Source organism: Methylocella sp. CPCC 101449 (assembly GCF_031921685.1).
GTDB lineage: Bacteria > Pseudomonadota > Alphaproteobacteria > Rhizobiales > Beijerinckiaceae > Terripilifer.
Window position 1 is genome coordinate 1,316,879 of the sequence record NZ_JAPDHU010000001.1, and the last position, 112,898, is coordinate 1,429,776.

Annotated in this window: 114 protein-coding genes and 1 riboswitch (2 of these 115 running past the window's edge); of the genes, 58 read left to right on the forward strand and 56 right to left on the reverse strand. The window is 63.0% G+C overall.

The genetic code is table 11. The annotated features are described in order from the left end of the window. Window positions 1–284, reverse strand: the beginning of a protein-coding gene (locus OIM99_RS06020; RefSeq protein ID WP_311849421.1) for a glycosyltransferase. The gene continues 775 nt to the left of window position 1, outside the view; only the first 284 of its 1,059 coding nucleotides appear in the window; its start codon is at window positions 282–284; its stop codon lies off the left edge, out of view. Window positions 285–530: 246 nt separating this feature from the next. On the opposite strand from OIM99_RS06020, the gene OIM99_RS06025 reads away from it, so the two are divergent. Together OIM99_RS06025 and OIM99_RS06030 are read left to right on the forward strand one after the other, a co-directional pair. Further along, window positions 531–1,385 carry a Spy/CpxP family protein refolding chaperone gene (locus tag OIM99_RS06025; protein WP_311849422.1) on the forward strand — a complete coding sequence of 285 codons (855 nt, stop codon included), beginning with the start codon at window positions 531–533 and terminating at the stop codon, window positions 1,383–1,385. A 98-nt stretch (window positions 1,386–1,483) separates the two neighbouring features. Continuing rightward, window positions 1,484–3,307: a hypothetical protein gene (locus OIM99_RS06030; RefSeq protein WP_311849423.1), complete on the forward strand. Its 1,824-nt coding sequence runs from the start codon at window positions 1,484–1,486 to the stop codon at window positions 3,305–3,307. A 59-nt stretch (window positions 3,308–3,366) separates the two neighbouring features. Here the strand turns inward: OIM99_RS06030 and pnp are convergent, their stop codons facing one another. The 9 genes from pnp to rimP all read right to left on the reverse strand — a co-directional run bounded on the left by pnp (window position 3,367) and on the right by rimP (window position 13,911). After that, the gene (pnp, locus tag OIM99_RS06035) at window positions 3,367–5,532 is read right to left on the reverse strand and encodes a polyribonucleotide nucleotidyltransferase (RefSeq protein ID WP_311849424.1); all 2,166 of its coding nucleotides are present in this window, start codon (window positions 5,530–5,532) and stop codon (window positions 3,367–3,369) included. Window positions 5,533–5,728: 196 nt separating this feature from the next. After that, window positions 5,729–5,998 (reverse strand): 30S ribosomal protein S15, encoded by a 270-nt coding sequence (rpsO, locus tag OIM99_RS06040; protein ID WP_311849425.1) that lies wholly within the window; start codon window positions 5,996–5,998, stop codon window positions 5,729–5,731. Between the two features lie 194 nt (window positions 5,999–6,192). Then, window positions 6,193–6,480: an SH3 domain-containing protein gene (locus OIM99_RS06045; RefSeq protein WP_311849426.1), complete on the reverse strand. Its 288-nt coding sequence runs from the start codon at window positions 6,478–6,480 to the stop codon at window positions 6,193–6,195. Between the two features lie 54 nt (window positions 6,481–6,534). Then, complete coding sequence (gene truB, locus OIM99_RS06050) at window positions 6,535–7,440, reverse strand: tRNA pseudouridine(55) synthase TruB (protein ID WP_311849427.1); 906 nt, start codon at window positions 7,438–7,440, stop codon at window positions 6,535–6,537. A 1-nt stretch (window position 7,441) separates the two neighbouring features. Continuing rightward, the gene (rbfA, locus tag OIM99_RS06055; RefSeq protein ID WP_311849428.1) at window positions 7,442–7,918 is read right to left on the reverse strand and encodes a 30S ribosome-binding factor RbfA; all 477 of its coding nucleotides are present in this window, start codon (window positions 7,916–7,918) and stop codon (window positions 7,442–7,444) included. 87 nt (window positions 7,919–8,005) lie between these two features. Beyond that, window positions 8,006–10,690: a translation initiation factor IF-2 gene (gene infB, locus OIM99_RS06060; protein WP_311849429.1), complete on the reverse strand. Its 2,685-nt coding sequence runs from the start codon at window positions 10,688–10,690 to the stop codon at window positions 8,006–8,008. Window positions 10,691–10,722: 32 nt separating this feature from the next. Further along, window positions 10,723–11,421, reverse strand: a complete 699-nt coding sequence (locus OIM99_RS06065; protein WP_311849430.1) for an RNA-binding protein — start codon at window positions 11,419–11,421, stop codon at window positions 10,723–10,725. 24 nt (window positions 11,422–11,445) lie between these two features. Beyond that, a complete protein-coding gene (gene nusA, locus OIM99_RS06070) occupies window positions 11,446–13,050 on the reverse strand; it encodes a transcription termination factor NusA (protein ID WP_311849431.1) in 1,605 nt (534 codons plus the stop codon). A gap of 120 nt (window positions 13,051–13,170) precedes the next feature. Then, on the reverse strand, window positions 13,171–13,911 hold the full coding sequence (gene rimP / locus OIM99_RS06075; protein ID WP_311849432.1) for a ribosome maturation factor RimP: 741 nt from the start codon (window positions 13,909–13,911) through the stop codon (window positions 13,171–13,173). A 162-nt stretch (window positions 13,912–14,073) separates the two neighbouring features. On the opposite strand from rimP, the gene OIM99_RS06080 reads away from it, so the two are divergent. Then, on the forward strand, window positions 14,074–15,375 hold the full coding sequence (locus tag OIM99_RS06080) for a multidrug effflux MFS transporter (protein WP_311849433.1): 1,302 nt from the start codon (window positions 14,074–14,076) through the stop codon (window positions 15,373–15,375). On the opposite strand, the gene OIM99_RS06085 is transcribed toward OIM99_RS06080, so the two are convergent. Continuing rightward, entirely contained in the window at window positions 15,372–16,196 is an 825-nt protein-coding gene (locus OIM99_RS06085) for an alpha/beta hydrolase (protein WP_409371503.1), read from the reverse strand. The genes OIM99_RS06080 and OIM99_RS06085 overlap by 4 nt on opposite strands. 181 nt (window positions 16,197–16,377) lie before the next feature. Here OIM99_RS06085 and OIM99_RS06090 point away from each other — a divergent pair, with 181 nt between their 5' ends. The 4 genes from OIM99_RS06090 to OIM99_RS06105 all read left to right on the forward strand — a co-directional run bounded on the left by OIM99_RS06090 (window position 16,378) and on the right by OIM99_RS06105 (window position 21,227). After that, entirely contained in the window at window positions 16,378–17,592 is a 1,215-nt protein-coding gene (locus tag OIM99_RS06090; protein WP_311849435.1) for a glycosyltransferase family 4 protein, read from the forward strand. Window positions 17,593–17,742: 150 nt separating this feature from the next. Next, complete coding sequence (infC, locus tag OIM99_RS06095; RefSeq protein ID WP_311850359.1) at window positions 17,743–18,282, forward strand: translation initiation factor IF-3; 540 nt, start codon at window positions 17,743–17,745, stop codon at window positions 18,280–18,282. 199 nt (window positions 18,283–18,481) lie between these two features. Then, window positions 18,482–19,951 carry an MFS transporter gene (locus OIM99_RS06100; RefSeq protein WP_311849436.1) on the forward strand — a complete coding sequence of 490 codons (1,470 nt, stop codon included), beginning with the start codon at window positions 18,482–18,484 and terminating at the stop codon, window positions 19,949–19,951. Window positions 19,952–20,057: 106 nt separating this feature from the next. Beyond that, window positions 20,058–21,227, forward strand: a complete 1,170-nt coding sequence (locus tag OIM99_RS06105; protein ID WP_311849437.1) for an MFS transporter — start codon at window positions 20,058–20,060, stop codon at window positions 21,225–21,227. Window positions 21,228–21,230: 3 nt separating this feature from the next. Here OIM99_RS06105 and OIM99_RS06110 read toward each other — a convergent pair whose 3' ends face one another. Beyond that, window positions 21,231–22,196: a class 1 fructose-bisphosphatase gene (locus tag OIM99_RS06110; RefSeq protein WP_311849438.1), complete on the reverse strand. Its 966-nt coding sequence runs from the start codon at window positions 22,194–22,196 to the stop codon at window positions 21,231–21,233. A 286-nt stretch (window positions 22,197–22,482) separates the two neighbouring features. Here OIM99_RS06110 and rpmI point away from each other — a divergent pair, with 286 nt between their 5' ends. The 9 genes from rpmI (at window position 22,483) to OIM99_RS06155 (ending at window position 30,553) form a co-directional block, all read left to right on the forward strand. Beyond that, window positions 22,483–22,683 carry a 50S ribosomal protein L35 gene (gene rpmI / locus OIM99_RS06115; protein WP_311849439.1) on the forward strand — a complete coding sequence of 67 codons (201 nt, stop codon included), beginning with the start codon at window positions 22,483–22,485 and terminating at the stop codon, window positions 22,681–22,683. A gap of 52 nt (window positions 22,684–22,735) precedes the next feature. Continuing rightward, entirely contained in the window at window positions 22,736–23,101 is a 366-nt protein-coding gene (gene rplT / locus OIM99_RS06120) for a 50S ribosomal protein L20 (RefSeq protein WP_311849440.1), read from the forward strand. A 164-nt stretch (window positions 23,102–23,265) separates the two neighbouring features. Beyond that, window positions 23,266–24,348, forward strand: coding sequence for a phenylalanine--tRNA ligase subunit alpha (gene pheS / locus OIM99_RS06125; RefSeq protein ID WP_311849441.1), 1,083 nt, complete (start codon window positions 23,266–23,268; stop codon window positions 24,346–24,348). 10 nt (window positions 24,349–24,358) lie between these two features. Further along, complete coding sequence (pheT, locus tag OIM99_RS06130) at window positions 24,359–26,776, forward strand: phenylalanine--tRNA ligase subunit beta (RefSeq protein ID WP_311849442.1); 2,418 nt, start codon at window positions 24,359–24,361, stop codon at window positions 26,774–26,776. Window positions 26,777–26,792: 16 nt separating this feature from the next. Then, window positions 26,793–27,176, forward strand: coding sequence for a hypothetical protein (locus OIM99_RS06135; protein ID WP_311849443.1), 384 nt, complete (start codon window positions 26,793–26,795; stop codon window positions 27,174–27,176). A 209-nt stretch (window positions 27,177–27,385) separates the two neighbouring features. Continuing rightward, window positions 27,386–28,288 (forward strand): amino acid ABC transporter substrate-binding protein, encoded by a 903-nt coding sequence (locus OIM99_RS06140; protein ID WP_311849444.1) that lies wholly within the window; start codon window positions 27,386–27,388, stop codon window positions 28,286–28,288. An 80-nt stretch (window positions 28,289–28,368) separates the two neighbouring features. Next, window positions 28,369–29,103, forward strand: coding sequence for an amino acid ABC transporter permease (locus OIM99_RS06145; RefSeq protein WP_311849445.1), 735 nt, complete (start codon window positions 28,369–28,371; stop codon window positions 29,101–29,103). Next, window positions 29,103–29,795, forward strand: a complete 693-nt coding sequence (locus OIM99_RS06150) for an amino acid ABC transporter permease (protein ID WP_311849446.1) — start codon at window positions 29,103–29,105, stop codon at window positions 29,793–29,795. The genes OIM99_RS06145 and OIM99_RS06150 overlap by 1 nt, the downstream gene beginning before the upstream one ends. Before the next feature lie 20 nt (window positions 29,796–29,815). Beyond that, window positions 29,816–30,553 carry an amino acid ABC transporter ATP-binding protein gene (locus tag OIM99_RS06155; RefSeq protein ID WP_311849447.1) on the forward strand — a complete coding sequence of 246 codons (738 nt, stop codon included), beginning with the start codon at window positions 29,816–29,818 and terminating at the stop codon, window positions 30,551–30,553. 191 nt (window positions 30,554–30,744) lie between these two features. On the opposite strand, the gene OIM99_RS06160 is transcribed toward OIM99_RS06155, so the two are convergent. From OIM99_RS06160 to OIM99_RS06175, 4 genes are all read right to left on the reverse strand, one after another. Next, window positions 30,745–33,138 carry an acyltransferase family protein gene (locus OIM99_RS06160; protein WP_311849448.1) on the reverse strand — a complete coding sequence of 798 codons (2,394 nt, stop codon included), beginning with the start codon at window positions 33,136–33,138 and terminating at the stop codon, window positions 30,745–30,747. After that, a complete protein-coding gene (locus OIM99_RS06165) occupies window positions 33,138–33,296 on the reverse strand; it encodes a hypothetical protein (RefSeq protein WP_311849449.1) in 159 nt (52 codons plus the stop codon). Before OIM99_RS06165 ends, OIM99_RS06160 begins: the two co-directional genes overlap by 1 nt. A 101-nt stretch (window positions 33,297–33,397) precedes the next feature. Then, the gene (locus OIM99_RS06170; protein ID WP_311849450.1) at window positions 33,398–34,324 is read right to left on the reverse strand and encodes a hypothetical protein; all 927 of its coding nucleotides are present in this window, start codon (window positions 34,322–34,324) and stop codon (window positions 33,398–33,400) included. Window positions 34,325–34,346: 22 nt separating this feature from the next. After that, on the reverse strand, window positions 34,347–35,798 hold the full coding sequence (locus OIM99_RS06175) for a hypothetical protein (protein ID WP_311849451.1): 1,452 nt from the start codon (window positions 35,796–35,798) through the stop codon (window positions 34,347–34,349). A 175-nt stretch (window positions 35,799–35,973) separates the two neighbouring features. Between OIM99_RS06175 and recF the strand changes: the two genes are divergently transcribed. The 7 genes from recF to OIM99_RS06210 all read left to right on the forward strand — a co-directional run bounded on the left by recF (window position 35,974) and on the right by OIM99_RS06210 (window position 45,162). Continuing rightward, window positions 35,974–37,164 (forward strand): DNA replication/repair protein RecF, encoded by a 1,191-nt coding sequence (recF, locus tag OIM99_RS06180; protein WP_311849452.1) that lies wholly within the window; start codon window positions 35,974–35,976, stop codon window positions 37,162–37,164. Then, window positions 37,161–38,987 carry a DNA helicase RecQ gene (gene recQ, locus OIM99_RS06185; RefSeq protein ID WP_311849453.1) on the forward strand — a complete coding sequence of 609 codons (1,827 nt, stop codon included), beginning with the start codon at window positions 37,161–37,163 and terminating at the stop codon, window positions 38,985–38,987. Before recF ends, recQ begins: the two co-directional genes overlap by 4 nt. 141 nt (window positions 38,988–39,128) lie before the next feature. Further along, window positions 39,129–41,570 carry a DNA topoisomerase (ATP-hydrolyzing) subunit B gene (gyrB, locus tag OIM99_RS06190; RefSeq protein WP_311849454.1) on the forward strand — a complete coding sequence of 814 codons (2,442 nt, stop codon included), beginning with the start codon at window positions 39,129–39,131 and terminating at the stop codon, window positions 41,568–41,570. A 7-nt stretch (window positions 41,571–41,577) separates the two neighbouring features. Next, complete coding sequence (locus tag OIM99_RS06195; protein ID WP_311849455.1) at window positions 41,578–42,009, forward strand: DUF1810 domain-containing protein; 432 nt, start codon at window positions 41,578–41,580, stop codon at window positions 42,007–42,009. Between the two features lie 124 nt (window positions 42,010–42,133). Beyond that, window positions 42,134–43,156, forward strand: a complete 1,023-nt coding sequence (locus OIM99_RS06200) for a uroporphyrinogen decarboxylase family protein (RefSeq protein ID WP_311849456.1) — start codon at window positions 42,134–42,136, stop codon at window positions 43,154–43,156. A gap of 16 nt (window positions 43,157–43,172) precedes the next feature. Next, window positions 43,173–44,354, forward strand: a complete 1,182-nt coding sequence (locus tag OIM99_RS06205; RefSeq protein ID WP_311849457.1) for a CoA transferase — start codon at window positions 43,173–43,175, stop codon at window positions 44,352–44,354. A gap of 13 nt (window positions 44,355–44,367) precedes the next feature. After that, window positions 44,368–45,162, forward strand: a complete 795-nt coding sequence (locus OIM99_RS06210) for an enoyl-CoA hydratase (protein WP_311849458.1) — start codon at window positions 44,368–44,370, stop codon at window positions 45,160–45,162. Window positions 45,163–45,164: 2 nt separating this feature from the next. Here OIM99_RS06210 and OIM99_RS06215 read toward each other — a convergent pair whose 3' ends face one another. From OIM99_RS06215 to OIM99_RS06235, 5 genes are all read right to left on the reverse strand, one after another. Continuing rightward, window positions 45,165–46,280 (reverse strand): thiolase family protein, encoded by a 1,116-nt coding sequence (locus OIM99_RS06215; protein ID WP_311849459.1) that lies wholly within the window; start codon window positions 46,278–46,280, stop codon window positions 45,165–45,167. Beyond that, window positions 46,277–47,758: an AMP-binding protein gene (locus OIM99_RS06220; protein ID WP_311849460.1), complete on the reverse strand. Its 1,482-nt coding sequence runs from the start codon at window positions 47,756–47,758 to the stop codon at window positions 46,277–46,279. Before OIM99_RS06220 ends, OIM99_RS06215 begins: the two co-directional genes overlap by 4 nt. Beyond that, a complete protein-coding gene (locus OIM99_RS06225) occupies window positions 47,755–48,309 on the reverse strand; it encodes a biotin transporter BioY (RefSeq protein ID WP_311849461.1) in 555 nt (184 codons plus the stop codon). The genes OIM99_RS06220 and OIM99_RS06225 overlap by 4 nt, the downstream gene beginning before the upstream one ends. Window positions 48,310–48,514: 205 nt before the next feature. Next, complete coding sequence (locus OIM99_RS06230; protein WP_311849462.1) at window positions 48,515–49,144, reverse strand: energy-coupling factor transporter transmembrane component T; 630 nt, start codon at window positions 49,142–49,144, stop codon at window positions 48,515–48,517. Then, window positions 49,141–49,833 (reverse strand): energy-coupling factor ABC transporter ATP-binding protein, encoded by a 693-nt coding sequence (locus OIM99_RS06235; RefSeq protein WP_311849463.1) that lies wholly within the window; start codon window positions 49,831–49,833, stop codon window positions 49,141–49,143. Before OIM99_RS06235 ends, OIM99_RS06230 begins: the two co-directional genes overlap by 4 nt. A 175-nt stretch (window positions 49,834–50,008) precedes the next feature. Between OIM99_RS06235 and OIM99_RS06240 the strand changes: the two genes are divergently transcribed. Together OIM99_RS06240 and OIM99_RS06245 are read left to right on the forward strand one after the other, a co-directional pair. Continuing rightward, window positions 50,009–50,986: an NADPH:quinone reductase gene (locus tag OIM99_RS06240; RefSeq protein ID WP_311849464.1), complete on the forward strand. Its 978-nt coding sequence runs from the start codon at window positions 50,009–50,011 to the stop codon at window positions 50,984–50,986. 10 nt (window positions 50,987–50,996) lie between these two features. Continuing rightward, window positions 50,997–51,431: a YqaA family protein gene (locus OIM99_RS06245; RefSeq protein ID WP_409371475.1), complete on the forward strand. Its 435-nt coding sequence runs from the start codon at window positions 50,997–50,999 to the stop codon at window positions 51,429–51,431. A gap of 252 nt (window positions 51,432–51,683) precedes the next feature. On the opposite strand, the gene OIM99_RS06250 is transcribed toward OIM99_RS06245, so the two are convergent. Next, window positions 51,684–52,388: a class II aldolase/adducin family protein gene (locus OIM99_RS06250; RefSeq protein ID WP_311849465.1), complete on the reverse strand. Its 705-nt coding sequence runs from the start codon at window positions 52,386–52,388 to the stop codon at window positions 51,684–51,686. A 272-nt stretch (window positions 52,389–52,660) separates the two neighbouring features. Between OIM99_RS06250 and OIM99_RS06255 the strand changes: the two genes are divergently transcribed. Both OIM99_RS06255 and OIM99_RS06260 read left to right on the forward strand, forming a co-directional pair. Further along, entirely contained in the window at window positions 52,661–53,188 is a 528-nt protein-coding gene (locus tag OIM99_RS06255) for a DUF1993 domain-containing protein (protein ID WP_311849466.1), read from the forward strand. A 33-nt stretch (window positions 53,189–53,221) separates the two neighbouring features. Next, window positions 53,222–53,575 (forward strand): RidA family protein, encoded by a 354-nt coding sequence (locus OIM99_RS06260; protein WP_311849467.1) that lies wholly within the window; start codon window positions 53,222–53,224, stop codon window positions 53,573–53,575. 3 nt (window positions 53,576–53,578) lie between these two features. Here the strand turns inward: OIM99_RS06260 and OIM99_RS06265 are convergent, their stop codons facing one another. Continuing rightward, window positions 53,579–54,376, reverse strand: coding sequence for a molybdopterin-synthase adenylyltransferase MoeB (locus OIM99_RS06265; RefSeq protein ID WP_311849468.1), 798 nt, complete (start codon window positions 54,374–54,376; stop codon window positions 53,579–53,581). A gap of 78 nt (window positions 54,377–54,454) precedes the next feature. On the opposite strand from OIM99_RS06265, the gene OIM99_RS06270 reads away from it, so the two are divergent. The 3 genes from OIM99_RS06270 to typA all read left to right on the forward strand — a co-directional run bounded on the left by OIM99_RS06270 (window position 54,455) and on the right by typA (window position 58,467). Further along, window positions 54,455–55,129, forward strand: coding sequence for a phosphatase PAP2 family protein (locus OIM99_RS06270; protein ID WP_311849469.1), 675 nt, complete (start codon window positions 54,455–54,457; stop codon window positions 55,127–55,129). A gap of 123 nt (window positions 55,130–55,252) precedes the next feature. After that, entirely contained in the window at window positions 55,253–56,491 is a 1,239-nt protein-coding gene (locus OIM99_RS06275) for an argininosuccinate synthase (protein WP_311849470.1), read from the forward strand. A gap of 152 nt (window positions 56,492–56,643) precedes the next feature. Then, window positions 56,644–58,467, forward strand: a complete 1,824-nt coding sequence (gene typA / locus OIM99_RS06280; protein ID WP_311849471.1) for a translational GTPase TypA — start codon at window positions 56,644–56,646, stop codon at window positions 58,465–58,467. Between the two features lie 48 nt (window positions 58,468–58,515). On the opposite strand, the gene lepB is transcribed toward typA, so the two are convergent. Then, window positions 58,516–59,235 carry a signal peptidase I gene (gene lepB, locus OIM99_RS06285; RefSeq protein ID WP_311849472.1) on the reverse strand — a complete coding sequence of 240 codons (720 nt, stop codon included), beginning with the start codon at window positions 59,233–59,235 and terminating at the stop codon, window positions 58,516–58,518. A gap of 144 nt (window positions 59,236–59,379) precedes the next feature. On the opposite strand from lepB, the gene OIM99_RS06290 reads away from it, so the two are divergent. Next, entirely contained in the window at window positions 59,380–59,670 is a 291-nt protein-coding gene (locus OIM99_RS06290; protein ID WP_311849473.1) for a hypothetical protein, read from the forward strand. A 4-nt stretch (window positions 59,671–59,674) separates the two neighbouring features. Here OIM99_RS06290 and mutM read toward each other — a convergent pair whose 3' ends face one another. Next, the gene (mutM, locus tag OIM99_RS06295; RefSeq protein WP_311849474.1) at window positions 59,675–60,556 is read right to left on the reverse strand and encodes a bifunctional DNA-formamidopyrimidine glycosylase/DNA-(apurinic or apyrimidinic site) lyase; all 882 of its coding nucleotides are present in this window, start codon (window positions 60,554–60,556) and stop codon (window positions 59,675–59,677) included. Window positions 60,557–60,662: 106 nt separating this feature from the next. Between mutM and ubiE the strand changes: the two genes are divergently transcribed. From ubiE to rpsT, 7 genes are all read left to right on the forward strand, one after another. Continuing rightward, entirely contained in the window at window positions 60,663–61,442 is a 780-nt protein-coding gene (gene ubiE / locus OIM99_RS06300; RefSeq protein ID WP_311849475.1) for a bifunctional demethylmenaquinone methyltransferase/2-methoxy-6-polyprenyl-1,4-benzoquinol methylase UbiE, read from the forward strand. Between the two features lie 9 nt (window positions 61,443–61,451). Next, window positions 61,452–63,008, forward strand: coding sequence for a 2-polyprenylphenol 6-hydroxylase (gene ubiB / locus OIM99_RS06305; protein ID WP_311849476.1), 1,557 nt, complete (start codon window positions 61,452–61,454; stop codon window positions 63,006–63,008). A gap of 138 nt (window positions 63,009–63,146) precedes the next feature. Next, the gene (gene coaBC / locus OIM99_RS06310) at window positions 63,147–64,382 is read left to right on the forward strand and encodes a bifunctional phosphopantothenoylcysteine decarboxylase/phosphopantothenate--cysteine ligase CoaBC (RefSeq protein ID WP_311849477.1); all 1,236 of its coding nucleotides are present in this window, start codon (window positions 63,147–63,149) and stop codon (window positions 64,380–64,382) included. Next, entirely contained in the window at window positions 64,379–64,849 is a 471-nt protein-coding gene (dut, locus tag OIM99_RS06315) for a dUTP diphosphatase (protein WP_311849478.1), read from the forward strand. Before coaBC ends, dut begins: the two co-directional genes overlap by 4 nt. Further along, on the forward strand, window positions 64,846–65,298 hold the full coding sequence (locus OIM99_RS06320) for an Rrf2 family transcriptional regulator (protein ID WP_311849479.1): 453 nt from the start codon (window positions 64,846–64,848) through the stop codon (window positions 65,296–65,298). The genes dut and OIM99_RS06320 overlap by 4 nt, the downstream gene beginning before the upstream one ends. Before the next feature lie 57 nt (window positions 65,299–65,355). Next, window positions 65,356–66,336, forward strand: coding sequence for a cysteine synthase A (gene cysK / locus OIM99_RS06325; RefSeq protein ID WP_311849480.1), 981 nt, complete (start codon window positions 65,356–65,358; stop codon window positions 66,334–66,336). 128 nt (window positions 66,337–66,464) lie between these two features. After that, window positions 66,465–66,725, forward strand: coding sequence for a 30S ribosomal protein S20 (gene rpsT / locus OIM99_RS06330; protein WP_311849481.1), 261 nt, complete (start codon window positions 66,465–66,467; stop codon window positions 66,723–66,725). 281 nt (window positions 66,726–67,006) lie between these two features. Here rpsT and OIM99_RS06335 read toward each other — a convergent pair whose 3' ends face one another. Continuing rightward, window positions 67,007–67,438 (reverse strand): hypothetical protein, encoded by a 432-nt coding sequence (locus OIM99_RS06335; protein ID WP_311849482.1) that lies wholly within the window; start codon window positions 67,436–67,438, stop codon window positions 67,007–67,009. Between the two features lie 105 nt (window positions 67,439–67,543). Between OIM99_RS06335 and dnaA the strand changes: the two genes are divergently transcribed. Next, window positions 67,544–69,028, forward strand: coding sequence for a chromosomal replication initiator protein DnaA (gene dnaA, locus OIM99_RS06340; protein ID WP_311850361.1), 1,485 nt, complete (start codon window positions 67,544–67,546; stop codon window positions 69,026–69,028). Window positions 69,029–69,232: 204 nt separating this feature from the next. Here the strand turns inward: dnaA and OIM99_RS06345 are convergent, their stop codons facing one another. Both OIM99_RS06345 and OIM99_RS06350 read right to left on the reverse strand, forming a co-directional pair. After that, window positions 69,233–70,318 carry a polyamine ABC transporter substrate-binding protein gene (locus OIM99_RS06345; protein WP_311849483.1) on the reverse strand — a complete coding sequence of 362 codons (1,086 nt, stop codon included), beginning with the start codon at window positions 70,316–70,318 and terminating at the stop codon, window positions 69,233–69,235. Between the two features lie 15 nt (window positions 70,319–70,333). After that, complete coding sequence (locus OIM99_RS06350; protein WP_311849484.1) at window positions 70,334–71,500, reverse strand: aminotransferase; 1,167 nt, start codon at window positions 71,498–71,500, stop codon at window positions 70,334–70,336. A gap of 77 nt (window positions 71,501–71,577) precedes the next feature. Here OIM99_RS06350 and cobU point away from each other — a divergent pair, with 77 nt between their 5' ends. Then, entirely contained in the window at window positions 71,578–72,093 is a 516-nt protein-coding gene (cobU, locus tag OIM99_RS06355; protein WP_311849485.1) for a bifunctional adenosylcobinamide kinase/adenosylcobinamide-phosphate guanylyltransferase, read from the forward strand. Between the two features lie 61 nt (window positions 72,094–72,154). Here cobU and OIM99_RS06360 read toward each other — a convergent pair whose 3' ends face one another. Together OIM99_RS06360 and OIM99_RS06365 are read right to left on the reverse strand one after the other, a co-directional pair. After that, window positions 72,155–72,640 carry a hypothetical protein gene (locus OIM99_RS06360; protein WP_311849486.1) on the reverse strand — a complete coding sequence of 162 codons (486 nt, stop codon included), beginning with the start codon at window positions 72,638–72,640 and terminating at the stop codon, window positions 72,155–72,157. Between the two features lie 161 nt (window positions 72,641–72,801). After that, window positions 72,802–73,677 carry an ABC transporter substrate-binding protein gene (locus OIM99_RS06365; protein WP_311849487.1) on the reverse strand — a complete coding sequence of 292 codons (876 nt, stop codon included), beginning with the start codon at window positions 73,675–73,677 and terminating at the stop codon, window positions 72,802–72,804. A gap of 15 nt (window positions 73,678–73,692) precedes the next feature. Beyond that, window positions 73,693–73,888, forward strand: a riboswitch (cobalamin riboswitch). A gap of 81 nt (window positions 73,889–73,969) precedes the next feature. Between OIM99_RS06365 and OIM99_RS06370 the strand changes: the two genes are divergently transcribed. The 4 genes from OIM99_RS06370 to OIM99_RS06385 are packed head-to-tail and all read left to right on the forward strand — an operon-like array spanning window position 73,970 to window position 78,253. Then, window positions 73,970–75,931 carry a TonB-dependent receptor domain-containing protein gene (locus OIM99_RS06370; protein ID WP_311849488.1) on the forward strand — a complete coding sequence of 654 codons (1,962 nt, stop codon included), beginning with the start codon at window positions 73,970–73,972 and terminating at the stop codon, window positions 75,929–75,931. Further along, entirely contained in the window at window positions 75,925–76,977 is a 1,053-nt protein-coding gene (locus tag OIM99_RS06375) for an iron ABC transporter permease (RefSeq protein ID WP_311849489.1), read from the forward strand. The genes OIM99_RS06370 and OIM99_RS06375 overlap by 7 nt, the downstream gene beginning before the upstream one ends. Then, window positions 76,974–77,759, forward strand: a complete 786-nt coding sequence (locus OIM99_RS06380; protein WP_311849490.1) for an ABC transporter ATP-binding protein — start codon at window positions 76,974–76,976, stop codon at window positions 77,757–77,759. The genes OIM99_RS06375 and OIM99_RS06380 overlap by 4 nt, the downstream gene beginning before the upstream one ends. A 20-nt stretch (window positions 77,760–77,779) precedes the next feature. Continuing rightward, on the forward strand, window positions 77,780–78,253 hold the full coding sequence (locus OIM99_RS06385; protein WP_311849491.1) for an MmcB family DNA repair protein: 474 nt from the start codon (window positions 77,780–77,782) through the stop codon (window positions 78,251–78,253). Between the two features lie 16 nt (window positions 78,254–78,269). Here the strand turns inward: OIM99_RS06385 and OIM99_RS06390 are convergent, their stop codons facing one another. Next, on the reverse strand, window positions 78,270–78,818 hold the full coding sequence (locus tag OIM99_RS06390) for an ActR/PrrA/RegA family redox response regulator transcription factor (protein WP_311849492.1): 549 nt from the start codon (window positions 78,816–78,818) through the stop codon (window positions 78,270–78,272). A gap of 88 nt (window positions 78,819–78,906) precedes the next feature. Beyond that, window positions 78,907–80,238, reverse strand: a complete 1,332-nt coding sequence (locus OIM99_RS06395) for an ActS/PrrB/RegB family redox-sensitive histidine kinase (protein WP_311849493.1) — start codon at window positions 80,236–80,238, stop codon at window positions 78,907–78,909. A 174-nt stretch (window positions 80,239–80,412) separates the two neighbouring features. On the opposite strand from OIM99_RS06395, the gene OIM99_RS06400 reads away from it, so the two are divergent. Then, complete coding sequence (locus tag OIM99_RS06400) at window positions 80,413–81,681, forward strand: polyhydroxyalkanoate depolymerase (RefSeq protein ID WP_311849494.1); 1,269 nt, start codon at window positions 80,413–80,415, stop codon at window positions 81,679–81,681. Window positions 81,682–81,794: 113 nt separating this feature from the next. After that, window positions 81,795–82,514 (forward strand): SprT family zinc-dependent metalloprotease, encoded by a 720-nt coding sequence (locus OIM99_RS06405; RefSeq protein ID WP_311849495.1) that lies wholly within the window; start codon window positions 81,795–81,797, stop codon window positions 82,512–82,514. Window positions 82,515–82,699: 185 nt separating this feature from the next. Here OIM99_RS06405 and OIM99_RS06410 read toward each other — a convergent pair whose 3' ends face one another. From OIM99_RS06410 to hslV, 15 genes are all read right to left on the reverse strand, one after another. Further along, window positions 82,700–83,401 (reverse strand): tRNA (guanine(46)-N(7))-methyltransferase TrmB, encoded by a 702-nt coding sequence (locus OIM99_RS06410; RefSeq protein ID WP_311849496.1) that lies wholly within the window; start codon window positions 83,399–83,401, stop codon window positions 82,700–82,702. 144 nt (window positions 83,402–83,545) lie between these two features. Next, window positions 83,546–84,766, reverse strand: a complete 1,221-nt coding sequence (metK, locus tag OIM99_RS06415) for a methionine adenosyltransferase (RefSeq protein ID WP_311850362.1) — start codon at window positions 84,764–84,766, stop codon at window positions 83,546–83,548. 162 nt (window positions 84,767–84,928) lie between these two features. Then, a complete protein-coding gene (locus OIM99_RS06420; RefSeq protein ID WP_311849497.1) occupies window positions 84,929–85,393 on the reverse strand; it encodes a helix-turn-helix transcriptional regulator in 465 nt (154 codons plus the stop codon). Window positions 85,394–85,497: 104 nt separating this feature from the next. Next, complete coding sequence (gene lnt, locus OIM99_RS06425) at window positions 85,498–87,171, reverse strand: apolipoprotein N-acyltransferase (protein ID WP_311849498.1); 1,674 nt, start codon at window positions 87,169–87,171, stop codon at window positions 85,498–85,500. A 60-nt stretch (window positions 87,172–87,231) separates the two neighbouring features. Beyond that, the gene (ybeY, locus tag OIM99_RS06430) at window positions 87,232–87,732 is read right to left on the reverse strand and encodes an rRNA maturation RNase YbeY (protein ID WP_311849499.1); all 501 of its coding nucleotides are present in this window, start codon (window positions 87,730–87,732) and stop codon (window positions 87,232–87,234) included. Window positions 87,733–87,742: 10 nt separating this feature from the next. Next, a complete protein-coding gene (locus tag OIM99_RS06435) occupies window positions 87,743–88,825 on the reverse strand; it encodes a PhoH family protein (RefSeq protein ID WP_311849500.1) in 1,083 nt (360 codons plus the stop codon). Then, a complete protein-coding gene (gene miaB / locus OIM99_RS06440; protein WP_311849501.1) occupies window positions 88,818–90,272 on the reverse strand; it encodes a tRNA (N6-isopentenyl adenosine(37)-C2)-methylthiotransferase MiaB in 1,455 nt (484 codons plus the stop codon). The genes OIM99_RS06435 and miaB overlap by 8 nt, the downstream gene beginning before the upstream one ends. 84 nt (window positions 90,273–90,356) lie before the next feature. Next, the gene (locus tag OIM99_RS06445; protein WP_311849502.1) at window positions 90,357–91,139 is read right to left on the reverse strand and encodes a 1-acyl-sn-glycerol-3-phosphate acyltransferase; all 783 of its coding nucleotides are present in this window, start codon (window positions 91,137–91,139) and stop codon (window positions 90,357–90,359) included. A gap of 41 nt (window positions 91,140–91,180) precedes the next feature. After that, window positions 91,181–91,663 (reverse strand): GNAT family N-acetyltransferase, encoded by a 483-nt coding sequence (locus tag OIM99_RS06450; protein ID WP_311849503.1) that lies wholly within the window; start codon window positions 91,661–91,663, stop codon window positions 91,181–91,183. After that, window positions 91,660–92,379, reverse strand: coding sequence for a tRNA (adenosine(37)-N6)-threonylcarbamoyltransferase complex dimerization subunit type 1 TsaB (gene tsaB, locus OIM99_RS06455; protein ID WP_311849504.1), 720 nt, complete (start codon window positions 92,377–92,379; stop codon window positions 91,660–91,662). Before tsaB ends, OIM99_RS06450 begins: the two co-directional genes overlap by 4 nt. A gap of 62 nt (window positions 92,380–92,441) precedes the next feature. Next, window positions 92,442–93,002 (reverse strand): NifU family protein, encoded by a 561-nt coding sequence (locus OIM99_RS06460; protein WP_311849505.1) that lies wholly within the window; start codon window positions 93,000–93,002, stop codon window positions 92,442–92,444. 74 nt (window positions 93,003–93,076) lie between these two features. Further along, window positions 93,077–93,571 (reverse strand): universal stress protein, encoded by a 495-nt coding sequence (locus OIM99_RS06465; RefSeq protein WP_311849506.1) that lies wholly within the window; start codon window positions 93,569–93,571, stop codon window positions 93,077–93,079. Window positions 93,572–93,825: 254 nt separating this feature from the next. Further along, entirely contained in the window at window positions 93,826–94,863 is a 1,038-nt protein-coding gene (trpS, locus tag OIM99_RS06470) for a tryptophan--tRNA ligase (RefSeq protein WP_311849507.1), read from the reverse strand. A 225-nt stretch (window positions 94,864–95,088) separates the two neighbouring features. Further along, window positions 95,089–96,396, reverse strand: coding sequence for an ATP-dependent protease ATPase subunit HslU (gene hslU / locus OIM99_RS06475; protein WP_311849508.1), 1,308 nt, complete (start codon window positions 96,394–96,396; stop codon window positions 95,089–95,091). 14 nt (window positions 96,397–96,410) lie between these two features. After that, entirely contained in the window at window positions 96,411–96,977 is a 567-nt protein-coding gene (gene hslV / locus OIM99_RS06480) for an ATP-dependent protease subunit HslV (protein ID WP_311849509.1), read from the reverse strand. Window positions 96,978–97,259: 282 nt separating this feature from the next. On the opposite strand from hslV, the gene hisB reads away from it, so the two are divergent. The 10 genes from hisB (at window position 97,260) to OIM99_RS06530 (ending at window position 104,816) form a co-directional block, all read left to right on the forward strand. Next, on the forward strand, window positions 97,260–97,853 hold the full coding sequence (gene hisB / locus OIM99_RS06485; protein WP_311849510.1) for an imidazoleglycerol-phosphate dehydratase HisB: 594 nt from the start codon (window positions 97,260–97,262) through the stop codon (window positions 97,851–97,853). 17 nt (window positions 97,854–97,870) lie between these two features. After that, window positions 97,871–98,347, forward strand: a complete 477-nt coding sequence (locus tag OIM99_RS06490) for a DUF2628 domain-containing protein (protein ID WP_311849511.1) — start codon at window positions 97,871–97,873, stop codon at window positions 98,345–98,347. Beyond that, window positions 98,344–98,994, forward strand: a complete 651-nt coding sequence (gene hisH / locus OIM99_RS06495) for an imidazole glycerol phosphate synthase subunit HisH (protein ID WP_311849512.1) — start codon at window positions 98,344–98,346, stop codon at window positions 98,992–98,994. The genes OIM99_RS06490 and hisH overlap by 4 nt, the downstream gene beginning before the upstream one ends. Next, window positions 98,991–99,737, forward strand: a complete 747-nt coding sequence (gene hisA, locus OIM99_RS06500) for a 1-(5-phosphoribosyl)-5-[(5-phosphoribosylamino)methylideneamino]imidazole-4-carboxamide isomerase (protein WP_311849513.1) — start codon at window positions 98,991–98,993, stop codon at window positions 99,735–99,737. The genes hisH and hisA overlap by 4 nt, the downstream gene beginning before the upstream one ends. Then, window positions 99,730–100,491, forward strand: coding sequence for an imidazole glycerol phosphate synthase subunit HisF (gene hisF / locus OIM99_RS06505; RefSeq protein WP_311849514.1), 762 nt, complete (start codon window positions 99,730–99,732; stop codon window positions 100,489–100,491). Before hisA ends, hisF begins: the two co-directional genes overlap by 8 nt. Window positions 100,492–100,566: 75 nt before the next feature. Next, window positions 100,567–100,893 (forward strand): phosphoribosyl-ATP diphosphatase, encoded by a 327-nt coding sequence (locus OIM99_RS06510; RefSeq protein ID WP_311849515.1) that lies wholly within the window; start codon window positions 100,567–100,569, stop codon window positions 100,891–100,893. A gap of 34 nt (window positions 100,894–100,927) precedes the next feature. Next, complete coding sequence (gene coaA, locus OIM99_RS06515) at window positions 100,928–101,884, forward strand: type I pantothenate kinase (RefSeq protein ID WP_311849516.1); 957 nt, start codon at window positions 100,928–100,930, stop codon at window positions 101,882–101,884. A gap of 115 nt (window positions 101,885–101,999) precedes the next feature. Next, the gene (locus tag OIM99_RS06520) at window positions 102,000–103,067 is read left to right on the forward strand and encodes an aromatic ring-hydroxylating dioxygenase subunit alpha (protein ID WP_311849517.1); all 1,068 of its coding nucleotides are present in this window, start codon (window positions 102,000–102,002) and stop codon (window positions 103,065–103,067) included. A 136-nt stretch (window positions 103,068–103,203) separates the two neighbouring features. After that, on the forward strand, window positions 103,204–103,665 hold the full coding sequence (locus OIM99_RS06525) for a GNAT family N-acetyltransferase (protein WP_311849518.1): 462 nt from the start codon (window positions 103,204–103,206) through the stop codon (window positions 103,663–103,665). A 164-nt stretch (window positions 103,666–103,829) separates the two neighbouring features. Continuing rightward, window positions 103,830–104,816 carry a tripartite tricarboxylate transporter substrate binding protein gene (locus OIM99_RS06530; RefSeq protein ID WP_311849519.1) on the forward strand — a complete coding sequence of 329 codons (987 nt, stop codon included), beginning with the start codon at window positions 103,830–103,832 and terminating at the stop codon, window positions 104,814–104,816. Between the two features lie 26 nt (window positions 104,817–104,842). Here OIM99_RS06530 and OIM99_RS06535 read toward each other — a convergent pair whose 3' ends face one another. The 6 genes from OIM99_RS06535 to OIM99_RS06560 all read right to left on the reverse strand — a co-directional run bounded on the left by OIM99_RS06535 (window position 104,843) and on the right by OIM99_RS06560 (window position 109,677). Continuing rightward, window positions 104,843–105,424, reverse strand: coding sequence for a GNAT family N-acetyltransferase (locus OIM99_RS06535; protein ID WP_409371476.1), 582 nt, complete (start codon window positions 105,422–105,424; stop codon window positions 104,843–104,845). A 263-nt stretch (window positions 105,425–105,687) separates the two neighbouring features. Further along, window positions 105,688–106,686, reverse strand: a complete 999-nt coding sequence (locus OIM99_RS06540) for an adenosine kinase (protein WP_311849521.1) — start codon at window positions 106,684–106,686, stop codon at window positions 105,688–105,690. 78 nt (window positions 106,687–106,764) lie between these two features. Continuing rightward, window positions 106,765–107,139: a helix-turn-helix domain-containing protein gene (locus tag OIM99_RS06545; protein ID WP_311849522.1), complete on the reverse strand. Its 375-nt coding sequence runs from the start codon at window positions 107,137–107,139 to the stop codon at window positions 106,765–106,767. Further along, window positions 107,136–107,756, reverse strand: coding sequence for a Smr/MutS family protein (locus OIM99_RS06550; RefSeq protein WP_311849523.1), 621 nt, complete (start codon window positions 107,754–107,756; stop codon window positions 107,136–107,138). Before OIM99_RS06550 ends, OIM99_RS06545 begins: the two co-directional genes overlap by 4 nt. After that, on the reverse strand, window positions 107,756–108,880 hold the full coding sequence (locus tag OIM99_RS06555) for an MltA domain-containing protein (RefSeq protein ID WP_311849524.1): 1,125 nt from the start codon (window positions 108,878–108,880) through the stop codon (window positions 107,756–107,758). The genes OIM99_RS06550 and OIM99_RS06555 overlap by 1 nt, the downstream gene beginning before the upstream one ends. 68 nt (window positions 108,881–108,948) lie before the next feature. Beyond that, window positions 108,949–109,677, reverse strand: coding sequence for a Tim44/TimA family putative adaptor protein (locus tag OIM99_RS06560; RefSeq protein ID WP_311849525.1), 729 nt, complete (start codon window positions 109,675–109,677; stop codon window positions 108,949–108,951). Between the two features lie 175 nt (window positions 109,678–109,852). On the opposite strand from OIM99_RS06560, the gene OIM99_RS06565 reads away from it, so the two are divergent. Both OIM99_RS06565 and secB read left to right on the forward strand, forming a co-directional pair. After that, window positions 109,853–110,296, forward strand: a complete 444-nt coding sequence (locus OIM99_RS06565; protein ID WP_311849526.1) for an FxsA family protein — start codon at window positions 109,853–109,855, stop codon at window positions 110,294–110,296. Window positions 110,297–110,406: 110 nt separating this feature from the next. After that, entirely contained in the window at window positions 110,407–110,898 is a 492-nt protein-coding gene (gene secB / locus OIM99_RS06570; RefSeq protein WP_311849527.1) for a protein-export chaperone SecB, read from the forward strand. Between the two features lie 204 nt (window positions 110,899–111,102). Here the strand turns inward: secB and dnaQ are convergent, their stop codons facing one another. The 3 genes in view from dnaQ to OIM99_RS06585 are tightly spaced (at most 28 nt apart) and all read right to left on the reverse strand, a layout consistent with a single transcriptional unit that may run on beyond the window. Beyond that, entirely contained in the window at window positions 111,103–111,795 is a 693-nt protein-coding gene (dnaQ, locus tag OIM99_RS06575) for a DNA polymerase III subunit epsilon (RefSeq protein WP_311849528.1), read from the reverse strand. Window positions 111,796–111,823: 28 nt separating this feature from the next. Beyond that, complete coding sequence (gene coaE / locus OIM99_RS06580) at window positions 111,824–112,408, reverse strand: dephospho-CoA kinase (RefSeq protein WP_311849529.1); 585 nt, start codon at window positions 112,406–112,408, stop codon at window positions 111,824–111,826. 11 nt (window positions 112,409–112,419) lie between these two features. Beyond that, on the reverse strand, window positions 112,420–112,898 hold the 3' portion of the coding sequence (locus tag OIM99_RS06585; protein ID WP_311849530.1) for a Maf family protein. The gene runs 160 nt beyond the window's last position; only the last 479 of its 639 coding nucleotides appear in the window; the start codon falls outside the window, past its right edge — the gene reads right to left on this strand; its stop codon occupies window positions 112,420–112,422.

Here is a 112,898-nt window from a genome sequence, read left to right on the forward strand (position 1 = left end):
ATGACTTCGGCACCGGCCTGACGGGCGACGTCGGCGGTGTTGTCGGTGGAGCGATTGTCGAAGACGACGATGCGCGCCTGCGGCAGCGCCGCGCGAAAATCGGCGACGACCGTGGCGATCGTCTCGGCTTCATTGAAACAGGGAATGACCACCGCGACGGAGGGGGAACGTGCGGCAGATGCCGGCGTCTCACCGCGCAGCGCGCTGGTGTCGAGATGCGGGAAAGCCAGGCGCAGGGCCTGCGCCAGCGCCGCGTCGTCCGCCAAGCCAGCGATATCGCCCAAGGGCGACGCATGCCGACCTTGATCTTCCTCATGAATTGGCAGAGGTGCGGGCAACGGACGCTCCGGCTGACTGACTTTTTTGCGACGCAATGAGCGTTCATCATCAGCGGCAAACGTTGAAACTCGATGAATCCAACGGAACGTGATCGATGGATGATCGTTCATAAAGGTGGACGAAGCTTAATTTGAAGCGGACCGCCTTCGAAACTAGCCTTCGCCGACCAATCCCTGAAAGGAGACGGGTTCATGCCGCACTTCCTCCGCGCATCGTCCACCACCAAGAAGATCATTTTCCCCTTGGCCGTTGGCGCCTTCGCCCTGGTGGCGGTCCACGCCGGCGCGCAACAGGCTTCCCCGCCTCCAGGCGCTCCTCCTTCGGCCAACGACACAGCCAAGCCTGGCAACCCCGACGGCGCCCGCAATGACGAGCGTTCCGATCGCCCGCGCTTTTCGCCGGAAGACCGCATGGCCTTCTTCAACGCCCGCCTCGCCTCGATCCGCGCCGGCCTGATGCTGACGCCCGAACAGGACAAGATGTGGCCGCAGGTGGAAACCGCCGTGCGCGACTTGGTTAAACTGCGCGCCGATCAACGGGCACAATTCGAGGCGCTGCGTGAATCGCGCAACCAGACGTCGGGTCAATCGCAGGATCAGACGCAGCCCAATCCGCTCGATCGGTTGCGGATGCGCGGCGAAGCGCAGATGAAACACGGCGAGGCGATCAAGAAATTCGCCGAGGCCGCTTCGCCGCTTTATTCAAGTCTTAACGATGATCAGAAGCGCCGGCTGCGCTTTCTCGGTCGCGGCTTCGGCCAGATGATGATGGGCCAGATGATGATGAACCGGGAGCAAGGCTACCGGCGCGATCAGGACTGGCGCGGTCATGACGGACGTGGCGAACGGCGCTGGCGCGGCATGGACGATCGGCGAGGCGGCTATCGCGAGCGTGACGATGACCATGACGATCGCCGTGGCTTCTACGACCGTGGCGGCCCGGACGACCGGCGCGATGGCCGCCGCAACTGGCGTGAAGGCATGCGTGACGGCCGCGGTGGTTTCGACCGTGGCAACGGCATCGAGGATTGGCGCGACCGGTTCTGACAGCCGCCGCGCCGATCCATTTAAGCCGACGGCAAGGATTATGATCGATTGTCTGGACGCGCGGGCGGCATGGCCCGCCCGTTTCAGGCAGGATCATCTTGAGCTCGCTTTCCGGACTGCCGTCTGAGCCCGCCCCCCTCGCCGATCCGACGGCGCAACGATCGCAGGCCTCGTCCGGCCTGATCGCCGCCACGCCTCTCCTGGCTTTGCTGGCGGCGCTGGTCTCGCTGGTCTTCGTCAGCCATATCATGGGCCAGGTCTGGCAGACCGGCCGCTTCTACGACACCGACGATGCCATGCGCCTGGTGCAGGTGCGCGACTTCCTCGCCGGCCAGGGCTGGTACGATCTCATCGCCCATCGCCTCAATCCGCCCGACGGCATGCTGTCGCACTGGTCGCGGATCGTCGACACGCCCTTGGCCGGGCTGGTGCTGTTCTTCTCGCTTTTCACCGCCCGTGAGCAGGCGGAAATCCTGGCGCGGATCGTCTTCCCGTTCCTGATCCACGTCGCCTATTACGCGGCGCTTCTCGCTTTGATCCGGCGGTTGACGAACGACGTTGGCGTGATCGCCGGCCTCTTCCTCGCCATCTTCATGACGATCACCAACATCCAGTTCATGCCCGGGCGGATCGATCATCACGGACCGCAGATCTTCCTGCTGGTGCTGATGGCACTGGCGGTGGTGCGCATGATCCTCGATAGCGATCGACGCGCCGCCTGGATGCTGGGCGGCGCGATCGCTTTGTCATTCGCAATCTCCATCGAGAACATGCCCTTCATCGCCATGCTGCTGGCGGTGCTGGCACTCGCCTGGGCGTGCGGTCTGCAAACCCTGCCGTCGATCTTGCGTCCTCTCGGCCTGTCGCTGCTTGTGTGCGTGCCCCTCGCCTTCGTTATCATCGTTCCGCCCAGCCGCTATCTCGATCCGGTTGCCGATGCTTTCAGCCTGGGACATGTCGCCTTGCTGATGCTGGCCGGCATCGCCTGCTGCGCGGCCGCGACGGTGCAGATCGAAACGGCGCGCCGGCGCTGGCTATCGCTCGTGGCCTTCGGCATGGCCTGCCTCGCGCTGACGGCGTTGGCTTTCCCTTATCTGCTGCATGATCCGTTGGTAGCGGTCGATCCGCTCGTACGGCGGTTCTGGCTGTCGCGCGTGCGCGAAGCCTTGCCGTTGCTGCACATCGTTTCGAAGACGCCGCTCGATTCCGTTCAATATATCGGCCCCCTCTTGTGCGGCGTGATCGCCGTCCTCGCCGCCGTCGCTCTGCATTCCGGCGCGAAGCGCTGGGCGTGGATCGCCATCGCCGTTCTCGTCATCGTCGGCACGCTCGGCACGGTGTGGCAGGTGCGCGTCAGCACTTCGACCCTGCCGTTCATCGTGGTGGCTGGCGCCTGGGCGGTCTCGGCTTTGTGCGCCCGTCTCGCGCAACACAACGGCAGGCTCGTCGCCCTCAAGGGCGCGGCGTTAGCAACCCTGTTCAGCGTCGTCACGTGGAACATGGCGACGGATCCGTTGCGACCGGCGGAACCCACTACGGACAGCGCCGGCAGTTGTTTCGAAACCGCCGCCTATCACCCGTTGCGCGATCTGCCGCGCCAATTGACGCTGGCGACGATCGATCTTGGTCCCTATGTGCTGGCCTTCTCGCCGCATCCTGTGGTCGCCGCCGCCTATCATCGCAACAACAGCGGCAATCACCTGCTGATCGAAGCGATGACGTCCGATCCCGACACGGCGCGCAAGCTGATCGAAACCGCCGGCGCGAAACTGCTGGTCTATTGTCCGGCCGGCCCCGAATTCAGAGGCTATGTGAAAGACGCGCCGCAGGGGCTGGCGGCGGCGCTGCGCGACGGACTGCCGTCGTGGCTGACGCCGGTCGGCGATCAAAGCGGCTCCGTCAAAGTTCTGGCCGTTCGATAAGTGCATAAAAAATCCCGGCGCTGGGGGGCGCCGGGACTATTTTTTCGCTTCAGGCTTGATTATTCGCCGGCAGCCGGTTCGTCGGCGGCCGCAGCCTTACGCTCAGCCGCTTCCTTGGCTTCCAGGTCTTCACCCGTCGCCTGATCGACCGCGCGCATGGACAGACGCACCTTGCCGCGATCGTCGAAGCCGAGCAGTTTCACCTTCACCTTGTCGCCTTCCTTGACGACGTCGGTGGTCTTCTGCACGCGCTGCTTGGAGAGCTGCGAGATGTGGACGAGACCGTCCTTCGAGCCGAAGAAATTGACGAAAGCGCCGAATTCCATGGTCTTGACTACGGTGCCTTCGTAGATCTGGCCGACTTCCGGATCGGAGGCGATCGACTTGATCCAGTTGATCGCCGCCTTGATCGAATTGCCGTCCGACGACGCGATCTTCACGGTGCCGTCGTCCTCGATGTTGACCTTGGCGCCGGTCTTCTCGACGATCTCACGGATCACCTTGCCGCCGGTGCCGATCACTTCGCGGATCTTGTCGGTCGGGATCTTCATGGTCTCGATGCGCGGCGCGAATTCGCCGAGCTCGGCACGGGCCGTGTTCAGCGCCTTCGACATCTCGCCGAGGATGTGCAAGCGGCCATCCTTCGCCTGGCCGAGAGCGACCTTCATGATCTCTTCGGTGATGCCGGCGATCTTGATGTCCATCTGCAGCGAGGTGACGCCCTGTTCGGTGCCAGCCACCTTGAAGTCCATGTCGCCGAGATGGTCCTCGTCACCCAGAATGTCGGAGAGAACCGCGAAGCGCTCGCCTTCCAGGATGAGGCCCATGGCGATACCGGCGGTCGGCCGCTTCAGCGGCACGCCGGCATCCATCAGCGCCAGCGACGAACCGCAAACGGTCGCCATCGACGAGGAGCCGTTCGACTCGGTGATCTCCGAGACGACGCGGATCGTGTAGGGGAACTCCGCCGCCGTCGGCAGCATCGGGCGAATGGCGCGCCAGGCGAGCTTGCCGTGGCCGATTTCGCGGCGGCCGGGCGAGCCCATGCGGCCGGTTTCACCGACGCTGTAGGGAGGGAAGTTGTAGTGGAGCAGGAAGCGCTCCTTGTAGGTGCCTTCGAGCGAATCGATGAACTGCTCGTCTTCGCCGGTGCCGAGCGTGGCAACAACCAAAGCCTGCGTCTCACCACGGGTGAACAGGGCCGAGCCGTGCGTGCGCGGCAGAACGCCGACCTGCGCCAGGATCGGACGCACGGTCTTCACGTCGCGGCCGTCGATACGCACGCCGGTGTCGAGAATGTTTCCGCGCACGACCTTCGCCTGCAGATCGTGGAAGGCTTCGCCGACCTTCTGCTTGTCGAATTTCGGCTCCTGACCTTCCGGCAGCAGAGCGGCGTTGACCTTCGCCTTCACCGCATCGACAGCGGCGTAGCGCAGCTGCTTGACGGTGTTCTTATAGGCTTCGCGCAGTTCGGCTTCGGCGATCTGGCTGACGGCGGCTTCGACGTCGGATTTGTCGACGACCTTGAGATCGCGCGGCTCCTTGGCGGCCTTCTCAGCCAGGCGGATGATCGCGTCGATCACCGGCTGGAAGCCGCGATGACCGGTCATCACTGCTTCGAGCATGACTTCTTCGGACAGTTCCTGCGCTTCCGACTCGACCATCAGCACCGCGTCCTGCGTGCCGGCGACGACGAGATCGAGACCCGATTCCTTCATCTCATCGATGGTCGGGTTGAGCTTCAGTTCGCCCTTGATCCAGCCGACGCGGGCGCCGCCGATCGGGCCCATGAAGGGAATGCCGGAAATGGTGAGCGCGGCGGAAGCCGCCACCATCGCCAGCACGTCCGGATCGTTTTCGAGATCGTGCGAGAGCACGGTGACGACGACCTGCGTGTCGTGGCGATAGCCTTCCGGAAACAGCGGGCGGATCGGACGGTCGATCAGGCGGGAGACCAAGGTCTCCTTTTCCGACGGACGGCCTTCACGCTTGAAATAGCCGCCGGGAATGCGGCCGGCCGCGAAGGCCTTTTCCTGATAGTTGACGGTGAGGGGGAAGAAATCGACGCCGGGCTTGGGGGCCTTGGCGGAGACGACGGTGGCGAGAACGGAGGTTTCGCCCCACGTGGCGAAAACGGCGCCGTCAGCCTGGCGCGCGATGCGGCCGGTTTCCAGGACGAGCTTGCGCCCGGCCCAGTCCAGGGTTTCGCGATGAATTTCGAACATCAATCAGTCTTTCATGGTTGCGGGAACGCAAAAGGCCATGAGCAAGACGGCGAGAAGCTGTCAGCGAGACGTCTCGTCCCAAGTCCGACAACTTCCGGCGATCCTGCCATGGCGCGATTTCTTTCCCGGACAGGACGGCGGCCCCATGCCGCCATCCAAACTCCCCGCCTGCCCTCAGGCGGGGATGCGCATTCGTTTAGCGACGAATGCCGAGGCGCTCGATGAGAGCCTTGTAACGCGGCTCGTCCCGCTTCTTCACATAATCGAGAAGCTGGCGGCGCTGGGAGACCAACTTTAGGAGGCCACGACGCGAATGGTTGTCCTTCACGTGGGTCTTGAAGTGGTCGGTCAGGTTGGCGATACGCTCGGTCAGGATGGCGACCTGGACCTCGGGCGAACCCGTGTCATTGGCCTTGGTGGCGTATTCCTTCACAAGCGTCTGCTTGCGTTCAGCAGTGATCGACATCGGTGGTCCTTTTCATTCAGAGAAAATGCGGCCAACCTCAATAAAATCAGTCGGTTCCGCCCAAATCCGCCGTTGGGGCCAGGCCGGGATGTCGTCCAGCACGGTCACAAGCGAGCGCAACGCCGCAGGATCATTCCCGCTGCGCTGGCGCGCTTATACACGAATTGCGGCGAGGCGCCAGTGTGTTGCCGCCCTCAATAGCAGCTGACGAATTCGCGGAAGACCCAGCCAACCGGCCGGCCGTCCATACGGGTGATGCGGGCCCAGGTCTTACCTTGGGCGTCGCTATCGGTCTCGACCATCTGCACCTGGGCGCCATTGGGCAATTGGCCGGTGACCTTGCCTTGGGGCGCCGCGCGGACGTTGAGCGGCGTGCCTGTCGGATCGGTCACCTTGCAGCGATCGGCGAGGGCTTGCGTGGCGAAGACGGCACCGAAGCCGGCAACGGCGAGGAGAACGGATTTTTGGGTCAGTTTTCTCATGGGATGTCTCCCGAGGCGTCAGAACACGCCACGGGAGAGGTTATCCCAGGGCGCTCAAAACGGCAGATTGAATACGCGGCTCGGCACCAGCTCGCCGTGCGAAACCGCACCGAAAGCGACCGGCACACCGCCGCAGGCGGCATAAGCGACGCCCTCGGCCGGCGCGTCGCGGCCGCGCAGGATAAGGGATTGGCCACGGCGCAGACGCGCGGCGCCATCGCGATCGACGACGACGCAGGGCAGTTCCGTCAGGCCCGCTTCCACCGACAGCATGAAGGCCGGCGCTTCGACGCCCGCCTCCTCGATCTCAGCCAACGGATCGGCATCGTCTTCATAGAACGGGCCGACGCGGGTGCGGCGCAGTGCCGTGACGTGACCGAGGCAGCCAAGCAGGCGGCCGAGATCGCGCGCGATGGCGCGCACATAAGTGCCCTTGCCGCATTCGGCTTCGAGCACCGCTTCCTCATCGCTCGACGAGACGAGACGCAGCGCATGAATGGTCACTTCGCGTGGCGCGATCTCGAAGGTGGCGCCGTCGCGTGCCAGATCATAAGCGCGCTCGCCATCGATCTTGATCGCCGAATAGGCCGGCGGCGTCTGCATGATCGTGCCGATGAAGCGCGGCAGTTGCGCTTCCACCTCTTCGCGCGTCGGGCGCGTTTCGGAATGGCGCACCGGCGTGCCGTCGGCGTCGTCGCTGTCGGTCTCGGTGCCCCATTTGACGGTGAAGCGATAGGCCTTCTCGCCATCCTGCACGAAAGGCACGGTCTTGGTCGCTTCGCCGAAGGCCACCGGCAGAAGGCCGGAGGCCAGCGGATCGAGCGTGCCGGCATGGCCCGCCTTCTTGGCATTGAAGATGCGTTTCAGGCGCGACACCGCATGGGTCGAGGTCATGCCGATGGGCTTGTCGAGGATGATCCAGCCATTGACCTCGACGCGCTTCGATTTCGGGGCGTTCATCTTAAGGCTCGCGGCGTGTGGCGTCGGGCGGCGGCGCGGAGCCGTCTTCGGCGGCCGGATCTTCGGTGGAAGAATCCTGGTTCAAATCTTGGTTCAAATCCTGGCGCACACGCGGTGAATTCAACAACGCGTCGATGCGCGCTGAATTGTCGAAACTGTCATCCACCTTGAAGCGGACTTCAGGGGCGAATTTCAGGTTGATCTTGCGAGCGACCTCGCCGCGCAGGAATTTCTTGTGGTGGTCGAGCGCCTTCAAAACCTCGGTGGCATCCTTGCCGCCGAGCGGCATGATGAAGATCGTCGCCAGTTTGAGATCGGGGCTCATCTTCACCTTGGGAACGGTGACCACATGGGCGTCGAGAACCGCATCGTTGAGCGCGCCGCGCGCCAACAGTTCCGACATGGCGTGACGAACCAGTTCACCAACGCGCAACATGCGCTGGGACGGCTCGCCGCCCTTTTGATGGTTACGGGACATGACATTCTCCAACGCGCGGGGATTTCTCCCCGCGCTTACAATCAATCAGCGTTTTGAGTTTCTTGCGATCTTCTTGGAACAAAGCGCTTACAGGGAGCGCTTCACTTCCTCCACGCGGTAGCACTCAATGACATCGCCAGGGCGCATGTCCTGATAGTTCTCGAAGGCCATACCGCATTCCTGGCCGGCGACGACTTCCTTCACCTCGTCCTTGAAGCGCTTCAGAGTCGACAGCTTGCCTTCGTGGACGACGACATTGTCGCGGATCAGGCGCACGCTCGCGCCACGCTCGACCCGCCCATCGGTGACGCGGCAGCCGGCCACCTTGCCGACCTTGGAAATGTTGAACACTTCCAGGATCTGCGCATTGCCCAACATCTCTTCGCGCAAGGTCGGCGACAGGAGGCCCGACATGGCGCTCTTCACGTCGTCAACGAGGTTGTAGATGATGTTGTAGTAACGGATTTCGATACCGAGCCGTTCCGACGCCTCGCGCGCTTCCTTATGCGCACGGACGTTGAAGCCGATCAGCACCGCTCCGCTCGCTTCCGCCAGGGTCACGTCCGATTCGGTGATACCGCCGACGCCGGCATGGACGATACGCGCCGCCACTTCGTCGGTGCCGAGCTTGTCGAGCGCCGCGATGATGGCTTCGACCGAACCCTGCACATCGCCCTTGATGACCAGCGGGAATTCCTTCAGGCCCGCGGTCTTCAACTGGCTCATCATTTCGACGAGCGAGCGGCCGGCACCGGCGCCACGCGCCGCCGCCTGATCGCGCTTGAGACGTTCGCGATAATCCGTGACTTCACGCGCGCGCGCTTCGGATTCGACGACCGCGACACGGTCGCCCGCGTCCGGCGCGCCATTGAAGCCGAGCACTTCGACGGGGAACGAGGGACCGGCGGTCTGCACGTTCTTGCCCTTGTCGTCGAGCAAGGCGCGCACGCGACCCGATTGCGAACCGGCGACGATGATGTCGCCGACCTTCATCGTGCCACGCTGCACCAGCACGGTCGCCACCGGACCACGGCCGCGATCGAGGCGCGCCTCGATGACGGTGCCTTCGGCGGGACGATCGGGATTGGCCTTCAGGTCGAGCAGTTCGGCCTGCAGCGCAATGGCTTCGAGCAGCTTGTCGAGGTTCTGGTGCTTGAGCGCCGAGACTTCGACTTCGAGCGTCTCACCGCCCATGGTTTCGACCTGCACTTCATATTGCAGCAGCTCGGCGCGCACGCGCTCCGGCTTGGCATCGGGCTTGTCGATCTTGTTGATCGCCACGATGATCGGCACTTTCGCCGCGCGCGCATGGCTGATCGCTTCGATCGTCTGCGGCATCACGCCGTCATCGGCGGCCACGACCAGCACGACGATGTCGGTGACCTTGGCGCCGCGAGCACGCATCGCGGTGAACGCGGCGTGGCCCGGCGTATCGATGAAGGTGATCGGCGCGCCATTGGGCGCGATGACCTGATAGGCACCGATATGCTGGGTGATGCCGCCGGCTTCACCCGACACGACGTTGGCCGAGCGAATGGCATCGAGCAGTGAGGTCTTGCCGTGGTCGACGTGACCCATGATAGTGACGACCGCGGGACGCGGCAGCAGATGATCGTCGACGTCAGGCGTATCGAAGAGACCTTCTTCAACGTCGGACTCGGCGACGCGCTTGACCGTATGGCCCAGTTCCTCGGCCACCAGTTCGGCGGTGTCGGCATCGATCACGTCGGTGATCTTGTGCATCTGACCCTGCTTCATCAGCAGGCGCACCACATCCACGCCACGCTCCGACATGCGGTTGGCGAGTTCCTGGATGGTGATGGTTTCGGGCAGGATGACTTCGCGCGACAGCTTTTCCTTCGGCTGGCCGAACATCTTGCCTTGCAGACGCTGCTGGCGGCGGCGGAAGGAGGCTTCCGAACGCATCCGGCCATCGTCTTCGGCGGTGGCGCTGGTGACCGTCAGGCGGCCGCGATTCTTCTGCTCGCCGCCACGGGTCGGGCGGGCCGGCAGGACGACTTTGACGGGCACGCCCGGACGACGGATGACGCGCTTGGCCTCTTCCTCGTTCTCGAGCGCGGGCCGGGGCGCGGCGGGAGCCGCGGCCATGGCGGCCGTGGCATCGGTCTGGGCCGGGCGACGGACCGGTGCCGAGGGCGCTGGGGCCGGCGGCGGGCCGCCAGGCGGCTGACCGTCCGTCCCGAGACGGCGCTTGGCCTCGTCCTCGGCGCGGCGCTTGGCTTCGGTTTCCTGCTGACGGCGTGTCTCTTCCTCGCGCTTGCGCGCTTCGGCGGCTTCGCGCTCGGCCTTCTCGGACGCCTCGCGCTCGGCGCGGGCCTTGGCCTCGATCTCGGCGACGCGGCGCTCTTCTTCTTCGCGACCGCGCGCATCGGTGAGGGCGCGCTCGCGAATCTCGATCTCACGATCGGTCAGCGTGCGCAGCACGACGCCGCTCGACGAACGCGGATCGGCCTGTTCGCCGCGGCCTGGCTGCGGACGCGCGGCGCGGCCCGACGGCGTGGCGGCGGGAGCGGGCGGCGGCGTGGCAGGCTTGGCGGGTACGGGGGCAGGCGCCGGCGCCTCGGCGCGCACGCCGGGCTTCACCGGCGGTGCGCCGACGGTGCGCGTCTTCACCTTTTCGACGACGACCTGCTTGGTGCGCCCGTGCGAAAAACTTTGCCGCACGGTGCCCTGTTCCACCGGACGCTTGAGAGTCAGCGTCTTCGATGCAACGTGCAGGGTCTTGTCGCCAGAATCTTTGGTTTCACTCATACGTTTCATATCCCCGGGGCCATGCCCGAAATTCAGTCGTCCCGTCCGCCGAAAGATGAGTCGCCGTGCGCGGTGTCATTTCCGATCTGACCCGCGTCGTGAACGCCGGAGAGATCGCCACGATAGCGGGCCAATCGCCCGCACCGGCCAAGGAATGCCAAACTTGCGGCACCCCGCCGGAGCGCAGCATGTATCACATTTGAGCGGCCCAATGCCAAATCCAATTGCGACGACTGAAATAAATCGACAATCGGAACCGTTTCCGCTGCTTCGCCCAGCGAGCGACGCAGCGCCTGGGCCATTTTTCGGCCCCCATCCGGCCCGCCATCGCGGGCCTGCAGCAGGCCAACCACGTCGCCGCGCGCGATCTGCGCCTCGACTTTCGCGGCACCCAGCACCACCAGACCCGCCTTATTGGCCATGGCCAGGCTCTGCAAAGCATCCCGTTCGAGGAGCGCATCCACGTCCCCGGCGAGATTTTCGGGGGCCTTGACCGCCGTTTTCAGCCCGCGCGCGAAGGAACCGCCCTTCACCGCCTGACGAACGGTGGCCGCATCCGCCGAAACCCAGACACCCCGGCCGGGCAGACGCCGGCGAATGTCAGGCACCACGTCACCGGCGGGGCCGGCGACGAAGCGAATCATCGCGTCCGGCGACAGGCGCGCACGGGTGACGACGCAGGTCCGTTCCGGGCCTGCCTCCTCGTCCATGTCGTTCGGCCGGGCCGTCACGACGCGCGCTCCGCCTGGGGCCGATTAGTTGGCCTGCGCCGAATCGTCGGCGTCGGTGGCCTCCGGGGCCTCCTCTTCCACCGGCGCTTCGATCCAGCCCGCCTTGACGCGCGCATTCATGATCAGGGCTTCAGCCTCCTCGCGGGAAATTTCGATGCCGTCGAAATAGCCGGCATGTTTGGTCGTCTCACCGTCCTTGCGCTCGCTCCAGCCGACGAGATCGTCGGTGGCGCAACCGGCCAGGTCTTCGATCGTCTTGACGTCGTTCTCGCCGAGCTTGACCAGCATGGCCGAGGTGAGACCGTCGATCTCGCGCATTTCGTCGGCGACGCCGAGTTCCTTGCGGCGGGCATCGTTGGCCGCCTCGATCTGAGCGAGATGTTCGCGGGCGCGGTTCTGAATTTCCTGCGCCGTCTCTTCGTCGAAACCTTCGATCGAAGCCAATTCCGACACCTCGACGAAGGCCAGTTCTTCCACCGAACGGAAGCCTTCCGATGCCAGGAGCTGACCGACGACTTCGTCGACGTCGAGGGCATTCATGAACGTGTTGGTGCGTTCGACGAATTCCTTCTGACGGCGCTCGGATTCCTCGGCCTCGGTGAGGATGTCGATATCCCAACCGGTGAGCTGCGAGGCGAGACGCACGTTCTGGCCGCGGCGGCCGATGGCGAGCGAGAGCTGCTCGTCGGGCACGACCACTTCGATGCGCGAGGAATCTTCGTCGAGAACGACCTTCACCACTTCCGCCGGCTGCAAAGCGTTGACGATGAACGTCGCCGCATCGGCCGACCACGGAATGATATCGATCTTTTCGCCCTGCAATTCGTTGACGACCGCCTGGACGCGCGAGCCACGCATACCGACGCAGGCACCGACCGGATCGATCGAGGAATCGCGCGAGGTGACGGCGATCTTGGCGCGAGAGCCCGGATCGCGGGCCACCGACTTCACCTCGATGATGCCGTCGTAAATTTCCGGCACTTCCTGGGCGAAGAGCTTCGCCATGAACTGCGGATGGGTGCGCGACAGGAAGATCTGCGGCCCACGCTGTTCGCGGCGCACATCGTAGACATAGGCGCGGACGCGATCGCCCGGACGGAACATTTCGCGCGGCACCAGTTCGTCGCGACGGATGATCGCTTCGCTGCGGCCGAGATCGACGATCACGTTGCCGTATTCGACGCGCTTGACGACGCCGTTGATGATGTCGCCGATGCGGTCCTTGTATTCCTGATACTGGCGATCGCGCTCGGCCTCGCGCACCTTCTGCACGATGACCTGCTTGGCCGCCTGGGCCGGGATGCGGCCGAAGTCGAACGGCGGCAGCGGCTCGGCGATCCAGTCGCCGACCTGCGCGGCCGGGTTCTTCTTGCGGGCGTCGACCAGCAGGATTTCCTTGGCGTCGTTCTCAACCGTGTCGACGACGAGCATCAGGCGCGAATAGCGCGTCTCGCCGGTCTTCGGATTGATCTCCGCCCGGATCTCGGTCTCCTGGCCATAGCGCGAACGCGCGGATTTCTGCAGCGCATCTTCGAGCGAGCTCAACACGATCTCGCGCGGAATCATCTTTTCCCGCGCGACCGCATCGACGATCTGCAGCAGTTCAAGTCGGTTGGCGCTTACGGCCATGGGTCTGCTCCTGGCTATCGGCTCTTCGGAGCCGGGAATTTCAGATGCTGAACTCACTGTCTCTTCTGCTCTTCTATGCTTCTTCAAAAATCTTGGGCGATAGCCCGGTTATTTGCGGCTCTATTTCTTGGCTGGCCCGCGGTGCGGGTTCGGCTTGGCGACCGCCTGTTTGCGAACCTTTTTCTGCGCGAAGCGACCAGGGCCGCGACGCGGCGCCTCAGCGGCTTCCTCATCCTCTTCCGGATCGGACAAGGTGGCCTTGCCGGCCCGCAGCGCCTCGCGGATCAGCGCTTCGGTGAGCACCAGCCGCGCCTCCTCGATATCCGACACCGGCAGCGCCACGTCCGCCTCCTCGTCCGCCTTGGCGTCGATGCGGCGCAGGCGGATGACGGCGTCACGGCCCGTGCCATCGACCCCTTCGATCCAGCCGCGAAACCGCTTGCGGCCGAAATGCAGACCGCCGGTCTCCATACGCGCCTCGTGGCCGATGCCACGGACGAAATCGGACAGGCGCACCAGCGGCCGGTCGATCCCCGGCGACGACATTTCCAGCCGATAGGCCTGGGTCAGCGGATCCTCGAGGTCGAGCACCGGCGACAAAGCCATGCTGGCCTTCTCGCAATCGTCGACACCCATCGTCCCGTCGGCCTTCTCGGCCATGATCTGAAGCGTAACCCCTTGAGTAGACGAGATTTTCACCCGAACGACGCGATAGCCGAGATCAGCCAGCACGGGTCCGGCCAAAGTCGCGACACGGGCGGCAACCCCCGTCTCCTGAATGAGGCGCGGTTCCGCGAGATCTGATGTTTCAGGCGCCGGTCGGGCAGATTGCCCGTCGGGTCCGCCGGACGTCTCGGTCACTATATGGGCTCCGGTCGGGCATTAAAAAAGAGCGGGTCCCGCAGGGCCCACTCTCAATAATGACCCTCGAATGACGGTCCAGATGAGATTGTTGGTCGGGCTTTTACTCCCAAACCAATCCCCGATCAAGGAAAAGCTCGTCGCCCGCCGGCTGGCGCAAGCATGGCTGCGGTGAGGCTTTTGCGCAGTCGACTTGTCGGCCCCGCCCCTCTAAAGCTCGCGCCCGACCACGTCTTCTCCCCTTTCCCCGATAGAAGTCCCTCCGCTTTGCCGCTGAAGCCCAATACGTTCGCGCTCACCTTCGTTCTCGCGCTGATGACCGCGATGGGGCCGATCGCCACCGACATCTATGTGCCCTCGCTGCCGCAGCTGGCGCAGGACTTCAACGCTTCGACGACGCAGGTGCAGTGGACTTTGTCGGGCTATCTGATGGGCTATGCGGTGAGCCAGATTTTCTATGGCCCTCTCTCCGACAAGCTCGGACGCAAGCCCCTGCTCATCGCCGGCTTCGCGATCTTTCTCGTCGCCACCTTCGCCAGCATGATGGCGACCTCCATGGAAATGCTAATCGCCGCGCGCATTCTGCAAGGCGCCGGAGGCGCCGGGCCGATCATCGTGGTGCGCGCCATCGTGCGCGATCTCTATGAGGGCGCGCGCGCCGGGCAACAAATGTCCGTGATGAGTTCGATCATGGGCGTGGCGCCAATCGCCGGACCGCTGGTCGGCGGCGTGCTGGCCGTGTGGTTTGGCTGGCGCGCCAGTTTCGTTGCGATGTTCGTTATCGTCGCCGCGCTCATCACCATCGCCGTGCTGTTCCTGCCGGAGACCTTGCGGCACAAAAGCAGCGCGCCACTGTCGGTCCGCGAAATCCTGCGCAGCTTCCGCATCGTCTTCGCCAATCCGCGCTGGCGCATCTATGGTGCACTGAACACGCTGGGGCACACGGGCTTGTTCACTTTCATCGCCGCCTCGCCCTTCGTACTGCAAGACCTCTATGGGCTGACGCCACTGCAGTTCGGCCTGTTCTTTTCGGTCTGCTCCTCGGCCTTCGTGCTGGGCGCCTGGACCGGCTCGCGGCTTGTCGTGCGCCGCGGCCTCGACGGCACGATCGCCATCGGAGTCGCTTGCTTTCTCATCGGCGGCATTCTGCAAGCGCTCGGCTTTTGGCTGTTTCCAGGCAGCGCGATCACGCTGCTCATCCCCGAGATGATCTATTTCGCCGGCGTCGGTTTCGTGTTGCCGCATTCGATCGCTTCGGCTTTGTCGCCGTTTCCCGAACGCGCGGGTGCGGCGACTTCGCTGCAAGGCTTTCTGCAGATGATGTTCTCGGCCTGCGTCGGCCTGGGCGTCAGCACGCTGCTCGGCTCAAGCGCCGTGCCGCTCGTCGCCGTGACGGTGCTGCTCGGCACCAGCGCGACGATCCTCTTCGTCGCCACGGCGCGGATTCGCCAGCGGCCGCTCTAGTTCGAGGGCGTCATGCCTTCGATGGCAGCGAGCAGTCGCGCGATGTCTTCGTCGCGCGACAGGCGATGATCGCCATCCTTGATCAAGGTGACAGCGACCGGATCGCCGGCGAGATGTTCGACGAGCTGCATCGCATGTGCCCACGGCACATCGGGATCCTGCATGCCTTGCAGGATATGTACGGGTCCATGGCTGCGGATCGGCTGGCCAAACAGCAGGTGACGACGGCCATCTTCGATCAGCGCCTTCGTCACCGGATAGGGATCGGGCGCATATTCGGACTGGCGCAACCACACGCCTTTTTCCACGATGTCGCGCCGCGCCGCTTCCGGCATGTTGCGCCACATCAGCGCCTCGGTGAAATCGACCGCCGGCGCGATCAGCACCAGACCGGCGAGGCGGCCGGTTTCGCCGCTTTCAGCGAAAGCCTTCGCCACCAGCAGCGAAATCCACCCGCCCATGGAGGACCCGACGAGAATCTGCGGTCCATTGGTCAATTGCCTGATGACGGCGAGGCTGTCTTCCAGCCACTGGCCGATGGTGCCGTCCTCGAAACGGCCTTCCGACTCGCCGTGGCCGGAATAGTCGAACCGCAGGAAGGCGCGGCCGTTACGGGCGGCCCATGCGTCGATGCGCTCGGCCTTGGTCGACAACATGTCGGATTTGAACCCGCCGAGCCAAACCACACCGGGGGCCTGGATGGAACTTGCGCCCGCCCGTTGCCGGAAAGCCAGGCGGCGTGTATGCGGCGCGGTTCCGACAGTTAAGAATTTTGCCGTTACTAATTGTGGATGGGTCTCGGTCACATCTGTCACATTCATTGCCATCGGCAGGTCCGGCGGCCCAAAACAAGGAAGATGGCGAACGGATTGGTGCGCCGCCCGCCTTGTACATCAGAGCAAATGGCGTTTCGACCCAAACGCGATCTGCTGACGGTTTTTGTTTGATGCGCCTCGCACCGCGTGACTGGATCAAGCCGCGAAGCGCCACGATAGGAAAGCGATGCCCTACGGCCCGCATGATCTGATCGAAAGTGGCCAGTTCCCGGCCCTTGCCGGCCGTACGGTCCTGCAGATCATCCCAGACCTCGAGGCCGGCGGTGCCGAACGCACGACCATCGACATCGCCACCGCGCTGACCGAGGCCGGCGCGCGCGCCCTGGTGGCCAGCCAAGGCGGCCGGCTCGTCAGCGAACTGCAGGCGCGCGGCGGCGTCTGGCTGCCGTTTCCGGCGAAAACCAAGAATCCTTTGTCGATGATGGTCAACATCCGGCGGCTGGCGGCGCTGATCGCCCGAGAGCGGATCGACATCGTTCATGCCCGCTCGCGCGCCCCCGCCTGGGTGGCGCTGGGCGCGACGCGGGCCATGCGGGTGCCCTTCGTCACCACCTATCACGGCGCCTATTCGGGTACGTCGAGCATCAAGATCCGCTATAATTCGGTGATGGCGCGGGCCGATTACGTGATCGCCAATTCGGAATTCACCAAGCGGCGCATTCTCGATCAGCATCCCTTCGCCGACGGCCACATCACCGTCATCCATCGCGGCACGGATTTTCGCGCCTTCACGCCGGCCGCCGTCGATCCGGCCCGGGTGCGGCGCCTGCGCCAGCAATGGGGCGTCGAGCCGGACGAGCGCATCATTCTGCTCGCGGCACGACTGACCGGCTGGAAAGGCCAGACCGTGCTGGTGGACGCGGCGGCGCTGATGCGCCGGCAGGGGCTCAACGGCGTCAAATTCGTCCTGGCCGGCGATCCGCAGGGGCGCAGCTCCTTCGTCAAGGACCTGGAAAGCCGCATCGCCACGGCCGGTCTCGGCGATCTGGTCAAGCTTGTCGGCCATTGCGACGACATGCCGGCCGCCTTCCTGGCCGCCTCGGCGGTCGCCGTGCCCTCGACCGAGCCGGAGGCCTTCGGCCGTTCCGCCGTCGAGGCGCAGGCCATGGGGGCGCCGGTGATCGTCACCGAGCTTGGCGCCGTGCCCGAGACCGTGCTGGGACCGCCGGAAGCACCGGCTGCCGCGCGCACCGGCTGGCGCATCCCGCCGGGCGATCCGCAGGCCCTGGCCAATGCGCTGTCGGAGGCGCTCGCGATGGGTGCGGTCGAACGCGACGCGCTGGCGCTGCGGGCGCGCCAGCATGTCGAGCGCCATTTCTCGCTCGACCATATGTGCAAGCAGACGCTGGCGTTGTACGAAGGCATCATTCGAGGTTTCTGAGGCTTCGAGAGCACGGCCAAGGTTGACTTCCGGCCCGTCTGACCCGATTCTCTATTCGGGTCCGGTCCTGCCTAAGCAAATTCGCCAAAAGCAGGTTGAAGCGGTCATCGTGACGCCCGGGTCCGGCTTATTCACAAGAGGAGTTTTGCCATTCGCCGTCCAATGAAAGCACCCGTGGGTCCCCAGAAAGAAGGACCCCGGACCAATCGGGAAATCCGTGTCAGCGAAGTTCAGCTTATCGATGCCGAAGGTCAGAATCGGGGCAAAACCCCGATAGCCGAAGCGCTGCAGCTCGCCGAAGAGGCGGGGCTCGACCTCGTCGAGATCGTTCCGAACGCCAATCCGCCGGTCTGTAAAATTCTTGATTTCGGTAAGTTCCGTTTCACGGAGCAGAAGAAAGCCGCCGAAGCGCGCAAGCGCCAGAAGGTGGTCGAGGTCAAGGAAATCAAGCTGCGGCCCGGCATCGACGATCACGACTACGAAACCAAGATGAAAGCCGTGAAACGGTTCTTCGACGAAGGCGACAAGGTGAAAGTCACCCTGCGCTTCCGCGGCCGTGAAATGGCGCATCAGGAACTCGGCTATCGCCTGCTTGAGCGCGTACGCCAGGAGAATCTCGCCATCGCGAAATGCGAGGTGGAACCTTCCATGGAAGGCCGCCAGATGGTGATGATCCTCGCGCCGAAATAACCGGCGCGTCGCATCCGCAACGGGCTGAGAGACATTCCCTCGGCCCCCTTTCCCCGGATCGCGCTTCCAACCTCATCCTTTGATGTTGTGTTTTCAGCATGGCTGCCGTGCGTTTTGCACGGCACCTGCTGGCCCATGGACTCTATCCCCGCTTCGACCAAACGTCCTATGACGAGGTCGTAGATAAAACAGAGTCCCCTTGGAAACGCTCGTCAAACCCGCGCCGGCCGCACTGCCCCTGACGCACCGCGATACCTTATGGATCGTGGCTGGCGTGCTGTTGCCGGTGTTCATGGCCTCCCTCGACCAGGCGCTGGTGGCGACCGCGCTGCCGACGATCGGCCATGCCTTCGATGCGACTGGCCAGCTCTCCTGGGTGGTGAGCGCCTATCTGTTGACCTCGACGGCGGCGACACCGCTCTACGGCAAGATCAGCGATACGCGCGGCCGCCGCGTCACCATGCTGGCCGGCATCGGCATTTTCGTCGCCGGTGCCATCGCCTCGGCGCTCGCGCCCAACATCACCAGCCTCATCCTGGCGCGCGGCCTGCAAGGCATCGGCGGCGCCGGCCTCGTCGCGCAGGCGATGACCGTGCTCGGCGACATCGCGCCGCCGAAACAGCGCGCCAAATATTATACCTACTTCTCGATCATCTATACGAGCGCCGCTGGCATCGGCCCGGTGATCGGCGGCCTGTTCGCCGAACATCTGCATTGGTCTTTGGTGTTCTGGATTTCAGTGCCGATGGGCCTCGCCGCTTTCGCGATGACGAGCACCTTGCTGCGCAAACTGCCGCGCTATGAAAGATACCATCGCCTCGATATCGCTGGCGCGGTGCTGATCGTCGCCGCCAGTTCGACCTTGATGCTGGTGATGAATACAGGCGGCAAGACCTGGGCTTGGCTCTCAAAGGAAATCGTTACGTTCAGCGCCCTATCCGCACTGCTGTGGCTGTTGTTCTTTCTGCGTCTGGCGCGCGCCGCCGAACCGCTGATCCCGCTCGGCATCCTGCGCAATCCGATCGTGCGTTGCGCCATCGTCGCCAATTCCTTCGGCTGGGCGGCGATGATCGGCCTCAACATCTATCTGCCGCTCTATCTGCAAAGCGTGCTTGGCCAGACGCCTTCCGAATCCGGCGTCAATCTGATCGTGCTGATGGTGACGATCAACACCAGCGCGCTCGTCGGCGCGCAGGTGGCGGCGCGCATGGAGCATTACAAATTCTATCCGCTGATCACCTTGTTCATCTGCATTCTCAGCATCGGCTGGCTCGCCACGCGCGTCGATACGCTTTCGATGCTGGAATTCGAATTGGTGCTGGCCTTGGCTGGTCTCGGCTTCGGTCCCGTCGCGCCAGTGTCGAGCGTTGCCTTGCAGAATGCGGTGATGATGCATCAGCTTGGCACCGCCGTGTCGGTGATGAGCTTCGCGCGCAGCCTGTTCGCCGCCGTGCTCGTCGCCGCTCTTGGCGCCATCGTGTTGCATGCGGTGGGCGGCGAGATGCTGACCGGCGCCGCAGCGACCCTCGCGGCCGACCGTGACGGCGCCACCGCCGCGTTCCGCAACCTGTTCTGGGTCACCGCCGGCTGTCTGGTGATCGCCTTCCTCGGACTGTTGCTGATGGAGGAAAAGCCGCTTTTGACCTCGAACGAGACGCGGATCGAATGAAAATTGGCAATTCACCCGAATCTGACCTGCGTCAAGACGGCGCGCGCTCACTGCGCTATGAGCGAACCTTAATGCGTGGCCGCGCCGCGCCATCTGGATTGATCTGATGAATTTCCTGCTGCCGTTTTGTGCCTTCACCAGTGCCGTCGCAACCCGCGCGATGGATCCACTGGTGTCGTCGCTTGCGACGGAATTCGGCATCAGCATTGCCGCGGCGGCCCTCGCCGTCACCATGTTTGCGCTGCCCTATTCCATTGGCCAACCCGTGTTGGGCCCAGCCGGCGACCATTACGGCAAGATCCGCATTCTCAAGATCTGCCTGTGGGTGCAGACGGCGAGCCTGATCCTCGTCGCCGTGGCGCCGACCTTCGAACTGCTGCTCGTCGGTCGTTTCATCGGCGGCATTGCAGGCGGTGGCTTGATGCCGATCGCGCTCGCCATCGTCGCCGACAAAGTGGCGCCGTCGCAGCGCCAGGCCGCCATCGCGCGCAATGTCACCGGCTCGCTGTCGGGCCTGATCCTGGCCGCCAGCGGCGCCGGCCTGATGGCGGTGTGGCTGAACTGGCGGGCGATTTTCGGCGTCGCCACGGCGATCTCGCTCATCGCCGCGATTCTCGTCACCCTCCAACTGAAAGAAACCGTCGTCGCGACGCGGCACCTCCGCCTGTCGGATGCTTTCGACAGCTATCGCCAGATCATCACCAAACGGCGCGCCTGGATCTGCTTCATCGCCGTGATGTTCGAAGGCATCGCGCTGTTCGGCATGTTTCCCTTCATCGCGCCGGTGCTGCAATCGCGCGGCATGGGCGGCCCGGCGGAAGCGGGCTTCATGATCACCGCCTGCGGCGTCGGCTCGCTGATCTTCACCTTTTTGGTGCGGCGGCTGTTGCGCGTGATGTCGCGCTACGGATTGATGATTGCAGGCGGCGCGCTGGCGATGATGGGACTGTTGGCTTTGGCCTTCGCCGCGCCCTTGCCGTGGCTCGCCTTCTTCTTCGCCCTGTCGGGCTTCGGCTATATGATGGTGCACAATTCCATCCACGCCGAAGTGTCGGAACTGACCGACACGGCGCGCACGTCGGCCTTCGCTTTGCATTCCTGTTTCTTCTTCACCGGACAGGCGCTGGGACCGCTGCTGTTTGGCGCCGGCATGGGCATGATCGGCGCGTCCGGCATTCTCATCGTTTATGGCGCCATCCTGCTCATGATCGGCCCGATCATTTCGGTGCTGCTGCGCCGGGCGCGCGCCACCGGAAGCGGCGCGCTGGCCTTTTAAACTTCAACTGTTCGACAGGCTGCGCACCAGTTCGACTTCGTTCGCCGAGCCGAGCACCACCGCGACGCGCTGATGCAGCTTCTCCGGCTTGACGTCGAGAATGGGTGCGTATGCATCCGTGGCCTGGCCGCCAGCCTGTTCGACCAGGAGCGCCATCGGATTGCCTTCGTACATCAGGCGCAGTTTGCCAGGCCGATCCGGCTCGCGCTTGTCCCAGGGATACATGAAGATGCCGCCGCGCATCAGAACGCGATGCACGTCCGCCACCATCGAGGCGATCCAGCGCATGTTGAAATCCTTGCCGCGCTCGCCGGTCTTGCCCTTGAGGCAGCCGTCGACATAGCGCTGGATCGGCTCGGCCCAATGACGCTGGTTCGACATGTTGATGGCGAATTCCTTGGTGTCCTTGGGAATGCTCAGGCGCTCATGGGTGAGCAGCCATTCGTCCTTGGCGCTCAGCGTGAAGCCGTAGACGCCATCCCTGAGGGTGAGCACCAGCATGGTCTGCGGCCCGTAGATCGCATAGCCCGCCGCCACCTGGTTGCGGCCGGGCAACAGAAAGTCGGCCTCGGCCGGCACGCGGCCTGCGGGCGCGGGCAGGATCGAGAAGATCGTGCCGACGCTGACGTTGACGTCGATATTGCTGGAGCCATCAAGAGGATCAAAGGTCACCAGGAAGCCGCCGGTGCGGCCCGTGGTCTCGACGGTTTCCAGCTCTTCGGAGGCAAAGCCCGCGACGGGCGCGCAAGAACGCATCATGTCGCTCAGCATGTCGTTGGTGATGACGTCGAGCTTCTTCTGTTCCTCGGCCTGCACATTGATATGGCCGGCGGAGCCCAGATTGCCGGCGATGGCGCCGGCCGAGACGACGCGGCTGATCCCAGTGCAGGCGGAGGCCACGGCGGTGATGACGGATTTCAGTTCGGGCGCCGCCGGCTGACGGCCAAGGAAATCGTTGAGCGTGTTCACGGCGTTCCTTCTGGAGAGCCAAGTATAAAGAGCCAAGTACAAATCGTACCAAGCTCGTACCTGACTGAGCCGAAGCCGTCGAGCGAGGAACCGGCCCGTTACGCCCCCTTGCTTTCCCTCCGGTTTTTCCCTTATAAGCCCGGCTTCGAACCGCCCGGCCAGTTAGGGCTGCCGTGGCGGTTCTTTTCGCTCACTTCCGATGCGAATTGCCGAAACCGGCCGGATTTCCGGCCGCGCCGAGGCAAGTAATTGAAATTGGGGCGTTTTCGCCCCACAGGAGAGCCAAATGCCCAAGTTGAAGACGAAATCGGGCGCTAAAAAGCGCTTCAAGATCACCGGCTCCGGCAAGGTGGTCTACGCCCAGAGTGGCAAGCGCCACGGCATGATCAAGCGCACCAACAAGCAGATCCGGAACCTGCGCGGCACCACGGTCCTGTTCAAGACCGACGGCGACAACGTCAAGAAGTACTTCCTGCCGAACGGCTGACGTTTTCTCGCATTTGCCCCCTGTTTCACTTTGAGTTTTAAGGAGATCTGCCATGGCTCGCGTTAAACGCGGCGTTACCGCCCATGCCAAGCACAAGAAAACCCTCGACGCGGCAAAAGGCTTCCGTGGCCGCCGTAAGAACACCATCCGCGCCGCCAAGGCTGCCGTCGACAAGTCGATGCAGTATGCCTATCGCGACCGCAAGAATAAGAAGCGCACCTTCCGCGCGCTGTGGATCCAGCGTCTGAACGCCGCCGTGCGCGAATTCGGCATCACCTACAGCCGATTTATTGCCGGCCTCGCGAAGGCGGGCATTGAGATCGACCGCAAGGTGCTGTCCGAAATGGCCATTCACGAACCGGCGGCCTTCAAGGCCATCGTCGAGAAGGTCAAGGCGGACCTGCCCGCCGCGGCGTGATCTGACGGACGGCGCTCCAAACCTTCGCGCCGTCCCTCCGTCTTTTCGAGGCCCCTTCGCGCGCGCGGTCTGTCCGCGCGGCGATCATTGTGCGGCCTGAGGTCGTTTCCCAAGGCCGTTGAGCTTCTGGTGTATTTCACCGGTTTCATCGTCCAGGCGGGAACATGTCCGACCTTCAAACTCTCGAATCCTCCACCCTGACCGCCATCGCCGGCGCCACCGACGAGACGGCGCTGGAAGCCGTGCGCGTCGGCGCTCTCGGCAAGAAGGGCACCATCTCGGCTTTGCTCGCGACCCTGGGCAAAATGTCGCCCGACGAGCGCAAGAGCGCGGGCGCCGCCATCAACGCGCTGAAGGACAAGGTCAACGAAGCGCTCACCGCGCGCCGCACCGTCCTGAAGGACGCGGCCCTCGAACAGCGCCTGGCTTCCGAGACCGTCGACGTCACCTTGCCGGTGCGCGAGGCCGCCAGCGAGCGCGGCCGCATCCATCCGATCAGCCAGGTGATGGACGAACTGACCGCGATTTTCGCCGACATGGGTTTCTCGATCGCCGAAGGGCCAGACATCGAGAGCGACGATTACAACTTCACCAAGCTGAACTTCCCGGCCGGCCATCCGGCGCGCGAGATGCACGACACATTCTTCTTCGAGCCGGATGCGAAGGGCGAACGCAAACTGCTGCGCACGCACACCTCGCCGGTGCAGGTGCGCACCATGCTCGCCTCGCAGCCGCCGATCCGCGTCATCTGCCCGGGCCGCACCTATCGCTGCGACAGCGACCAGACGCACACGCCGATGTTCCATCAGGTCGAAGGTCTCGTCATCGACAAGTCGGCGCATCTTGGCCATCTGAAATGGGTGCTGGAAGAATTCTGCAAGGCGTTCTTCGAAGTGCCGAATGTGAAGATGCGCTTCCGCCCGTCGTTCTTCCCGTTCACCGAACCGTCGATGGAAGTCGACATTCAGTGCCGGCGTTCGGGCGGTGAAATCCGCTTCGGCGAAGGCGAAGACTGGCTGGAGATTCTCGGCTGCGGCATGGTGCATCCGAATGTGCTGCGCAATTGCGGTTTAGATCCCGATGTCTACCAGGGTTTCGCCTGGGGCATGGGCATCGATCGCATCGCCATGCTCAAATACGGCATGCCGGACCTGCGGCCCTTCTTCGAAGCCGACGTGCGCTGGCTTTCTCACTACGGCTTCCGCCCGCTCGATCTGCCGACCTTGGCCGGCGGCCTGAGCGCGTAAGGAGAGACACATGAAATTCACCCTCTCCTGGCTCAAGGATCATCTCGACACCACGGCGTCTCTCAGCGAGATCGTCGAGACGCTGACGCGTATCGGCCTCGAGGTCGAGCACGTGATCGATCCGACCGACAAACTGAAAGATTTCACGGTCGCTTATGTGATCGACGCCAAGCAGCATCCCAATGCCGACCGCCTGCGCGTCTGCATGGTCGACACCGGCACGGGTACGCCGGTGCAGGTGGTGTGCGGCGCGCCCAATGCGCGCACCGGCATGAAGAGCGTGTTCTCGCCGCCCGGCACCTATATTCCCGGCAAGGACATGACGCTTGGCAAGGGCGTCATTCGCGGCGTCGAGTCGAACGGCATGCTGTGTTCGGCCGCCGAACTGCAATTGTCGGAAGATCACGACGGCATCATCGATCTGCCCGACGATGCGCCGGTCGGCGCGCGCTATGTCGACTATGCCAAGCTCGGCGACCCGGTGATCGAGATCAACCTGACGCCCAATCGCCCCGACGCCACGGGTGTCCACGGCATCGCGCGCGATCTGGCGGCGGCGGGTCTTGGCACATTGAAGGATCATGCGATCAAGCCGGCTGGTGGTGCGTTCCCCTGCCCGGTGAATGTGAAGCTCGACTTCTCGACCAAAGACAAGCATCTGGCACCGATGTTCGCTTTACGCCTGGTACGCGGCGTCAAGAACGGCCCGGCGCCAGAGTGGATGCAGCAGCGGTTGAAGGCGATCGGCCTGCGGCCGATCAATGCGCTGGTCGACATCACCAATTACGTCACCTTCGATCGCGGCCGGCCGCTGCATGTGTTCGACGCCAAGAAGGTCGCCGGCAATCTCACCGTGCGCCGCGCCAAGGACGGCGAAGAGGTATTGGCGCTCGACGGCAAGACCTACACGCTGAAGAGCGACAATGTGGTCATCGCCGACGACAAGGGCGTCGAATCGATCGCCGGCATCATGGGCGGCGAACATTCGGGCTGCGACGACGCGACCACCGACGTGCTGATCGAATCGGCGCTGTGGGATTCGATGAACATCGCCCGCTCCGGCCGCGCGCTCGGCATCGTCACCGATGCGCGCTATCGTTTCGAGCGCGGCGTCGATCCGGCCTTCTGCGTGCCGGGTGCGGAACTCGCCACCAAACTGGTGATGGATTTCTGCGGCGGCGAGCCGTCGGAGCTGATCGTGGCCGGCGAACAGCCGAAAAGCGACACCGCCATCGATTTCCCGTTGAGCGAAGTGCAGCGGCTGACCGGCCTCGAACTCGAACGCTCAGAGATGGTGCGCACGCTGGAAAAACTCGGCTTCGGCGTCATCAGCCAGTCGACCAATGCAGACCGTATCATCGTCAAAGTGCCGTCGTGGCGGCCGGATGTGGAAGGCAAGGCCGATATCGCCGAGGAGATCGTTAGAATCGCCGGCGTCGACAATGTCGCTTCCGTGCCGCTGCCACGCATCGACACGGCGGTGCCCAAGCCCATCCTCACCTTGTTGCAGAAGCGCACGCGCCAGGCGCGCCGCGCGCTCGCTTCGCAGGGTCTCGTCGAAGCGGTGACCTGGTCTTTCGTCAGCAAGGAACAGGCGGAAGGCTTTGGCGGCGGACAGCCGGCGCTGGCGCTCGCCAATCCGATCGCCGCCGATCTCTCCGACATGCGCCCGTCCCTGCTGCCTGGCCTGTTGAAGGCGGCGCAGCGCAATGCCGATCGCGGTTTCGGCGACGTGGCTCTGTTCGAAGTCGGCCAGATCTTCAAGGGCGACGGCGAGAAGGATCAGCGCATGGCCGCCGCCACCGTGCGGCGCGGCGGCAGCGGTCGCGCCTGGAACGCCAAGGCAACCCCGGTCAGCGTGTTCGACGCCAAGGCCGATGCCATGGCGATGCTGGCGGCGCTCGGCGTGCCGCTCGGTGGTCTGCACATTGTCTCGGGCGGTCCCGCCTGGTTGCACCCCGGCCGCTCCGGCACGATGCAGTTCGGGCCGAAGAACGTGATCGGCTGGTTCGGCGAATTCCATCCGCGCACCTTGGAAATGCTCGATGTCGACGGGCCGGTGGCCGGTTTCGAGATCATTCTCGACGATCTGCCGGCACCGCGCGCCAAGCCGACGAAGGTGAAACCGAAGCTCGAACTGTCGGATTTCATGCCGCTGGAACGCGACTTCGCGTTCATCGTCGACCGCAGCGTCAAGTCGACTGATATTCTGCGCGCTGTTCAAGCGGCGGAAAAAGTGCTCATCTCGGGGCTCAACGTCTTCGATATCTACGAAGGCGCCGGCATTCCCGAGGGCCGCAAGTCGGTGGGCGTCACCGTCACCTTGCAGCCGCGCGAAAAGACGTTGACCGATGCGGAGATCGAGGAAGTGGCCGGGCGGATCGTCGCCGAAGTGACGAAGAAGACCGGAGCCACGTTACGAGGCTGAGTGCGAGGCTGAGTGAATGCGGATCGCGGTTGTCATCGTCACGGGTGTTCTCACCTGCGGCCTGTTGGCGCCGCAGAGCGCTTTAGCCCAGCGCTCGCTCGCCGATTGTGACAAGCTGACGAACGACGACGCCTATAACAGGTGCCTGGCCTCCTTCGGACCGAAGCGAGGCCAGCACATGCCCTCGGGCAGTACCGCTTATCCCGATGCGGCCGATGCGCCGCCGCGCGCCGGCGCGCCAAACGCCGCACAGGGAAGCACGACCCGCGCCAGCCGCAACAGCAGCGGCCGCAATGCCAGTTTCCGACGCAATCTGCGCGGCAATGGTCACGCGGTGATCATCACGCCGCTCAAAGGCGGCCGCCTGCGCTTTCAAATCGTCATGCCGCAGCGGCGATAGGACGTTTGTCGCAATCTAGGCTGTAGCTTTTCGTCGAACGCCTCGCGGAATCCCGGCAGGAAACGCATTCCCCGCTCGTGCGTTGATGACTTGACGTTGATGACCTGGGGAAAGCCGTTACAGTGGTGAGCCATAGCGCGACGGCGATGCCGCGGCTTTTCAAACGGCCCGTATGCCAGCATAGTCATGTCTGTGAACAGGAGGTTCGGATGAGGAAAGTTCTGATCGCAGCGACCATCGCTTTTGCAGCCATGGGCGCGGCGGCGCAGGCCGACGGCACTTTGGACAAGATCAAGTCCAGCGGCATCATCACCCAAGGCGTGCGCGAATCCTCGGGATTAGCCTATACTTTGGGCAACGGCGTCTACACCGGCTATCACTACGACGTCTGTCAGAACATCATCGCCGACATCAAGAAGAAGCTCGGCGTCGAAAAGCTGGATATCCGCTACCAGCCCGTCACCTCGCAAAATCGCGTGCCCCTGGTGCAGAACGGCACCGTCGACCTGGAATGCGGCTCGACGACCAACAACAAGGCGCGCGGCCGTGACGTCGATTTCGCCACGACGGTTTACATCGAGGAAATCAAGATCGCGGTCAAAGCCAATTCCAACATCGGCAAGCTGGAAGATCTGAACGGCAAGACCATCGCCACCACGACGGGAACCACGTCCGTACAAACCCTGCGCAAGAACAAGCGCGGCAAGGATCTCAAGTTCAATGAAGTGTTCGGCAAGGACCATGCCGACAGCTTCCTGCTGCTGCAGAGCGGCCGTGCCGACGCTTTCGTCATGGATGCGTCGATTCTCGCTGCCAATATCGCGCGGGCGCAGAACCCGAAGGAGTATAAAATCCTTCCCGAGGTTCTGGCGGTCGAGCCGATCGCGATCATGATCCGCAAGAACGATCCGGAGTTCAAGAAAGCGGTCGATGAGAGCATTGCCGCGCAGATCAAGGCCGGTACGATCGCCAAACTCTACGACAAATGGTTCATGCAGCCGATCCCGCCCAATAACGTGACGCTGAACATGCCGGCGTCCGACGCGACGAAGGAAGCCTGGGCCAATCCCAACGACAAACCGACCGAGGATTACAAACAACCCGGCGAATGAGCCCATTAGTCAGGCACGGCCACGGCCGTGCCTGATGTCTTTTCGGCCCTCGGCTGGGGCCATCGAGCGGGCGGGGTTGCATGACATATTGGCAGGACATCTGGGATCGCTGGCAATTTCTCTGGGATGACCGGGGCGACGGCGTCACCTACTGGCAATGGATGTTCTCTGCCTGGGGTTACACCGTCTCCGTCGCCGCCGTGTCCCTGGTGATCGCGCTGGCGATCGGCTGTCTCGTCGGCACCTTGCGCACGGTGTCGCAGCATCGGGTCGTCTCGTCGCTCGCCACGGGCTGGGTCGAACTGTTCCGTAACATTCCGGTGCTGGTGCAGCTCTTCCTGTGGTTCTTCGTCATTTCGGAAATCGTTCCCGGCATGCGCGGCGTGCCGAGCTTCGTTCTGGCCTGCTGCGCGCTGGGCTTCTTCACCTCGGCCCGCATCGCCGAACAGGTGCGCGCCGGCATTCTGGCCTTGCCGCGCGGCCAGCGCCAGGCGGCGCTCGCCATGGGCTTCACGCAGTTTCAGGCCTATCGCTACGTGATTTTGCCGCAGACATTTCGCATCATCATTCCGCCGCTGACCAGCGAAGCGATGAACATCGTCAAGAATTCCTCCGTCGCCTTCGCCGTGTCGATTCCCGAACTGATCAGCTTCGCCATGCAGACGCAGGAGGAAACCTCGCGCGGCATCGAAGTCTATCTGGCCGCCACCATTCTTTATGTCATCACCGCTCTGGCCATCAGCTGGTTCATGTCCATCCTCGAAAAACGGGCGCGCGTTCCCGGCCTTTCCTCGCAAGGACAGGGAGCGCACTGATGCCGGCACTGGATTTCTCCTTCTACACCTGGGCCAACATCAGCACCTATCTGCTCAGCGGCCTCTATTTCAGCGTCAGCCTGACGATCGCCGCGACGATCGGTGGCATCGCGCTCGGTACGGTCATCGCCCTGATGCGCCTGTCCGGCATCAAGCCGCTTGAATATGCGGCGCTCTGGTATGTGAACCTGCTGCGCAGCATCCCGCTGGTGATGGTCATCCTGTGGTTCTTCCTCCTGATGCCGTCGGCCTTCTATAATCTGTTTCCAGGCGACATCGGCCAGAAGTATCGCGCCGAAATTTGCGCTTTGATCACCTTCATCATTTTCGAAGCGGCTTTCTTCAGCGAGATCGTGCGCGCCGGCATCCAATCCTTGCCGCGCGGGCAGACCTTCGCCGGCCAGGCACTCGGCATGACCTACGCGCAGAACATGCGCTACATCGTTCTGCCGCAGGCGATGCGCAACATGCTGCCGGTCTTCCTCACCCAGACCATCGTGCTCTTTCAGGATACGTCGCTGGTCTATGCCATCGGCGCCTACGACATCCTCAAGGGCTTCGAGATCATGGGCAATACGTTCGGACGGCGCGTCGAAACCTATATCATGGCCGCCGTGGTCTATTTCATCATCTCGTTCGCGCTCTCCATGCTGGTGAAGCGTCTGAACGAGAAGATCCGCATCCTGCGCTAATTTAAGGGACGTCGACCGCGATGATCGAGATGAAAAACGTTTCCAAATGGTATGGCGCGACGCAGGTGCTCAACGACTGCTCGCTCAATATCGAAAAGGGCGAAGTGGTCGTCGTCTGCGGCCCGTCGGGATCCGGCAAGTCGACCCTGATCAAGACCATCAACGCGCTCGAACCCGTGCAGAAAGGCGAAATCTATGTCGATGGCGTCGCCGTTCATGACAAGGCGACCAACCTGCCGAAGCTGCGCAGCCGCGTCGGCATGGTGTTCCAGCATTTCGAACTGTTTCCGCATCTGACGGTGACCGACAATCTCACCATCGCCCAGATGAAGGTTTTGGGTCGCGGCCAGGACGAAGCCAAGCAGCGCGGCCTCAAAATGCTCGAACGCGTCGGCCTCACCGCACACAAGGACAAATTTCCCGGCCAGCTTTCCGGCGGCCAGCAGCAGCGCGTCGCCATCGCGCGGGCTTTGTCGATGGACCCTATCGTCATGCTGTTCGACGAGCCGACATCGGCGCTCGATCCCGAAATGGTCGGCGAAGTGCTCGACGTCATGGTCGGCCTCGCCGCCGAGGGCATGACGATGATGGTGGTGACGCATGAAATGGGCTTCGCCCGCAAAGTCTCCAACCGCGTCATCTTCATGGATGTCGGCGGCCATATTCTCGAAGACACCAGCAAGGACGAGTTCTTCGGCAATATCGAGGCGCGTCAGCCGCGTACGCGGGAGTTTCTCAATAAGATCCTGCCGCATTAAGGACGCAGGCCAACACCTCGGTGTCATCCCCGACACGCGCAGCGTGATCCGGGAACCAGGGGCAAACGGTAGAACCTTGGGCTGGCATCAACGCGCCCTGAACGCGCAGGGCAAGCATTGCGTCACTCACCCCTGGATCCCGGATCGCGCCGTTGGCGCGTCCGGGATGACACCAAGACTGAGCCCACGCTTCAATTCGCCGGCTTGCAGTCCATCGCCGGGTCGCGTGCCAGCTCGCTCGCCAGTTTATCAAACATCGTCGCAGCGATCAGGTCCGAGCCTTTTTGAGTGAAGTGGACGATGTCGACAAACAGGTCCTTGTCCCATTCGCCATCGAGATGCGGGCGCGTATCGACGAAGGGCGTGCCGGTGCGCGTGGCCACCGCCTCAACCATGCGGTTGTGCGCGGCGATGGCCGGCAGGATGCGCTCGATCGGCTGGAAGACGCGGCCGTAGAAATCGATCACCTCGCGCGGCGAGTTTTCATTGACCACGGCGGAGAGATTGGCGAGCACGACGCGAAAGCCGTTATCGGCGCCCATTTTGACGAGCTGCGTATAGAGCTTGTCATAGGTGTCGAGAAACTGCGTCTGCCTGGGCTTGCGATTGTAGTCGTCCAGACGTGCCTGATAGCCCTGCATGGCGAGGCGGAAACTGGCCTCGCCTAACAGCGGCGACGCGCGCGTGTGAAACACTGGCTGGCGCGGCATGGCGGCGATTTCCGGATCGACGATCGCAAGGCCGTTATAACCGTGATAGGAAATCACCATGTCGGGATGCAGCGGCAGGACGAAACGCTTGATGCGCTGCAGATTGTCGGAGAGGCCGGCGGCGGGCACGCCGGCATTGATCACTTCGATGGGGCGCTGGCAGACGAGCCGCGTGCTGAGCAGCTTCTGCAGCACTTCCGGCCAGGTCGTTTCACCGCGCCGGAACATGGTGCCGAAGACGGGCGATTCGCCGACGACGAATATGCGATAGCGATTGCCCTTGTCGGCCGTGATATCTGCGCCGCGGAAGCCGAGATTGTTGATCGGCACGTCCGCATCGAAGAAGCGACCGCGCGCATTGGGTTCTAGAATGAAGGGCAATTCGCCCTTCGGATCGGGCGCCTGGATCTTGGCGAGAACGCCGCGACCCCATTCGGCGACATATTGCGCCCACCAGATGCGGAAGGCATCGGGATCGCCCTTGGCATCGCGGAAGGAATAGACCGGCTGAGCGCGCGTCAGCACCGCGCCGACCGATGTGCGGGCGAAATAAGCATCGGCTAGCGGCAGCAGCAGGGCGAACAGCAGCAGGGTCAGCGCGCTGGTGCGCGCCAGGCCAAAACGCCAGAGCCCGCTCAACATCAACAGCGCCGTCAGGAGGCTCAGGAAAACGAGCAGGGCCAGATAGAACGGCACGCGGATATCGTTGAAGAAGAAATAGCGTGTGGCGACGGCGGCGGCGGCAAAGCCGATGAAGGACAGCAGCAGCGCCAGCCACGGCAGCGGCGCACGCGGCACCTTCGCGGATACGGGTGCCGCATGCTCGCCCCGGCCGCGATAATGCGGCCGCGCCGCCAGGATCGGCGCCTCAAAAGCGAAGAAGAAGACGGCGCAGAAGGCAACGAGCAGCGCCACATAGATGATGAGCTGCACAGTGAGCGGCAGGTGCGCCACGGCCGGCCGCAGCAGCAGGATCGCCAAAGTGTGGAACAGATAGATCGTGTAGGAGACCTTGCCCAGGAAGAAGCAGGGTTCGGCGATCCAAGCCAGCCGGTTGAAGGCAGCGCGATAGACATAGAGCGCGACGATGACGCTGGCGCCAAGCAAAGCGGCGGCGAAAGGATAGAGCTGTTGCGCCACTCGGCTGGCGTCGACCGTCGCCTGCCAGCCGAGCAGGCCGGCAAGCGCGGCCGAAGCCAAAGCGATGGCGATCGACAGCACGCCGCCGAAACGGCGCAGAATGGTGTCGATCGGATCGATGGCGCAATAGAGCAGGAAGCCGAAGGCGATGGCATCGAGCCGGAACAAAGTGACGCGGCGCACGTCCGCATCCCAATGGCTGAAATCGCCGAAGAATGAGCGTGCCAGGGCGCTGACCACGGCGAGCAGCACCATCAAGGTGATGAAGCCCCGCGCGCGCAGACGCGCCAGATTGGCAGCGACGACAATAAAGGCCGCGACCACATAGAAACACTCCTCGACCGACAGGCTCCAGGCGACGGCGAAATAGTCCTGCGCGTCGGGCAGCGGCCGGAAGAGGTTTTGTATGTAGAGCAAATAGTAGGGGAAGGATGCCGCGCCGAGATTGCCGCTGACGACGGTGATCGTGATCAAGGCGACAAGATAAGGCGGAATGGTGCGCATCCAGCGGCGCACCAGGAAGATCCATGTGTCGGCGAGCGCGGGCGAAGTGGCGCAATGGATGAGCTGCGGCGCCAGCACGAAGCCGCTCAACACGAAGAAAATCTCCACCGCGAGGATGGAGATGACATTGGCGAGCGGCCAATCGGTCGAGCCGAGCATCACATAATGGGGGATCGCGACCGAGAGAGCCGCGACACCACGCAACAGATCAAGCGACGCGAGCCTGTGCATCAGCGGCCGGGATTGCTGTAGAGAAAGGGCACATCGATCTGGCCGCCGACCAGAACGAAAATAAGCGCGTAAAGCAGAGCGACGAGGACCACGGCGGCAAACAGGCTGCCGCGCAGATTATGTCCGTAAGTCTGCCAAAAGGTCTGAAAAGGATGCAACGGCCGCTCCGGCAGGCCGCTCGGGCGGCCTGAACGGGCCTTTCAATACTGAAAGTCGCGCCGCAAGGCCAGCCAAGTCCGCCAGCTATGCCTTCCGTACTTCAGACCGGGTCGAAACCACCGTCCTTATTCAGCCTGATAGCGCCCGCGATAGCGGGCTGCGCCCATTTGGCCGTGGCACCGATGCCGCCGAAGGCGAACAGATGCGGCGAAACGCCGTCGATCTGCTTGGCGGCGGCCGCCGCCGCGATGGTGCGGATGATCGGATCGGGCGACACCGCCTTGAAGGCGTGGCGCACGAGGCCGCTGCGCGAGGCCAGAGCCTCGGCCGAGGCCTTCACGCCGCATTTGCGGGCATAGTTGAGCCAAGTCATCAGGCTGGTCGGGCCGGCGAGACCGACCCGCACGGGCGCATGCACGCCGCGCTGCCGCAGCCAGTGCAGCCAGGCGATGATGGTGCGGGAATCGAAGCAGAATTGCGTGACGATATGCGGTTCGAGGCCCGCCTGCTGGACGGCGGCAAGCTTGGTGACGAGATTGGCCTCGATCTCATCCTCGCTCATGTTCGGATGACCGTCGGGGAAGCCCGGCAGGCCAAGCGCTTTGAGCCCGCGCCGCTGGAACAGACCGTTCTCGATCACCGACAGCGCCGTCTGGATTTCACCGACGCCATGTTCCGCATCGCCACCAATGAGCAGTGCGGTGCGCACATCGGCCTCGTCGACCAAGCGGCCGACGTGGCGTTCGAGCACGTCGAAGCGCGGGAAATGCCGGGCCGAGAGATGCGGCACCGGCTCAAGCCCCGCCTGGCGGATGGCCACAGCGGCGGCCACCATTTCATCGAGCGGGCGATGGGGCAGCATGGTCAGATAGACCTGCGTGCCCGGCGCCAGGGTTTTACCCAAGGCAGCGATGTCGCCCGCCGAGGGACGCGTTGCCTCGAAGGAACAATCGCGCATGAAAGCGGCGATCTGGTCGACGGTGGCGTCGACCGGATCGGACTTGGCCGCAACGGAAGCCGTGTTCATGTTCGAACTCCGCTTGCTGCTGCTAATCGCGCCGTTTCGAGATCACATAGGACTCGTCGTAGAACCAAAGACCGTTGTTCTTGCGCAGCACGTCGCGCGTCGCTTCAAGATAAGCGTCATTGGCGACGACGGGGCCTAAGCGATCGTCTTCGACCTGCGCGACATAGATCGCCGCGTTCCAGGCGGCGAACAAAGTCGAGGTGCCAATCGATGCGCCCTCCACCTCAGTCGGCAGAGTGTGCATGTGATATTGGAACAGCGATTTGCCGTCGGCATTGGCGTTGAAATTATAATCGCGCGCCGCCGGTCCTAATTCATGTTTCACCTGTTTCAACAGGTCGTGGCGATTGTTGGTGCTGAACGGATTATCGCCCGGCCACACCTTGTCGATGATCTCCATGCCCGGATCGTTGCCGCAGGAATGGATGCCGATGAGACGGCCGCCGGGGCGCAGCGCGCGCGTCAACGGCGCGATGACACGCTTGGCCTTGAACTCGACGCTGGCGCGGGCGCGATAGGGCTGCGAAGCGATGACGAGATCGTAGTCAGCTGGCGTCTGGCCAAGGCGCGGAATAATCGGATCGAGCGCGAACTTATGATCGTCGCGATAGAGCACGAGGACCACTGGCCTGTCATAAACCGAATTGCCGGTGCGCGGGCTGGTACGGGCATTCCAGTTCTGCGCCAGGAAGGGTTCGAGATCGGTGATCTGCTTGTCGAACGTATGGGCGCTGTCGCCGGTGAGCTTCACTTCGTGCCAGACGAGGCTCGACGCGGCGCTGAGCGACTTCACCGTGAGCCAGGGCGCATCGGCATATTGCAGATTGGTCAGCACCAGAACGGTCGAGGGATGTTCGCAGAAGCGATCAACCATACGGCGCAGCGACAGACGCACGTCTTCGAGGCTGATCTCCTTGCCGACCACGTAGAACGGCATGGTCGGATAGCGGTCGTGCATAGAGCGCATCACATGGGCGAGCACGCTGCCGTCGCCGACGCCGGCATCGAACAGGCGGAAGGCCGGGGGCTTGGGATGAACGTTGGTGAGTTCTTGCGAAATGCGGTTCGCGACTTCCCACTTCTCCGAACAGGTGTTGACGAACAGCAGGTATTTTTGCCGGTTGTCGTAGAAGCGGAAATTGCGCTGGCCGTTGTCGTCCTGGCTGGCCGGCTTGTCGCCACCGCCCGGCGGCGGTGCGGAAACGGGCGGCGGGGCCGGCGGCGGCGCAGGGCGGGCGGGAGCCGGCGCCGACGGCACCATGCTCGCCATCATGCTGCGGGCGCGGCTTGAGGGCGTGTAATTGGTCATGAAGCCGCGGATCTTATCCAGCGTGTCGGTGGTGATGCGGCCGCCGTTACGCAAGCGGCTGACCAGCTTGCCGTCATTGATGGCGGCGCGGCCAAAGGTCGACTCGGCCAAGCCTGCCATACGGCAAAAATCGCTGATTTCCGTCAAAAGCTGCTGAGCGCTCATCAGTCTCCTCCCAGATGACCGAACTTCGAATTCGAGAGAAGCCTAGTCCTGCGAAAAAAATGGGACAACAGGATTATATCCCACTTTCTGAGTGGGCATAAATCGTGGATGAATCCCACTTTTACAACCCCCACATATGGTGGCCTTTGCCCCTGCATTTGTGGCAGACAGGCGCATGCTTCTGTCCGAATCTCCTCAGCGCCCCGAGGCGGCCGCGCGACCCATGGTGCGCCGGCTGAAGCTGAGCGATTTTCGCTCCTATGCCGCCCTCGATCTCGCGGTGAATTCCGACTTGGTCGTCTTGTGCGGCGAGAACGGCGCCGGGAAAACCAATGTTCTCGAAGCCTTATCCCTGCTGACCGCTGGGCGCGGGCTGCGCCGCGCCGACCTTGAGGAGCTGGCGCGGGAGGGTGGATCGGGCGGATTCGCCATTTCCGCCGAGGTCGATGGGGCGATGGGTGCCGTGCAGCTTGGCACCGGCGTGGCGGCGATGGGCCAAGAGGCTAAACAAGAAACGAAGCAGCGCCGCTACCGACTCGATCGCGAACCGCTGCCAACCGCCCGGGCCTTCGCCGATCATCTGCGCGTGGTCTGGCTGACACCGGCCATGGACGGTCTCTTCACCGGGTCTCCCGGCGAGCGCCGCCGTTTCCTCGACCGGCTGGTGCTGGCTGTCGATGCCGAGCACGGCGCCCGGGTGAACGCGCTGGAACGGGCTTTGCGCAACCGCAACCGCCTGCTGGAAGATGGCACGCGCTCCGGCGCCTGGCTCGACGCCGCCGAACGCGAGACGGCGGAAGTGGCCATCGCGGTGGCCGCCGCGCGCCATGAAACGATCAGCCGGCTGGCCGCCCTGACGGAAGCCGGCCGCTCAGCCAATGCCTTGTTTCCATGGGCGGAAATTGCCCTGAGCGGGGCCATCGAGAGCCTGGTGGCGGAGCGTTCGGCGCTGGAGGCCGAGGACGCCTATATGGAAATCCTGCGCGAGAACCGGCATCGCGACGCCGCCGCCGGCCGCACCCTGATCGGCGCCCATACCAGCGATCTCATCGTGCGCCATGGCCCCAAGGACATCGAAGCCGCCAGAGGCTCGACCGGCGAGCAGAAAGCCCTGCTGATCGGCCTGGTACTGGCGCATGCCCGGCTCGTCAGCTCCATGTGTGGGATTTGTCCCATCGTTCTACTCGACGAAGTGGCGGCGCATTTCGATCCACAGCGCCGCGAGGCCCTGTTCGCCGAATTGCGGACTTTAGGCGCCCAGGTCTGGGTGACTGGCGCCGATCCCGGCCAATTCGTCGATCTGAACCAGCCCGGCGTCACCGCCGATCTCCTGCATGTCACACCGGGGCGGATCGACCGCGCATGACCGCTTCCACCGCTGCCGTCACCGGCCAACCGCGCCCCCGCGACCTGCTGAAATCCGTCTTCGGCTATGACGGCTTCCGCCCTGGCCAGGAACAGGTGGTCGAGGCGGTCATCGCCGGCCGCTCGGTGCTGGCGGTGATGCCGACCGGCAGCGGCAAGTCGATCTGCTACCAATTGCCCGCTTTGCTTGACGACGGCGCCACCATCGTCATCTCGCCTTTGATCGCCTTGATGCGCGATCAAGTGCGCCAGCTCAAGCAGGTGGGCGTGGTGGCCGCCTCGCTCAATTCGCTCAACAGCGAAGAAGAAATCGACGAGGCCTGGGCCGGCATTCGCAGCCGCAAACTGAGGCTGTTGTTCATCGCGCCGGAACGTCTCGCCATGCCGGGGCTCGCGGCGCGGCTCGCCAGCGCAGGCTTTGCGCGCATCGCCGTCGACGAAGCCCATTGCATTTCCGAATGGGGCCACGACTTCCGACCCGAGTATCGCGACCTGCGTTCGCTCGCCGGCACACTCGGCATCCGCCAGATCGTCGCCTTCACCGCCACCGCCGATCAGACGACGCGCAACGACATCGCCTCGCGTCTGTTCGACGGCGAGCCCGATGTCTTCCTGCATAGTTTCGACCGGCCGAACCTGCATCTGCGCTTTGCCGCCAAGGATCAGCCGCGTCGGCAATTGCTCGATTTCCTGCGCGGCAAACGCGGCCAGAGCGGCATCGTCTATTGCGCCTCGCGCAAGAAAACCGAGGATTTATCGGCCTTTCTCAACGCCGAGGGCCATGCGGCCATCGCCTATCACGCCGGCCTGGAACAGCGGCTGCGCAATCAGGCGCAAGATCGCTTCCTGCAAGACGAAGGCGTGATCGCGGTGGCGACGATCGCCTTCGGCATGGGCATCAATAAGCCGGACGTGCGCTTCGTCGTGCATGCCGACATGCCCTCCAGCGTCGAAGCCTATTACCAGGAGATCGGCCGCGCCGGACGCGATGGCCTGCCCGCCGAAACGCTTACCCTCTACGGTCTCGACGACATGGCGCTGCGGCGACGGCAGATCGACGAGCGCGATCTGTCCGACGAGCAGCGGCGCGTCGAACATCGCCGCTTCGGTTCCATGGCGATGCTGTGCGAGGCGACCTCGTGCCGGCGGCAATTGCTGCTCGGCTATTTCGACGAGGAGAGCGCGCCCTGCGGCCAGTGCGACTGCTGCCGCAACGAAATCCGCCTCGCCGATGGCCAGATCGAAGCGCAGAAAGTGCTTTCGGCGGTGGCGCGCACCGGCCAGCGCTTCGGCGTTGGCTATCTCACCGACATCCTGCGGGGCACGATGACCGATGCGGTGCGCCGCAACGGCCATGACAAGCTCAAAACCTTCGGCGTCGGCCAGGATCGCGGCAAGGCGGCCTGGTCCTCGATCATCCGCCAGCTCTTCGCCGCCGGCGCCCTGGTCAATGCCAGCGAGGAATTCGGCGGCTTTGCCCTGTCGGAGACCGGGCTGGAGATTTTGCGCGGCGAGCGGCCGTTTTTGCTGCGGGAAACGACCCTCACTGAGGCCCCGAAGGGCCAGCGGCGGCGTCGGGGGATCGGCAGCGACAATCCGGAAGAGGACAATGCGGTGCTGGCGGCGCTGCGCACCCGCCGCCGGGAACTGGCCCGCGAACAGGGCGTGCCGGCCTTCATGATCTTCGCCGACCGTACTTTGATCGAAATGGCCGAAAGACGCCCCGAAACCCTCGACCAAATGGCCGAAATCTACGGCGTCGGCGAGCGCAAATTGCGGCTTTACGGCGATGCCTTTCTGGAGGCTCTGGCGAGCGCTTCGTAAGCCCCAGAAATCGACCTTTGCCAAGCCTCGAAAGTTACGGTTTTACGTGCATTTCCTGGCCGTTTCAGGGTATGGTACGGGTTCGAATCGAACCTATATTAAGGTTCGAGAATTTCCGTCCGTTTCAGAGAATTACCCCGCATGGCCGAGCCCGCCGAAAACACCGATCCCGCAGCCTATGGCGCTGACTCCATCAAGGTCCTTCGCGGCCTCGATGCGGTGCGCAAACGGCCGGGCATGTATATCGGCGACACCGACGACGGGTCGGGCCTGCATCACATGGTCTACGAAGTCGTCGACAATGCCATCGACGAGGCGCTCGCCGGCCATGCGACTCTCGTCACCGTGACGCTCAACCCCGACGGCTCCTGCACCGTGACCGACAACGGCCGCGGCATTCCCACCGATATCCATGCGGAGGAAGGCGTGTCGGCGGCCGAGGTCATCATGACCCAGCTGCATGCGGGCGGTAAGTTCGACCAGAATTCCTACAAGGTCTCCGGTGGTCTGCACGGCGTCGGCGTTTCCGTCGTCAACGCGCTGTCGACTTCGCTGGAACTGCGCATCTGGCGCGACGGCAAGGAACATATCGTCCGCTTCGCGCACGGCGACGTGGTGGCCCCGCTGGCCGTTGTCGGACCGGCGCCGCAGATCGACGGCCGGCCGAAGCGCGGCACCGAAGTGACGTTCACGCCGTCGCCCGAAACCTTCACGATGATCGAGTTCGATTACGCGACGATCGAACATCGCCTGCGCGAACTGGCCTTCCTGAATTCGGGCGTGCGCATCGTACTGACCGATGCGCGCCATGCCGAGCCGAAGATCGAGGAATTGTTCTACGAAGGCGGCCTTGAGGCTTTCGTGCGCTATCTCGACCGCGCCAAGCAGCCGCAGATCGCCACACCGATCCTGATCCGCGGCGAGCGCGATCGCATCACCGTGGAAGTGGCGCTGTGGTGGAACGACAGCTATCACGAGAACGTGCTGGCCTTCACTAACAACATTCCGCAACGCGACGGCGGCACCCATCTCGCCGGCTTCCGCGCCGCGCTGACGCGCCAAATCACCGGCTATGCCGAATCTTCCGGCATCGCCAAGAAGGAGAAGGTCGATCTCACCGGCGACGACTGCCGCGAAGGCCTGACCTGCGTGCTGTCGGTGAAAGTGCCCGATCCGAAATTCTCGTCGCAGACGAAGGACAAGCTCGTCTCCTCGGAAGTGCGGCCGGTGGTCGAAAGCCTGGTCAACGAAATGCTCGGCCAGTGGTTCGAAGAGCATCCGCAGGAAGCCAAATCCGTCGTCACCAAAGTGGTGGAAGCCGCCCTTGCTCGCGAAGCGGCGCGCAAGGCGCGCGAGCTGACGCGCCGCAAGGGTGCGCTCGATGTCGCCAACCTGCCGGGCAAACTCGCCGACTGCCAGGAACGCGACCCGTCCAAGTCGGAACTGTTCATCGTCGAGGGGGACTCGGCCGGCGGCTCGGCCAAACAGGGCCGCAACCGCGAATATCAGGCGGTGCTGCCGCTGCGCGGTAAGATCCTCAATGTGGAGCGCGCCCGCTTCGACAAAATGCTGTCGTCGCAGGAAATCGGCACGCTGATCACGGCTCTGGGTACCGGCATCGGCCGCGATGATTTCAACATCGCCAAGCTGCGCTATCACAAGATCATCATCATGACGGACGCCGACGTCGACGGCGCCCATATTCGCACCTTGCTGCTCACCTTCTTCTTCCGGCAGATGCCGGACCTGATCGAGCGCGGCCATCTCTACATCGCCCAGCCACCGCTCTACAAAGTGAAGCGCGGCCAGTCCGAGCAATATCTGAAGGACGAGCGGGCGCGCGAAGACTATCTGCTCGACAACGGCCTCGACAGCGCGCTGCTGCGCCTGCCGAACGGCGAAGTGCGCAGCGCCGCCGATCTGCGGGCGCTCGCCGAAGAAGCCCGTCTGGTGAAACAGGTGCTGGCACAGCTTCATTCGCGCTACGACCGCGTCGCCGTCGAACAGGCCGCCATTGCCGGCGCCTTGCAGCCGATCTCGACGCTGGGCGACGTCGCGGGCGAACGGGCTCAGGAAATCGCACGACGGCTCGATGCGCTGTCGGAAGAGACCGAACGCGGCTGGCAGGGCGTGATCGAGGGCGACCGTTTCGTCTTCTCGCGCGAAGTGCGCGGCGTGCGTCAGGCGAGCGTGCTCGATGCCGGCCTTTTGGCCTCGGCGGAAGCGCGCAAGCTCAACGACCATGCCGGCTCCCTGCACGCGGTCTATGCGGAACCGTCCATCTTCCAGCGCAAGTCCGACGAAACCCGCATCGCCGGCCCAAGCGCTCTGTTCGATACCATCATGGCCGCCGGCCAGAAGGGCATCAGCCAGATCCAGCGCTATAAAGGCCTCGGCGAGATGAATCCGGAACAGCTTTGGGAAACGACGCTTGATCGCAACGTGCGCTCGCTCTTGCAGGTGCGCATCAAGGACGTGTCGGACGCCGACAGCACGTTCGTGCGGCTGATGGGCGACATCGTCGAACCCAGACGCGAGTTCATCCAAGAGAACGCGCTCAGCGTCGCCAATCTGGACGTCTAACGTTGTGATGGATGATCCGTTCGACCTGCAACGGTTCATCAATGCCCAGGACGGCCACTACGAGAAGGCGCTCGGCGAATTGCAGGCCGGGCGCAAGCGCAGCCACTGGATGTGGTTCATCTTTCCGCAGATCGCCGGGCTCGGCGCCAGCGCTATGGCGCAGCATTATGCCATTGCCGCGCCGGCGGAAGCGCGCGCCTATATCCAGCACCCGCTGTTGGGCGAACGGCTCATCGAATGTACGGAAGCGGTCAACGCGCATGCGCAGCAAACCGTGCGCGAGATTTTCGGTTCGCCCGACGATCTGAAATTTCGTTCGTCGATGACCTTGTTCGCCCTCATCGCACCGGCGGAACCGGCTTTCGCCACCGCCTTGCAGACCTTCTTCAACGGCGTGCCCGATCCGCTGACCATCGAGAAGCTGCAAGGTAGCGACTGACATTCGGACTTGCCTCTCCCGCCGACGTTGGGATAAGTCCCACCCCACATCAACCGCCGGTTGCCTGCATGCGTGAATGGGGCAACAGTGCTTGGAACGCTCCAGGCGAATGGGGAGGAAATGCATGTTGCTGCCTACGACGATCGTCGGCTCCTATCCGCAACCCGATTGGCTGATCGATCGCAGCAAACTCAGCAAACGGCCGCCGCCGCGAATCCGCGCCCAGGAACTTTGGCACATCGATCCGCAATGGCTGGAAGAAGCGCAGGATGATGCGACCTTGATCGCCATCCGCGACCAGGAACGCGCCGGCATCGACATCATCACCGACGGCGAAATGCGCCGCGAGAGCTATTCGAACCGTTTCGCCACAGCACTGGAAGGCGTCGACATCGACAATCCCGCCGTCGTGCCGAGCCGCAGCGGCAATCCCGATCTCGTGCCGCGCGTCATCGGCAAGATTCGGCGCAAACATGCGGTGGAGCTGCGCGACATCCAGTTTCTGCGCAAGAATACCGACAAGCGCATCAAGATCACCGTGCCCGGCCCGTTCACCATGTCGATCCAGGCCAAGGATTTTTACTATAACGACGAAGCCGCCGTAGCGATGGACTACGCCGCCGCGGTCAATGAAGAGATCAAGGATCTATTCGCCGCCGGCGCCGATATCGTGCAGATCGACGAGCCCTATATGCAGGCGCGGCCCGATCAGGCACGCGCTTATGGCGTCGAGGCGATCAACCGCGCCGTCGAAGGCGTGAAGGGCACGACCGGTGTGCATCTGTGCTTCGGCTATGCGGCGCTGGTGAAGAACAAGCCGGCCGGCTATTCCTTCCTGCCGGAACTCGAGCGCTGCAATGTCGACCAGATTTCGATCGAAACGGCGCAGCCGGTGCTCGATTTCAAGATTCTCGAGCAATTGCCGAGCAAGACCATGGTCATCGGCGTGATCGACCTCAACGACATGACCATCGAGACGCCGGACGTGGTCGCCGAGCGCATTCGCCGCATTTTCCCCTTCGTGCCGCCCAAGCGTGTCGTCGTCGCGCCGGACTGCGGCATGAAATATTTGCCCCGCGACGTGGCCTTCGGCAAACTACAGGCCATGGTCGAAGGCACGCGCCGCGTTCGTACGGAGCTGTCATAACGGGAGACAAACGCCGATGGTCGATGCACTGCCGCTTTCGCAGATCAAAGTGCTCGACCTGACCCGTGCCCGCGCCGGCCCCACCACGGCGCGGCAGCTCGCCGACTGGGGCGCCGACGTCATCAAAGTGGAGATGACCGAGGGCAGCGAAGGCGCCGGCTTCGACGGCCATCGCGATTCCGCCGATTTCCAGAACCTGCATCGCAACAAGCGCAGCCTGGCCATCGATCTCAAGAGCGAGGACGGCCGGCGCATTTTCGCGCGATTGGCCGAAAAGGCCGACGTGATCGTCGAGAATTTTCGGCCCGACGTAAAACATCGGCTGGGGATCGATTACGACTCGATCCGCAAGATCAATCCACGCATCGTCTATGGCAGCATTTCCGGCTTTGGCCAGGACGGCCCCTATGCGCATCGGCCGGGTGTCGACCAGATCGCGCAAGGCATGAGTGGGCTGATGTCGGTGACCGGCCTGCCGGGCCAGGGACCGGTGCGCGCCGGCGCCGCCGTCGCCGACATGTCGGCCGGGCTTTATCTCTCCATCGGCATTCTGCTGGCGCTGGTCGAACGGCAGCGCTCGGGCGAGGGCCAATGGGTGCAGACCTCGCTGGTGGAATCGCTGATCGCCGTGATGGATTTCCAATCGGCCGCCTGGCTGTTCGACCGCAAGGTGCCGGCCCAGGCCGGCAATAACCATCCCTACTTCATCCCCACCGGCACGTTTCCGACCAAGGACGGGCATATCAACATAGGCTCGGGCACGCAGGGCTCGTGGACGCGGCTCTGCAAGGCGATCGGCGCGGAGGCGCTGCTGGCGCGGGCAGACTATGCCGACCCGGATTTGCGGCGCGGCCATCGCGACAAGCTCAACGAAGAGCTCTCCGCCATCCTGCGCACGCGCACCAGCGCCGAATGGGTGGAGGCCCTGAATGCCGGCGGCGTACCCTGCGGGCCGATCTACAGCATCGACCAGGCCTTCGCCGATCCGCAGGTGAAGCATCTGGGCATCGCCACGCCAATCGAGCATCCGCGCCTGGGGGCGCGCGAGATCGTCGGCCAGCCCATTCACATGTCGCGCACGCCCTGGCAGATGCGTCGCGTGACGCCCGATGCCGGCGAGCATTCTGGTGAAATTCTGCGCGAACTCGGCTTCGAAGACGATGACATCGCCGATCTGCGCCAACGCAAGATCATCTGAACAGGATCACTCCATGAACGCCTCGAACGGCAAACTGATCGGCGAGAAAGACGACGCGATCGGCTGGATCACCTTCAACGATCCGGAACGGCACAATGCCATCAGCCATGAAATGCGCCTCGATCTCATCGATCTGCTCGACGATTTCGAAAAGGACGACGCCATTCGCGCGGTCGTAATGCGCGGCGCCGGCGAAAAATCCTTCGTCTCCGGCGCCGACATTTCGCAATTCGACGGCTATGCCAACAATGCAGAACGGCAGAAGGAAATGGCGGCCGCGACGGCGCGTTTAGGCGATCGCTATGCGAGTTTCAGCAAGCCGCTTATCGCCATGATCCAAGGCTATTGCCTGGGCGCCGGCGTCGGCACGGCGCTCGCCGCCGATCTGCGCATTGCCTCGGACAAAGCGCAGTTCGGCATTCCGGCCGGACGGCTCGGCGTCGCCTATCCGCTGCGTGCCGTCGAACGGCTCATTGAAATCGTCGGCTCCAGCAATGCCACCGAGATGCTGTTCACCGCCAACCGCTATGCGGCGGCCGAGGCCTTGGCGATGGGGCTGGTCAACAAAGTCGTCTCGTTCAGCGAGCTGGAAGCGACCGTGCGCAATCTGGCGATGACCATCGCCGATAATGCGCCGCTGACCGTGCGGGCATCGAAGATCGCCATTCGCGAAGCGGTGAAGCCCGCGAGCGAGCGCGATGCGGCGCGCGTGGGCGCGGCAATTGCCGCGTGTTTCGCCAGCCAGGATCATGCGGAAGGACGCAAGGCGTTTGCGGAAAAGCGCAAGCCGGTTTTCGCCGGACGGTAACTTCACGCCTTCTCGACAATAAGCGCGCTGCCGAGGCCGCCGGCGGCGGCGATGGTGGCGAGGCCGCGCGTGCCGGGCGCTTCCTGTTGCAGTTCGTGAAACAACCGCACGGCGAGGATGGCACCAGAAGCGCCGATGGGATGGCCGCGTGACAGCGCGCCGCCGCCGCGATTGACGCGGATGGGATCGAAGCGCAGCGCATCGACTGTGCCGAGCGCCTGTACCGCAAAGGCTTCCATCATTTCGACGACCGCGATGTCGCCGGTCGCCAGTTGAGCCTGCGCCAGAACCGCTTGTGCCGCCTGTGTGCTCATCAAGCCTGGCAGCACCGGATCGCCGGCGATGCGTCGCGATGCCGTGATGCGAAGGGCATGGGTGGCCTTCAGCTCTTGTAACGCCGCATCGGAAACGACGGCGAGAACCGCAGCCGCATCGGCTTCCACCGCCGTCGTGGCGGCGGTGATCGTTCCCACCAGGGCCGGCAGACGGGCGCAGGTTTTCTCTGAAAGTTCGCGTGCGAAAGCATCGCGATCGAGACCGGCGACAGCAACGATCTCGTCCTGGAGGCGGTCGCGCGCGGCAAGCGCCTTGCGATGGCTTTCGATGGCAAAGACTTCTTGACGGACGCGCGGGATATCGAGCCGCACGGCCAGATCATGCGCCGAAGCGATCATGTCGGGATCGCGGTCAGCCCAGGGCGTGAAGGGCGGGCGCTGATATTCGACCGCTTCTTCATTGTCATGCAGCGGCCGGCGCAGCCGCAGCGGCGAGCGGCTGAAACTTTCGACGCCGCCGCACAAAATAACATCGGCCGCACCGGCGGCGATCCGCTCGGATGCCGCGATCACCGCATCGAGGCCGGCGCAGCATTGCGTGTCGATTGTCTGCGCGGGCACATTCAGGCCCGCCGCGAGGCCCACGACCCGCGCCGGATTGCCGCCGCCGTAAAGCGCATTGCCGAGAATGATGTCGTCGACGCTGTCAGGCGCCAGGCCTGTCTCGGCCAGGATCGCCTGGATCAACGGCGCCGCGAGATCGTGGACGGCGAGCGCAGCCAAAGCGCCGTGGCGCGGCGCCACGGCGGTGCGTTTGGCGGCGACGATCCAGGCGCCGCTCACGCCAGCCGCTCCAGAGCACCGCCGTCGAATTGGCGCTGCAAAGCGGCGAAATCGGTTTTGCCCGAGCGGGTCATCGGCCAATCCGCAGTTTGAAAGACATGCCGAGGGATCATGGCCAGAGGCAGGCTCTCGCGGCAATGGGCAATCAGCGCGCTGGCTGACACCGGCGCGCGCAGTTTGGCGACAGCGACGAGGCGCAGGCCACGCACAGCATCGGGCTCGCCCAGGACGGCGGCAGCTTCGACGGCGGGATGGCGCGTCAGGATGGCCTCAACCACCTCCGGGCTGATGTTCTTGCCCGACGAGATGATCATGCGGTCGGCGCGGCCGACGAGATGCAGGAAGCCGCGCGCATCGAGAAAGCCGACATCGCCGACCGATAGGGCTTCGCCGTGGCGACGCAGGCTGGCTTCATTTTTTGTCGCATAGCCCATGAACACCATCGGACTTTCGACGAAGACCAGCCCCGTCTCGCTGGTGGCGAGTTCCTTGCCTTGCGCATCGCGAATGGCGAGCGTGACGGTGCGAAACGTCCGACCGACGGAGGTTTCCGGCGCGCCTTCGCCTTGTTTGCGCAAGGCGATGAAGCTCAGTTCGGAAGCGCCATAGAATTCGGCTATTACAGCTTGCGGAAAGGCCTGATGCAACAAAGCATGATCGCTTGCACCGAGCTTGGCGCCGGACGATTGGATCAGCCGCAGCGGCAGTTGAATGCCGGCCGACAAAGCGCTTTCGGCCATCAGGCGAAGCTGCGACGGCACGCCATAGAGAATGGTCGCGCCATGTTCCTGCCCCATGCGCACGGCGCGATCGGGCCGGAACGCTCTGGACATCAACAACGTCGCGCCGATCTGCATGGCGTGAGCGGCGGCATAGAGAAACAATGAATGGGTCATCGTGCCGGGGGCCAACAGCACGTCATCGGCACTGACGCCGAACTCTTCCTGTTCGACGGCGAAACTTTCGAGCCAGGAGCGATGATGCCGGCGATAGCCTTTCGGCAGACCGGTCGAGCCGGAGGTGAAGCCGACATAGAAGGGACTTAGGTCGCTGACTTCACGCTGCGGCAAAGGCTTTTCTTCGATTCCGCCGAAGGCTGCGATCAGCGCATCGGCATCGGGATGATCGTCGGGCACTTCGATCAGATGGGGATGGGCGGGCCGTTGATGGCTGATGACGAGGCCCGCATTAACTTGGTCGATGAGCGGCTGGCTCATGGCGAGCGGCCAATCGGGATCGAGAATCTGCGCTTCGCGACCGGTCGAAATGGTGGCGAGAAACAATGGCATGAAGCCGGGGCAATTGCGCAATTGCAGGGCAACCGCCGCACCATCCGGAACCGCCGCGTCGATCAGGCGCGCCAGTTGATCACGCTGGCGCAGCAGCTCGCACCACGTGAACTCCGTCGCATCGCAGACCACCGCGCGCACCGTGGGACGGCGCGCTGCGTGATCGGCGAGGGTCGCGCCAATGATCATGCCTGGGTCCTTGGCGCGGCCACCGTTTGGCTCGGCATCAGCGAAGCGAGATAGGCGCAGGCCAGTGCTTTCAATATGTCGCCCGGCACGAAGACGAGATCGGCGATCAAAGCCGCTTGCACGCTCATGCCGGTTTTCCAAACGAGACCGGCAACGCCCATGGCATGGATGACGATCACGCCACCGATGAGGCAGGCAAGGAGCGCGCGCAGGAATATGCCCGTGCCGTTTGTTCTTTGCATCACCCATCCGATGACGAAAGCACCAACGGGATAGCCGATCAGATAGCCCACCGACGGGCTGAACAGAATGCCCAGTCCGCCGCGGCCGCCCGCCAGCAGCGGCGCGCCCAAGAGTACGACGAAGAAGAAGAGAGCGACGGCGGCAAAGCCCAGACGCGCGCCAAGAAAGACGCCGGCCAGCATGACGCCCAGCGTCTGTAGGGTGATCGGCACGCCGCCGGCGAGCGGCAGATCGAGGCGCGGAAACAGGCCCAGAGCCGCGATCAGAGCGGCGAACAGACTGACGCGGACGAGGTCTCTCAGTTGCACGATATTTCTCTCATTGAAGCCGCAGCCTAGGTGTCATCCCGGACACTTACACAGCAAGTGATCCGGGGACCAGGGGCGTGTGACGTTATTGACGCATATTGAGCTTGTGCCGCAGCGGCTTTTGAAATTCTACCGCACGCCCCTGGATCCCGGATCGCCTGCGGCGTCCGGGTTGACACTAAGGCTGCGGCATAGGCTTGCACCGTCATCGAGTCCCCCGGTCCACGCGATCTGACCGAGCCATATCGAAGCCGCGCGCCGTCAAGGCTTCCGACGCATGATCGGCGAGGCGCAGCACGTCGCTCAGGAAGGGCGCCAGCAGACGCAACGGCGGCCGGCGGCCAGTGCGGGCACGCCAGGCCTCCTCGCGCTTGCCCCACTCGCTCATGATCACCGGAATGAAGCGCAGCATCAACGCCACGGCGAGCGACAGACGGCGCTCGTCAAGTCCGAGCGGACGCAACAGCCGAAACACAGGTTGCAAGGCATCCATCATGTCGAGCATCGGCGTCGTCGCGGTGACGAGATCGGCCAGCGCCATCATCGCCACGAGGCGCAGCAAGGTGGCGAGTGCTATTTCCCAGCCGGAAGCATAGATCTGCAACAGGCCGATGCCGACGAGCAGTGGCAGCAGCGGACGATAGAGTTTCAGGCGCGTGCCGGCTGAGGGAATGGTGACGATGTAAACGCCGAGGATGACGACGAAAGCGATCAGCAACGGCACCCACTCGCTCATCCAGCCGAGCAGGATCGAGACGACGGCCAGCGCCAAAAGCTTGGTGCCGGCACCGATGCGATGCAGCCAGGTCTGTTGCGCGACATGCGGCGCGATCATGGTGCGGCCTGCGCGTCGCAATGGGCGCGATAGGCGCGCAGCACATTTTCCGGCGTGCCATCGCCGGCCACGCGCCCGTCGTCGAGCCAGATGAGGCGATCAAAATCCCGCATGGCGTCGAGATCGTGGCTCGCCATGACGATCTGCTGCGGCAGGCTCGCCAACAGCCGCAGGAACATGTTGCGGGCTCGCAGATCAAGACTCGAGAACGGCTCGTCGAGAACGATCAGCGCCGGCTCGCAGACCAGAACCGCGAGAATGCACAGGTGCTGCTTCTGGCCGTCGGACAATTCGGCGACGGAACGCTCGCACCAATCGGCGCAATTGTGCCGCGTGAGGAAGTCTCGCGCCACCGCGGTCGCCGCCTTTGCATCGAGCCCACGCTCGCGCAGGCCGAAGGCGATTTCCTCGAGGCTCGTCGGAAAAACGATCTGATGTTCGGGATTTTGAAAGATGAAGCCGACGCTACCGGGCAATTGCGCCCGGCTGGCTTGCGTGTCCAGACCATGCACGGTGACCTGCCCCTGATCGGGCAGGAGCAGGCCGTTGAGCAGCCGCAGCAGCGAACTCTTGCCGGCCCCGTTGACGCCGACGAGACCGATGCGGCGCTCGTCCATATTCAAATTCAACTGATGCAGCACGGTGCGGCCATTGCGCGCCAGCGTCACATCCTTCACTGCAATGGTCATGGTGCCGGTCGTGCCGCCTGACTGTACCGCCGCCTGCGCGGCTGCGGCGCCCTTCTAGCAAGAGGTATGCGGCAGCGCAAAACGGGGTTCCACTTGGGACCCAAAGGAACTTTAATCCGGTGAGCTTGTTTTCCTGCCGACGGGACATGTATGGAAGGCCTAATGGAGGGCACCCATGCTGGCTGGCTGGTATGAACGTTGTGGTCCGGCGGACGAAGTCATCAGCGTCGGTGAGATCGAAAAGCCTTTGGCCGGCCCCGGCGAAGTGCTGGTGCGCGTCCATGCCTCCGGCATCAACCCCTCCGACTACAAACGCCGCGCCAATATAAAGGCCGGCATGGAATTTCCGCGCATCGTGCCGCATTCGGACGGCGCCGGCACCGTCGCCGCGCTGGGACCCGGCGTCAGCAATTATCGCGTCGGCGACCGTGTCTGGATATTCAACGCGCAATGGGCCCGGCCGATGGGCTCGGCCGCCGAATTCGTCAGCCTGCCTTCGATACAGGTGCGGCCGCTGCCGAACTGCGTCAGCTATGAAGAGGGCGCGTGTCTCGGCATTCCCGCCATGACCGCCTATCACGCCGTCTTTCGCGACGGGCCGGTGAAGGGGCAAACGGTCTATGTGCCGGCGGCGACGGGTCGGGTCGGCGCCTATGCCATTCAATTCGCCCGCTGGGGCGGCGCCCGCGTCATCGCCAGCACCGGCTCACGCGATCGCATGGACGAGATCAAGGCGCTCGGCGCCGATGTAGTTCTTGAGCGTTCCAGCGATCTGGCGCAGGCCATCATGGACAAGACCGATGATTGTGGCGTCGACCGCATCATCGAGATCGATTTCGGCAACCGGATCGGCTTCAATGAACAGATCGTCGCCGAGGGCGGCACGATCGTCTCCTATGGCGCCGCAACACCAGGCAAAGCCGAGATCACCCTGTCGCCCAGGCGTGCGCGCAACATGTCGGTGCATTTCATCTTCGTCTATCTGCTGTCGGATGCGCAGAAGCAGACGACCTGCGACGGCATTCTGCAGGCGATCCGCGACAAGGCCTTGCGACATCGCATCGCCGGCAGCGTGCCATTGATGGATCTGGCGCGCGCCCATCGCGAGGCGGAAGCGCAAGCCGGCACCGGCCATATGATCGTGACGCTGTAATCACGATGCCATGATCGCTGGTCTGTACGCGACCTTGTTCGCCACGGCCTTTCTGGCCGCGACCATATTGCCGTTTTCCTCCGAAGTGGTGCTGGCGGGCTATCTCGCCACCAGCGACCGGCCGTGGGTGATGCTGATCGCCGTCGCCAGTCTCGGCAATGTGCTGGGATCGATCACCAATTGGATTCTAGGACGCGGGCTGACGGCGTTTCGTGATAAACGCTGGTTCCCCGTTGATGCGGCGGCACTGGCGCGGGCCGAGGGCTGGTATCATCGCTACGGCCGCTGGTCTTTGTTGCTGAGCTGGGTGCCCGTGATCGGCGATCCGCTGACGGTGATCGCCGGCTTCCTGCGCGAACCGCTGTGGATTTTCGTTTTGATCGTCGGCGTGGTGAAGGTGGCGCGCTATCTCGTGGTGGCGGCGGCGGTGGCGGGGTTCGTTTGAGATAGACACACGCTAGATGCCAGTCGCATGGCCTCCGTGTCATCCTGGACGCGCGCAGCGCGATCCGGGATCCAGAGCGTGTGGTACAGTATCAAAAGTGGCTGTGGCGCAGGCCTAACGTGCGGCGGCAAGCGACCGTCACGCGCCCCTGGATCCCCGCTCGCCTGCTACGCAGGCGTCGGGGATGACACCGAGGCACAGGATTTTTCTGCGAAGCCTACGTGTCCCGCACGACGCACCGCAGCCGCGAGACTAGCCCTTGATCTGCCGGCGCACCTTGCGCACCAGATAATCGAAATTGATCTTGTGCTGTTCCGGGCGGCAAATCTTGTCGTGCAGGCGCATGATGTCGTCGCGCGGGAATTCTTCGCCGACCGAGCCGGTGGATTCGGCGAGAATTTGAATCTGCGCGGCGTTCTCCAGCATGATCGTCAGGATCACGCATTCCTCCAACGTGCCGCCGACCGTGGCGACGCCGTGGTTTTTCAGGAAGGCCGCCTTGCTGCCGCCCAGCGCCTTGGCGACGCCGGCGCCCATCTCCTTCGAGCGGATGAGATCGATCGTATCGCGGTAGACGCCGATGCCGTCGGCGAAGACGGCGCTCGGCTGGCTGATCATGCGCAGCGGCCGATCAGTGGCCGAGACGGCGACGGCATAGGTCGGATGGGCGTGGATGACCGAATGCACGTCGGGCCGGATACGGAAGATTTCGGAATGGATGTAGACTTCACTGTGGCGCGGGCCGCCGCCGGCGATCTTCTCGCCTTCGATGTTGCAGGTGACGATATTGTCCATCGTCATCTCGTCGAAGCCGAAGCTGTGCGGTTTCATATAGAAGAGATTGGGTTCGCCCGGCACGCGGATCGACACATGGCCGCGCGTGAAATCGCCGAGGCCCGCAGCCTCGAGCACCAGGCCCGCATCGATCAGTTTCTGCTTGGCTTCATCCTTGGTCATCGTTTCCTCCGGCTCCTTGATTGGCCTTGGCGCTGCTCGTGGACGATTTGGTCGCGGCTGGCAAGCCACCCGCCACGATCCACTGGTTTTACCATTTGGAGAAAAGCCGTAAGGGTGGCTCCATCCAATTGAAATAGTTCAAATATCTTAGCCGTTCTCCGCATGATTTGCAGAGGATGCGCACAGGTGTCCCAAGCGTCTTCACCTGCTTGCCATCGGCCGCAAATCCGGGGCAATGTCGCCCCCGGTTCGGTAGGGAGGATAAAAAAGACATGACGATTTCGCTCCACGAGGCATCGGTGCCCGTTTTCACGCAGATGCTCACGGGGGTTTCGACCCTGCTGGACAAATTGTGCGAACAGGCGGCGGTGAAGAAGATCGATCCGGTGCTGTTTCTCAACGAACGCCTCTATCCCAACATGTTCACCTATGGCCGGCAGTTGCAGGCCATGTGCGACTGGGCCAGCAATACCACCGCCTGGTTGGCCGGCGTCTCACCGCCGAAATTCGACAATACGGAGCGGACCATCGCCGACTGGCAGGCGCGCATTAAGAAGACGCTGGACTTCATCGCCAGCGCCGATACCGCCGCGATCGACGGTGCCGAGGAAAAAGACATCGTCTACCCGGCGGCCGGCGGCACGCGCCAGATGAAGGGCAAGGATTTTCTGCTGCATCAAGCGCTGCCGCAGTTTTATTTTCACGTCACGATCGCCTATGCGATCTTGCGGGCCCGCGGTATCGACTGCGGCAAGCGGGATTTCATGGGTCCGATTCCGCGCATGACCCAACTCACCTGAAGCAAAGCAACTTACCTAAGCAAAGAAGGACAAGTGATGATTAAGCGTATCGAAGCCGGCGCACGCATGAGCAAGGCCGTGGTTCACGGCAACACGGTCTATCTGGCTGGCCAGGTCGCGGACAAGACCAAGGGCAAGAGCGTCACCGAACAGACGACCGAGATCCTGTCGATCATCGACGGCCTGCTGGAACAGGCCGGCTCCGACAAGACGAAGCTGCTCTCCGCCAACATCTGGCTGCCCGACATGGCGACCTTCGGCGAGATGAACGCGGTGTGGGACAAGTGGGTGATCGCCGGCCAGGCTCCGGCCCGCGCGACGGTGGAATCCAAGCTCGCCGGCCCCGACTATAAGGTCGAGATCGCCGTCATTGCGGCGATTGAATAATCATTAAACGGAACCGGCCTTTTCGCCATTGAGCGGATTGGCCGGATCCCATTCATATTGCATGGTCTCGAAGCGCATCGACCAGGCATCGACCAACAATAGGCGGCCGATCAAAGCGTCGCCGAAACCAACGATCTGGCGCACGACTTCCATCGCCATCATCGCCCCCATCGTGCCGGTCAGGGCGCCGAGAACGCCCGCTTCCGAACAGGTCGGCACTGTGCCTGCCGGTGGTGGCTCTGGGAACAGGCACCGATAAGTCGGATTGGGCTTGCCGTGTTCGCTACGGTCGAACGGGCGCAAGGTCGTCAGCGATCCATCGAACACGCCGACCGCCGCCGTGACCAGCGGCTTGCCCTCGAAGAAACAGGCGTCGGACACCGCATAGCGCGTCTCGAAATTGTCTGAGCCATCGGCGACCAGATCATAATCGCGGACCAGGGCACGGGCATTGTCCGCATCGAGCCGCAGCACATGCGAGACGAAGGAGACATGCGGATTGAGCCGGCCAACCGCATCGCGCGCGCTGTCGAGCTTCAGGCGGCCGACATCGGCGGTGCTGTGGATCACCTGCCGCTGCAGATTGGAAAGTGCGACGGTATCGTCATCGACGACGCCGATCGTGCCGACGCCGGCGGCGGCGAGATATTGAATAAGGGGAGAACCAAGCGCGCCGGCGCCGATGACGAGAACGCGCGCGCTTTTCAGCTTCTGCTGGCCCGGACCGCCGATGCCGCGCAGCACGATATGGCGGGCATAGCGTTCGATTTCTTCTTCGTTCAGTTTTTCAAGCTGTTTCATGGCCGCAAACTATCAGCTTCTCCCCCGTTGATGCCATACGCTTCCCGCAGGGCCTGATCTCGTTTAGAGCAGGCAACCATGTTCAGAACCCTCCTTATTCTGCAAATTGTCGCCATTGCTCTCGTCATGCTCGTCTTTGGCCTGTGGCCACAGCTCGATCTCGATGCTGCCAGAGCCTTCGTCGGCAGCGACGGGCTGTTCATCGGCGCGACGCGCGCCGGCATTGCCTTGCGTTATGTATTCTATGTGGCGCCGCTGGCGCTGGCGATCATCCTGCTGCTGCTGTGGCTCATCGCCAAGCGGCGCATGCTGCACTGGCCGGTGCCGGGCAACAAAGCGATGGCCTTCATCATCCTCTGCCTGGCGCTGGGGCCGGGGCTGCTGACCAATGTCATTCTGAAAGAGCATTCGCACCGTCCGAGACCCTTTCATGTCATCGAGGTCAACAAGGGCGGCATCTGGCCGTTTCGGCCCTGGTATAAATTCGACGGCCAATGCCAGAGCAATTGCTCCTTCGTCTCCGGCGAGGCCTCGTCCTCCATGTGGACCCTGGCGCCCGCCCTGGTCGCGCCGCCGCAGATCCGGGCGGCGGCGATCGCCGGCTCGATCGTCCTGACGATCGCCACCAGCGTCTGGCGCATGGCGCTCGGCGGCCATTTCCTGTCCGACGTTTTGCTCGGGGCCTTGTTGACCAGCCTACTGATCACCTTGGTCTATGGGGCGATGTTTCGTCGCTCCCCGCCGCAGGCATAAGGCAGATTCTGGGCTTTTGCGCCTCTTGCGCCCCCTTGGCGCCTGACTATAGTCCCGGCCGATCCAAACCCGCCGCGCCCGAGCCTTCGTGTCGCGCGACCGTTTCCAGAGAGTTTTCAGCCCATGTCGAAGCCCAAGTCCGATATCAAGCGCGTCGTGCTCGCCTATTCCGGCGGCCTCGACACCTCGATCATCCTGAAATGGCTTCAGACCGAATATGGCTGCGAGGTCGTGACCTTCACCGCCGACCTCGGCCAGGGCGAGGAGCTGGAACCGGCCCGCCAGAAGGCTTTGCTGCTCGGCATCAAGCCCGAACACATCTTCATCGAGGACGTGCGCGAGGAATTCGTGCGCGACTACGTGTTCCCGATGTTCCGCGCCAATGCCCAATATGAAGGGCTTTACCTGCTCGGCACCTCGATCGCCCGGCCGCTGATCGCCAAGAAACAGATCGAAATCGCCCGCAAGGTCGGCGCCGACGCGGTCTGCCACGGCGCCACCGGCAAGGGCAACGACCAGGTCCGCTTCGAGCTTGGCTATTACGCCCTGGAGCCGGATATCAAGGTGATCGCGCCCTGGCGCGAATGGGACCTGACCTCACGCACGGCTTTGCTTGCCTTCGCCGAAAAGAACCAGATCCCCATTGCCAAGGACAAGCGTGGCGAAGCGCCCTTCTCGGTCGACGCCAACCTGCTGCACGCCTCCTCGGAGGGCAAAGTGCTGGAAGATCCGGCCCAGGAAACGCCGGATTACGTCTATTCCCGCACGATCGATCCGGAAAAGGCGCCCGATCAGCCAACCTACATCACCATCGACTTCGAAAAGGGCGATGCCACCGCCGTCGACGGCAAGAAAATGTCGCCGGCCACCCTGCTCGCTCATCTGAACGAGCTGGGCCGCGCCAATGGCATCGGCCGGCTCGATCTGGTCGAAAACCGCTTCGTCGGCATGAAATCGCGCGGCATGTACGAGACGCCCGGCGGCACGATCCTCTATTTCGCCCATCGCGGCATCGAATCGCTGACGCTCGACCGTGGCGCGGCCCATCTCAAGGATGAGCTGATGCCGAAATATGCCGAGCTGATCTACAACGGCTTCTGGTTCTCGCCGGAGCGGGAAATGCTGCAAGCGCTGATTGACCGCAGTCAGGAGTTCGTGACCGGCCAGGTGCGCCTGAAACTGTATAAGGGCGGCGCCTGGGTTGTCGGCCGCGAGAGCCCGTATTCCCTGTATGATCAGGATCTTGTGACCTTCGAAGAAGGCGCGGTCGCCTATGACCACCGGGATGCGGCGGGCTTCATCAAGCTCAATGCCCTGCGCCTGCGGACCCTCGAAAAGCGTAACCGCAAGGTCAAGAAGTAGCTTCTTTTTGCGGCACTGCACGCTTTCGCGTTCCCAAGGCCGTTAAATTCGTATATGGGGAGCCGCGTCCGTGATGCTTTGCTGCGTCGCGGCGCGTCCGTTTTCGCGTGTCCGACGCTGGAAAGCGGCATCTCCAACGAGACACACGACCAATGAAACTGCGAAACATCGCCATCATCGCGCACGTCGATCACGGCAAGACCACGCTCGTCGATCGCCTGCTGCAACAGTCCGGCTCCTTCCGCGAGAATCAGCGCGTCGCCGAACGCGTCATGGATTCGAACGACCTCGAAAAGGAACGCGGCATCACCATTCTCGCCAAGGCGACCTCGGTGGTGTGGAAGGACGTGCGCGTCAACATCGTCGACACGCCAGGCCACGCCGATTTCGGCGGTGAGGTCGAGCGCATCCTGTCCATGGTCGACAGCGCCATCGTGCTCGTCGACGCGGCCGAAGGGCCGATGCCGCAGACGAAGTTCGTCGTCGGCAAGGCGCTCAAGATCGGCCTGAAGCCGATCGTCTGCATCAACAAGGTCGATCGCCCGGACGCGCGCGTCAACGAAGTGGTCAATGAAGTGTTCGACCTGTTCGCCGCGCTCGACGCGACCGACGAGCAGCTCGACTTCCCGATCATCTACGGCTCGGCCAAACAAGGCTGGATGGCGGAGTCCCCGGAAGGTCCCACCGATCAGGGCATGGCCGCCCTCTTCGATCTCGTTCTGCGCCATGTTCCGGAACCGAAGATCGAAGAAGGCGCGTTCCGCATGCTCGGCACCCTTCTGGAAGCCAATCCCTATCTCGGCCGGGTCATCACCGGCCGTGTTTTTTCCGGCAACATCAAGCCGAACCAGGCGGTCAAGGTTTTGGACCGCACCGGCAAAGTGGTGGAAACCGGCCGCGTCTCGAAAATCCTCGCCTTCCGCGGCATCGAGCGCCAGCCGATTGAAGAGGCGGAAGCCGGCGACATCGTCGCCATCGCGGGCCTCGAAAAGTACAACGTCGCCGATACGCTGTGCGCGCCTGATGTCACCGAGCCCTTGCAGGCCCAGCCGATCGATCCGCCGACCCTGTCGATGACCTTCATGGTCAATGACTCGCCGCTCGCCGGCACCGAAGGCGATAAAGTGACGAGCCGCGTCATTCGCGATCGTCTGTTCCGCGAAGCGGAAGGCAATGTGGCGCTGCGCGTCGAGGCCGCGCCGAATTCCGACGCTTACATCGTTTCGGGCCGCGGCGAATTGCAGCTCGCCATTCTCATCGAGACCATGCGCCGCGAAGGCTTTGAACTGTCGATCTCGCGCCCGCGCGTCGTCTTTCAGCGTGACGAAGACGGCCAGGTGCTCGAGCCAATCGAAGAAGTCGTCATCGACGTCGACGAGGAACATTCTGGCGTCGTCGTGCAGAAGATGGCCGAACGCAAGGCCGAGATGATCGAAATGCGCCCGTCCGGTGGCAATCGCCTGCGTCTGGTGTTCCACGCCCCGACGCGTGGCCTCATCGGCTATCAGGGCGAACTGCTCACCGACACACGCGGCACGGCGATCATGAACCGCCTGTTCCACGACTATGCGCCTTATAAGGGCGACATCCAGGGCCGCCGTAACGGCGTGCTGATCTCCAACGAAGCGGGCGAGGCGGTCGCCTATGCGCTGTGGAAGCTGGAAGATCGCGGCCCAATGATGATCGAGCCAGGCTGGAAAGTGTATCGCGGCATGATCGTCGGCGAGCACACCCGCGACAACGACCTTGAGATCAACGTGCTGAAGGGCAAGCAGCTCACCAACATCCGCACGCAGAGCAAGGACGAAGCGGTGCGCCTGACGCCGCCGATCCGCATGACCCTCGAAAAGGCGCTGGCCTATATCGAGGACGACGAGCGCGTGGAAGTGACGCCGAAGTCGATCCGTCTGCGCAAGGCGATCCTCGATCCGAACGATCGCAAGAAGGCCGAGCGTTCGAAGGAAGCGGTGGCTTAACAGCGCCTTCCAAGACAGCCTTGTCGCGTGGCAAGACGCGACAAGGCGTTACTCGATGCGCTCCAACAGGCGCCGTGGCGGGCAACGCAGACCTTGCTCGCCGCTGCAACTCGCCAGGGAATAGAGAATCGCATCGGCGCGGCCGATCAGATTCTCAAGCGGCACGAAGCCCATTTCGGCGAAACGACTGTCGGCGGAATTGTCGCGATTGTCGCCGAGCATGAACAGCCTGCCCTCGGGCACCACTTTTTCCTCCATGTCGCCATCGGCACTGCGCGCGTCGCGCAATAGAATCGTGTGCGGTTCTGCGCCGGGCAGGCGTTCCTGATAGGCCGTCACCGCAACGCGATATCCAGACGGATCGCGGTAGGTCCAACGACCAGAGCGCACGAGCGGAACTTCAGCACCGTTCAACCACAGCCGCCCCGCTCTGATCGCGACCCGGTCACCAGGCAGGCCGATGACGCGCTTGACCATGTCGTCGCCGTCGAACGGATGGCGAAACACCACCACATCGCCGTGCTTGGGCAGGATCGCCGGAATGCGACCGCTCGCGCCGGGAAAGCGGGGCAAGTAGTCACCACCGACGAGGGAGAAACGGCTGTAGCCGAAGGGAAACTTGAGCGCGGCGAACCGATCGCCAACCTCCAGGGTCGGAACCATGCTTTCGCTCGGCACATGATAGGTCGCGAAGGCAAGGGAGCGCATCACCAGCATGAGCGCCAAGGCGCCGACAGCGGTTCTGATCAGTTCACGCGTTTTCGACATGAGGGGCAGTCCGGAAAGATGTCCGAGTTTCGACGGTGATTGTGGCCCGGTTGGGGCGCCAACTGGCGGCGTATTACGACTTAACCACGTAGCAAGGTTCTTGTTCTAGCTTGCCTTTTCGCAATTCGCGCTGGGACGGCTCACATGGCTTTCACGATCAACCCCAACAAGCGGCGCAATGCCCTTGCCCGGCAGGAAGCCTTGCTCGAGCGCATGCGTATCGGCATCGGCGACGAGCCGGCTCATACGGACGTACAGCCGGAAACGCCGCCGGCCGCCGACCCTGCGCCCTCAGATGAGGCCGCACGGCAGCTCATGCAGACGCTATGGGCCACCCTGCCGCCGCCCGGCACCACCTGGAGCCTCGCCAAGCGCCAAGCCTGGCTGCAATCGGCCGAGCAGATGTTTTCGCTGATCTACACACGCGAAGACTGATCGCTCACTTCTGACATTTGCCGCAGAAGAAGGTCGAGCGGCCCGATTGCACGATGCGCTGGATGGTGCCGGTGCATTTCGGCGTCGGGCAGGGGATGCCTTCGCGATCATAGACGCGGAAGGAATGCTGGAAATAGCCGAGCGTGCCATCGGTCTGGCGATGATCGCGCAAGGAGGAACCACCGGCCGCGACCGCTTCCATCAGCACATCGCGGATCGAAACCGCCAGAAGATCGGCCTTGCCGGCGGTGAGACCTTTGTTCTTGGCGATCGTGCCGGCGGCGCGGCGTGGCGACAGGCCGGAACGATGCAGCGCTTCGCTGACATAGATATTGCCAAGACCGGCAATCAGCCGCTGATCGAGAAGTGCCGCTTTCAGAGGGGTTTTCTTGCCGGCGAAAATCGCCGCGATATGGGCGCCGTCAAGCTCGTTGCCTAAAGGCTCGATGCCCATCTCGGCAAAATACGGATGCGCCGCAAGCTCGCTGCGGGCGATAAGCTGCATGAAACCGAAGCGGCGCGGGTCATTATAGATGATGCGCGCGCCGTTCGACATTTTGAACGTCACGTGGTCATGCGCCGCCGCTTTATTACGATCATATTGAAACACACCAGGCGTCGCCTCCTCACCCTCACGCTCGATGCGGAAGGAGCCACTCATGCCCAGATGCATGACCAGCGTGGTGCCGTCGTCGAGATCGCCGACGAGATATTTAGCGCGGCGGCCGAGACCGACGAGCTGGCGGCCCTCGAGCCGTTCGACGAAACGCTCGGGGAAGGGGAAGCGCAGATCGGGGCGCCGCTGTTCGACGGCAGCGAAGGTCGCGCCGGTCATATGCGGCTCAAGGCCGCGGCGGACGGTTTCGACTTCAGGCAATTCAGGCATAGCGTTTTCTGGCCGCGTCAGATGTTCACGATGACTTCAAGTACTCATTGACTTACATAGCCTCCGGGCGGCAGGCACGCTATGGTCTGTCCCGCCGGAGATCATCATGCAAACCGATCAAAAACCAGCCGAAACCACCGATTCCGACATCGATTTCGGCTTTTCGCGCGTTCAACTCGGCGAAAAGCAGGGGCTGGTCAACGACGTCTTCCATAAGGTGGCCGGCCGCTACGACCTGATGAACGATCTGATGTCGGCGGGCCTGCACCGCGTCTGGAAGGACATTCTGGTGGCCCGGATCGGCCTGAGCCGCCACCGCGCCTTCCGCCATCTCGACGTCGCCGGCGGCACCGGCGATGTCGCCTTCCGCATCGCCGAGGCGGGCGGGGCTGATACGCGCGTGACGGTCGCCGATATCAACGGCGCGATGCTCGACGTCGGCCGCGAGCGCGCCATCAAGCGCCATCTCGACGGCCAAGTAGATTTCGTCGAAGCCAATGCGGAGGAGCTGCCCTTCGCGGACAATTCCTTCGACGGCTATACGATCGCCTTCGGCATCCGCAATGTGCCGCGCCGCGACAAGGCTTTGCGCGAAGCCTGGCGCGTGCTGCGCCGGGGCGGGCATTTCCAGTGCCTGGAATTTTCCGAAGTCGACATGCCGGTGCTCGACAAGATCTATCGCGCCTATTCCTTCACCGCGATCCCGGCGATCGGCAAGGTGGTGACCGGCGACGGCCAGCCCTATCGCTATCTGGTGGAATCGATCGCGCAATTCCCGCCGCCGGAAACCTTCCGCCAGATGGTGGAAGACGCCGGCTTCCAGCGCGCCCGCTTTCAACGTTTGAGCGGCGGCATCGTGGCCATTCACTCCGGCTGGAAGCTGTAGGATCACTCCTTGTTTCAAGCGGTCGGTCATATCTTTCGCCTGGCGCATGCCTCTTTCGTGATGGCGCGCGAAGGCGTGTTTTCAAATGTCGATGCGGCCATGCTGCCGCCACCGGCGCGCGCGCCCTTGGCGCTGGCCAAACTGATCGCGCGGCGCCGCACGACGGGGGGCACCGGCTCGCGCCTGACGCGCGCCATGGCGCGGCTCGGTCCTTCTTATGTGAAACTCGGCCAGTTCCTGGCGACGCGGCCCGACATCGTCGGCATGAATTCGGCGCGCGAACTGGAAGCTTTGCAGGACCGGATGCCGCCCTTCCCGCGCGACGAAGCGGTCAAGGTCATCGAACGGTCCTTCGATAAGAAGCTCGCCGACATCTATGCCACCTTCAGCGAACCGGTGGCGGCGGCCTCCATCGCGCAGGTGCATAAGGCGACGGTTTCAGACAACGCCGGCACGCGCGAAGTGGCCGTGAAAGTGCTGCGGCCCGGCATCGAACGACGTTTCGCGCGCGATCTAAGCGACATGTTTTTTGCAGCGCGCCTGGCCGAGCGCTGGTCGGCGGAAGCACAGCGACTGCGTTTCATCGGTGTGGTCGAAACCCTGGCGCGCACCGTGCGCATGGAAATGGATTTCCGGCTGGAGGCGGCAGCGGCTTCGGAGTTCGGCGAAAACGTCGCCAAGGACAACGATTTCCGCGTGCCCAATGTCGATTGGAACCTCACCGCCAAGGATGTGCTGACCTTGGAATGGATCGACGGCGTGCCGCTGTCGGATATCGCCGCGCTGGAGCGCGGCGGGTTCGACCGCGAAAAGCTCGGCCGCATCGTCATCCAGTCCTTCCTCACGCATGCGGTGCGCGACGGCTTGTTTCACGCCGACATGCATCAGGGCAATCTGTTCGTCGATCGCGAAGGCCGGCTTGTCGCCGTCGACTTCGGCATCATGGGCCGGTTGGGTCCGAAAGAACGGCGCTTTCTCGCCGAAATCCTGTTCGGCTTCATCACGCGCAATTATCAGCGCGTCGCCGAAGTGCATTTCGAGGCGGGCTACGTGCCCTCGTCGCAGCGCGTCGCCGATTTCGCCCAGGCCATCCGGGCCATCGGCGAGCCGATCCATTCGCGCAAGGCCGATGAAATCTCGATGGCGAAACTGCTGACCTTGCTGTTCGAGATCACCGCTCTGTTCGAGATGAAGACGCGCACCGAACTGGTGATGCTGCAAAAGACCATGGTGGTCGTCGAAGGCGTCGCGCGTTCGCTCGATCCGCGTCTCGACATGTGGAAGACAGCCGAGCCCGTCATCGGCGAGTGGATCAAGGAGAAGCTTGGCCCCGCCGGCATCATCCAGGAAGCCGGACGCGGCGTCGCCAATCTCGGCAAGATCGCCTTCCAACTGCCCGATCTGCTCGACCGCGCCGAAGCGGTGGCGCGGCGGATCAGCGACGAACATTTCATCTTCGACAGCGAGCGGGCGCAGAAACAGGCGCCGCCGGCCGGCGAGACCTGGAAATGGCTGGCCCCGTGGGCGATCGCCACCCTTCTGGCGGTCGCGCTCATGCTGCGATAGTCTCTGGCCTTTGCGCCATCTTCCTAGCAAATTGCGTTTCTGTAGAAACGCAATTTGCTTAGGACTTTTGTTTTGACGCGTCTTTGTGGCGTTTGACTGCGTCAAACTGCAAAACGCTATAGCGCCCGTGGTGGGAACATGCTGACAGGCAAGCGGATTCTCCTGGTGATCGGCGGCGGCATCGCCGCCTATAAGGCGCTCGACCTGATCAGGCGGCTGCGCGAACGCGGTGCCAGCGTGCGCGCCGTGCTGACACCCGCCGCCGCCCATTTCGTCACGCCGCTTTCGGTCGCCGCCTTGTCGGGGGAGAAGGTCAATGAAGACCTGTTCTCGCTGACCGACGAAGCCGAGATGGGCCATATCGAATTGTCGCGCGACGCCGATCTGCTTGTCGTCGTGCCCGCTACCGCCGACCTGCTTGCTAAAATGGCAAATGGCCTGGCGAACGATCTGGCTTCAACGCTGCTGCTCGCCACCGACAAGCGCACGCTCGTGGCACCCGCGATGAACCTGCGCATGTGGCTGCATCCGGCAACGCAGCGCAATGTGCAGCGGCTGCGCGAGGACGGCGTCGTCTTCGTCGGGCCCGTCGACGGATCGATGGCCTGTGGCGAATTCGGACCGGGACGGATGAGCGAGCCGCTCGAAATCGTCGCTGGCATTGAGGAGATGCTCAAACATTCGACGGTCATCGCCTTGCCGAATGGCGAGACGGCGAATGCGCTGCGCGGCAAGCATGTGGTGATCACGTCGGGACCGACGCATGAGCCGATCGATCCGGTGCGCTACATCGCCAATCGGTCTTCGGGCCGGCAGGGGCATGCGATCGCAGCCGCAGCCGCGGCCGCCGGCGCGAAAGTCACTTTGATCAGCGGCCCGGTGGCGCTGCCTGATCCAAAAGACGTGACGACCGTGCATGTCGAGACCGCGCAGGAGATGCTGGACGCGACGCGCCAGGCGCTGCCGGCCGATCTCTTCATCGCGGCGGCGGCCGTCGCCGATTGGCGCGTGGCGCAAGCCAGCGACAACAAGATCAAGAAGGGCAAGGACGCGCCGACACTGACCTTCGCCGAGAACCCCGACATTCTCGCCACCGTTTCGACCTTGAAACAGCAGCGCCCCAAGCTCGTCGTCGGCTTCGCCGCCGAGACGCAGAATGTCGAGGACTACGCGCGCCAGAAACTGGCCCGCAAGAAATGCGACATGATCGTTGCCAATGACGTCAGTCCCGCGACCGGCGTGATGGGGGGCGACGAAAATACAGTTCACATCGTCACGGCAGCCGGCATAGAAACATGGCCGAAGATGAAGAAGGACGAAGTTGCAGTGAAATTGATCGCTTTATTGGCCCAACGTCTCGAGGCCGGCGCATGAACATGGTGCGTGTTCCCGTGGTCCGCCTGCCGCATGGAGAAGGTCTCGATCTGCCGCGTTATCAAAGCAGCGGCGCGGCCGGGCTCGATCTCGTCGCCGCCGTAGCCGCCGATGAACCGGTGTCGCTGGCGCCCGGCCAGCGCCGCCTGGTGCCGACGGGCCTCTCGATCGCTCTGCCCGATGGCTATGAAGCCCAGGTTCGCCCCCGCTCCGGCCTCGCCCTTAAAAATGGGGTGACGGTGCTGAATGCTCCGGGTACGGTTGACAGTGATTACCGGGGGGAAATCGGAGTGATCCTGATCAATTTGGGCGAGGTGCCCTTTGTCATTGCGCGTGGCGATCGCATTGCGCAGATCGTGATCGCCCCAGTCAGCCAGCTCGAATTCGAAGAGACATCGACCCTGGCCAGTTCGGCGCGCGGCGCCGGCGGTTTCGGATCGACGGGCCGGCGGGATGGCGAGAAATGATCCTGTTATCGCGTCGGGCTGTCCTGGCCATCGCGGCCGTTGTCGACATCGCCCTCCACGCGCGCCCCTCGCCCGTGGCCGCTAAAACCCTGGCTGGACGGCATCAATTGCCGCCCCGGCACCTTGAAACGCTGCTCCAGGCCCTGGTTCACGCCAATATCCTGAAGGGCGTGCGAGGACCGCGCGGCGGCTATGAACTGGCACGCGAGCGTCGCCGCATCTCCGTGGGCGAGATCGTACGGGCGGCCATGTCGGAAAGCTTCGACGATCAGGGCGAGGACCGGACGGCTTCGCCGCTGGTCGACAAGGTGATCGTTCCGCTGATCGCCGACGCCAGTAAGGAGCTTTTGGCCATCCTCGATCGTTCCACGGTGGAGGATCTGTGCCGGCAGGCCGAGACCGCCGCGGCGGTCAGCGATGCTAAGGCTACGATTGATTTTACGATCTAGCCCTGGCATTCTACTATTTAGACAAATTTTGTATGGTAATACCGAAGGAGGGCTCCCATGGCGGAAGCAAAAACAGGCCAAACCACCAAGGCGCCCGGCCGCGGCGGAGTGTACGACTCCATCACCGACACCATCGGCAATACGCCGATCGTCCGCCTCAAGCGCATCGCCGAGGATGCCGGCGTGAAGGCCAATATCCTGGCCAAGCTCGAGTTCTTCAACCCGATCTCCAGCGTCAAGGACCGCATTGGCGTGGCCATGATCAACGCGCTTGAAGCGGCGGGCAAAATCCAGCCCGGCAAATCGACCCTGGTCGAGCCGACCTCGGGCAATACGGGTATCGCACTCGCCTTCGTTGCAGCGGCACGCGGCTATAAACTCATGCTGGTGATGCCGGAATCGATGTCGATCGAACGGCGCAAGATGCTGGCGCTTCTGGGCGCCGAACTGGTGCTGACACCCGCCGCCCAGGGCATGAAGGGCGCCATTGCCAAGGCGAACGAGATCGTCGCGGCGACACCGGGCGCCATCATCCCGCAACAGTTCGAAAACCCCGCCAATCCAGAGATTCATCGCAAAACCACGGCGGAAGAGATCTGGAACGACACCAAGGGCGAGGTCGATGTCATCATTTCCGGCGTCGGCACCGGCGGTACGATCACCGGCGTCGGCCAGGTGCTGAAGCCGCGCCGTCCGGGCCTCAAGATCGTCGCCGTGGAACCGGAGGATTCCCCGGTCCTGTCGGGCGGCCAGCCCGGCCCGCACAAGATCCAGGGCATTGGCGCTGGTTTCGTCCCCGCCATTCTGGATCGGACCGTCATCGACGAAGTGGTGACCGTCGGCAATCAGACCGCTTTCGACACGTCCCGGAAGCTGGCCCGGCTAGAGGGCGTCCCGGTCGGTATTTCGGCGGGTGCCGCCGTGGCCGCGGCCCTGGAAATCGGCGCGCGGCCCGGCATGGAAGGTAAAAATATCGTTGCCATCCTGCCCGACTTCGCCGAACGCTATCTCTCGACCGCGCTCTTTGACGGACTCTGAAACCAGAGTCTGAAACGTTGACGCGGCGGGCTATTACGCCTAAAAGGACCCCCTCATGACGGGCCCTTGTCTGGCCAGTCGCTGAAATTCTTGCCGGGCTGATGCCCGGCATTTTTCGAGGACAACACATGGCTAACACAACGTCGGCCCGCAAGGCTGTCAGAAAGATCGCGCGTCGCACCGCGGTCAACCGCTCGCGCCGCAGCGCGATGCGCACTTATGTTCGCAAGCTCGAAGAAGCTATCGCTTCGGGTGATGCCGCTGCTGCCAAGTCGGCTTTCGACACGGCTGCACCGATGATCATGCGCGCGGCACAGAAGGGCATCCTGCACAAGAACACCGCGTCGCGGAAGGTTTCTCGTCTTGCTCATCGCGTGAAGGCTCTCTGATTTTAGAGCGCAAACGCGTTGTCATTGAACTGAATCTAAAAGCCCGGATCGATCGATCCGGGCTTTTTGTTTTGTGATTGTCACTTCGTCGTCACGCAGCATCCTTGCCGCGATTTTTACCGAGCAAATAATCCTTCAATGAATCAGCGTTTTGCAGGGCAAGCTTTCAACGCTGTACGCACAAGCCATGTTCAATCGTGACTCTGCGGTCGTTGCATCGCCTTCGATGTTTTTAGAGCGTCAATTGCGACGAAAATGCGTAAATTTCTTGTCGCGCGGAATCAGCCATTTATCCGCGTCAATGGAAAAGCCGCACACGCGTGAATATTTATTTCGAGTCGTTGTTGCGCTTTGTGTTGCGCGTTGTTCACAGCAGTGAATAAGTTGATCTGACGGCGCGGGCTTGCCGCACGAGAAAAATGTTCTCTCGCGGTAGCGTTTAAACATTTCAGCAAGAATGAACGAGGCAGGTGCGTGTCGTTGGAACGTGCAAGTGATTGCTGTTGTCGACTGGGGACAAGCTCGATGACAGAGGCCAAGCAAGATGCAGAGCAACTGCAAACGGAGACGGGGACATGGCGGCGGATCTCAATTTCATCATCGATTGTTTCGAAAAAATTGTTTTTTCCGCTTTGCCGAGTTCGCGCTCTGTCGGGCCTTGACATCGATCGCTGTTCATAGCTGATCAGGCTCAATTTCAGCACAGAAACCACTCATCATCTCCGTGCGTTGCCGTTTGGCCAAGCCAAACGACGGACGGTTATTCTTTGGACATTGCCATGACATTCAACTCGCAACCCGCTTCAGACCATCACGACATGCGCCCGGCTTCGGCTGGCGCAGACGCAGCGCAGCGCAATGAAACGAATGTCGCTTGGGAACGGGTCTGTCAGCGTCTGCGCAGTGAAGTCGGCAAGGACGTCTACAGCTCGTGGTTCGCGCGTCTTGAATTCGAGCGCATGAACGGAACGACGGTGTTCTGTTCGGTTCCCACAAAGTTCCTCAAAAGCTGGATTCAATCGCATTATCTCGAGCGTCTGACGTTCGCGGTCGCCGCTGAATTCTCGGGCGCCACTCATGTGATCGTCGATGTACGTTCCAGCGCGCGTCGCCCCGTTCTCGTTGGTCAGCCGCAGAACGCCGTGAGCAGCGCGAGTGAATCGCAACACGAAACATCGCCCGTGCGCACGGGTGTCGCGCTCGCGCCGGCCGCGCGCAAAGCCGATGTCCTGCCGACCGACGCGGAGCCGAACGATGCGTTCGCCGGCGCGCCGCTCGACAAGCACTTCACCTTTGATTCCTTCATCGTCGGTGGCCCGAACCAGCTTGCTCATGCGGCGGCGCTGAAAGTATCCCGCGGCACACGCGATGAACCGACGCAGTTCAATCCGCTTTACATCTTTTCCTCGGTCGGCCTCGGCAAGACGCATCTGTTGCAGGCGATTGCCCATGCGGCCGCCGCCAACGGGCAGAAGGTCATCTATCTGACCGCCGAACGCTTCATGTATAGCTTCGTCGCGGCGCTGCGCACGCAGACGGCGATCCAGTTCAAGGAGAAGCTGCGCGGCATCGACACGCTCGTGATCGACGACGTGCAATTCCTGCGCGGCAAATCGATCCCGCAGGAGTTCTGCCACACGCTGAACGCACTGATCGATGCGCGCCGCCAAGTGGTGATCGCTGCCGATCGGCCGCCGTCCGATCTCGAAAACATCGACGAGCGCACCCGTTCGCGTCTCTCGGGCGGTCTGTGCGTGCAGATGCGCCCGTTCGACGAAAGCCTGCGTCTCAAAATGGTGGAATCGCTCGTCGCGACCGCGAAGTCGGCCCATCCGGCTTTCAACGTGCCGGAAAGCGTCTTCAAATATGTCGCCAATGCCATTCAGACCAATGGCCGCGATCTCGACGGCGCGATCAATCGCCTGATCGCCCATTCGACCTTGGCCGGCGCGCCGCTGACGGTGGAAATGGCCGAAAGCGCCATTCGCGATCTGGTGCGCACCAGCGAACCGAAGCGCGTGCGCATTGAAGATATTCAGAAGCTCGTTGCCAGCCACTATAACGTATCAAAATCCGATATCTTGTCGTCGCGCCGCACGGCGACCGTGGTGCGGCCGCGCCAGATCGCCATGTATCTGGCCAAGGTTCTCACGCTGCGCTCGCTGCCGGAAATCGGTCGCCGCTTCGGCGGACGCGATCACACCACCGTGCTGCATGCGGTGCGCAAGATCGAAGCTTTGTCGAAGACCGACAATCCGCTGTCGGAAGAGCTGGAACTGCTCAAGCGCATGCTGACCGAGTAAAGGTTTCGCGCTTTCCTATAACGATGTCGAATGTCATCCCGGACGCAGCATGCGATCCGGGATGAATGTTTTGGGCGCAGCCGGTGGTGACGACCAAAGATGTGACAGCAGGCAGCTGACTGATTGAAGCCCGAAAAGCCTCGACCTCAGTGTCATCCCGGGCGCGCTAAAAGCGCGACCCGGGATGACACTGAGGCTCTACACTCACCGCGCCGTCTTGATCCGCGTCCATTCGCGCGTCACGTAACGCTGCAAGGTCTGATCATAAGGCGTGACGGTGAAGAGGCGGCGCATGGTCGTCTCGTCGGGATAGATCGACTTGTTGTCGGCGATGTCAGGCGCGAGCAAAGCCTTGGCCTTCAAAACACCGCTGGCGAAATTGGTCACCGTGCTGTTGCGGGCGGCGACTTCAGGCCGTAGCAGGAAGTTGATGAAGGCATAGGCCTCATCGACATGTTCGGCATCCTTGGGGATGGCGAGATTGTCCATCGACATGAGCGTGCCCTCCTTAGGGATCACATAGTCGATGACGACGCCATTGCCGGCCTCGCGCGCCCGGTTGCGTGCCTGGAAACTGTCGCCGGCCCACCCCACCGCCATGCAGATATCGCCGTTGGCGAGTGCATTGATATATTCGGACGAGTGGAATTTGCGGACATAGGGTTTGACCTGCATGACCAGATCGGCCGCCCGCTTGATCTCGTTCTGATTGCGCGTTTCCGGATTGAGACCGAGGTAGCGCAGCGCCACCGCCAGAATGTCCTCGGGACTGTCGAGCATATAGACGCCGCAATCGGCGACTTTCTTGAGGTTCTCGGGCTTGAAGACGATGTCCCAGGAGTCGATCGCCCGCTCGCCAAGGCGCGCCTTCACCTTGTCCACGTTGAAGGCGATGCCGGTGGTGAACCACATATAATTGACGGAATATTCGTTGCCGGGATCATAGGCCGACAGCCGCGTGGCGATCTCCGGCCAGATCTCCGACAGGTTGGGCAGTTTCGCGCGGTCGAGCTTTTGATAGATGCCCGCCTTGATCTGCCGTTGCAGGAACGTGCCCGACGGCACCACCACGTCATAACCACTCTTGCCGGCGAGCAGACGCGTTTCCAGGGTCTCGTTGGAATCATAGGTGTCGTAGACGACCTTGATGCCGGTCTGCTTGGTAAATTCGTCGAGAAGTTTTTGGTCGATATAGTCGGACCAGTTGAAGACGTTCACCACTTTGGTCTGAGCCAGAGCGGGCGCGGCGAGAGCCAGCAGCGCGACGAAAGAGGTGACGAGTTTCCGCATTCTTATTTCCTTTTCTTATTTTCCCGACAGTCCGAAGGCGGGGGCGGCCTTATGGAGGCGTTCGAGGGCGCGATCCTGCGTCTCGTCCTTCTTGGCGAAGCAGAATCGCACCGCATTGCGATAGATATTTTCCGCATAGAAAGCCGACACCGGTATGGTCGCCACGCCGAATTCGCGCACCAGTTTCTGCGCGAAGGTCACATCGTCGGAAATGGCGAGTTCACCGATATCGATGGTCACGAAATAGGTGCCCTGGCTTGGGATCACCGTGAAGCCGACCTCCTTAAGGCCGGCGGTGAAGCGATCGCGGCTCGCCTGGAACGTCTGGCGCATGGTGGAGAAATAGACGTCATCCTTCATCAGCCCATGCGCCACGCCGATCTGCAGGTTCGGCGGCGTGGTGAAGGTGATGAATTGATGCGCCTTGGACAGGCCTTTCATAACGGCGGGCGCCGCCACGACGAGGCCGACCTTCCAGCCGGTGAGCGAAAAAATCTTGCCGGCCGAGCCGATCTTGACCGTGCGCTCACGCATGCCGGGCAGACTCATCAGCGGGATGTGCTTGCGGCCGTCGAAGACGAGATGTTCCCAGACCTCGTCGCAGATGGCGATGACATCGTGTTTGACGCAGAACTCCGCCAATAGTTCGAGCTGTTCGCGTTCATAGACGACGCCGCAGGGATTGTGCGGATTGTTGAAGACGACCGCCTTGGTCTTGGAGCCGAAGGCGCGCTCCAGATCCTCGCGCGCCATGGTCCAGGCGGGCGGGCGCAGATTGACGAATTTCGGCACGCCACCGGCGCGCTGCACCAATGGCAGATAGGCATCATACATCGGCTGGAACAGCACGACCTCGTCGCCCGGCTCGATCACCGCCATCAGCGCGCCGGCCAGGGCTTCGGTGGCGCCCGAGGTCACCATGACCTCGGTCATCGGATCGAGGTCCAAGCCCTGAAAACGGCCATAGTGCGTCGCGATGGCCTGGCGCAGCTCCGGCAGGCCCATCATCGGCGGATATTGGTTGTAGCCGTTCAGCACCGCATCGGCGGCGGCGCGGCGCACATCCTCGGGGCCCGGATCGTCCGGGAAGCCCTGGCCGAGATTGATGGCATTGAGATCGCGGGCGAGGCCGGACATGACGTCGAAAATGGTGGTCGGCAGATCAGCGAGAATGGGATTCATTGCGGGTTCTAAGGCAGCCCTGGACGATGTGACGAATTGCTAGCATAGGGACCGCCACGGAAAAGGAAACGGAGCGGATGGCGGCTGAAACAACCCTGATTCTCGGTGGCGCCCGCTCCGGCAAGAGCCGTTTTGCGCAGCAATTGGCCGAAAGCACTGGCCTGCGGAAGCGGATCATCGTCACCGCTACGGCCGACGATGCCGAAATGACCGAGCGGATCGCCCATCACCGGGCCGAACGCGGCGCGGACTGGACGACCATCGAGGCGCCGCTGGCGCTGCCCGAGGCGATCGCGGCGGCGGCCGGCAGCGATGTGACTGTCGTCGTCGACTGCCTGACGCTCTGGCTCGCCAATGTGATGCTGGCCGGCCAGGACGTTGACGCCCGGAGCCAGGAGCTGGCTGCCGCCATTACCGCCTGCCCCCATCCCCTCATCCTGGTCAGCAACGAGGTCGGCTTCGGCGTCGTGCCGGAGAACGCGCTCGGCCGCGCCTTCCGCGATGCCCAGGGGCGGCTCAACCAGGCGATAGCCGCCACCGCAGCCAAGGTGGTGCTGGTGGTAGCGGGGCTGCCGCTGTGGATCAAGGGATAGGGCTGCCCCTGGCTCCGGATCACGCTGCGCGTGTTTGTGCAGGTAAAGCCCCGTCTTCCGCCTATTTCTTCTCCGCAGCGGAATAGAGTTCGCCCGTTCCCGGTACGAAGCGTTGCGCGGAGACGTCCGTGCGACCGCCGTCCTTGGCGTGTGGCGCATAGGCGGCGACTTGCAGAAGCTCGAGTTCTTCGTCGCCGGCGCTTTCAAACCAGTAGCGCGAAAAGCGCGGCGTCACCGTGCCTTCGTTCGGGCCGAATTCGCCGATCAGCACGTCATTGGGTCCGTAGAAGCGGACGCGGCCCTTGATCACCATCCAGAACGTATCGACCCTTGAATGATAGTGAAGGTTGTTTTCGCCGCCGCCCTTTTTGACGATTTGCACGACGGCCTTGAACAGATCGGTCCGGTGCAGCGCGACGAAGCCCTTTCCCGCACTGACGCCTTCCGGCTTCTGGTAGCGGAAGTTGCCATATCTTTTCTCGGCTTCCAGGTGCCGCGCTTCCAATTCCTCGGCGGGGATTTGCGCGGTGACGGTCTCAGCAGCCATGTTTCTCTCCCATGTGCGAGATCGGCCGGCGGGATCCATGTCGCGCTGGAGTTTTTCTGTACCGACCGGCGATCGGCAAACAGTCTAGCTCAAACGGCTGTTTCCGCCATGGCGCAATCGGCGACATGAGTGTCGAAATAGCTGGAACCTTTGACGCGGCTTCACCGCACCTTGGCAGTGATTTCCTGGGCCAATCTCGCCGCCAGGGCGGGGATGGCAGGACCGGGGCATATGGTGAGCAGGTCGGGCACGACCAGGCGCCGGGCAGGCGGGTAAAGCCGGCGCAGGGCCGGATGTTCGAGCAAAGCCTCGCCCTGGTCTTCCGGACGGTCGGGGCTTTCGGCCACCATCAGATAATCGGGCCTGGCCGCGACCACGCGTTCCAGATCGACGAAGCCGTTGGCTCTGAGGCCGACATCGCCGGCGGCATTGCGCAGGCCAGCCTTGACGGCGAGATCGCCGGCAAGCCCGGCATGCAGGACATAGCCGCGCCGGTGCAGGATGAGGAAGCTGCGCTGCGGCACCTTGCCGGCCAGGGCCGCCAGTGCGCCGGTGCTTGCATCGATGGTGGCGATCAAGGCGGCGCCCCGTTCGGCATGGCCGAAGCGAGCAGCCAAGCTGGTGATCTCCCGCCGGGTCTCGTCGAGACTGACCCAGGAATCGACCATGGCGAAGGGCCGCTCCTTGGTGGTGAGGAAATCGCGCGTCAGCCGATTGTCGTAACGGCCGAGCACGACGAGATCGGCGGAGAGGCGAATCAATTCCTCGGCGGCGCCGGTATTCTGCGGCACACCCGTGGCCTCACGGGCGAGAAAGGAGATATTCGCGTCCCTGGCAAAGGGACTGAGCGAGACGATCTGAGCCCGATCGGCCAGCGCCAGCACGAGCTGATCGGCGCAGAGATTGGCCGAGACAATCGAGGGATGTTCTTCAGATTGTTGTGCGGACTGTTGTCCGTGCGCCACGCCCGACGTGACCAGCATGGCTGCCAGCAGCGCTGCTCGTCGTCCAAACCTGCCGACCTTGCCACCTTGCATTCGCAAAAACGCCTCTATAGGGTCACAATCGTTGGTGCCCCAGCGATGGGGTGAAACGGGAATACGGTGAGGGAAACCGATGCCGTAGCTGCCCCCGCAACTGTAAGCGATGAGCTGACTTCGTACCAAGTCACTGGGTGATCGCCCGGGAAGACGCGAAGCCGGCGATGATCCGCGAGCCAGGAGACCGGCCAACATCCCAGTTGTTCTCGCGCCGTCGGTGGGATGGCAGGAGGTTCTTGTGACGCATCGTTTCCCTGGCAACGCCGCCATTGTGGCTGGCGTTTTTTGTTTGTCCGCACCGTTTCTGCCGCAGGCGGCGCAGGCGCAGGACGCCAATCCAGGGCAGATCACCACGCCAGGCTATGTGCCACTGCCGACGCTGGTCGTCACCGCCAATCGCACGCCGCTGCCGATCGAACGGCTGGGTGCGAGCGTGACGGTCATTCCGGCCGAAGAGATTCAGACCTATGGCAGCAAGAGCCTTGCCGACGTGCTGCGCGGCACACCCGGCCTCAACATCACCGAGAACGGTGGTCCCGGTTCCCAGTCGAATGTGACGCTGCGCGGCGCCACGCCCGGCCAGACGCTCGTGCTGATCGACGGCATTCGCGTCGGCGATGCGTCGAGCACTGATGGCGCGCTTGATTTCGGCGCGCTGTCGGCCGTCGACATCGACCGCATCGAAATCGTGCGCGGCCCGCAATCGGCGCTCTATGGCTCCGATGCCATGGGCGGCGTGATCAATGTCATCACCCGCAAGGGCGAGCGCGCGCCGCGCCGCAGCGTGCAAGTGGAAGCGGGCAGCTACGGCACGATTTCATCGACCGGCGCCGTGTCGGGCGCCACCGACAAAGTGTCTTACGCCTTCTCGCTGACCGGCTTTCACAGCGACGGCTTCTCGCGCTACGGCTATCGCATCGGCCGCATCACCAGCACGCTGACGCAACCGCTGGAGAATGACAAGACCGACAAATTCGCCGGTTCGGCGCGGGTGACATTCACACCGTCGGACAGCTTCTCCGTCGATGTCGGCCTGACGCGCTTCGCCGATTTCGCCCGTTTCGACAATCCCGGTGCCTTCATGCCGGCCGACAAGGACACGCGCTTCAACAAGGGGCGGCAGTTCGTCACCACCGCTTTCGTGCGTGCCAATTTCGATCCGTTCGGCGGCGTGCTGAAGAATTCGCTGACGGTCTATTCGAGCCTCATCGAGCGATTCAACCGGCTGGAGCAATCGTGTTTCGACACGTTCTTCAACAGCTACAATTGCGACACGACCTTCCGTTCGCGCCGCCTCGGCGTCGAATATCAGGGCACGGCCAATCTCGGCACCTATGGCCAGTTCATCTTCGGTGCCAAGTCGGAGCGCGAAACCGCTTCGACGCGCGAGAACTGGTTGCAGGCGCCCTATACGGTCTCGATGCCGTTCTGGGGCACGCAGGTCACCAATTCGGTGTTCGCCCAGCATAGCATCACGCTGTTCGACCGGCTCGACCTGACCTTGGGCGGCCGCATCGACGCGATCGACAACAAGACCGTGTTCCCAACCTGGCGTGCCACCGCCGCCTATCGCATCGAGGAAACCGGCACGCGGCTGCGCGTCAGCGCCGGCACCGGCGCCCATGCCGCCTCGCTCTATCAGCGCTTCAGCATCTATGGCCTGCCGAGCCTGCGCCCGGAGCAGAACTTCTCCTATGAAGCGGGCATCGACCAGACCTTGCTCGACGGTCGCGTGAAAGCCTCGGTGACCCTGTTCGACAGCTGGTATCGCAACCTGATCGACTTCAATCCGGCGGCCAATTTCTTCATCGGCCAATATTACAACGTCGGCCATGCCCGCATTCGTGGCGTCGAAGCCTCGATCGATGCGGTCATCGTTCCCGACACCTGGCGGGCGCGCGCCACCTTCACCGGCATGACCGCCGTGGACGAAGACAAGCAGATCGGCCTTTTACGCCGGCCGCGCCAGCAGGGCAGCCTGTCGCTCATCTATACCGGCATTCCGAATCTGGAAGTGGAAGGCCGCATCTACGCCGCCTCGACCCGCACGGATGTCAGCAACGACTTCCCCTATGGCCGCGTGACCCTGCCGCAATATGGCCGGGCCGATCTGCGCGCCAGCTATAAGTTCAACGATTACATCACCGCTTACGCCCGGCTCGAAAACATCACCAATGCGCGCTATCAAGAGATCCGGGATTATGGCGTGACCGGCCGCGCCATCTACGCCGGCTTGAAGGTGACATGGTAGGTTCGACGAACGTTACGTCTTCTGAACGACCCAGGCTCCGGACGGCTGCGGCCGCCTCCGGAGCCTTTCTGCTTCTGCTCACCATCGCGCTGATCGTCGTCGCCATACTCTCCTTGATGCTGGGACCGGCGCATCTGTCGCCGTCCGAATTGTTTCGGGGCCTGACGGGCCAAAGCGAAACGGCCGCGATCATCCTGCGCGAAATCCGGCTGCCGCGGCTCATTCTCTCGCTCTCCATCGGCGGCATGCTGGGCCTGGCCGGCGCCGCCGTGCAGGGGCTGAGCCGCAATCCGCTGGCCGAGCCCGCCGTTTTGGGCACGCCACAGGCAGCGGCGCTCGGCGCCGTGCTGATGATCTATTCCGGCCTGGCCGATGCCTTCTCGCTGGCCTTGCCGCTGACCGCCATCGTCGGCGCGCTGCTTGCCATGCTGGCGACCCTGCTGGTCGTGCGCCGGGTCGGTGGCGTGATTTCGCTGTTGCTCATCGGCCTGATGATCGGCAGCCTCGCCGCCGCCGCCATTTCGCTGATCCTGTCGCTCTCCTCTAACCCCTATGCGGTGACGGAGATCGTGTTCTGGCTGATGGGCTCGTTCACCGATCGCTCGATGTGGCATGTGGTTTTGTCGCTGCCCTTCATCATCGTCGGCGCGGCCGCGCTGTTCTGGTGCGGCCCGGCCTATAAGGCTCTGACATTAGGCGAAGAGACGGCGACGTCGCTTGGCTTCGACATCTGGCGCGTGTCGCTGATCACCAGCGCCGGCATTGCGCTGGGTGTCGGCGCCGGCACCGCGGTATCAGGCGCCATCGGTTTCGTTGGCCTGCTCGCGCCGCATATGGTGCGGCCCTTCGTGCGCTCCGACGCGCAGGCTGTGCTGCTGCCCTCGGCCCTGGCCGGCGCCATCCTCACCACGGCAGCCGACGTTCTGGTAAAACTCATTCCGGCAACGAGCGAAATCCGTGTCGGCGCCTTGATGGCGGTGATCGGCGCACCATGCTTCCTTTATCTCGTCATCGCCCGTCCCTATCGGCTGGATGATCGCGCATGAGCGGCACCAGCCATATCGTCGTCGATCATCTCAGCGTGTCGCTTGCCGGCCGCACGATCATCGATGATCTCTCGCTGTCGCTCGACGCTGGCCAGTTCATCGCCGTGATCGGACCAAACGGCTCCGGCAAGACGACGTTCCTGCGCGCGCTGGCGGGGCAGATGCCGGCATCGGGATCGATCGCGATCAACGGCACGCCGATCGATCGCCTGTCGCTGCCGCAACGCGCCAGGGCCATTTCCTATTTGCCGCAGGACATGCGCCAGCCGATCTGGCCCGTGCCGGTGCGCGACATCGTGGCGCTGGGCCTGACGCCGTTCGACACCCATGCGAGCGACGACGATCCCGCCGTCGAACAGCAGTTGCAGGATTTCGATCTCATCGACCTCGCTGAGCGCGGTGTCGACCGAATTTCCGGCGGCGAGCGCATGCGCGCGCTGTTGGCGCGCGCGATGGTCGGGCCGCAGCCGATCGTCCTGCTCGACGAACCTTTGAATTCGCTCGATCCAGCACATCAGCTGCGCGTGATGGATTTGTGCCAGAAGCGCGCCGAGGCCGGCAGTCTGGTGATCGCGGTCATTCACGACATCGATTTCGCCATGCGTTATGCGACACGCATCCTGGCCTTCAAGGACGGACGGCTGGCCGCCGACGATCTGCCGCGGCGGCTGATCAAGACCGACGTGCTCGCTAAGATTTTCGGCGTGGCCGTGGCGCAGGCACAGACGCCGGACGGACCCATTCTTGCCATGCGGCCGCATCGGGATTTAGATCGCGGCTAACAGCCACGCCTTGGTCCGCGATGAATAGCGATCCGCCGATTCCACCCGAAGACAAACGCCAGTCCGCCCATGCGGCCATGGTGATGCGTGGCGTGCAGAGGCTGATGCGCGCACATCGGTTGGAATCGCTTGTCGAAATGCCGTTGAACAATGGCCGTCGCGCCGATGTGATCGGGCTTGGCGGCGACGGGCGCTTTCACATCGTCGAAGTGAAATCGAGCATCGCCGATTTTCGCACCGATAAGAAATGGCATGAGTATCGCGACTATTGCGATCACTTCTCCTTCGCCACCCATGCGGACGTACCGCTGGAGATTTTTCCGGAAGAGTGCGGATTGATCGTCGCCGACAAATTCGGCGCCGAAATTCTGCGGCCGCCGTCAGAGCACGTGCTCAATGCGGCACGGCGCAAGGCGATGCTGATCGCCTTCGGCCAGCAGGCGGCGAGCCGTCTGCACCTGCTCTACGATCCGACGCGCGATCCGCTGGGCTAGCGAACTGACGGCGCGTTCAGCGCGGCGCGCGCTTGGCGAGAATGCGCTGCAATGTGCGGCGATGCATGCTCAAGCGGCGTGCCGTTTCCGAAACGTTGCGGCCGCACAATTCGTAGATGCGCTGAATGTGTTCCCAGCGCACGCGATCGGCCGACATCGGATTTTCGGGGAGCTGCGCCTTGTCGTGGGTGATGGCCATCAGCGCATTGTAGATTTCGTCCGCATCGGCGGGCTTGGCCAGATAGTCGAAAGCGCCAAGCTTCACGGCGGTGACGGCGGTGGCGATATTGCCATAGCCGGTCAGGATGATGCCGCGCGCTTCCGGCCGGCGCTCCTTGAGCAGCGAAATGACATCAAGGCCGCTGCCATCGGTGAGCCGCAGGTCGATGATGGCGAAGGCCGGCGGATGCACTTTGATCGCCTCGATCCCCTCGGCGACGGTTTCGGCCACCGCGACGGTAAATCCGCGCGCTTCCATGGCCCGGCACAGGCGGGTCAGGAAGGGCTTGTCGTCATCGACGATCAGAAGGGATTTATCGTCAGACTCGGTTTCCGGCGTGGTCATTTTGCGTTGGGTTCCTGATTTTTAGCCAGGGATTGGTTTGGCCCGTGACAGGCGCGAATTTAGCCGAAATGGGGCGGCAATTGCACGTTCAATCAGCATGAACAGGGCCGTCGGACATCGTGCCGCGCTCAAAATCCTCGCGAGACCAACGGATTGAGATGCGCGCACCGGCATTCGGCGCCACCGCGTTGCCCATCGAAATCGTCGCCCCTGTGCGCTCGAGCAGGGTTTTGGCGATGAAAAGGCCAAGGCCAAGGCCGGAGCCGGGCTCGGACTTGGCCCGCCGCTCGTCGTGGCCGCCCCGGGTGGTGATGTAGGGATCGCCGATCTTGGTCAGCACGTCGGCGGAAAAGCCGGGCCCATCGTCCTCGATGGTGATGCCGACCTGATCCTTGGTCCAATTGGCTTTGATGCGGACCTCGACCTTGGCAAAATCGACAGCGTTCTCGACGAGATTGCCCAGGCCATAGAGCAGGCCGGGATTGCGCCGGCAATTGGGGGGCGTGCCCTCGCCCTGAATTTCCGATTTCAGCTCGACGCCAAAATCGCGGGACGGTTCGAGCGTCTCTTCGAGCAGTTGCGGCAGCGACAGCACGTCCCAATGCTGCGCCGGTTCGTCGCCGAGCGAGGTGAGCTTGCCGAGAATGGTGCGGCAGCGCTGCAATTCCGTCGTCAGCAAATCCAGGTCTTCGGCGATCGTGGCATCGGCCGACAATTGCTTACGCATTTCTTTCACCACCAGAGTGATGGTGGCGAGCGGCGTGCCCAGCTCATGCGCCGCGGCGGCGGCCAGACCGTCGAGCTGCGTTAGATGTTGCTCTCGCGCAAGGACAAGTTCAGTCGCGGTGAGCGCATCGGACAGGCGGCGCGCTTCCTCGGCGACGCGAAACGCATAGATGGTGATGAAGACGGCGCCGAGCACCAGCGCGATCCACACACCGATCTTATAGAGATAGGGCAGTTGCAGAACGATGCCCGGATACCACGGCAGCGGCCGCTGGAAGAAGCCGAGGAAAGTGGCGCAGGCCACCATCAATACGACGAGCGCGACGGTGCGCGTCACCGACAGCGACACGGCCGAGATCATCACCGGTGCAAGAAAGAGGATCGAGAACGGATTTTCGAGACCGCCGGTCAGATAGAGCAACGCGGTGAGCTGCAACATGTCGAAGGCGAGCAGAAGCGTCGCCTCGCGCTCGGCGAGGCGGTGCGTCACCGGATAGCGCAGACGCAACCCAATGTTGAGCCAGACGGAAGCGGCAACCGCCGTGACGCACCAGGCGATCGGCAAAGGGAAACTGAGGCCAAACGCGATGATCAGCAAAGCCGCCGTTTGCCCGGCGATGGCCAGCCAGCGCAGGCGAATGAGGGTGTCGACGCGAATCCGGCCGGCGGATTCCGGAGGGGCGACAAGAGTCATGGGCACGATTGCCGGGACGAGAGGGCCATGGGACAGTTCGCTAACCATTCGCCCGGATCATAAGTAGTTCTCGGGGGGCGAGAGGCGCGAATCAGCGGCAGATTGTCCCTGCCGTATAAATAGGCTATTTTGCACCGCAATATAGCTTGGCTATTAGGCTGAAGTAGGTTGTTCATGAACCGATTGTCTTATCAGCTTTACGAAATGGCGCATCTGTCCTTCGCGCCGGCACGCTTTGTTTCGGATGCGACGCGGCTTGCTTTCAAGAACCCGCTCAATCCGCTGGCGCATACGTATCTCGGCCGCAACATCGCCGCATCCGCCGAATTGTTCGAGCGTTTGACGCGTCGCTACGGCAAACCGGCCTTCGGTCTCGACACGACCGTTGTCGAAGGCAAGACCGTTCCCGTGCGCGAGGAGATCGTCTGGGAGCGGCCCTATTGCGGCCTCATCCACTTCGAGCGGCAAGGCAATATTCCTAAGGCGGCGCATGCGCGGCTGCTCATCGTCGCGCCAATGTCGGGCCATTATGCCACTTTGTTGCGCGGCACGGTGGAAGCCTTCCTGCCAGACTTCGACGTCTACATCACCGACTGGGCCGACGGGCGCATGGTGCCGATGTCGGCGGGCCGTTTCGATCTCGACGACTACATCGACTATGTCACCGCCATCTTCAAACATCTGCACGAAGCCGATCCGCACACGCCGGTGCATGTGCTCGCCGTGTGCCAGCCCGCCGTGCCGGTTGTCGTCTCGGTCGCCTTGCTTGAAGCCGCGGGGAAGCCTTACTATCCGGACTCGATGATCCTGATGGGCGGCCCGATCGATACGCGCCGTAGTCCGACAGCGGTCAATACCCTGGCTGAGCAGCGCGGCACCGACTGGTTCCGGCGTAACTGCATTCACACCGTTCCCTTCCCCTATCCGGGCTTCGGCCGCGAAGTCTATCCAGGCTTCCTGCAATTGACCGGCTTCATGGCGATGAACTTCGATCGCCACTTCAATGCCCATGTGGAGATGTTCCGCAATCTTGTGAAAGGCGACGGCGACACCTACGAGAAGCAGGAAGAATTCTACGACGAATATATGGCCGTGATGGATCTCGACGCGGCCTACTATCTGCAGACCGTCGAAACCGTCTTCGTGCGACACGATCTGCCGAAAGGCGAGATGAAGCATCGCGGACAACTTGTCGATTTGAAGGCGATCAAGCGTGTGGCCTTGATGACGGTCGAAGGTGAAAACGACGACATTTCCGGTGTCGGCCAGACGCAAGCGACCCACGCGCTATGTCCGAACATTCCAGAAGACCGCAAGCTGCACCATTTGCAGGAACATGTCGGTCATTATGGCGTGTTCAACGGCTCACGCTTCCGTCGTGACATTGCGCCGCGAATCAAGACGTTCACCCGCGCCATGGAACGCTGGAACAAGTCCAGCTAAGACGAACGAATCTGTTCGAAATAGGAAAGTAGCGCGCCGGACGATTCTTGCGGTATCATCCGGGCATGGCGCTCTTTTCGAATCGCTCCTCTGCACCTCCGGCCGCGACGCAAATGCGTATCGCGGACAAGAGCGCGACCTATGTCGTCACCTTGAAGCGCACGGCAACGACGCGGCGCTTCACGCTGCGCGTGCGCAATGCGACGCGCGATGTGGTGTTGACGATTCCGCAACGTGCTTCAATCGTCGAAGCGCGCGACTTCGCCGAGAAACATGCGGCATGGATCGGCGAGCGCTTGCAGAAGCTGCCGCATCCGCTGCCCTTCGTCGACGGCTGCATCATTCCCCTGCGCGGCATTCCGCACATCATCCAACATCGTCCCGGCGCACGCGGCACAGTGTGGGTGGAGGGCGTGACGACGTTGGACGGTCCGGCCTTGGCGCTCTGCGTCGCCGGCAAGGCTGAACATCTGGGACGGCGCGTGCAGGACTATCTGCGCACGCAAGCGCTGGCCGATCTCAATGTCGCGGCGAGCGCCTATGCCGGCAAGCTCGGGCTGACACCGAAACGCATTTCGATTCGTGATTCGAAAACCCGCTGGGGCTCCTGCTCCGCCGATGGCTCGCTGAATTTTTCCTGGCGCATCGTGCTGGCCCCAGCCTTCGTGCTCGACTATCTCGCCGCCCATGAAGTGGCGCATATGGTGCACCTCAATCACTCGCCGAAATTCTGGGCGCTGACGCGGCGCCTGTGCGCCGAGACCGATCGCGCCGAAGCCTGGCTCGACGCGCACGGCACGCAACTGCACCGCTACGGCCAGAAGGCGGAGTGACGCGTCTTCTTCCACGACACGCCGCCGTGTCATCCCGGACGCCGAAGGCGATCCGGTATCCAGAGCGTGTGATTGAATGCTGCTTGCAGAGAGCGCTCAACGCAGATGAGGCAATCGCTCTACCACTTGCCCCTGGTTCCCGGATCAGGCTGCGCGTGTCCGGGATGACACCGAGGTAACTGCGTTCAGCGTTTCACGAAGGTCAGATAAACCGGCTTGCGGCCAGCGGCGATGGCCTTGGCTTCGTAGCGTGTGCCCGGCCACTGCGCCCAGGGCGTCGTCCAATCGCTCGCCGCCGACACTCGCCAGTCGAACAGATTCGAGCGCAGGATGCGCGCCAAGGCCCAAGCACTGTAGTCGTCGATGTCGGTGGCGAAATGCAGTTCGCAGCCGGGGCGCAGCGCGCGCGCCATTTCCTTGACCGATGCATCGGAGATGAAGCGGCGCTTCTTCTGATAGGTCTTCGGCCAGGGATCGGGATAGAGGATGGTGACGCGGCCGAGGCTGGCGTCGGGCAAGGCGTTGAGCACCTCGAGCGCATCGCCACCATGAATGCGGATGTTGTCGAGATCGTTCTCCTCGATGAGCGCCAGCAATTTGGCGACGCCATTGAGGAAGGGCTCGCAGCCGATGAAGCCGATGTCCGGATGGAGCCCGGCATCATGCGCCAGATGTTCGCCACCACCGAAGCCGACTTCGAGCCACAGATCATCGAGCGGACGATCGAAGACGCCGCGCGGGCTGGATGCGAGGGCCGAGGGCGCGACGGTCATCTGCGGCAGCAGCTCTTCCACCAGCAGGCTGTGATGGGTGCGCAGCTTCTTGCCCTTGCGGCGTCCATAAAGGGTCGGGCGCTGGCGCTCGCCCTGCGGCATGCGGTCGGTCATGGTGTCTTCATCAAACATCGGCTCGTCAAAACTCCGCGCGGTTTGATCCGAGCCGGCACGCACGTCAAGGGACCGCGTCAAACAAAGAGGGGCGCCCCAAGGGCGCCCCTCCTGAATTACAACGTTCGCGAAACGTGATTTGCTTCAGAACTGCTTCTTGAGCTGATCGGCGATGTCGGTCTTCTCCCAGGAGAAGCCACCGTCGCTGTCCGGCGTACGGCCGAAGTGGCCGTAGGAGGACGTGCGGGCGTAGATCGGCTTGTTGAGCTGCAGGTGCTCGCGGATGCCGCGCGGCGAGAGGTTCATGATTTCCATCAGAACGTTCTCGAGCTTGTCCGGGTCAACCTTGCCGGTGTCGTGCAGGTCGGCATAAATCGACAGCGGCTTGGCAACGCCGATGGCGTAAGCGAGCTGGATGGTGCAGCGGTCGGCGAGGCCGGCGGCGACGACGTTCTTGGCCAGATAGCGCGCCGCATAGGCGGCCGAACGGTCAACCTTGGTCGGGTCCTTGCCGGAGAAGGCGCCACCGCCGTGCGGGGCCGCGCCACCGTAGGTGTCGACGATGATCTTACGGCCGGTCAGGCCGCAGTCGCCGTCCGGACCGCCGATGTAGAACTTGCCGGTCGGGTTGATGTGCCAGACGGTGTCCTTGGTGATCCAGCCTTCCGGCAGGGCCTTGCGGACATAGGGCTCGACCAGGTCGTGGATCTGCTTGGAGGTCAGGTCCTCGATGGTGTGCTGGTGCGACACGACGATCTGGGTGGCGCCGACCGGCTTGCCGTTCTCGTAGCGGACGGTGACCTGGCTCTTGGAGTCCGGGCCGAGGCCCTTTTCCGTGCCGGCGTGACGGGCCTGCGAGATCAGGTGCAGGATCTTGTGCGAATAGTACAGCGGCGCCGGCATCAGCTCGGGCGTCTCGCGGCAAGCGTAACCGAACATGATGCCCTGGTCGCCGGCGCCTTCGTCCTTGTTGCCGGAGGCGTCAACGCCCTGGGCGATGTCGGCCGACTGGGCGTGCAGCAGCACTTCGATCTCGGCATTGGCGTGATGGAAGCCATCCTGCTCGTAGCCGATGTCCTTGATGGCGTTGCGCGCCGCGGCGATGATCTGCTCTTTGGAAATGTTCGGGCCGCGGACTTCGCCGGCGATCACGACACGGTTGGTCGTCGCCAGGGTCTCGCAGGCCACGCGGATCTGATAGGGGTCGAGCTTCGCCTTGGCGCCCTCACGGAAGAACAGATCCACGACTTCGTCCGAAATCCTGTCACAGACCTTGTCCGGATGACCTTCCGACACAGACTCACTGGTGAAAAGATAATTCTTACGGGCCACGAGGCGTTCTCCGAGGCTGAGTGGTTGCGTGATATGTGGACCGTTGTGGCGGCCGCCTTTTAACGCAGGATTCCTCTCCCTATGCCAAAGGGCGCGTCTTTTTGGCAGCGAGCGTTCGTTTGGTCAAGCGCTATTGGCGATTTCGTTCTGTAAAGCGAACACGGGCACGTTCCCATGGGGCGTAGGACCACAGTGTCAGCTTTTGGGAGGGTTCCCGCTTTCGCTCTCATCGCGTGCATCACGATCCGTCTCATCAGCCCCAGTCTCACTCGCTAATGAGACGACGAGATCGATGATGCGCTTGCGCACCTGCTGGCTCTTGATGCGCACAAAGGCTTTGTTGAGCTGAATGCCTTCGGCGGTGGCGATGAAATCAGTGACGAGCGCCGAGGAGACCACTTCGCCGGCATCGACATGCGCCTCGGCGGAACCGGCCGGCGCGCCTTCGAAGAAATAAGATGGCGGCACGTCGAGGATCTTGGAAATTTCCTGCAACCGACTGGCGCCGATGCGATTGGCGCCCTTTTCATATTTCTGCACCTGCTGGAATGTCAGCCCGAGGGCATCGCCAAGTTTTTCCTGGCTCAGGCCCAGCAGTACCCGGCGCAGTCGCACGCGGCTGCCAACATGTTTGTCGATGGGATTCGGGACCTTCGCCATGCGACCCTCGAAACTCAGAGGAGGAATAAGGTCTCTTCGCTCGAAACTTCAGGGGATCGAGCACCCCGCGTCTTACGCGCATCGACCCGGCCCTGCAACGGCTATTAGGTAGAGGTGTAGGTAGACCTGCGCTTTTCCCAGGCTCTCAGGGCGAGGGCCAAAATGAGGGCGGCGAACCACAAACCGGCGGGCGCCGATTGGGAATGCTGCGCAAAAAAAGGTGCAGCAATCGGCTTGGGCAGGGAGCTGTCGATCACGCCGTCGACGCCGAGAGGCAATTGTTTGAGGATGCGACCATAGGGATCGATAATAGCCGAAATGCCCGTATTGGCCGCGCGCACGAGCGGCATGCCTTCCTCGATGGCGCGCAGGCGCGCTTGCATCAGATGTTGATACGGCCCCGAGGTCTCACCGAACCAGCCGTCATTGGTGACGTTCAGCATGAATTCCGGCCGTTCCGCCGATCCGTCCTGCGGCATGACCTCGCCGGGGAAAATCGCCTCGTAGCAGACGAGCGGCGCTGCGGCCGGCAGGCCGGGCAGGCGCAGCAAAGTGCGCCGCGCGCCCGGCTCGAAGCCGCCGGGAATATGCACGAACTGCCGTAACCCGACTTTATCGAGCAGCCAGCCGAGCGGCAGATATTCGCCGAACGGCACCAGATGCACTTTGTCATAGGTGGCGACGATGGCGCCGCCCGGCAGCACGGCCTGGATGGAGTTGTAATAGCGGCCAGCGGGGCGGCGGGAACCGGCGGTGCGGTCGAACTGTTCGAAACGCGCCGCGCCCGTCACCAATATGGTGGACGCGGGCAGGAAGGTGCCGATCTCGCGCAAGGCGGCGGGATCGCGCGACAGGATGAAGGGAAAGGCCGACTCGGGCCAGATCAGATGGGTCGCATCGGCGACGCCGGCGGTCTGCGGCGATGTCGCGCGATCGGATACCTCGAAATAGCGCTTGAGGATCGCTTCTTTATTATCCGAGCGGAATTTCTCGTCCTGCGGCAGGTTGGGCTGCATGATGCGCAGCTTCACATTGGGCTGCGCGGCGACGGGCGGCGCCGACGAGCGCCAAAAGCCGAAGGCCACCATTATGATCAGCAGGATCAGCGCCGCGAAGACCGGCCATGGCCCGCGCCGGCCGCGCGCAGGACGATCGGCCAAGACCGCCGGCGCGGCGCAGATGAAGACGGCGATAAAGGTCAGGCCATAGAGACCGATGAGCGAAGCAGTCTGCGCCAACATGAGATTGGCGCCAAAAGCCATGCCGAAATCGTTCCACGGAAAGCCGGTGAGCAGGGTGCCGCGCAACCATTCCGACACGGTGAGCGCCAAAGCAAGAACCAGAATGCGGCTCGGTCCCGTGGTCCAGCACAGACGCGCCAGGAAGAAGCCGAAGGCGGTGAAGAAGGCGAGGCCCGCCGGCAGGCCGATGACGCCCAAAGGCAAAGCCCAGGCGAATTGATCGGCCTCGACCAGAAAGGCCGCGCCAAGCCACCACAGACCCGCGACGTGATAGCCGAAGCCCAGCCACCAGCCGACCTTGGCGGCATCCATCGCATGGGCAAAAGCCGTGGCGGGCACACCGGCGCGGACCTGCGCCGCCGATCCGTCGATCAGCCAGACGGCGGCGACCATGGAAATGCAGAGAAAGGGAAAGAGTGACACCGGTGGCATCGCCAGCGCGCCCGCCGCGCCACAGGCGAAAGCCAAAAACGCGCGCGTCCAGCCGGCGGAGAGGACAAAACGATCGGCTGTTCTGGTGATCGCCGCAGTTGTCATGGGGCCCGGCTTTATCCGCGAATCAGTGCCCTCAACAGATACACGCGCCGCGCGATGTTTTCAGCTCTCCGCGTAAGGATCGGCGATACCGAGCTTGGCCAGCGCCTGTCGCTCGTGCGCCTCCATATCCTCGGCCTCGTCATCAATCTCATGGTCGAAGCCGACGAGATGCAGGCTGCCGTGCACCAGCATATGGGCAAGATGATCGGCAAAGGTCTTCTTCTCGGCCTTTGCCTCGCGCACAACCGTGTCGCAAGAGACGATGATATCGCCCAAGGTCGGCGTGCGTTGCAGGGCCTTGCCGCTGGCCGCCGGAAAGGACAGCACATTGGTCGGTTGGTCCTTGCCGCGCCATTGCTTGTTCAGCTCCTGCATGAAGCCGTCGCCGCAATAGAGCACCGAGACTTCGACGCCGTCCATGAGTTTCACCTTGGACGTTTCAAGCGCCGTGGCGATGGCGCGCGCGGTGAAGGCATCGAGATCGGGCAGGCCTGCTCCCATGTCAGCCCAAGCGGCCGACCAGCCTTCGAACTCGTCACGCACATCGACGACGACGTTCATTCGGCGGTCTTCATTCAGGCGTTCCTGGCGCTTTCTTGCCGGCACTCTCATAGGCCGTGACGATGCGCCGCACGAGATCGTGACGCACCACGTCGGCATCCTTGAACACGATATGGCCGATGCCCTCGACGCCGGAGAGCAAACGCACCGCTTCCTGCAAACCCGACTTTTGGCCGGGCGGCAGATCGATCTGCGTCGGATCGCCGTTGACGATCATGCGTGAGCCCTCACCCAGACGGGTGAGGAACATTTTCATCTGCATCGACGTGGTGTTCTGCGCCTCATCGAGCAGGATGCAGGCATTGGTGAGCGTGCGTCCGCGCATGAAAGCGAGCGGCGCCACTTCGATCATGCCGGTGGCGAGACCGCGTTCGACGATGCGGCTGTCCATGAAATCATGCAGCGCATCGAAGATCGGCCGCAGATAGGGATCGACCTTCTCGCGCATGTCGCCGGGCAGGAAGCCGAGGCGCTCGCCGGCTTCCACGGCGGGGCGCGACAGCACGAGCCGTTCGACGATGCCCTGTTCGAGCAGCAGCACCGCATGGCCGACGGCGAGCCAGGTCTTGCCGGTGCCGGCGGGACCTTCGGCGAAGACCAGTTCGTATTGGCGCAGCGCATGCAGATATTCGTGCTGAGAAGCATTGCGCGCCCGCACGGCGCCTTTCTTGCGCGTAGCGATCTGCTGGAACGAGAAGGGCGTGGCGGCGGCGGCCGCCTGTTCAGGAAACAGACTGCCCTGCTCGATGCTTTCGGCGAGCGCGCCATCGATGTCGCCCAGGCCGATGCTCTGGCCCTTGCGGGCACGTTCGTAGAGTGCCGTCATGGCGCGCTGCGCATGGGCGCAAGCTTCCGGCGGACCTTTGATGGTGACGTGATTGCCATTGACGTTCACGGTGACGCCGAGGCGCCGTTCGATCTTGGCGAGGTTCTGGTCGTATTGACCGAAGGTGGCCGAGGCGGCGCGATTGTCGGCGAGGGTGAATGTAACTTCCGATCGCTCGCGATCGAAAACTTTCGTTCTGAGTTCACGCCCTGCCGCAGCATTCTCGATGGACGGCGGCGCGCCCGTACGACTGTCGTTGTCAGGCATTCGTGCTCTGCATGCTCCCGTGAGCGGCTGAACTTTCGGGTGTGACGATCCGGCCCTTCAGCGAATTCGGCCAGGTGTCTTCAATCGAGATCGAAGCAATGGTTCCGATCAATGCTTCGGCATCTTCGACGTGAACGGATTGCAGATAGGGCGTGCGGCCGATGGCCTGGCCCGCGTGGCGGCCCTTCTTCTCGAACAGGACCGGAAGAACCCGGCCGACCGTAGCACGGTTGAACGCCTGCCGCTGCTCTTCGAGCAGCGCTTGCAGCGCGGCGAGCCGCTCCTGCTTCACATGCGCTTCGACCTGTCCGTCCATCTCGGCCGCCCGTGTTCCTGGGCGTTCAGAATACATGAAGGAATAGGCGCTGGCGAAGCCGATCTCGCGCACGAGATCCATGGTCGCCTGGAAATCCACATCACTTTCGCCAGGGAAACCGACGATGAAATCAGATGACAAAGCGATGTCGGGCCGCGCCGCGCGTACGCGGGCGATGATGTCGATGAATTCACGTGCCTTATGCTTGCGGTTCATCGCCGCCAGAATGCGGTCGGACCCGGCCTGCACCGGTAGATGCAGATAGGGCATCAATTCGGGGATGTCGCGATGGGCGGCGATCAGGCTGTCATCCATGTCACGCGGATGACTTGTCGTATAGCGGATGCGATCGACGCCGGGCATGGCGGCGACCCGTTCGATGAGATCGCCGAGCGACGCGACCCGGCCGGCATCGTCGCCGTGATACGCATTGACGTTCTGGCCGATCAGCGTGATCTCGCGCACGCCAGCCTCAGCGAGCGCGCGTACTTCATCGAGAATTGAGGCGACCGGCCGCGACATTTCGGCGCCGCGCGTATAAGGCACGACGCAGAAGGTGCAGAATTTGTCGCAGCCTTCCTGCACGGTGACGAAAGCGGCATAACCGCGCCCGCGCAGACGCTGCGGCGACGGCGCCTGCATGGTCTGGAATTTATCGACCACCGGAAAATCGGTATCGACCACACCGCCGCCGCGAAAGCCGGCGTTTTGGCTGGCCTTGCCGAGCAGTTCGGGAAAGCGATGATAACTCTGCGGCCCAACGACGATATCAACAGCGCTCTGGCGGCGAATGATCTCGCCGCCTTCGGCCTGCGCGACGCAACCGGCGACGGCGATCTGCATCGCCTTGCCGTTGGCGGCGCGCTCTTCCTTCATCTCGCGCAGTTTGCCGAGTTCGGAAAAAATCTTCTCCGAGGCGCGTTCGCGGATGTGGCAGGTGTTGAGGACGACGAGATCGGCTTCTTCCGGCGAAGCGGCCGGGCCGTAGCCTTCGCCCTCGAGAATGTCGCCCATGCGCGTGGCGTCATAGACGTTCATCTGGCATCCGAACGACTTGATGAAAACCTTGCGAGTCTGCGGCGCGGCGACCGGCGTGGTCCCTCTCGCGTCTGACGTTTTCACCTCGTTCATGCCCAAAATCATTCCTTCACGCCTGGCCGCTCGGCGACCAGCAATTCTCGTTCCTTTTAGGCGAAAATCGCCGGAGTGAGAACCTCACGGCACCCGTCTCCAGCGGTTCTGGCGAATGTCCGATTGAATCATCGCCGCCATGGCTTTTCGATGATCGGCCAGCGCCATGGGCCGGGGCGGCAGATAATCGACCAGGCATTCGGTGGGGCCGGATTTGAGCATGCTCCACAGATGCGGCGTGAAGCCGGTATCTCCATACCAGGCGATATTGGCGCGGCCGGCCCGGCCCAGCGCCAGGCCGTCGCGGCGGTTGTAATCGATGACGATCGGCTGGACGTAGACCGTCGTCACCTCAGGAAAAGCCTTCATCAGGTCGCGGCAGGCCTCGAAATGGGGCGTGTGGAATTTCAACAAATGGGTGCCGTCACCGGTCGTCGCCTCGGCGAAGAGGATCACCGGATCGCCGGCTTGCATGCGCTCGGCCATCTGTTTGTTGACCGCCGGAATCTGGCGGCGGCGGCCGCGATCGACAAACAGAGCGCCTTGCACCTTGGCAAGCGGCCCAAGCAGCGGCCAGCCCGCCACTTCCTTCTTGGCCAGGAAGGCGGTGAATTCGGTGCTGCCGAGCACAACGATATCGACCCAGGAAATGTGATTGGGCACCAGCAGCAGCGGCCGCTCGCGCGCCATTTCGCCGCGCGGGCGCACGCGCACCCGCAGGAGACGGCACATGATGCGGCAGAACAGCAACGGCATGGCAGCGCGCGCCGAAGGCCGGAAGCGGATGAACAACAGATAGAGCGGGCTAACAACGACGAGAAACAGCAGAATTGTCAGCACAAGCGCCACGGCGCGCAGAACCGGCACGAACGCCTCTTCGTCATAGCCCCCGATGGAGGCGGCCTAAATCACAACAATTGCTTTGTCATGACAATCGCATCGGTACGACCGCCATCGGCGGCGCGATAATAGCCCGGCCGACGACCGACTTCCGCGAAGCCATGGCGACGATAGAGCGCCAGCGCTGCCTCGTTATCCTGCGCCACTTCCAGAAACAGCGCGCTGACGCGCAACAGCCCCAGCGTCTCGGCATGTTTGATCAGAAGATCGCGCGCGACACCACGGCGGCGTTGGGCGCTGGCCACCGCGATGGTCAAAATCTCCGCTTCATTGGCGGCTTTGCGCGACAGGACGAAGCCAAGCAGAGCGCCGCCGACGCTGTCGAAAATGCCATCGCCGATGACATTCTCCGACAGAATGAGACGTTCGATTTCGCCGGCATCCCAAGGAAAAGCGAAGCCATCCTTGTGCAGGCGCGCGCAGGCCTGCGCGTCGCCGGCTTCAAGACTGCGGCTCTCGGTCTGCAAGGCGCGGCGCAGAAAGCTGATCATTCGGGCAGCCCGGCGCGATTCGTCTCAACTTGCCGCAGACGGCGGATGGGCACGGGCTTGGCATCCGGCGGTTTCAGATAGTACGGCCGGGCCGGCGCCGTCGCTGGATCGGCGATGAGACCGAGGCGGGCGACCTGATGAATGTCGGGCGCGCCGGCAGGACCGCAAATGACCGCGTTCGAGCCGATGCTCTGGGCTTCGGCCGCCAGAAGCGCCGCGCCGGAGCCGACGAGACACAGCGGGCCGGCGCCGATGGCGCGTAGCGCCTCGCGCGGCGTCGACAAACGCGGCGACAGGACGATGTAGCCGTTGGAATCGAAAGCCTGGATATAGACATTGCCGTGACGGGCATCGATGGCGCAGGCGACAATCTGGCCTTGCTCCTTGCCGATCCAGGGCGCGGCGAAAGCCGAAAATGTCGAAACGCCGATCACCGGAATATTGCCGGCCAGACCGATGGCGCGGGCGGCGGCGACACCGACGCGAATGCCGGTGAAAGAGCCCGGACCGATGGTCACGGCAACGCGGGTGAGGGCGGGAAAGCCACCGGGCGCGGCCTGCATCACCTCGGCGACGAGCGGCATCAGCGCTTCGGCATGGCCGCGGTCCATGGGCAGGCTGCGGCTGGCGATCGGCTCGTCAGCGCCGGCGAGGCTGACACAAGCCGAAGCCGCTGACATCGAGGTATCTAAGGCCAGAATCATTGTCTCTGGCATAGCTGGCCAAGGCCTTCATGTCATCCCGGATGCCACAGGCGATCCGGGCCGACAGCCGTCAATCAGATCTGTTCCACCGCCCGCACTTCCGGCAGGAAGTGGGTCATCAGGTTCTGGATACCGTGCTTGAGCGTGGCCGTGGACGAGGGGCAGCCGGAGCAGGCGCCCTTCATGGTCAGGTACAAGGTGCCGTCCTTGAAACCCTTGAAGGTGATGTCGCCGCCATCGCCGGCTACCGCCGGGCGGACGCGGGTTTCGAGCAATTCCTTGATCGTGGCGACGGTTTCGGCGTCCTCGGGGGCGAAGAATTCGTCCTCGTCGTCGAGGACCGGGGTCTCACCGTCGTTGAGCAGCGGCGCGCCCGACATGAAATGTTCCATGATGGCGCCGAGGATCGACGGCTTCAGATGCTGCCATTCGCCGCCCGATTTGGTCACCGAGACGAAATCCGGGCCGAACATGACGCTCGATACATTGTCGATGGAAAACAAGGCCCTAGCCAGCGGTGAAGCGCCGGCGGCATCGAATGAGGTGAATTCGCGGGTGCCTTCGCCGAGCACGGTTTCACCGGGCAGGAACTTCAGGGTCGACGGGTTGGGGGTCGCTTCGGTCTGGATAAACATGGCAAAATTCCAGGGGAAACGCCGCCCACTGGCGGCTCTGTCACCCTCTTATATGGAACCACACCGGGGTCCGATCAAGCCAAAGCCTCGATATCTTCGTCGCTCAAAGCGCCCGGCACGATGACCACCGGGATGGGAAAGGTTCCCGCCGCCTTGCCCGCCATCAGCGTGACGAGCGGCCCCGGCCCTTCCGGGCCGCTCGAAGCGGCGAGCACCAGAAGCGAAATATCCTGGTCTTCCTCGATCAGCCCCACAATCTGTTCGAGCTTAAGGCCAAAGCGGATGACGCGTTCGGCCTCGACATCGACGAGTTCGCGGGCACGGGTAGCGGCGAGTTCCAATTGATCGTTGGCGCGATCCTCGCCTTCCTGACGCATCATCTCGCCAACGGCGAGCCATTCCTGCGACTGTTCCACTTCGACGATGGCCAGCATCATCATGATGGCGCCGGTGCGCGCCGCACGGCGTGCGGCGAAGGCCACCGCCTGCGTGCTTTCCGCGCTGCCATCGATGACGACGAGAAATTTCGGCTTGTGTCCCGACTGATATGAACTGCGTCGTCCGCCCATTGGCACTCCTCGAAGATCGTCGATTGCGGGCCGTGGTCATCGTGCCACCAGGACGGTGATGAGGCAAATGCGCGATGGAGTGCGCGCACCTCTGTGTCATCCCGGACACTTGCGCAGCAAGTGATCCGGGACCCAGGGGCCAACGGTACAATGCTGATCATCGTTCAACGATGTGACGGCTTATGATTGAAGATTCATCCACACGCCCCTGGGTCCCGGATCGCACCTGCGGCGCGTCCGGGATGACACCGAGGTTAGCGCCGCACGAAGCCGACGATATCCTTCACCGCGTTCATGTTGCGCGCGGCGATCGCCTCGGCGCGCGCGGCGCCGTCGTTGAGGATGCTGTCGATATGGCTTGGATCGCCGGTCAGACGGCGCATCTCGTCGGCGATCGGCGCGAGTTTCTCGACCGACAGATCGACGAGCGCATTCTTGAACGTCGAGAAATTGCCGCCGCCGAATTGTTTCAGCACATCGGCCTTGTTGCCGTCGGAGAGCGCCGCGAAAATGCCGACCAGATTGTCGGCTTCCGGCCGCGTCTCAAGGCCTTTCGGCTCCGATGGCAAAGGCTCCGGATCGGTCTTCGCCTTGCGCACCTTCTGCGCGATCGTGTCGGCACTGTCGGTGAGATTGATGCGCGAATAATCGGAGGCATCGGACTTCGACATTTTCTTCGAACCGTCGCGCAGGCTCATGACGCGCGTCGCCGGCCCTTGAATCAAAGGCTCGGGCTGCGGAAAGAAGGCTTCGCCAAAGCCGTTGGACGCGATCGATGCCGCGAAGTCGTTGTTGAATTTTTGCGCGATGTCGCGCGCCAGTTCCAGATGCTGTTTCTGATCTTCGCCGACCGGCACGTGGGTGGCGCGATAGATCAGAATGTCGGAGGCCATCAGCACCGGATAGGCATAGAGACCGACGGAGGCATTCTCGCGATCCTTACCGGCCTTCTCCTTGAACTGCGTCATGCGATTCATCCAGCCGATGCGCGCGACGCAATTGAAGACCCAGGCTAGTTCCGCATGCTGCGGCACCTGGCTCTGGTTGAAGACGATATGTTTCTTCGGATCGATGCCGCAGGCGATGAAAGCGGCGGTGACTTCGCGGATCTGCGCCTTCAACGCCACCGGATCTTGCGGCATGGTGATGGCATGCAGATCGACCACGCAATAGATGCACTCGTGGGTCGTCTGCAATTCGACGAAACGTTTAATCGCGCCCAGGTAGTTTCCGAGATGAAGGTTGCCGGTCGGCTGCACGCCGGAAAAAACGAGCTGGGGGAATTCGGCCATTGTCATACCCGTGAATTTTGCCCGAGAAACTGCCCGTGCAACTTGCCCGCGAAACTTGGAAGGCCCGGTTTATGGCAATGGCCGGTTTCGAATGCAAGTGCGCCATCGCACAGCGGATTTTCATGGCCGACGCGCAGCGCAGGTGCGATCCGGGAACCAGGGGGCAACGACGCATGCTGATCACGCCGCGCGTGTCCGGGATGACACGAAGACAGCGGCAGTGCCTCAGAGAATAAACCGGCTGAGGTCGGTGTTGCGGGCGAGATCGCCGATATTGGCCTCGACGAAGGCCGCATCGACGGTGATCGCCTCGCCGGAACGGTCGGGCGCCGTGAAGCCGATATTGTCGAGCACCCGTTCCATGATCGTCTGCAGCCGGCGCGCGCCGATATTTTCGACCGAGGTGTTGACCTGGGCGGCGATCCTGGCGATCGCCTCGATGCCATCGTCGGTGAAGGCGAGCTGAACGCCCTCGGTCTGCATCAGAGCTTCGTATTGCTTGACCAGGCTCGATTCCGGCTCGCGCAGGATGCGGCGCAGGTCGTCCTCGTTGAGAGAGGCGAGTTCGACACGGATCGGCAGGCGGCCTTGCAGTTCCGGCAACAGGTCGGACGGCTTGCTGACGTGGAAGGCGCCGGAAGCAATGAACAGGATATGGTCGGTCTTCACCGCACCGTGCTTGGTGGCCACCGTCGTGCCTTCGATCAGCGGCAGCAGATCGCGCTGCACCCCCTCGCGCGACACATCGGCGCCGCTGCGGTTTTCGCGGGCGCAGATCTTGTCGATCTCGTCGAGGAAAACGATGGCATTGCTTTCGGTCTCGCGGATCGCTTCCTGCACCACCTGATCCTGATCGAGCAGCTTGTCGCTCTCTTCGGCGATCAACGGTTCGTAAATGTCGCGCACGGTAGCGCGGCGCGGTTTGGCCTTGCCGCCCAGGGCTTTTCCGAACAGATCGCCCAATGAAATCGCTCCGACCGAAGCACCCGGCATGTTCGGCAGCTCGAACATCGGCGTCGCGGAGCCGCCGGAGGCCACTTCGATTTCGATCTCCTTGTCGTCGAGTTCGCCGGCGCGCAGTTTCTTGCGAAAGCTGTCGCGCGTGGCGGGCGAAGCGGTCGCGCCGACCAAAGCGTCGAGCACGCGCTCTTCGGCGGCGAGATGCGCCTTGGCGCGCAGGTCCTTGCGCTTGCGCTCTTTCACCATGGCGATCGCTACTTCGATCAAGTCGCGCACGATCTGTTCGACGTCGCGACCGACATAGCCGACCTCGGTGAACTTGGTGGCCTCGACTTTGAGGAACGGCGCGCCGGCCAGTTTGGCGATGCGGCGGGCAATCTCGGTCTTGCCGCAGCCGGTGGGGCCGATCATCAGAATGTTTTTGGGCAACACTTCCTCGCGCATCGGCGATTCAAGTTTCAGCCGGCGCCAGCGGTTGCGCATGGCATTGGCCACGGCGCGCTTGGCCTCCTTCTGTCCGACGATATAGCGGTCGAGTTCGGATACGATTTCGCGCGGCGAGAAATCCGTCATTTCATATGCTCTCGTCAGATGCTTTCGATCACCAGATTGGTGTTGGTGTAGACGCAGATTTCGGCGGCGATGGCCATGGCGCGGCGGACGATGGTTTCGGCATCGAGATCCATCGGCAGCAGAGCGCGCGCCGCCGCCAGCGCATAATTGCCGCCCGAGCCCACCGCCATGACGCTGCCATGTTCGGACTGCTCAGGCTCGAGCACGTCGCCATTGCCGCTGAGCAGCAGCGACGCGTTGCGATCGGCGACGAGCATCATGGCTTCGAGCCGGCGCAGATAGCGATCGGTGCGCCAGTCCTTGCCCAGTTCGACGCAGGCGCGCACCAATTGATCCGGATATTGCTCGATCTTGGCTTCGAGCCGTTCGAACAGGGTGAAGGCGTCGGCCGTGGCGCCGGCGAAACCGCCGATGACATTGCCCTTGCCGAGGCGGCGCACCTTGCGGGCATTGCCCTTGACCACCGTCTGGCCCAGGCTCACCTGCCCATCGCCGCCGACGACGACCTTGCCGCCCTTGCGGACCATCAGAATGGTGGTGGCGTGCCAGACCGCCGGGCCGGCATGATCGTCCTGGGACATTATATGATCTCTTGATGATCGCTTGGAAGGAGCCGGACCGACCGGCGCGCCTGTCTGTTGGGACCGTCCATCTATGGCGCTGGGCCGACCGGCGCAAGGGACCTATCCTCAGACCTGTCCTCGCCGGGCTTAATAGTCTAGGTTAAGAATGCGGGACCGCTTGGCAGGATCACTCGGCAGGACCACTTGGTAAGGGTGATCCCAGCCAAGGGTGGTAAAGCCGCCTGCGGGTTGATAGAAGCCCGGCATCCCTCAGAGACTTGCCCTCGGAGCGTAAGCCGAATGCGTACCGCGACCATCACGCGCCAGACGAAAGAGACGAGCATTTCCGTCACCGTCAACCTGGACGGCACCGGAAAGACCTCGATTTCGACCGGAATCGGCTTTTTCGACCATATGTTGGACCAGCTCGGCCGCCACAGCCTGATCGACCTCACGGTCAAGGCGGATGGCGACCTGCACATCGACGATCACCACACGGTCGAAGACACCGGCATTGCCATCGGCCAGGCCCTGCGCAAGGCCTTGGGCGAGATGCGCGGCATCGTCCGCTATGCCGACGTGCGCCTGCCGATGGACGAAACCCTGACCCAGGTGGCCGTCGACCTGTCGGGCCGAGCCTTTCTGGTGTTTCGCACCCAATTCTCGACGCCGAAGATCGGCACGTTCGACACCCAGCTCGTGCGCGAATTTTTCCAGGCCTTCGCCATGAATGCTGGCATGACTTTGCATATCGAGACTGCCTATGGCGTCAACGATCACCATATTGCGGAGTCCTGCTTCAAGGGTGTGGCCCGGGCCTTGCGGGCCGCGGCGACGATCGATCCGCGCCAGAGCGATCAAGTTCCCTCGACCAAGGGAACATTGTCGGTCTGATATCATTTGAGTTTCGCATGCCTGTGTTCACCATTCACACGCCTTCCGCGAGCCCGTCCGGTGGCGATCCCGCCGCCGGGGCGGTGTTCGTGCGCGAGGGCTTTTCCCGCCTGGCTTTCCTGTTCGGACCGCTGTGGCTGCTCTGGAACCGGCGCTGGCTCGCCTTCGGCCTGTGGTTTCTGGCCTTCGCCTGCGTTTTCTTCGCCATTCGGCGGCTGGGCTTCAGCCCGGCTCTGATGGCCGCCTATTATTTCGGCATCGGCCTGCTTCTTGGTCTGGAAGCGCCTGTTTTGCGGCGCGCGGCTTTGGCCGGACGCGGTTTCGCGCTGTCCGACATCGCCGTCGCCGAAACGCTGCGCGAAGCGGAGATCACCTGGTTCGCCCGCCGGCGGCCGGCCACAACGCCGACACCCGCCCTGGCGGTCGCGACCCATCCAGGGCGCGCCGTGCCGCCGGTCGGCCTGTTTCCCGATATTCCGAGTTCGCGATCATGAGCGTCGCGATCATCGACTACGGTTCCGGCAATCTGCACTCCGCCCGCAAGGCTTTCGAGCGCGCGGCGCTGGAGAGTGGTGCCGGTTCGACCATCACCGTCACCTCCGACCCGGACGCCGTCGCCCGGGCCGATCGGATCGTCCTGCCTGGCGTCGGCGCCTTCGCCGATTGCCGGCATGGCCTCGATGCCACGACCGGCATGGTCGAGGCCCTGCGTGAGGCGGTGATCGCCAAGGGCCGGCCGTTTCTGGGCATCTGTGTCGGCATGCAGTTGCTCGCGACGCGCGGGCTGGAACATGTGACGACGCAAGGCCTCGACTGGATCGGCGGCGACGTGGTGGCGCTCAAGCCCAGCGACGCGGCGCTGAAAGTGCCGCACATGGGCTGGAACACGATCACGCTGAACCGGCCGCATCCGGTCTTCGACGGTCTCGTCACCGGCGACAAAGGTCTGCACGCCTATTTCGTCCACTCCTATCACCTAAGTGCGGCCGCGCCGGCCTCGGTTCTGGCGACGGCTGATTATGGCGGCACGGTCACGGCGGTGGTCGGACGCGACAATATTATCGGCACGCAATTTCACCCCGAGAAGAGCCAGAAGCTGGGCCTCGGGCTGATCGGCAATTTCCTAAGGTGGGCTCCGTGATTCTGTTTCCTGCGATCGATCTGAAAGAGGGGGAGTGCGTTCGCCTCATCCATGGCGACATGTCGCAAGCCACCGTCTTCAACGACGATCCGGCCGCGCAGGCGCGCACGTTCGAACAGCAGGGTTTTGAATATCTGCATGTGGTCGATCTCGACGGCGCCTTCTCCGGCAAGCCGGAGAATGCCCGCGCCGTCGATGCGATCCTGCAGGCGATCGACATTCCCGTGCAGCTCGGCGGCGGCATTCGCGACATGCGCACCGTCGAAGGCTGGCTCGAAAAGGGTGTCAGCCGCACGATCATCGGCACGGCGGCGGTGAAGGACCCGAGCTTCGTGCGCGAAGCGGCGCGGCGGCATCCCGGCCGCATCGCCGTCGGCGTCGACGCGCGCGACGGTTTCGTCGCCGTCGAAGGCTGGGCGCGCGTCTCGCAACTCTCGGCGCTCGATATCGGCAAGCGTTTCGAGGATGCCGGCGTCGCCGCCATCATCTACACCGACATTTCGCGCGACGGCGTGCTGAAGGGCCTCAACATGGAGGCGACCCTGGCGCTCGCCAATGCGCTGACCATTCCGGTCATCGCCTCGGGCGGCCTGGCTTCCATCGACGATGTCAAACGTCTGCTTGAGCCCGATAGCGCGGCGCTGGCCGGCGCCATCACAGGCCGCGCGCTTTACGACGGCCGTCTCGATGCGGCCGAGGCCTTGGCGCTGATCCGCGCCGCGCGGGAGAAATCGGTTGCTTAAGTGCCGCGTCATTCCCTGTCTCGATGTGAAGGACGGGCGCGTCGTCAAAGGCGTCAATTTCGTCGATCTGCGCGATGCCGGCGATCCCGTGGAATCCGCCATCGCCTATGATGCGGCGGGCGCCGACGAATTGTGCTTCCTCGACATCACCGCCAGCCATGAAAATCGCGGCACGATCCTCGACGTGGTGCAGCGGACGGCGGAAGCCTGTTTCATGCCGCTGACGGTGGGCGGCGGTGTGCGCACCACCGACGATATCCGAAAACTGCTGCTGGCCGGCGCCGATAAAGTGTCGATCAATACAGCGGCCGTGTTCAACCGCGATTTCGTGCGCGAGGCGGCGGAGAAATTCGGCAGCCAGTGCATTGTCGTGGCCATCGACACCAAGCGCGTCGGCGACGGCAAATGGGAAATCTTCACCCATGGCGGCCGCAAGCCGACGGGCATCGATGCGGTCGCCTATGCGCGCGAAGTGGAGGCGCTGGGCGCCGGCGAAATCCTTCTGACCTCGATGGATCGCGACGGCACCCGCTCGGGCTTCGATATCGACGTGACCCGCACCATCGCCGATGCGGTAAAAATCCCGCTCATTGCCTCGGGCGGTGTCGGCAATCTTGACCATCTGGTCGGCGGCATCCGCGACGGCCATGCCAGCGCCGTGCTGGCCGCCTCCATTTTCCATTTTGGCGAGTTTACGATACGACAGGCCAAGGACCATATGGCCGCGGCTGGGCTGGCGGTCCGCAACGACTGATCAACTAACTGACTGTCACAGGCTTTTTGCCCTTCGAGGGGCAGCGCGGAAAGGCTTTGCGGAAAGGCTTCGCATTTGAGTTCGTTCAACCTGCAGGATCTGGCCGCGATCATCCTTGAGCGCACCGGATCGAGCGCCGACAAGTCCTATACGAAGTCCCTGCTCGATGCCGGCAAGCATCGGGTGGCGAAGAAATTCGGCGAAGAGGCCGTGGAACTGGCGCTGGCTACGGTCGACGGCAGTGACGCGGATGTGAAAGCGGAAGCGGCGGATGTGCTGTATCACATGCTGGTCCTGTTGCAGGCCCGCGGCATCCCTGTCGCCGACGTGCTGAATGAGCTAGAAAAGCGGACCCAACAGTCGGGCCACCAGGAAAAGGCGGCGCGCACTTCCGGCGGCTAGAGTTCGTAACCCGCATCCGGCGGCGGAGTACCCCATGGACGAAATTTCCGGACTGGCAACCTTGCCCAGCGACTTCTCGATCTACCGGCACTTCACGCGCGCCGAATGGGCGGCGCTGCGCGCCGACACGCCGCTGACCCTGACGGGCGAAGACCTCGCCAAACTGCAATCGATCAACGATCCGATCTCACTGGAAGAAGTGATCGCCATCTATCTGCCGCTGTCGCGTCTGCTGGCGCTCTATGTGGCGGCGACGCAGGGCCTGTTCAAAGCGACGCAGCGCTTTTTGGGCGCCGACGGCAAAGTGCCTTATATCATCGGCGTTGCCGGTTCCGTCGCCGTCGGCAAATCGACCACGGCGCGCGTGCTGAAATCGCTGCTGTCGCGCTGGCCCAACACGCCGAAGGTGGAACTCGTCACCACGGACGGCTTTCTGTTCCCCAACGAAGTCCTGGTGCGCGATCACCTGATGGACAAGAAGGGCTTTCCGGAAAGCTATGACGGCACGGCGCTGGTGCGCTTCCTGTCGCAGATCAAGGCCGGGCAGGGCAACGTCAATGCGCCTGTTTATTCGCATCTGACCTATGACATCGTGCCCGACAAGTTCATCACTGTCGACCGGCCCGACATTCTCATCGTCGAAGGGCTCAATGTGTTGCAGCCGTCGCGGCCCGACAGCGACATTGCTTTCGCGTCGGACTTCTTCGATTTCTCGATCTATCTCGATGCCAACGAGAACGATCTTTTGAAATGGTACGTGGCGCGTTTCATGCGCCTGCGCCAGACGGCGTTCCGCGATCCCCGATCGTTCTTCAAGAAATACGCCGACCTCACCGACGAGGAAGCACGGCAGACCGCCATCGACATCTGGACGCGCATCAACCTGCGCAACCTGCATGAAAACATCCTGCCGACGCGGGCGCGCGCCAGCCTGGTGCTGACCAAGGGCGCGACGCACAGCATCGAACAGGTGGCGCTGCGCAAGCTCTAGGCAGCGCACCTTACTCATAAGTGGCTTTACTACATTTATAATCTCAAACCGCGTTGTTGCGCGCGGCAGCCCCTTCGTAGGCTGACCCATCTGGTCGGGACGGGAGGGTCAAGGCATGAGCGATAGGATCAACGCGCCATTTCTGCGCAATGCCTGGTATCAGGCGGCGTGGAGCGACGAGCTGAAGGATGGCATGCTGGCGCGCACCATCATGAACGAGCCGCTGCTGTTCTTTCGCGATGCCCATGGCAAGATCGGCTGCGTCGAGGATCGCTGCTGCCATCGCGGCGCGCCGCTCTCCCATGGCAAGGTCGTCGAGAACGGCTTGCAGTGCGGCTATCACGGCCTCGTCTTCGACGTGAACGGCAAATGCGTCGAGATTCCGGGCCAGGACAGCATTCCGCCGATGGCGAAAGTGAAGGCGCATCCGGTCGTCGAACGGCAGGAATTCGTCTGGGTGTGGATGGGCGATCCGGCTTTGGCCGACGAAGCCAAGATCGTCGACTGGCCCTACCATGACAATCCGAAGAAATATCCGCATCGCAAGGCGATGATGCCGATCAAGGTCAATTACATGATGATGGTCGACAATCTGATGGACCTGACCCATCTGGGCTATGTCCACACCAAGACCATCGGCGGCAATCCGAAAATCCATGTCGAAGCGAAGATGCAGGCGGAGCGTACCGAGACGGGCGCACGGCTCATCCGCTGGCTGCTCGACGTGGCGCCGCCGCCGACCTATGTGCGCGCCGTCGGCTTCACCGGCAAGATCGATCGCTGGATGGATTTCGAATACGTCATTCCCGGCAGCGTCAAGCAATGGACCGGCGCGCTCAACGTCGGCATGGGCGCCGTCGAAAACCGCGAGCAGGAGGGTTTCCACCTGCATCTCTTCCACGGCATCACGCCGGAGACCGAAACGACCACGCATTATTTCTGGTCGGCCGCCAATGGCTATCGCCAAGATGATCCCCAGGCCACGGACGCGCTCTACAACGAGATTCACCCGACCTTTCTGGAAGACGTGGTGATCATGGAGGCGCAGCAACAACGCCTCAGCGCCGATCCCGAACGCCCGCTGGTGCCTATCAAGGCCGACTATGCCTTGACGCATGCGCGACGTGCTTTTCAGAAGGCGCTCGATGAGGAAAGGGCGAGGATGCCGACCGCGGCGGAGTGACATCGCGATCCGAGACTTGGCCCCACCGCTAATGTTCTGGCGGCGGGGTTTATGTTTCGCGGGACCGCCGGCTGCTCTCGGCCTGTCTTTGATCTAAAGGTGGTGCTGACAGACGATAAGCCGACACGGGCATCCCATGACCGACCTCTTCTTCCGCAAAGCCACACGCGCCGACTTGCTCGCCATCGTCGCCATGTTGGCGGATGATTCGCTCGGCGCGGCGCGCGAGGATTTTTCTGATCCGTTACCGGCGGTTTATCTGGAGGCCTTCGCGGCGTTGGATCGTGATCCCAACCAATTACTCGCCGTCGTCGAAGCGGGCGGGCGGATCGTCGGCACGCTGCAATTGAGCTTCATTCCCGGCCTGTCCCGGCGCGGCGCCTGGCGCGGCTTGATCGAATCCGTGCGGATCGCGTCGGGCTTTCGCGGCCAGCGCCTCGGTGAGCAGATGATCCGTTGGGCGGTCGAACAATGCCGGGAGCGCGGCTGCAAGCTCGTGCAATTGACGACGGACAAGAGCCGCGTCGATGCACATCGCTTCTACGATCGCCTCGGCTTCGCGGCCTCGCATATCGGCTACAAGCTCGACTTGGCTTAGCAGCCACGGGCCGGCTCCCAAGAACGCCACCTAAGCCCACTGTCCCGCGTCATTGCGGCACGGAGCATCTCGCCATGTTGGTCTTGCGGCCGATACCTACCTCAGGTTAAGGACGGGGCAACGAACCCGCTTATGTATCGCGCGGGCCATAACGGGAGGGACGCATGAAGCGACGGGACTTGGATCGGCGAGATATCGTCAAGGGGCTTGGAGCCGCCGGCTTGACGCTGAGCGTGCCGGCAGGCGCTTTCGGTCAAACCGAATATCCGGCCCAACCGATTCACACCTATATCGGCTTTCCGGCCGGCAGCGGCGCGGACATTCTGTGCCGCTATTTCACCAACAAGCTCGCCGAGATTTCGCCCAAGCCGATCATCGTCGAAAATCGCCCCGGTGCGACCAGCAATATCGCGGTCGGCCTGGTCGCCAAGGCGAAGCCGGACGGCTATTCGGTGCTGTTGGTCGCCAACTCGAACATGGCCGGCTCGCGCTATCTGTTTAAATCCCTGCCGTTCGACACGGTGACGGATTTCACGCCAGCGGCCTCCTTCGCCCAGATCGTGTTCACGATCGTCGTGGCGCCGGATTCCAAATATAATTCGGTCACCGAGCTGACCGCCTTTCTGAAATCGACCGATCGCGCCAAATACGGCTACACCAACCAGACCGCGCAACTGGCCGCCGAACTGTTCAAGTCGATGGCTGGCGTCAAAGCCGAGCCGGTGTCCTATCGCACGGCTCCGGATGCCTTGCCCGATGTCGTCAACGGCACGCTCGACTTCATGGTCATGGACGGCACTTTTGCGGCAGCCCAGGTGCGCTCCGGCCGGCTGAAATGCCTCGCCATCACGACGAAGGAGCGTTCGACCTCATTCCCCGGCGTTCCGACGATGGAAGAGGTCGGCTTCAAAGGCTACGAATTCGCACCGTGGTGGGGCGCCTTCTTCCCCAAGGGCACGCCGCAGCCGATCGTCGATAAATTCGCCGGCTGGCTGATCGACATCGGCAAAATGCCCGAGACGGCGAAGTTCCTCGAAACGGTCGGCGCCATTCCGCACCATGAGAATGGCAAGGAAGTCGCGGCGCGCATCCAATCCGACATCGAACGATGGGCACCGATCGTCAAAGCCGCGAATATCGTACCGCAATAAGGTGAAAACGGCCCGCTTGATCGGACTTACTTGAGCCGCTCGATCAGGCGCGCTTTCACTTGCGGCCATTCGCTGTCGATGATGCTGTAGAGCATCGAATTGCGAAGGCGGCCATCGGGCATGATCCGTTCATGGCGAATCATGCCTTCTTGCGTGGCGCCGAGCCGCAGAATGGCGGCGCGCGAGGCGGCATTGATCTCATCGGTCATGAATTGCACGCGGATGCAGGCCAGTTCTTCGAAGGCATGGCGCAGCATTAAAAGCTTCGCCTCGGTGTTGACGAAACTGCGCTGCTGGCTAGCGGCAAGCCAGGTGTGGCCGATTTCAAGCGTGCGATTGTTGGGATCGACCTTCCAGAACCGCGTGCCGCCGACGACGCGGCCATCGACCTCGGTGACGAAGGGAATGACCGTTCCCGCCGAGCGACCCTGCACCGCGGTTTCAATGTAACGGTCGACGGTGTCGGGGCCGGGCACGACGGTGAAGCGCAGATTCCACAATTCGCCATCGGCGGCCGCGGCCAGCAGCGCTTCGCGATGCGTTGCTTTCAAGGGCGCCAGACGCAGGCGCTGGCTTGTGAGCACGGGGCGGAAATCGATCACGGACATGCACTCGGGGACGTTGGACCGCAACTTCCCTAAAGCAAATCGCCTATCGGTGTCATCCCGGACACGCGCAGCGTGATCCGGGAACCAGGGGCCACATCACGACTGCTGATCATCGGTGTAGAACGGGATGGCGGTTCGACGCATCGCATTATCGCACGCCCCTGGATCCCGGATCGCTTCGCGTCCGGGATGACACTGAGGCGGTGATAAAAACAAAACGGCGGCCACAAAGGCCGCCGTTGTCACATCAGAAACGTAAGATCTTAGACGCCCAGACCGTTCTCGCTGGCCATGGCCGCGAGGCTGCGCTGCGGGCGGGCGCCGACGTGCTGGATCACTTCGCTGGCGGCGAGCGCGCCGAGCTGCGCGCAGGTCTTCAAATCCTGATCGCGCGACAGACCGGCCAGGAAGCCGGCGGCATAGAGATCGCCGGCGCCGGTGGTGTCGACCAGTTTCTGGATCGGATAGGCGGGCACCGCCAGCGTCTCGCCACGAGTGACGACGAGCGAGCCCTTTTCCGACACGGTGACGGCACCGAGGATGTCCTCGTTGCGCAGCGCCGCGACGGCGGAATCGAAATCCGAGGTTTCGTACAGCGACTTCAACTCGTGCTGATTGGCGAACAGAATGTCGATGGTCTTGCTGCGGATGAGGTCGAGGAATTCGGCGCGATAGCGATCGACGCAGAACTGATCCGACAAAGTGAGCGCGACGCGGCGGCCAGCGGCGTGCGCAATCTCGGACGCGCGCACGAAGGCTTGTTTGGCGGCCGGCGGATCCCACAGATAGCCTTCGAGATAGGTGATGGCCGAAGCGCGCACGAGATCGGCATCGACATCGTCGGGGCCGAGATTCTGGCACGCACCCAGGAAGGTGTTCATGGTGCGCTCGCCGTCGGGCGTCACCAGGATGAGGCAGCGCGCCGTGGCCGGGCCATCCTGCGCCGGCTTGGTGGTGAATTCGACGCCGATGGCGCGGATGTCATGGGCGAAGGCTTTGCCGGTCTCGTCCGCCTTCACCTTACCGATGAAGGCCGTTTTGGCGCCGAAGGAAGCGGCACCAACAATCGTATTGGCCGCCGAACCGCCGGAGATGATCGAGGTCGATCCCATCTGCTTGTAGAGGCTCTCGGTGCGCGCCTCATCGATCAGCATCATGCCGCCCTTGGCGAGTTTCTCGCGGGCGAGCAGATCATCGTCCACCATGCTGATGACGTCGACAATCGCGTTACCAAGACCAAGCACATCGTATTGGGACGTCATCGTGCGGCATTCCCTCTTTCATAATTTGGGGTGGGGTCGTGTCGCATCCATGGTCTGCGGCGTCAAGTTTCGGCGGTTTCAGGAACTCGGGCGAGCCTTCAGCCGCTTGCGCAGAAGTTCCAGGAATTGCACCAGATCCTCGCTGTCGAGACGGCCGATTTCCTTGGCGAGGCGATTGGCGAATTCCGTCGCCTTGGGATTCATCCCAGCGGTTGCCAGCGTGACATTGGGATCGGACAGTTCCGCCAGCCGCTCAAGCTCCTCGGCCTCGTCCCAGATGACGTTGAAGAAGACGATGATGCGCTGAACCAGATACCAGGTGGGCTTGCCGCGCCGGCCATGTTCAAGCGCCGACAGATAGGCCGGCGAGACGCCGAGCGCATGGGCCATGGTCTTCAGCGTGATGCCGCGCTCTTCCCTGAGATCCCGGATTTTCTGGCCGAAGGGCGTCATGCTTCATCCGCCCGCGTGCGTTTGCTGCGCAAGCGCACGTAGAGCGCGCCACTGCCGCCATGGCGGATCGAAGCTTCTTCGAAGCCCAGCACGATGGAGCGCAGTTCCGGCGCCGACAGCCACATCGGCACGGAGCGCCGGAGCACGCCAGCTTCGCGATAGGGCATTTCGTCATCGGCGACGCGCGTCGATCCCTTGCCGGTGACGACGATGACCGTGCGGCCGCCCGCGGCTTGGGCGCGATGCAGAAAGGCAATCAATTGCGCATGGGCCGTGGCCTGGCGCATGCCGTGCAGATCGATACGGGCGTCGATCTCGATCTGGCCGCGCGACAGCTTTTGGCGCGTGCGCCGCTCGACCGGCGCCAAAGGTGGCAAAGCCGGTTTGACGGCGGGCGGCGCCGGCGGTGTGTGTGATGGTTTGGCCTTGGCCAGTTTCGCCGGCTTCTTCGGCTCGTCCTCGACGACCACCGCTTCAACCGTTTCTATCTCTGCGGTCTCGGCCACGCGCTTGCGACGGCGCAGCGGGCTGACGTGACGCGTCACGACTTTCCAGAGTTCCGCTTCATGCGGTTCGAGTGTCCGCTTGCTTCGCTTACGTGCGATCTCTTTCGCCATCACGGCGCCCCCACGCCGGTGCGCGGCAGCAGCACGTAGAAATCGCCGGTGTGTCTGATGTCTCCGGCCAAAGCGCCGGCCTTGTCGCCGGTGCCATAGAAAATGTCGGCGCGCGCGGCACCGACGATCGCCGTGCCCGTATCCTGTGCGATCATCAGGCGGCGAAACGGTTTGCTGCGGCCGTGCGCATCGGGCAGATCGGCATCGATCCAGAACGGCAGACCGTAATGCCAGAGGCCGCGATCGACGGCGATCGATCGCAGTGGCGTCAGTTCAACGCCTTCGCCGCCGATCGGTCCTTGCGTCTCTGTGAGATTGTCGATGGCTTTGTAGAAGACATAGGAGCGATTGCTGCGCAGCAATGCGCGGCCGGCCTCGCCTTCGCTTTGGCCGTTGTCACGCACCCATTGTTTCAGGCGCGCCAGCGACATGTCGGCGGCGGCGATCGCGCCGGTGTCGACGAGGATCTTGCCGATCGACGTATAGGGATGACCGTTGCGGCCGGCATAGGCGAGGCGCAACAAACGCCCGTCCGACAGACGGATGCGCGCCGAGCCCTGCACGTGAATCATGAAGGCTTCGATGCCATCGCGCACCCACACGAGCGGACGCGTGCGCTGCGCCAGCGCGCCTTTGTCGATCTCCTCGCGCGTCGGCAGCACCGGCTGGCTGGTGATGGAAGAGGTATAGGCGATGTCGTCGGGCAAAGAGAGAATGGGTTCTTGAAAGGCCTCGCTGCGCTCGAGGCTGCCGGCCACTTCCGGCTCGTAATAGCCGGTGAGAAAGCCGCGATCGTAAGGATTGGCGCCGGCGATGGGTTCGATCCGCCAGGGCGCGAAATAACGTTCGATCAAGGCGCGGGCCGCGCGCGCATCGGTCGGCTTTGCCGTGAGCGCGACGGCGCAGAAGGCTTGAAAGGCTGAGGTCGGCGCCTGGCCGATGCGGATGGAGGGCGCCGCCTCGCTCAAACGTTCGCAGGATTTGCGCAGCGTCATCCAGGCGGCGAGATGATCGTCGCCGGCAAAGCCCGGCAGTTTGTCGAACGTCGTCTCGTAGAGACGCGCCCGTGCCGCCAATTCAGGCGAGGGGAGATTTTCGGCGGAGAGAGGAATGGAGGCTGCCATGGTGATCACCATGGCAGAAAATACAACGCCGAACCCTACCGATCTATGATCAGTCTTGAAGCGACCGCTCAACGGTCGCCGTCGGAGACAACCACCAGGCGCCAGTTCGGATCACGCGCGCTGGTATCGCGTTCGAACGTCCAAATGTCGACGAGATCGGACACGTGCTCGGGATCGCCATCGATGACATTGCCGTTGCGGTCGCGGGTGGCGGTGATGAGCTTGCTGACGAAACGCATGGTGATCTGCGCCACCTTGCCGCGCAGCACGGCATCGACCATCGACGCCTTGTCGATCGACACAAAAGTGGTTTCGACCTTTTCGCCACGGCTCTCGCGATCGGTGATCGCCTGGGAGAAACTATCGAAGACATCCTTCGACAGGAGGCCGCGCAAGGTCTGGCGGTCGCCGGCCGCAAAAGCGGTGATGATCATCTCATAGGCGGACTTGGCGCCGCCGATGAAACCCTTGCCGTCGAACGTGCGGTCGGCATCGGCAATCTGGTCAAGGCCAAGCCAGACCTTGGAGCCCGGCTCGGCCAGGTCAGTCCAACGGTCGCGGGATTCAGCGGGAGCAGCCGGGGCGCCGGCATCGTTGGCGGCGCCGGGCAGACGCACGACCACGCCGTCATTGCCGTTGCCATTGCGGTTGGGACCCGCACCATTGGGCTGCGGCGCCCGATCGGGACGCTGCTTTTCCTGACCGGTCCGCGTCCCAAGCACAGATCGCAGTTTCCAGACCACAAAAATGGCCAGGAGCGCGAAAACGATGGTTGTCACGTCGAACGACTCCTGCATACCGGCCTGTTTCCTAATCTCTTCTGTCTCTGAATATAGTCCCTGGCTCGTTATCTTGCCGGGCCACGTGTTGCGCAACCATAAAATTTCGCCGCGCTCGTCCTATATATTGGCTAGCCTCTATATCGGCGTGACATGACTTTCCGACCAGATGAAGGAGATGGGACAAAACAGCATGCGCAGATTTTCAGTAGGAACTCTGTCCTTTCTTTTGCTGTTTCTTGCAGAAATTGCGACCTATGTCGCCGTCATCGATGAATGGGGGTGGGGAACCGCCCTTGGCATCGGCGTCGGCTCGCTGGCGCTCGGCTTTCTGGTGCTGAGCCGGCTCGGCCAGGACATGGGCCGGGTCTTTTCCAACGCCGGCGGCAATATCGTCCAGCTTTCCTTTGGCGGCCTGTTTTCCGGCGGCCTGTCGATCGCCGGCGCGATCCTGCTGATCCTGCCCGGTTTCCTCACCGATTTTCTCGGCCTGCTGCTGGTGATCGCGAGCTTTGGCCTGAGATTTCTGCCCGACCGGTTCAGCCCGGCTTCCTCGCCGGTCCGCGACACGGGCGGCGGCGTCACCGACCTGCGCCCCGAGGAATGGTCGTCCAATCGCAACACGCCTTCCCAATAGTATTTGCCCGCCCGATCGCATTTGTCCCGGCCCGGCAATCATGCTAGGCGGCAGCGCGATGAATTGAGGCCGCCCGTCGGCTGCCTCCAAGACCGGACAAGGGTTGAGCAATGGCGGAGAATGGGTCGAACGGCGCGGCGAACGGAGCAAACGGCGGCGGCGCTTTGCCGCAGCTCAACGTGCTGGTCCAATATACGAAGGATTTGTCGTTCGAGAACCCGAACGCCCCGCGTTCGCTGGCGCCGCAGAACGAGCCGCCGAACATTTCCATCCAGGTCAACGTCAACGCCAACCAGCTCAACGACACCGATTTCGACGTCAATCTGATGCTCGAAGGCTCGGCCGGCGAAGGCAACGACGTCCTGTTCAAATTCGAACTGACCTATGGCGGCGTGTTCAAACTGCAGAACATTCCGCAAAACGAAATCCATCCGGTGGTGTGGATCGAATGCCCGCGCCTGCTGTTCCCGTTTGCCCGGCAGATCGTCGCCGACGCGGTGCGCAACGGTGGCTTCCCGCCGCTGCTGCTCGATCCGATCGATTTCGTCGCGCTCTATCGCCAGCGCATGGAACAGCTCCAGGCTGGCGCCGCGACGGCGTGAAGCAACCTCGCGCACCTATGTGTCATCCCGGACACGCGAAGCGTGATCCGGGAGCCAGGGGCGCGTGACGAATCTTGGATGGTTGCGAAAGCCGCTTCACCGCTGCATTGAGGGCTCTACCGCTCGCCCCTGGTTCCCGGATCGCCTGCGGCGTCCGGGATGACACAAAGGCTTCGGTGTGACGCGGCGAGATAGTCGCCGAAATCAAAGATAGCGCTGCCAGATCGCCTTTTCGCCAAGCTTTTCGAGCAGTTTGGCATGGGCGGCGAGATCTTCTTCCGTGACGGTCAGCGCCAGAGCGGTTTCGCGTTTGCGCATGAAATCGCCGGTCGTCTGATCGACAATGATGGACTGCGCTTCGGCCAGCACCAGATGCGACTGACGGCCGCCCAGCAGTTCCGCATAGACCTCGGCGAGAATTTCCGAGTCGAGCAAAGCGCCGTGCTTGGTGCGGCGTGAATTGTCGATGCGATAGCGCGCGCACAAAGCGTCGAGAGAATTCGAAGCGCCGGGATGTTTACGCCGCGCCAGGGACAGTGTGTTGACCACCCGGTCCATCTTGAGCAGCGGACGCTCGACGCGGCCCAATTCGGCATTGAGAAATTTGATGTCGAATTCGGCGTTGTGAATGACCAGCGGATCGTTGCCGACGAAGGTCAGGAACTGATCGGCGACTTCGACGAATTTCGGCTTGCCCTTGAGGAAGTCCGCCGACAGGCCGTGAACGCGAAAGGCCTCTTCCGGCATGTCGCGTTCCGGGTCGAGATAGACGTGGAACGTCTGACCGCTGGGAATGAGATTGATCAGCTCGACACAGCCGATTTCGACCAGGCGGTCGCCTGTCGTGGGATCAAGACCCGTGGTTTCCGTATCGAGAACGATTTCGCGCTGCGACACCCAAATCCTCTTCTGCCGTTCGTTCTGCCTACCGCCCGGCGAGGGCGGCGAGCAGGCCATCCACCTGCCGCCCCGCATGAGCGAATCCATGGCCGGTGTCGACAATATAATGCGCTTTGGCGCGCTTGGTGGCGTCGGGAGTCTGCCGGGCCAGAATTGCACTGAATTTTTCCGGCGTCATGCCGGGGCGGGCGAGAACCCGCTCCTTCTGCACCTGCGCACTGGCGCTGACGACGACAATGACATCGACACCGCGATCGGCGCCGGTTTCAAACAGCAGCGGAATGTCGAGGACCACGACCGGGGCATGCTGGGCGCGGGCACGGACCATGAAGGCATCACGATGGGCGCCGACCAGGGGATGAATCAGGCTTTCGAGCTGTTTCATCGCCTCGGGCTTGTTGAGCACGGCGGCGGCGAGCTTCTGCCGGTCGACCACGCCATCGACAACCGTGCCGGGAAAGGCCGCGTCGATCACCGGCACGGCGGTGGTGCGATAGAGTTCGTGCACCGCGCTGTCGGAATCATGCACGGGAACGCCACGGTCGCGGAACATCTGCGCCGTCGCCGATTTTCCCATGCCGATCGAGCCGGTCAGTCCGATGACGATCATCCGGTGTCCCTTCAGCGGCACAAATAGCCGCTTTCCCTGAGGAAGGCGAGCAAGGGCAGAAGTGGCAGACCGCGAATGGTCCAATGATCGCCGGCGATGCGGTCGAACAGATGCACGCCGGCGCCTTCGATGTGATAGCAGCCGACGGAACCGAGAACATCTTCACCGACGGTGTCGAGATAGCGGGCGATGAAATCATCGGACAGCGCATGCATGGTCATGCGAGCCGTCGACACAGTTTCGAACACGACGTCGCCATCAACAACGAAACAGGCGGCGCAGTGCAGGTGATGGGTGTGGCCGGAGAGGCGCCGCAGGGTCACGTGAGCGGCGGCCAGATCACTCGCCTTATGAATGATGTCGTGACCCAGGGCGAGCAATTGATCGCCACCAAGCACCAGACGGCCGGGCAGGCGATGCGACACCTCCCGTGCTTTCTCGCGTGCCAAGGTGGCGGCGATGCGCGAGGGACGGTCGGCACCGCCGGCGA

Coding starts and splice junctions, on each gene's coding strand:
- OIM99_RS06540 (WP_311849521.1), bottom strand. CDS start 106,686: ATGACGTCCCAATACGATGTGCTTGGTCTTGGTAACGCGATTGTCGAC.
- mutM (WP_311849474.1), bottom strand. CDS start 60,556: ATGCCTGAATTGCCTGAAGTCGAAACCGTCCGCCGCGGCCTTGAGCCG.
- OIM99_RS06145 (WP_311849445.1), top strand. CDS start 28,369: ATGACATATTGGCAGGACATCTGGGATCGCTGGCAATTTCTCTGGGAT.
- dut (WP_311849478.1), top strand. CDS start 64,379: ATGAACATGGTGCGTGTTCCCGTGGTCCGCCTGCCGCATGGAGAAGGT.
- truB (WP_311849427.1), bottom strand. CDS start 7,440: ATGAACGCCCCGAAATCGAAGCGCGTCGAGGTCAATGGCTGGATCATC.
- OIM99_RS06080 (WP_311849433.1), top strand. CDS start 14,074: ATGGCTGCGGTGAGGCTTTTGCGCAGTCGACTTGTCGGCCCCGCCCCT.
- OIM99_RS06410 (WP_311849496.1), bottom strand. CDS start 83,401: ATGACCGACCGCATGCCGCAGGGCGAGCGCCAGCGCCCGACCCTTTAT.
- coaA (WP_311849516.1), top strand. CDS start 100,928: ATGGACGAAATTTCCGGACTGGCAACCTTGCCCAGCGACTTCTCGATC.
- OIM99_RS06380 (WP_311849490.1), top strand. CDS start 76,974: ATGAGCGGCACCAGCCATATCGTCGTCGATCATCTCAGCGTGTCGCTT.
- OIM99_RS06105 (WP_311849437.1), top strand. CDS start 20,058: ATGAATTTCCTGCTGCCGTTTTGTGCCTTCACCAGTGCCGTCGCAACC.
- OIM99_RS06320 (WP_311849479.1), top strand. CDS start 64,846: ATGATCCTGTTATCGCGTCGGGCTGTCCTGGCCATCGCGGCCGTTGTC.
- OIM99_RS06220 (WP_311849460.1), bottom strand. CDS start 47,758: ATGATCATTGGCGCGACCCTCGCCGATCACGCAGCGCGCCGTCCCACG.
- OIM99_RS06550 (WP_311849523.1), bottom strand. CDS start 107,756: ATGGCGAAAGAGATCGCACGTAAGCGAAGCAAGCGGACACTCGAACCG.
- OIM99_RS06210 (WP_311849458.1), top strand. CDS start 44,368: ATGAACGCCTCGAACGGCAAACTGATCGGCGAGAAAGACGACGCGATC.
- OIM99_RS06235 (WP_311849463.1), bottom strand. CDS start 49,833: ATGACCATTGCAGTGAAGGATGTGACGCTGGCGCGCAATGGCCGCACC.
- rpsO (WP_311849425.1), bottom strand. CDS start 5,998: ATGTCGATCACTGCTGAACGCAAGCAGACGCTTGTGAAGGAATACGCC.
- OIM99_RS06395 (WP_311849493.1), bottom strand. CDS start 80,238: ATGACTCTTGTCGCCCCTCCGGAATCCGCCGGCCGGATTCGCGTCGAC.
- OIM99_RS06405 (WP_311849495.1), top strand. CDS start 81,795: ATGCGTATCGCGGACAAGAGCGCGACCTATGTCGTCACCTTGAAGCGC.
- OIM99_RS06465 (WP_311849506.1), bottom strand. CDS start 93,571: ATGGGCGGACGACGCAGTTCATATCAGTCGGGACACAAGCCGAAATTT.
- lnt (WP_311849498.1), bottom strand. CDS start 87,171: ATGACAACTGCGGCGATCACCAGAACAGCCGATCGTTTTGTCCTCTCC.
- hslV (WP_311849509.1), bottom strand. CDS start 96,977: ATGTCCCAGGACGATCATGCCGGCCCGGCGGTCTGGCACGCCACCACC.
- OIM99_RS06150 (WP_311849446.1), top strand. CDS start 29,103: ATGCCGGCACTGGATTTCTCCTTCTACACCTGGGCCAACATCAGCACC.
- OIM99_RS06045 (WP_311849426.1), bottom strand. CDS start 6,480: ATGAGAAAACTGACCCAAAAATCCGTTCTCCTCGCCGTTGCCGGCTTC.
- OIM99_RS06360 (WP_311849486.1), bottom strand. CDS start 72,640: ATGGCTGCTGAGACCGTCACCGCGCAAATCCCCGCCGAGGAATTGGAA.
- secB (WP_311849527.1), top strand. CDS start 110,407: ATGGCGGAGAATGGGTCGAACGGCGCGGCGAACGGAGCAAACGGCGGC.
- cobU (WP_311849485.1), top strand. CDS start 71,578: ATGGCGGCTGAAACAACCCTGATTCTCGGTGGCGCCCGCTCCGGCAAG.
- OIM99_RS06530 (WP_311849519.1), top strand. CDS start 103,830: ATGAAGCGACGGGACTTGGATCGGCGAGATATCGTCAAGGGGCTTGGA.
- OIM99_RS06520 (WP_311849517.1), top strand. CDS start 102,000: ATGAGCGATAGGATCAACGCGCCATTTCTGCGCAATGCCTGGTATCAG.
- rpsT (WP_311849481.1), top strand. CDS start 66,465: ATGGCTAACACAACGTCGGCCCGCAAGGCTGTCAGAAAGATCGCGCGT.
- trpS (WP_311849507.1), bottom strand. CDS start 94,863: ATGGCCGAATTCCCCCAGCTCGTTTTTTCCGGCGTGCAGCCGACCGGC.
- OIM99_RS06025 (WP_311849422.1), top strand. CDS start 531: ATGCCGCACTTCCTCCGCGCATCGTCCACCACCAAGAAGATCATTTTC.
- OIM99_RS06270 (WP_311849469.1), top strand. CDS start 54,455: ATGTTCAGAACCCTCCTTATTCTGCAAATTGTCGCCATTGCTCTCGTC.
- pheS (WP_311849441.1), top strand. CDS start 23,266: ATGTCCGACCTTCAAACTCTCGAATCCTCCACCCTGACCGCCATCGCC.
- hisB (WP_311849510.1), top strand. CDS start 97,260: ATGCGTACCGCGACCATCACGCGCCAGACGAAAGAGACGAGCATTTCC.
- lepB (WP_311849472.1), bottom strand. CDS start 59,235: ATGTCGAAAACGCGTGAACTGATCAGAACCGCTGTCGGCGCCTTGGCG.
- OIM99_RS06245 (WP_409371475.1), top strand. CDS start 50,997: ATGATCGCTGGTCTGTACGCGACCTTGTTCGCCACGGCCTTTCTGGCC.
- OIM99_RS06290 (WP_311849473.1), top strand. CDS start 59,380: ATGGCTTTCACGATCAACCCCAACAAGCGGCGCAATGCCCTTGCCCGG.
- hisH (WP_311849512.1), top strand. CDS start 98,344: ATGAGCGTCGCGATCATCGACTACGGTTCCGGCAATCTGCACTCCGCC.
- OIM99_RS06240 (WP_311849464.1), top strand. CDS start 50,009: ATGCTGGCTGGCTGGTATGAACGTTGTGGTCCGGCGGACGAAGTCATC.
- OIM99_RS06090 (WP_311849435.1), top strand. CDS start 16,378: ATGCCCTACGGCCCGCATGATCTGATCGAAAGTGGCCAGTTCCCGGCC.
- OIM99_RS06460 (WP_311849505.1), bottom strand. CDS start 93,002: ATGTTTATCCAGACCGAAGCGACCCCCAACCCGTCGACCCTGAAGTTC.
- OIM99_RS06555 (WP_311849524.1), bottom strand. CDS start 108,880: ATGGCAGCCTCCATTCCTCTCTCCGCCGAAAATCTCCCCTCGCCTGAA.
- OIM99_RS06385 (WP_311849491.1), top strand. CDS start 77,780: ATGAATAGCGATCCGCCGATTCCACCCGAAGACAAACGCCAGTCCGCC.
- OIM99_RS06255 (WP_311849466.1), top strand. CDS start 52,661: ATGACGATTTCGCTCCACGAGGCATCGGTGCCCGTTTTCACGCAGATG.
- OIM99_RS06170 (WP_311849450.1), bottom strand. CDS start 34,324: ATGAACACGGCTTCCGTTGCGGCCAAGTCCGATCCGGTCGACGCCACC.
- typA (WP_311849471.1), top strand. CDS start 56,644: ATGAAACTGCGAAACATCGCCATCATCGCGCACGTCGATCACGGCAAG.
- OIM99_RS06230 (WP_311849462.1), bottom strand. CDS start 49,144: ATGATCGCGCCGCATGTCGCGCAACAGACCTGGCTGCATCGCATCGGT.
- OIM99_RS06420 (WP_311849497.1), bottom strand. CDS start 85,393: ATGGCGAAGGTCCCGAATCCCATCGACAAACATGTTGGCAGCCGCGTG.
- miaB (WP_311849501.1), bottom strand. CDS start 90,272: ATGAACGAGGTGAAAACGTCAGACGCGAGAGGGACCACGCCGGTCGCC.
- OIM99_RS06135 (WP_311849443.1), top strand. CDS start 26,793: ATGCGGATCGCGGTTGTCATCGTCACGGGTGTTCTCACCTGCGGCCTG.
- OIM99_RS06350 (WP_311849484.1), bottom strand. CDS start 71,500: ATGAATCCCATTCTCGCTGATCTGCCGACCACCATTTTCGACGTCATG.
- hslU (WP_311849508.1), bottom strand. CDS start 96,396: ATGACGGATTTCTCGCCGCGCGAAATCGTATCCGAACTCGACCGCTAT.
- OIM99_RS06565 (WP_311849526.1), top strand. CDS start 109,853: ATGCGCAGATTTTCAGTAGGAACTCTGTCCTTTCTTTTGCTGTTTCTT.
- OIM99_RS06085 (WP_409371503.1), bottom strand. CDS start 16,196: ATGAATGTGACAGATGTGACCGAGACCCATCCACAATTAGTAACGGCA.
- OIM99_RS06205 (WP_311849457.1), top strand. CDS start 43,173: ATGGTCGATGCACTGCCGCTTTCGCAGATCAAAGTGCTCGACCTGACC.
- recF (WP_311849452.1), top strand. CDS start 35,974: ATGCTTCTGTCCGAATCTCCTCAGCGCCCCGAGGCGGCCGCGCGACCC.
- coaE (WP_311849529.1), bottom strand. CDS start 112,408: ATGATCGTCATCGGACTGACCGGCTCGATCGGCATGGGAAAATCGGCG.
- OIM99_RS06155 (WP_311849447.1), top strand. CDS start 29,816: ATGATCGAGATGAAAAACGTTTCCAAATGGTATGGCGCGACGCAGGTG.
- OIM99_RS06490 (WP_311849511.1), top strand. CDS start 97,871: ATGCCTGTGTTCACCATTCACACGCCTTCCGCGAGCCCGTCCGGTGGC.
- OIM99_RS06275 (WP_311849470.1), top strand. CDS start 55,253: ATGTCGAAGCCCAAGTCCGATATCAAGCGCGTCGTGCTCGCCTATTCC.
- rplT (WP_311849440.1), top strand. CDS start 22,736: ATGGCTCGCGTTAAACGCGGCGTTACCGCCCATGCCAAGCACAAGAAA.
- nusA (WP_311849431.1), bottom strand. CDS start 13,050: ATGGCCGTAAGCGCCAACCGACTTGAACTGCTGCAGATCGTCGATGCG.
- OIM99_RS06200 (WP_311849456.1), top strand. CDS start 42,134: ATGTTGCTGCCTACGACGATCGTCGGCTCCTATCCGCAACCCGATTGG.
- OIM99_RS06175 (WP_311849451.1), bottom strand. CDS start 35,798: ATGAGCGCTCAGCAGCTTTTGACGGAAATCAGCGATTTTTGCCGTATG.
- OIM99_RS06435 (WP_311849500.1), bottom strand. CDS start 88,825: ATGCCTGACAACGACAGTCGTACGGGCGCGCCGCCGTCCATCGAGAAT.
- OIM99_RS06450 (WP_311849503.1), bottom strand. CDS start 91,663: ATGATCAGCTTTCTGCGCCGCGCCTTGCAGACCGAGAGCCGCAGTCTT.
- OIM99_RS06345 (WP_311849483.1), bottom strand. CDS start 70,318: ATGCGGAAACTCGTCACCTCTTTCGTCGCGCTGCTGGCTCTCGCCGCG.
- tsaB (WP_311849504.1), bottom strand. CDS start 92,379: ATGCCAGAGACAATGATTCTGGCCTTAGATACCTCGATGTCAGCGGCT.
- OIM99_RS06560 (WP_311849525.1), bottom strand. CDS start 109,677: ATGCAGGAGTCGTTCGACGTGACAACCATCGTTTTCGCGCTCCTGGCC.
- OIM99_RS06365 (WP_311849487.1), bottom strand. CDS start 73,677: ATGCAAGGTGGCAAGGTCGGCAGGTTTGGACGACGAGCAGCGCTGCTG.
- OIM99_RS06265 (WP_311849468.1), bottom strand. CDS start 54,376: ATGAAACAGCTTGAAAAACTGAACGAAGAAGAAATCGAACGCTATGCC.
- OIM99_RS06195 (WP_311849455.1), top strand. CDS start 41,578: ATGGATGATCCGTTCGACCTGCAACGGTTCATCAATGCCCAGGACGGC.
- ubiE (WP_311849475.1), top strand. CDS start 60,663: ATGCAAACCGATCAAAAACCAGCCGAAACCACCGATTCCGACATCGAT.
- OIM99_RS06545 (WP_311849522.1), bottom strand. CDS start 107,139: ATGACGCCCTTCGGCCAGAAAATCCGGGATCTCAGGGAAGAGCGCGGC.
- OIM99_RS06535 (WP_409371476.1), bottom strand. CDS start 105,424: ATGTCCGTGATCGATTTCCGCCCCGTGCTCACAAGCCAGCGCCTGCGT.
- dnaA (WP_311850361.1), top strand. CDS start 67,544: ATGCGCCCGGCTTCGGCTGGCGCAGACGCAGCGCAGCGCAATGAAACG.
- recQ (WP_311849453.1), top strand. CDS start 37,161: ATGACCGCTTCCACCGCTGCCGTCACCGGCCAACCGCGCCCCCGCGAC.
- OIM99_RS06160 (WP_311849448.1), bottom strand. CDS start 33,138: ATGCACAGGCTCGCGTCGCTTGATCTGTTGCGTGGTGTCGCGGCTCTC.
- cysK (WP_311849480.1), top strand. CDS start 65,356: ATGGCGGAAGCAAAAACAGGCCAAACCACCAAGGCGCCCGGCCGCGGC.
- infB (WP_311849429.1), bottom strand. CDS start 10,690: ATGAGTGAAACCAAAGATTCTGGCGACAAGACCCTGCACGTTGCATCG.
- OIM99_RS06525 (WP_311849518.1), top strand. CDS start 103,204: ATGACCGACCTCTTCTTCCGCAAAGCCACACGCGCCGACTTGCTCGCC.
- OIM99_RS06250 (WP_311849465.1), bottom strand. CDS start 52,388: ATGACCAAGGATGAAGCCAAGCAGAAACTGATCGATGCGGGCCTGGTG.
- OIM99_RS06400 (WP_311849494.1), top strand. CDS start 80,413: ATGAACCGATTGTCTTATCAGCTTTACGAAATGGCGCATCTGTCCTTC.
- rbfA (WP_311849428.1), bottom strand. CDS start 7,918: ATGTCCCGTAACCATCAAAAGGGCGGCGAGCCGTCCCAGCGCATGTTG.
- pheT (WP_311849442.1), top strand. CDS start 24,359: ATGAAATTCACCCTCTCCTGGCTCAAGGATCATCTCGACACCACGGCG.
- OIM99_RS06140 (WP_311849444.1), top strand. CDS start 27,386: ATGAGGAAAGTTCTGATCGCAGCGACCATCGCTTTTGCAGCCATGGGC.
- rpmI (WP_311849439.1), top strand. CDS start 22,483: ATGCCCAAGTTGAAGACGAAATCGGGCGCTAAAAAGCGCTTCAAGATC.
- OIM99_RS06390 (WP_311849492.1), bottom strand. CDS start 78,818: ATGACCACGCCGGAAACCGAGTCTGACGATAAATCCCTTCTGATCGTC.
- OIM99_RS06375 (WP_311849489.1), top strand. CDS start 75,925: ATGGTAGGTTCGACGAACGTTACGTCTTCTGAACGACCCAGGCTCCGG.
- coaBC (WP_311849477.1), top strand. CDS start 63,147: ATGCTGACAGGCAAGCGGATTCTCCTGGTGATCGGCGGCGGCATCGCC.
- ybeY (WP_311849499.1), bottom strand. CDS start 87,732: ATGAACGTCGTCGTCGATGTGCGTGACGAGTTCGAAGGCTGGTCGGCC.
- gyrB (WP_311849454.1), top strand. CDS start 39,129: ATGGCCGAGCCCGCCGAAAACACCGATCCCGCAGCCTATGGCGCTGAC.
- pnp (WP_311849424.1), bottom strand. CDS start 5,532: ATGTTCGAAATTCATCGCGAAACCCTGGACTGGGCCGGGCGCAAGCTC.